The 115,343-nt window shown below is 41.3% G+C and carries 94 protein-coding genes and 4 pseudogenes (1 of these 98 only partly in view); 40 read left to right on the top strand and 58 right to left on the bottom strand.

The window, feature by feature from the left end; translation table 11 throughout:
- The 18 genes and pseudogenes from EYR97_RS01955 to EYR97_RS01870 all read right to left on the bottom strand — a co-directional run.
- Positions 1–508, bottom strand: partial view of an acyltransferase family protein gene (locus EYR97_RS01955; RefSeq protein WP_131092151.1) — the beginning only. 1,460 nt of this gene lie to the left of the window's left edge; only the first 508 of its 1,968 coding nucleotides appear in the window; it begins with the start codon at positions 506–508; the stop codon falls past the left edge of the window.
- Between the two features lie 398 nt (positions 509–906).
- Positions 907–2,157 (bottom strand): glycosyltransferase family 4 protein, encoded by a 1,251-nt coding sequence (locus EYR97_RS01950; protein WP_131092150.1) that lies wholly within the window; start codon positions 2,155–2,157, stop codon positions 907–909.
- Positions 2,158–2,184: 27 nt separating this feature from the next.
- Positions 2,185–3,453, bottom strand: a complete 1,269-nt coding sequence (locus tag EYR97_RS01945) for a polysaccharide pyruvyl transferase family protein (RefSeq protein ID WP_131092149.1) — start codon at positions 3,451–3,453, stop codon at positions 2,185–2,187.
- Positions 3,454–3,474: 21 nt separating this feature from the next.
- Entirely contained in the window at positions 3,475–4,953 is a 1,479-nt protein-coding gene (locus EYR97_RS01940; RefSeq protein WP_131092148.1) for a lipopolysaccharide biosynthesis protein, read from the bottom strand.
- Positions 4,954–5,075: 122 nt separating this feature from the next.
- Complete coding sequence (locus EYR97_RS01935) at positions 5,076–6,194, bottom strand: glycosyltransferase (protein ID WP_131092147.1); 1,119 nt, start codon at positions 6,192–6,194, stop codon at positions 5,076–5,078.
- Between the two features lie 105 nt (positions 6,195–6,299).
- The gene (locus tag EYR97_RS01930) at positions 6,300–7,118 is read right to left on the bottom strand and encodes a sulfotransferase domain-containing protein (RefSeq protein WP_131092146.1); all 819 of its coding nucleotides are present in this window, start codon (positions 7,116–7,118) and stop codon (positions 6,300–6,302) included.
- Between the two features lie 8 nt (positions 7,119–7,126).
- Positions 7,127–8,302: a glycosyltransferase gene (locus EYR97_RS01925; RefSeq protein WP_131092145.1), complete on the bottom strand. Its 1,176-nt coding sequence runs from the start codon at positions 8,300–8,302 to the stop codon at positions 7,127–7,129.
- A gap of 3 nt (positions 8,303–8,305) precedes the next feature.
- On the bottom strand, positions 8,306–10,186 hold the full coding sequence (gene asnB / locus EYR97_RS01920; RefSeq protein ID WP_131092144.1) for an asparagine synthase (glutamine-hydrolyzing): 1,881 nt from the start codon (positions 10,184–10,186) through the stop codon (positions 8,306–8,308).
- Positions 10,187–10,379: 193 nt separating this feature from the next.
- Positions 10,380–10,694 carry a hypothetical protein gene (locus tag EYR97_RS01915; RefSeq protein ID WP_131092143.1) on the bottom strand — a complete coding sequence of 105 codons (315 nt, stop codon included), beginning with the start codon at positions 10,692–10,694 and terminating at the stop codon, positions 10,380–10,382.
- Positions 10,684–12,279 carry a GMC oxidoreductase gene (locus tag EYR97_RS01910; RefSeq protein ID WP_131092142.1) on the bottom strand — a complete coding sequence of 532 codons (1,596 nt, stop codon included), beginning with the start codon at positions 12,277–12,279 and terminating at the stop codon, positions 10,684–10,686. The genes EYR97_RS01915 and EYR97_RS01910 overlap by 11 nt, the downstream gene beginning before the upstream one ends.
- A complete protein-coding gene (locus tag EYR97_RS01905) occupies positions 12,269–13,570 on the bottom strand; it encodes an O-antigen ligase (protein ID WP_131092141.1) in 1,302 nt (433 codons plus the stop codon). The genes EYR97_RS01910 and EYR97_RS01905 overlap by 11 nt, the downstream gene beginning before the upstream one ends.
- Before the next feature lie 10 nt (positions 13,571–13,580).
- The gene (locus tag EYR97_RS01900; protein ID WP_131092140.1) at positions 13,581–13,976 is read right to left on the bottom strand and encodes a hypothetical protein; all 396 of its coding nucleotides are present in this window, start codon (positions 13,974–13,976) and stop codon (positions 13,581–13,583) included.
- Positions 13,966–15,105 (bottom strand): glycosyltransferase family 4 protein, encoded by a 1,140-nt coding sequence (locus EYR97_RS01895; RefSeq protein WP_131092139.1) that lies wholly within the window; start codon positions 15,103–15,105, stop codon positions 13,966–13,968. The genes EYR97_RS01900 and EYR97_RS01895 overlap by 11 nt, the downstream gene beginning before the upstream one ends.
- A complete protein-coding gene (gene asnB, locus EYR97_RS01890; RefSeq protein WP_131092138.1) occupies positions 15,083–17,008 on the bottom strand; it encodes an asparagine synthase (glutamine-hydrolyzing) in 1,926 nt (641 codons plus the stop codon). The genes EYR97_RS01895 and asnB (EYR97_RS01890) overlap by 23 nt, the downstream gene beginning before the upstream one ends.
- Before the next feature lie 5 nt (positions 17,009–17,013).
- Positions 17,014–17,823 (bottom strand): glycosyltransferase family 2 protein, encoded by an 810-nt coding sequence (locus tag EYR97_RS01885; RefSeq protein ID WP_131092137.1) that lies wholly within the window; start codon positions 17,821–17,823, stop codon positions 17,014–17,016.
- 4 nt (positions 17,824–17,827) lie between these two features.
- Positions 17,828–19,315, bottom strand: a complete 1,488-nt coding sequence (xrtA, locus tag EYR97_RS01880; RefSeq protein WP_131092136.1) for an exosortase A — start codon at positions 19,313–19,315, stop codon at positions 17,828–17,830.
- Positions 19,299–20,136: pseudogene (locus EYR97_RS01875) on the bottom strand (XrtA system polysaccharide deacetylase). The gene xrtA and the pseudogene EYR97_RS01875 overlap by 17 nt, the downstream one beginning before the upstream one ends.
- A 4-nt stretch (positions 20,137–20,140) precedes the next feature.
- The gene (locus EYR97_RS01870) at positions 20,141–21,553 is read right to left on the bottom strand and encodes a TIGR03013 family XrtA/PEP-CTERM system glycosyltransferase (protein WP_131092135.1); all 1,413 of its coding nucleotides are present in this window, start codon (positions 21,551–21,553) and stop codon (positions 20,141–20,143) included.
- 150 nt (positions 21,554–21,703) lie between these two features.
- Between EYR97_RS01870 and EYR97_RS01865 the strand changes: the two genes are divergently transcribed.
- Genes EYR97_RS01865 through EYR97_RS01850 form a run of 5 tightly spaced genes read left to right on the top strand, consistent with a single transcriptional unit; the run spans position 21,704 to position 26,495 of the window.
- Positions 21,704–22,336, top strand: coding sequence for an XrtA/PEP-CTERM system exopolysaccharide export protein (locus tag EYR97_RS01865; protein WP_131092134.1), 633 nt, complete (start codon positions 21,704–21,706; stop codon positions 22,334–22,336).
- 31 nt (positions 22,337–22,367) lie between these two features.
- Positions 22,368–23,936: an XrtA system polysaccharide chain length determinant gene (locus tag EYR97_RS01860; RefSeq protein WP_131092133.1), complete on the top strand. Its 1,569-nt coding sequence runs from the start codon at positions 22,368–22,370 to the stop codon at positions 23,934–23,936.
- Positions 23,936–24,850, top strand: coding sequence for an XrtA-associated tyrosine autokinase (locus EYR97_RS01855; RefSeq protein ID WP_131092132.1), 915 nt, complete (start codon positions 23,936–23,938; stop codon positions 24,848–24,850). The genes EYR97_RS01860 and EYR97_RS01855 overlap by 1 nt, the downstream gene beginning before the upstream one ends.
- 6 nt (positions 24,851–24,856) lie before the next feature.
- Positions 24,857–25,324, top strand: a complete 468-nt coding sequence (locus tag EYR97_RS22110; protein ID WP_242634843.1) for a hypothetical protein — start codon at positions 24,857–24,859, stop codon at positions 25,322–25,324.
- Complete coding sequence (locus tag EYR97_RS01850) at positions 25,311–26,495, top strand: outer membrane protein (RefSeq protein WP_242634842.1); 1,185 nt, start codon at positions 25,311–25,313, stop codon at positions 26,493–26,495. The genes EYR97_RS22110 and EYR97_RS01850 overlap by 14 nt, the downstream gene beginning before the upstream one ends.
- Before the next feature lie 6 nt (positions 26,496–26,501).
- On the opposite strand, the gene EYR97_RS01845 is transcribed toward EYR97_RS01850, so the two are convergent.
- Together EYR97_RS01845 and hldE are read right to left on the bottom strand one after the other, a co-directional pair.
- Positions 26,502–27,560, bottom strand: coding sequence for an XrtA/PEP-CTERM system-associated ATPase (locus EYR97_RS01845; protein ID WP_131092131.1), 1,059 nt, complete (start codon positions 27,558–27,560; stop codon positions 26,502–26,504).
- Between the two features lie 113 nt (positions 27,561–27,673).
- A complete protein-coding gene (gene hldE / locus EYR97_RS01840) occupies positions 27,674–29,104 on the bottom strand; it encodes a bifunctional D-glycero-beta-D-manno-heptose-7-phosphate kinase/D-glycero-beta-D-manno-heptose 1-phosphate adenylyltransferase HldE (RefSeq protein WP_131092130.1) in 1,431 nt (476 codons plus the stop codon).
- Between the two features lie 32 nt (positions 29,105–29,136).
- Here hldE and EYR97_RS01835 point away from each other — a divergent pair, with 32 nt between their 5' ends.
- Positions 29,137–29,487, top strand: coding sequence for a GIY-YIG nuclease family protein (locus EYR97_RS01835; protein WP_131092129.1), 351 nt, complete (start codon positions 29,137–29,139; stop codon positions 29,485–29,487).
- Between the two features lie 64 nt (positions 29,488–29,551).
- Here the strand turns inward: EYR97_RS01835 and EYR97_RS01830 are convergent, their stop codons facing one another.
- The gene (locus tag EYR97_RS01830; RefSeq protein ID WP_131092128.1) at positions 29,552–30,457 is read right to left on the bottom strand and encodes a DUF350 domain-containing protein; all 906 of its coding nucleotides are present in this window, start codon (positions 30,455–30,457) and stop codon (positions 29,552–29,554) included.
- 159 nt (positions 30,458–30,616) lie between these two features.
- On the opposite strand from EYR97_RS01830, the gene glnE reads away from it, so the two are divergent.
- On the top strand, positions 30,617–33,517 hold the full coding sequence (gene glnE / locus EYR97_RS01825; RefSeq protein WP_131092127.1) for a bifunctional [glutamate--ammonia ligase]-adenylyl-L-tyrosine phosphorylase/[glutamate--ammonia-ligase] adenylyltransferase: 2,901 nt from the start codon (positions 30,617–30,619) through the stop codon (positions 33,515–33,517).
- A 29-nt stretch (positions 33,518–33,546) separates the two neighbouring features.
- Here glnE and EYR97_RS01820 read toward each other — a convergent pair whose 3' ends face one another.
- The 4 genes and pseudogenes from EYR97_RS01820 to EYR97_RS01805 all read right to left on the bottom strand — a co-directional run bounded on the left by EYR97_RS01820 (position 33,547) and on the right by EYR97_RS01805 (position 36,457).
- On the bottom strand, positions 33,547–34,164 hold the full coding sequence (locus EYR97_RS01820) for a TcpQ domain-containing protein (protein WP_131092126.1): 618 nt from the start codon (positions 34,162–34,164) through the stop codon (positions 33,547–33,549).
- A gap of 189 nt (positions 34,165–34,353) precedes the next feature.
- A complete protein-coding gene (gene lpxL, locus EYR97_RS01815; protein WP_131092125.1) occupies positions 34,354–35,283 on the bottom strand; it encodes an LpxL/LpxP family Kdo(2)-lipid IV(A) lauroyl/palmitoleoyl acyltransferase in 930 nt (309 codons plus the stop codon).
- A 180-nt stretch (positions 35,284–35,463) separates the two neighbouring features.
- Positions 35,464–35,715 (bottom strand): annotated as a pseudogene (locus tag EYR97_RS01810) (DUF3081 family protein); the annotation flags it as partial.
- A 172-nt stretch (positions 35,716–35,887) separates the two neighbouring features.
- Positions 35,888–36,457, bottom strand: a complete 570-nt coding sequence (locus EYR97_RS01805; protein WP_131092123.1) for an outer membrane beta-barrel protein — start codon at positions 36,455–36,457, stop codon at positions 35,888–35,890.
- 314 nt (positions 36,458–36,771) lie between these two features.
- Here EYR97_RS01805 and EYR97_RS01800 point away from each other — a divergent pair, with 314 nt between their 5' ends.
- The 5 genes from EYR97_RS01800 to EYR97_RS01780 all read left to right on the top strand — a co-directional run bounded on the left by EYR97_RS01800 (position 36,772) and on the right by EYR97_RS01780 (position 46,848).
- A complete protein-coding gene (locus EYR97_RS01800) occupies positions 36,772–39,021 on the top strand; it encodes an acyl-CoA dehydrogenase (protein WP_131092122.1) in 2,250 nt (749 codons plus the stop codon).
- Positions 39,022–39,295: 274 nt separating this feature from the next.
- Positions 39,296–41,314, top strand: a complete 2,019-nt coding sequence (locus EYR97_RS01795; RefSeq protein WP_131092121.1) for a bifunctional diguanylate cyclase/phosphodiesterase — start codon at positions 39,296–39,298, stop codon at positions 41,312–41,314.
- A gap of 5 nt (positions 41,315–41,319) precedes the next feature.
- Positions 41,320–41,898 (top strand): thymidine kinase, encoded by a 579-nt coding sequence (locus tag EYR97_RS01790; RefSeq protein ID WP_131092120.1) that lies wholly within the window; start codon positions 41,320–41,322, stop codon positions 41,896–41,898.
- 416 nt (positions 41,899–42,314) lie between these two features.
- A complete protein-coding gene (locus EYR97_RS01785; protein WP_131092119.1) occupies positions 42,315–45,218 on the top strand; it encodes a TonB-dependent receptor in 2,904 nt (967 codons plus the stop codon).
- Between the two features lie 127 nt (positions 45,219–45,345).
- Entirely contained in the window at positions 45,346–46,848 is a 1,503-nt protein-coding gene (locus tag EYR97_RS01780) for a tryptophan halogenase family protein (protein ID WP_131092118.1), read from the top strand.
- 86 nt (positions 46,849–46,934) lie between these two features.
- On the opposite strand, the gene EYR97_RS01775 is transcribed toward EYR97_RS01780, so the two are convergent.
- The 10 genes and pseudogenes from EYR97_RS01775 to EYR97_RS01730 all read right to left on the bottom strand — a co-directional run bounded on the left by EYR97_RS01775 (position 46,935) and on the right by EYR97_RS01730 (position 56,963).
- Positions 46,935–47,960 carry a LacI family DNA-binding transcriptional regulator gene (locus EYR97_RS01775; RefSeq protein ID WP_131092117.1) on the bottom strand — a complete coding sequence of 342 codons (1,026 nt, stop codon included), beginning with the start codon at positions 47,958–47,960 and terminating at the stop codon, positions 46,935–46,937.
- Positions 47,961–48,141: 181 nt separating this feature from the next.
- Positions 48,142–48,771: a uracil phosphoribosyltransferase gene (upp, locus tag EYR97_RS01770; protein ID WP_131092116.1), complete on the bottom strand. Its 630-nt coding sequence runs from the start codon at positions 48,769–48,771 to the stop codon at positions 48,142–48,144.
- Positions 48,772–48,829: 58 nt separating this feature from the next.
- Positions 48,830–49,066, bottom strand: a complete 237-nt coding sequence (locus EYR97_RS01765) for an XRE family transcriptional regulator (RefSeq protein WP_131092115.1) — start codon at positions 49,064–49,066, stop codon at positions 48,830–48,832.
- 325 nt (positions 49,067–49,391) lie between these two features.
- Complete coding sequence (locus EYR97_RS01760; protein ID WP_242634841.1) at positions 49,392–49,883, bottom strand: WbuC family cupin fold metalloprotein; 492 nt, start codon at positions 49,881–49,883, stop codon at positions 49,392–49,394.
- An 87-nt stretch (positions 49,884–49,970) separates the two neighbouring features.
- Positions 49,971–52,031 (bottom strand): glycoside hydrolase family 97 protein, encoded by a 2,061-nt coding sequence (locus tag EYR97_RS01755; RefSeq protein WP_131092114.1) that lies wholly within the window; start codon positions 52,029–52,031, stop codon positions 49,971–49,973.
- 168 nt (positions 52,032–52,199) lie between these two features.
- Positions 52,200–53,204 carry a ribosome biogenesis GTPase YlqF gene (gene ylqF / locus EYR97_RS01750; protein WP_131092113.1) on the bottom strand — a complete coding sequence of 335 codons (1,005 nt, stop codon included), beginning with the start codon at positions 53,202–53,204 and terminating at the stop codon, positions 52,200–52,202.
- Positions 53,205–53,252: 48 nt separating this feature from the next.
- Positions 53,253–54,043, bottom strand: a pseudogene (locus EYR97_RS01745) (TrmH family RNA methyltransferase).
- A gap of 268 nt (positions 54,044–54,311) precedes the next feature.
- Entirely contained in the window at positions 54,312–54,635 is a 324-nt protein-coding gene (locus EYR97_RS01740; RefSeq protein WP_131092112.1) for a hypothetical protein, read from the bottom strand.
- Positions 54,628–54,909 carry a hypothetical protein gene (locus tag EYR97_RS01735; RefSeq protein WP_131092111.1) on the bottom strand — a complete coding sequence of 94 codons (282 nt, stop codon included), beginning with the start codon at positions 54,907–54,909 and terminating at the stop codon, positions 54,628–54,630. Before EYR97_RS01735 ends, EYR97_RS01740 begins: the two co-directional genes overlap by 8 nt.
- A 113-nt stretch (positions 54,910–55,022) precedes the next feature.
- A complete protein-coding gene (locus EYR97_RS01730) occupies positions 55,023–56,963 on the bottom strand; it encodes an aminotransferase class I/II-fold pyridoxal phosphate-dependent enzyme (RefSeq protein ID WP_207308032.1) in 1,941 nt (646 codons plus the stop codon).
- Between the two features lie 216 nt (positions 56,964–57,179).
- On the opposite strand from EYR97_RS01730, the gene EYR97_RS01725 reads away from it, so the two are divergent.
- Complete coding sequence (locus tag EYR97_RS01725; protein WP_131092110.1) at positions 57,180–57,839, top strand: crotonase/enoyl-CoA hydratase family protein; 660 nt, start codon at positions 57,180–57,182, stop codon at positions 57,837–57,839.
- A 121-nt stretch (positions 57,840–57,960) separates the two neighbouring features.
- On the opposite strand, the gene EYR97_RS01720 is transcribed toward EYR97_RS01725, so the two are convergent.
- Positions 57,961–58,497 (bottom strand): DUF962 domain-containing protein, encoded by a 537-nt coding sequence (locus tag EYR97_RS01720; protein ID WP_131092109.1) that lies wholly within the window; start codon positions 58,495–58,497, stop codon positions 57,961–57,963.
- Positions 58,498–58,706: 209 nt separating this feature from the next.
- Between EYR97_RS01720 and EYR97_RS01715 the strand changes: the two genes are divergently transcribed.
- Positions 58,707–59,405, top strand: coding sequence for a TorF family putative porin (locus tag EYR97_RS01715; protein ID WP_131092108.1), 699 nt, complete (start codon positions 58,707–58,709; stop codon positions 59,403–59,405).
- Positions 59,406–59,489: 84 nt separating this feature from the next.
- On the opposite strand, the gene rlmF is transcribed toward EYR97_RS01715, so the two are convergent.
- Entirely contained in the window at positions 59,490–60,389 is a 900-nt protein-coding gene (gene rlmF / locus EYR97_RS01710) for a 23S rRNA (adenine(1618)-N(6))-methyltransferase RlmF (RefSeq protein ID WP_131092107.1), read from the bottom strand.
- A 5-nt stretch (positions 60,390–60,394) separates the two neighbouring features.
- Positions 60,395–60,871, bottom strand: a complete 477-nt coding sequence (gene soxR / locus EYR97_RS01705) for a redox-sensitive transcriptional activator SoxR (RefSeq protein WP_131092106.1) — start codon at positions 60,869–60,871, stop codon at positions 60,395–60,397.
- A gap of 87 nt (positions 60,872–60,958) precedes the next feature.
- Between soxR and EYR97_RS01700 the strand changes: the two genes are divergently transcribed.
- On the top strand, positions 60,959–61,339 hold the full coding sequence (locus EYR97_RS01700; protein WP_131092105.1) for a VOC family protein: 381 nt from the start codon (positions 60,959–60,961) through the stop codon (positions 61,337–61,339).
- Between the two features lie 24 nt (positions 61,340–61,363).
- Here the strand turns inward: EYR97_RS01700 and EYR97_RS01695 are convergent, their stop codons facing one another.
- A complete protein-coding gene (locus EYR97_RS01695) occupies positions 61,364–61,606 on the bottom strand; it encodes a hypothetical protein (protein WP_131092104.1) in 243 nt (80 codons plus the stop codon).
- Between the two features lie 211 nt (positions 61,607–61,817).
- Between EYR97_RS01695 and EYR97_RS01690 the strand changes: the two are divergent.
- Positions 61,818–63,159: pseudogene (locus EYR97_RS01690) on the top strand (M24 family metallopeptidase).
- Positions 63,160–63,290: 131 nt separating this feature from the next.
- Here the strand turns inward: EYR97_RS01690 and EYR97_RS01685 are convergent.
- The 3 genes from EYR97_RS01685 to EYR97_RS01675 form a co-directional block, all read right to left on the bottom strand.
- Positions 63,291–63,758, bottom strand: a complete 468-nt coding sequence (locus tag EYR97_RS01685) for a DUF3718 domain-containing protein (RefSeq protein ID WP_131092103.1) — start codon at positions 63,756–63,758, stop codon at positions 63,291–63,293.
- 350 nt (positions 63,759–64,108) lie between these two features.
- Positions 64,109–65,221, bottom strand: coding sequence for a hypothetical protein (locus EYR97_RS01680; RefSeq protein ID WP_131092102.1), 1,113 nt, complete (start codon positions 65,219–65,221; stop codon positions 64,109–64,111).
- A gap of 133 nt (positions 65,222–65,354) precedes the next feature.
- Positions 65,355–66,179: a PaaX family transcriptional regulator gene (locus tag EYR97_RS01675; RefSeq protein WP_219996015.1), complete on the bottom strand. Its 825-nt coding sequence runs from the start codon at positions 66,177–66,179 to the stop codon at positions 65,355–65,357.
- A 289-nt stretch (positions 66,180–66,468) separates the two neighbouring features.
- Here EYR97_RS01675 and EYR97_RS01670 point away from each other — a divergent pair, with 289 nt between their 5' ends.
- The 6 genes from EYR97_RS01670 (at position 66,469) to EYR97_RS01645 (ending at position 73,851) form a co-directional block, all read left to right on the top strand.
- Complete coding sequence (locus EYR97_RS01670; protein ID WP_131092101.1) at positions 66,469–68,142, top strand: acyl-CoA dehydrogenase family protein; 1,674 nt, start codon at positions 66,469–66,471, stop codon at positions 68,140–68,142.
- A gap of 259 nt (positions 68,143–68,401) precedes the next feature.
- The gene (locus tag EYR97_RS01665) at positions 68,402–69,001 is read left to right on the top strand and encodes a DUF4136 domain-containing protein (RefSeq protein ID WP_131092100.1); all 600 of its coding nucleotides are present in this window, start codon (positions 68,402–68,404) and stop codon (positions 68,999–69,001) included.
- 215 nt (positions 69,002–69,216) lie between these two features.
- Complete coding sequence (locus EYR97_RS01660; RefSeq protein ID WP_131092099.1) at positions 69,217–69,855, top strand: hypothetical protein; 639 nt, start codon at positions 69,217–69,219, stop codon at positions 69,853–69,855.
- 157 nt (positions 69,856–70,012) lie between these two features.
- On the top strand, positions 70,013–71,998 hold the full coding sequence (locus tag EYR97_RS01655; RefSeq protein WP_131092098.1) for a class I adenylate cyclase: 1,986 nt from the start codon (positions 70,013–70,015) through the stop codon (positions 71,996–71,998).
- A gap of 259 nt (positions 71,999–72,257) precedes the next feature.
- On the top strand, positions 72,258–72,650 hold the full coding sequence (locus tag EYR97_RS01650; protein WP_131092097.1) for a BlaI/MecI/CopY family transcriptional regulator: 393 nt from the start codon (positions 72,258–72,260) through the stop codon (positions 72,648–72,650).
- Positions 72,643–73,851: a TonB family protein gene (locus EYR97_RS01645; protein WP_131092096.1), complete on the top strand. Its 1,209-nt coding sequence runs from the start codon at positions 72,643–72,645 to the stop codon at positions 73,849–73,851. The genes EYR97_RS01650 and EYR97_RS01645 overlap by 8 nt, the downstream gene beginning before the upstream one ends.
- Positions 73,852–73,988: 137 nt before the next feature.
- On the opposite strand, the gene gloA is transcribed toward EYR97_RS01645, so the two are convergent.
- Entirely contained in the window at positions 73,989–74,537 is a 549-nt protein-coding gene (gene gloA, locus EYR97_RS01640; protein WP_131092095.1) for a lactoylglutathione lyase, read from the bottom strand.
- A gap of 108 nt (positions 74,538–74,645) precedes the next feature.
- Positions 74,646–75,284 carry a DUF1456 family protein gene (locus EYR97_RS01635; protein WP_131092094.1) on the bottom strand — a complete coding sequence of 213 codons (639 nt, stop codon included), beginning with the start codon at positions 75,282–75,284 and terminating at the stop codon, positions 74,646–74,648.
- Between the two features lie 200 nt (positions 75,285–75,484).
- On the opposite strand from EYR97_RS01635, the gene EYR97_RS01630 reads away from it, so the two are divergent.
- Positions 75,485–76,009 (top strand): PepSY domain-containing protein, encoded by a 525-nt coding sequence (locus tag EYR97_RS01630; protein ID WP_131092093.1) that lies wholly within the window; start codon positions 75,485–75,487, stop codon positions 76,007–76,009.
- A gap of 20 nt (positions 76,010–76,029) precedes the next feature.
- On the opposite strand, the gene EYR97_RS01625 is transcribed toward EYR97_RS01630, so the two are convergent.
- The 3 genes from EYR97_RS01625 to EYR97_RS01615 form a co-directional block, all read right to left on the bottom strand.
- Positions 76,030–77,841, bottom strand: a complete 1,812-nt coding sequence (locus EYR97_RS01625) for a TonB-dependent siderophore receptor (RefSeq protein WP_181409120.1) — start codon at positions 77,839–77,841, stop codon at positions 76,030–76,032.
- 262 nt (positions 77,842–78,103) lie between these two features.
- Positions 78,104–81,361, bottom strand: a complete 3,258-nt coding sequence (locus EYR97_RS01620) for a VPS10 domain-containing protein (RefSeq protein ID WP_131092091.1) — start codon at positions 81,359–81,361, stop codon at positions 78,104–78,106.
- Positions 81,362–81,578: 217 nt separating this feature from the next.
- Entirely contained in the window at positions 81,579–84,074 is a 2,496-nt protein-coding gene (locus EYR97_RS01615; RefSeq protein ID WP_131092090.1) for a bifunctional diguanylate cyclase/phosphodiesterase, read from the bottom strand.
- A gap of 396 nt (positions 84,075–84,470) precedes the next feature.
- Between EYR97_RS01615 and EYR97_RS01610 the strand changes: the two genes are divergently transcribed.
- Both EYR97_RS01610 and EYR97_RS01605 read left to right on the top strand, forming a co-directional pair.
- Positions 84,471–86,276 carry a sensor histidine kinase gene (locus EYR97_RS01610; protein WP_242634840.1) on the top strand — a complete coding sequence of 602 codons (1,806 nt, stop codon included), beginning with the start codon at positions 84,471–84,473 and terminating at the stop codon, positions 86,274–86,276.
- A 35-nt stretch (positions 86,277–86,311) separates the two neighbouring features.
- Entirely contained in the window at positions 86,312–87,007 is a 696-nt protein-coding gene (locus tag EYR97_RS01605; protein ID WP_242634839.1) for a LytTR family DNA-binding domain-containing protein, read from the top strand.
- A gap of 134 nt (positions 87,008–87,141) precedes the next feature.
- On the opposite strand, the gene EYR97_RS01600 is transcribed toward EYR97_RS01605, so the two are convergent.
- Complete coding sequence (locus tag EYR97_RS01600) at positions 87,142–87,993, bottom strand: alpha/beta fold hydrolase (RefSeq protein ID WP_131092089.1); 852 nt, start codon at positions 87,991–87,993, stop codon at positions 87,142–87,144.
- A gap of 81 nt (positions 87,994–88,074) precedes the next feature.
- Between EYR97_RS01600 and EYR97_RS01595 the strand changes: the two genes are divergently transcribed.
- Positions 88,075–88,677 (top strand): TetR/AcrR family transcriptional regulator, encoded by a 603-nt coding sequence (locus tag EYR97_RS01595; protein WP_131092088.1) that lies wholly within the window; start codon positions 88,075–88,077, stop codon positions 88,675–88,677.
- A gap of 33 nt (positions 88,678–88,710) precedes the next feature.
- Complete coding sequence (locus EYR97_RS01590) at positions 88,711–89,262, top strand: hypothetical protein (protein ID WP_131092087.1); 552 nt, start codon at positions 88,711–88,713, stop codon at positions 89,260–89,262.
- 46 nt (positions 89,263–89,308) lie between these two features.
- Here EYR97_RS01590 and EYR97_RS01585 read toward each other — a convergent pair whose 3' ends face one another.
- The 6 genes from EYR97_RS01585 to EYR97_RS01560 all read right to left on the bottom strand — a co-directional run bounded on the left by EYR97_RS01585 (position 89,309) and on the right by EYR97_RS01560 (position 95,561).
- Positions 89,309–90,691, bottom strand: a complete 1,383-nt coding sequence (locus EYR97_RS01585) for a glycoside hydrolase family 28 protein (protein ID WP_242634838.1) — start codon at positions 90,689–90,691, stop codon at positions 89,309–89,311.
- Between the two features lie 157 nt (positions 90,692–90,848).
- Positions 90,849–91,226: a response regulator gene (locus EYR97_RS01580; protein ID WP_131092085.1), complete on the bottom strand. Its 378-nt coding sequence runs from the start codon at positions 91,224–91,226 to the stop codon at positions 90,849–90,851.
- Positions 91,227–91,238: 12 nt separating this feature from the next.
- Positions 91,239–93,086 carry a PAS domain-containing sensor histidine kinase gene (locus EYR97_RS01575; RefSeq protein WP_131092084.1) on the bottom strand — a complete coding sequence of 616 codons (1,848 nt, stop codon included), beginning with the start codon at positions 93,084–93,086 and terminating at the stop codon, positions 91,239–91,241.
- Positions 93,087–93,120: 34 nt separating this feature from the next.
- Positions 93,121–94,308 (bottom strand): EAL domain-containing protein, encoded by a 1,188-nt coding sequence (locus EYR97_RS01570; protein WP_131092083.1) that lies wholly within the window; start codon positions 94,306–94,308, stop codon positions 93,121–93,123.
- Between the two features lie 96 nt (positions 94,309–94,404).
- Positions 94,405–95,139 carry a hypothetical protein gene (locus EYR97_RS01565; protein ID WP_131092082.1) on the bottom strand — a complete coding sequence of 245 codons (735 nt, stop codon included), beginning with the start codon at positions 95,137–95,139 and terminating at the stop codon, positions 94,405–94,407.
- 59 nt (positions 95,140–95,198) lie between these two features.
- Complete coding sequence (locus EYR97_RS01560; RefSeq protein WP_131092081.1) at positions 95,199–95,561, bottom strand: PleD family two-component system response regulator; 363 nt, start codon at positions 95,559–95,561, stop codon at positions 95,199–95,201.
- Between the two features lie 286 nt (positions 95,562–95,847).
- Between EYR97_RS01560 and EYR97_RS01555 the strand changes: the two genes are divergently transcribed.
- The 10 genes from EYR97_RS01555 (at position 95,848) to EYR97_RS01510 (ending at position 107,743) form a co-directional block, all read left to right on the top strand.
- Positions 95,848–96,213, top strand: a complete 366-nt coding sequence (locus EYR97_RS01555; RefSeq protein WP_131092080.1) for a response regulator — start codon at positions 95,848–95,850, stop codon at positions 96,211–96,213.
- 8 nt (positions 96,214–96,221) lie between these two features.
- Positions 96,222–98,180 (top strand): chemotaxis protein CheA, encoded by a 1,959-nt coding sequence (locus tag EYR97_RS01550; RefSeq protein WP_131092079.1) that lies wholly within the window; start codon positions 96,222–96,224, stop codon positions 98,178–98,180.
- Positions 98,173–98,679, top strand: a complete 507-nt coding sequence (locus EYR97_RS01545; protein WP_131092078.1) for a chemotaxis protein CheW — start codon at positions 98,173–98,175, stop codon at positions 98,677–98,679. The genes EYR97_RS01550 and EYR97_RS01545 overlap by 8 nt, the downstream gene beginning before the upstream one ends.
- A gap of 10 nt (positions 98,680–98,689) precedes the next feature.
- Positions 98,690–100,489 (top strand): methyl-accepting chemotaxis protein, encoded by a 1,800-nt coding sequence (locus tag EYR97_RS01540; protein WP_131092077.1) that lies wholly within the window; start codon positions 98,690–98,692, stop codon positions 100,487–100,489.
- A 15-nt stretch (positions 100,490–100,504) separates the two neighbouring features.
- A complete protein-coding gene (locus EYR97_RS01535; RefSeq protein WP_131092076.1) occupies positions 100,505–101,326 on the top strand; it encodes a protein-glutamate O-methyltransferase CheR in 822 nt (273 codons plus the stop codon).
- 2 nt (positions 101,327–101,328) lie between these two features.
- Positions 101,329–101,940 (top strand): chemoreceptor glutamine deamidase CheD, encoded by a 612-nt coding sequence (gene cheD / locus EYR97_RS01530; protein ID WP_131092075.1) that lies wholly within the window; start codon positions 101,329–101,331, stop codon positions 101,938–101,940.
- An 8-nt stretch (positions 101,941–101,948) separates the two neighbouring features.
- A complete protein-coding gene (locus EYR97_RS01525) occupies positions 101,949–102,992 on the top strand; it encodes a chemotaxis response regulator protein-glutamate methylesterase (RefSeq protein ID WP_131092074.1) in 1,044 nt (347 codons plus the stop codon).
- A 332-nt stretch (positions 102,993–103,324) separates the two neighbouring features.
- On the top strand, positions 103,325–104,002 hold the full coding sequence (locus EYR97_RS01520) for a Crp/Fnr family transcriptional regulator (RefSeq protein ID WP_165477958.1): 678 nt from the start codon (positions 103,325–103,327) through the stop codon (positions 104,000–104,002).
- A 312-nt stretch (positions 104,003–104,314) separates the two neighbouring features.
- The gene (locus tag EYR97_RS01515) at positions 104,315–106,255 is read left to right on the top strand and encodes an ATP-binding protein (protein WP_165477957.1); all 1,941 of its coding nucleotides are present in this window, start codon (positions 104,315–104,317) and stop codon (positions 106,253–106,255) included.
- A gap of 330 nt (positions 106,256–106,585) precedes the next feature.
- The gene (locus EYR97_RS01510) at positions 106,586–107,743 is read left to right on the top strand and encodes a response regulator (RefSeq protein ID WP_131092071.1); all 1,158 of its coding nucleotides are present in this window, start codon (positions 106,586–106,588) and stop codon (positions 107,741–107,743) included.
- Here the strand turns inward: EYR97_RS01510 and EYR97_RS01505 are convergent.
- The 4 genes from EYR97_RS01505 to EYR97_RS01490 form a co-directional block, all read right to left on the bottom strand.
- Positions 107,735–108,547, bottom strand: a complete 813-nt coding sequence (locus EYR97_RS01505; protein WP_131092070.1) for a TlpA disulfide reductase family protein — start codon at positions 108,545–108,547, stop codon at positions 107,735–107,737. The genes EYR97_RS01510 and EYR97_RS01505 overlap by 9 nt on opposite strands.
- A gap of 41 nt (positions 108,548–108,588) precedes the next feature.
- Positions 108,589–109,566, bottom strand: coding sequence for an AraC family transcriptional regulator (locus tag EYR97_RS01500; protein WP_131092069.1), 978 nt, complete (start codon positions 109,564–109,566; stop codon positions 108,589–108,591).
- Positions 109,567–109,677: 111 nt separating this feature from the next.
- A complete protein-coding gene (locus EYR97_RS01495; RefSeq protein WP_307722605.1) occupies positions 109,678–109,980 on the bottom strand; it encodes an anthrone oxygenase family protein in 303 nt (100 codons plus the stop codon).
- Between the two features lie 142 nt (positions 109,981–110,122).
- Complete coding sequence (locus EYR97_RS01490; protein WP_131092068.1) at positions 110,123–110,944, bottom strand: NmrA family NAD(P)-binding protein; 822 nt, start codon at positions 110,942–110,944, stop codon at positions 110,123–110,125.
- Between the two features lie 308 nt (positions 110,945–111,252).
- On the opposite strand from EYR97_RS01490, the gene EYR97_RS01485 reads away from it, so the two are divergent.
- The 3 genes from EYR97_RS01485 to EYR97_RS01475 all read left to right on the top strand — a co-directional run bounded on the left by EYR97_RS01485 (position 111,253) and on the right by EYR97_RS01475 (position 115,146).
- On the top strand, positions 111,253–112,647 hold the full coding sequence (locus tag EYR97_RS01485) for a serine hydrolase domain-containing protein (RefSeq protein ID WP_131092067.1): 1,395 nt from the start codon (positions 111,253–111,255) through the stop codon (positions 112,645–112,647).
- 294 nt (positions 112,648–112,941) lie between these two features.
- Positions 112,942–113,598 (top strand): carbonic anhydrase, encoded by a 657-nt coding sequence (locus EYR97_RS01480; RefSeq protein WP_131092066.1) that lies wholly within the window; start codon positions 112,942–112,944, stop codon positions 113,596–113,598.
- Between the two features lie 12 nt (positions 113,599–113,610).
- Entirely contained in the window at positions 113,611–115,146 is a 1,536-nt protein-coding gene (locus EYR97_RS01475; protein ID WP_131092065.1) for a SulP family inorganic anion transporter, read from the top strand.
- Positions 115,147–115,343: the final 197 nt, after the last annotated feature.

Below are 115,343 nucleotides of genomic sequence, written 5' to 3'. Positions count from 1 at the left end.
TAAACACTGGCTTGGGTATACGATTAAGTAAAACAAGTATCACCAAAGGCCAGATTACATAAAACTGTTCCTCTACCCCAAGAGACCAATAATGTAGTAGAGGTATTGTATAACTGCTTGAAGCAAAATAGCTCGTATCTTGAAACTTCCAGAAGTAAATATTGGGCAAAGAAAATGCTGACCAGGAAGCAGACTTAGCAACTTGGATTGCATCTTCAGGTAAGAACAAATACTGAGCAATGATTACCGTTACTGTAATGACAAAAAATGAGGCCGGCAGAATCCGTTTGATACGACGAGCATAAAAGTCTTTCAATGAAAACTGACCTGAGCCTGCGCTCTGCATGATGTGGCTGGTAATTAAATAACCCGAAATAACAAAGAACACATCGACACCAATAAAGCCACCTGGTAGGTATTCATGATTGATATGAAAAAGAATGACAGTTAGGACCGCGAAAGCCCTTAGCGTGTCGATATGAGCATAGTAAGTATTGATTTGTTTCATTTGATATTCGATAGGCTTAGCTCAAAATTATGAGCCGATATTAGACAACCACTCAGCATCCCTATAAGTTACCGTAAAATCCGTATTTCCTTTGTAAGACTCATTGTCACATACACGATTATTTCGCATTATGACGTTTGAAACACCCTGAGACTTATTTAGCGTCTCAGTAACTGATTTTTATCTCTACAGTAATCTGCGTCTTTGATGGTGCGACTATCCATCAATAAACTAGCTAATCCATTCGACTTTTCATGCATTCATCGATGTACTAGAGTCTGTGTATATTTGTTCATTTTTTGTGTTGGCGGTCAAAATTCTCCATCGCAAGGTGTTGCTGGTGCAGTTTAGTGACCCAAATATGCCAGTAACAACAAAGTAAGGGGCAATTTTGACCCTCAACTTCTCAACATCGATTTAAGCTTTTTTATTACCATAAAAGCTCTTGGGTAATTGAACTCTATAGCCTCTGAAAATAACTTCTTCGTTGACTTTTTATGTCGCTGAAACAACTTTTGGTCATAATTTTTTGCTTTGATTAATATCTCTGAAAACCCCTTACTTTCAATCTGCCTAATTTTTGTAATCTCTTGATTTAAGGAGCTTGTGTTGTGTTTCCAATTAAAGTTTAAAAGCGCATACTCTCTTGCGTCTGCTTTAAACTGTGAAATAGATAATTTATTGTCTACATAAAATTGCATTTTTTCAGTTAAATCAAAAACCCCTACTTCACACTGAGGCCAATAGTACCCATCCCACCTAGACCAAAACTTATCAATCTTTACTACTTTTCCGTTGATCGAAGAATCCACAAACTCATTCATAGGATCGTAGTCAGGAACAATCACTGGTAAACCAGATGACGCAGCTTCAAGAATAGTCAAGCCTATGCCTTCAAGTCTGGTTGGATATACGTATACGTCACCTTTGGTGTAAAGACCCGGGGCACCTACCGTACGTTCATGTATTTCTAGGCGATCTTGAGACTTTAAGCTTAATATCAGTTGCTCCAATTCGGGAAAGAAACTCTGTATACTAACTTGGCTATGAATGACTAATTTTGCTTCCCCCTGAATTTTTGAAAATGCCTTTAATAATAAATCTGTGCCTTTGCGAAATGGATTCATTCCCGCCGAATGAAAGAATCGGATCCTTTCTGGCTCATTAACACCGTTCTCAGGTCTATATAGGTCAGTGTCTGTGCCCCAAGGGAGGAAAATACACTGTTCGTGCCAATCAAATACGCTGTGGTGCTTCTTAGTATTACATATTAAAAAATCATACAGTCCGAACATGGGTACTGTTTGTTCGGTGTAATAGTCAATGTAAGCACCTGTCAAAACGGAAAGCTCTCGACACAATAAAACAGGCGCCCATATTTTTTGCTCATTAAATAAAACCAAGTCTAATTGCTTTTCTTTGATCCACTTTTCAAAGTCTTTCAAATTTATGTCAGTAAAAGCATGAGTCAACGGTGCTTTACCCCATGTGACATAGTCATAGTCCCAATTAGGGTCGCCAATAGCAAATTTCTCTCCGCCTCTAGCGTAAACAAAAACCTGGTTTTGCTCTTCTAAAATATCTTTAAACTGTCGGGAAACATAGGCTGCTCCACGCTCAAACCACGTTGTGACAATTCCAATTTTCATTATTTATCCCAATCTAATAAATTCACGCTACCAATCAATACCCAACATTTTCTTTATCTTTTTTTCAATTATCGAAGGGACTATAGGCTTTAAAAACGGACTAACTTTCATTGATATACGTACAAGTGTTGGTTTAAAAACAAGTCTATTCATCCAAAATAGAAACGCTGCTACTTTAAGATGCAAGTCCATTTTTTTAATTTCAACCGTTGAGTCATTTAATACCGCATCCAACGCTTTATGCTGAATTTCAGTCAAATCATCCAGGTTGGACATTGATGTGTTAGATGAGTTGATAACCTTTTCGAATACGTCATTAAAAGGGAAATCTAGATCGAAAACGTTGTTTTCATAGCCAATGCTTGAAAATACCGTTCGTAGTTTATTGTCGTAAGCTAACGCGACAAAAGGAGTCTTCAATAAAGCCGAAAATAAATTGGCGTGTAAACGCATTGATATCAAAAAGTGTAGCGAACCTATAGTTTCAAGCGTCGATTCGAAAGACTCATCTTTTGCTAGAACAATATTATTTCCAAACATTTCATGTAACTTCCCAAACAACAAAATATCGCTTTTTTCATACGGGATAAAAACAATCTTATATTCAAGGTCAATAAGTTTTTTGAGTAACAAAGATATACTATTGAGAGGCAACCCGGGCCAATCTCGAATGCAAAGACCTATCTTGTTTTTACTCTTAGCTTTTAAAATTTTGTTGATTTTGATGAGTAAAATACTGTCCAAAGCAGTACGAGAAGTACCAGATTCTATATGTAGCGTATTCTCAATGTAGTTTTTTGAGTATTCATCCCTAAAATAAACTACATCATTAAATCTCATGAATGTATTTGCGAACTGCTTTCCTAATTCAGACTTAATTGGGCCTGCTCCAACTCCTATTGCGACGACTTTCTTATTAAAAACTTTAGCAATTGAACAGAGAAAAGCTCCGTGTTCTAGCAGTTTAGTACTGTGCACGTCCTGTAGTAGTCCACCACCCGCAAAAAGCAAAATATCAGTATTCTTAATAACCTTTATTAATTCAAAAAGAGCCTTAGAGTCTAAAAGCTTACCTGGGTAAAAGGTTTCCACAAAGCTTACATCGTATTGCATATACTTTTGGCTTAGTTCAGGTTGGCCACTCGCAATGGTCACGTCACAGTTGTGATCTTCTTTAAGGCTTGCAGCGACCGTTAGTGCTATAGCTTCATCGCCGACGTTGATACCACCAATATACCCTGCAACTAGTACCTTATTTTTTCGATTACCAGACTTTTTACTTACTGAAAAGCTCATACCTATTCCGAAGTTTAAGAATTACTTTAGAACCGCTAAACGCTGCGCCACTCTGCTTTTCAGCTTAGCAATTATAGAATTATATATATAGCTTTTATCGAAAAATTTCGAGTAGATAGAGATAATTACGAAGTAAATAGTAGCAAAGAAAAGGACTTTTAATATCGCTAAGAAAATCATGTTTGTGTATTGGAAAATCAATAGCGAAACGTAGTTAGTTATTAAATATGCGAACATGCATGCCAATATAGGTGGGAGATAAGTTTTACACAGCATAAGGTTTGCAATGTTAAGTTTGTTTTTAACTATATATAGTCCGATTGGAGACGTAATAAACGCACAAATTAATACGCTTAATGCGCCACCTTCAGCTCCATATTGCGGTACGAAATGCAATAGCAGAGGAATAATAAAGAATAGTCGAATCACTGAAATTTTGAATGGAAGGTCTGGCCTTCCTAGCGCAATAAAAATACTACCTATGTTTTGGATTGAACTACGTATCAACCCATAAAATGCTAGTAAAGAAATTACTGGGATAACAGGAAGCCACTTTTCTCCAAGTAAGATTGTGACAAGCTCTGTTGAGCATAAAGCTAGTATAAATGAAATTGGTGCTGCCAACATTATTATGAACTGTGTAAAGTTTATAAATAGCTCTCTTAGATGTTCGAGGTCATTTTTAACTTTAGAAAATGCAGGAAATAAAGCTCTGCTTAAAGGAAAAACAATTTCGGTTGTAGGTAGATTCGAAATTTCATAGCCAATGGTATAGTGGCCCAATTGGCCCACGCCTGCTTTTTGGGCAACTATCATATCTGTAATTTTGTGATTGATGAAGATAACTAAATTGCTTAGCAACAACCATTTAGAAAACTTGAATAGCTTTTTTGCTTCAATTAGCGAAGGTGAAGGTCTAAATGGATGCATTACATAGGAAAGAAAACACCTTACAAGCTCATTTATATAAATCCCAATAACCAAAGCCCAAAAGTTTTGTAAGTAAAGAGCAGAAGATATAGTGACTATAAACGACGAAATTTTAGCGTATACTTCTAAATTGAACTCTTTCTTAAGTTCTAGCTCCTTGCGATGTAAAACAAAACCAATATTATGGAAGCTTCTAATTATGGGGATGAAAGCGACTGCAAAAATAAGCTCTTGAATGTTTTTTTCATCAAAAAATTGGTGAGAGAAAAAGCTAAATACGACAATAAGTGTCATTAAAAGACTCCCACCTATCAATTTGCATGTCCAAGCAGAATTTAGAGTGTCGTTATTTACATTTTTCTCTTGAATTATATTTAAATCAAAACCGAAGCTGGTAAAGATCTCAAAAAATGCAACAGTAATCATAGCTAGTGCAATTAATCCAAAGTCACTTGGAATTAATATTCTGGCTAGTATTATAGTGCTAATAAATCCTAGCCCTTTAATTATTAATCTAGCTGACACTGTCCAAAAAGCACCTACCGCAACTTTTCTATTCAAACTGCCCATCAATAACCTCTATGTTTTTAATAGCAAAATTGCACATTGATTATTCACACAATATAGCTGAGATGGCTTTGGAGGTCTGCCTTTAAGGACATCTGCACGGATATTACAACTGCTTTTCATATTCAATCCAGTTTTAGGTAACGGTAGAGTGAATCTACTCTATGCTCCCAATCATTCAATTTAGCAATTTTCACCTTATTTTCATCAAACGTAGGTTCAGACAGTGCAGTTTGTATTGCTTGTATCCATGACTTTTTATCCGAAGCAATATGAATATGAGCACTATACTCTCTCACAGCATCTATATCAGAGCTTATTATCGGCTTGCCTGTAGAGAGATATTCATGCATTTTTAGCGGGTAGATGTATTTGGACCATGTGCTACCGTCTGTTTTGTATATCATTATATTGACGTCTGAATGCTGTACATAACCGATCATTTCAGTTTTTTCTTTAAAACCCAATAAAAAAATATTAGGTCTTCTTTTTATTTCCGTTATCAGCTTCTCGGGTAAGACATTCTCTTTCAAGTTTCCAACGAGAATAAAGTTTACACTCTCTAGCTCTAACGACAATGACAACAAGAGTTCAAGGTCAACCTTCTCATTGATAGAGCCAGTGTATGTTACCTTCGGACCAGTTATCTCTTTGAGTTCAGCGGGTACTTGACGGGGTTTAGAGAAAGCGGCCGAGTCGACTCCGTTTGGTAAAAAAAGAATATCTTTTCGACCAGTTTTTTCGATTATTTTTTGCTGTAATAATTTAGAAGAGCATAAAACTACATCAGCTTCTTTGAGCAACGTCTCATCATCTTCCCGGTACAGCTCATATCCTCTCTGAAGAGATAGATCATCATATAGGTGATATACGAGTAGTTGCTTTTTGACACTTGATGTCTGTTGATAAAATTTAGGGTGGAATAGATACAAACAAACCTTTTCATTCCCCATTAGTTTGTTAATGTATAAACCAAATAATTTTACAATCAAACCATCAAGATAACGAAGTTTTGGAACTCTGCAAAAAATTTTAGAAACAGAAAGGATATCTACATTATCTCTGTGTTTTAACACATTGAAGAAATTCGGAGCTTTAAGATAACCTTGCGTCTTAGTATCCCAGCTAAAAAACAATCCTGTTGAATATGTAACAGTATTTTTTCGACCTATCCTAGAAAAAAGCTGTTGCCTGTTCATCCACTGCTCTTCCCAATTATTGGGCGCAAAAACTAAAAACCTCATCTTGGCTCCTCAGCACTGTAATTTCGAAAAGATAGGAGTAACTTGAGTGACGTCTATATGTGTAAACACAGCGAAGTTGGAGGCTCTCCTCCTATGTAAGATACGCTATTTATATCTGTCGAGCTTAACTAACAAATCTTCACACAAAGCTTTCACGGCACTATGAACTTCCTTCGGGCTTTCTTTTCTTATGGACTCCGAAGAGAATGCATTAGAGAAGGCATATTGTGTTAATTCGAAACCTAATATAGAAGATAGGTTCGTGAAATGGTATTCAGGATTGTGCACCAAGTCTTCGTACTTCCATAACAGAACTTTTGGGTGTTTATCCAATCCTTGGTAAAAAAATAGAGAATTTCTGACATACCAAAACAAACAAGCACAATCCAATTCCGTTAGTTCTTCAGAATAAATAGCTTTGACTTTCTCTACTAATTCCTTCGGAACGTTCTGGGAACGCCAATTATTCTCATCGCAATCTAAAATGGGTTTCAGGTTTCCCCTACCGGACGTACTGGGAAACTTTTGGAGGTCAGAAAGCGCAACGTCAATATAATTGCGATAAATCCAAATGACAGTGACATTTTCCAGAGTATCTAAAAGCTTATTGGCATTTTGACTTTCAACCAAAGGCTTCATTACTATAAGAGGGGCTTTAACTCTAGCAAGTGTCTCTTTTACGTCTGATAAAGAATTTAATCTAATGTTATTCGGGCAACTCGAAGATAGAGGGCTAAACTCGCCAAAAGTTCGAGTATAAGAGAATGAATCAAGCACCCTTGATAACAGAGTCGTACCAGACCTTTGACACCCTAAAATTGCAACTATCTTTGACGATGTATTATTGGCATATCTAATTTGCTGGTAAAGCGGTTTTATATATTTTGATATTTTTGTTGTGGAGTCTGTAACTTTATTCTTCATTTTACTTGTTACTCATCGAATGTTTGCTTTGCACACCAATCCCAAGTGTACTTTCCGAATATTTCAGCACGGTGTTGTCTACTGCTCCCATCATTTAAAAGCGTTGACAGGGCGTTCCCGATATCATCGCTATCGTCGACATCAACCAAAATTCCTAAATCATTTTCACTTTCGATAATATCAGGAGCACTTCCAACCTTAGTACTTACCGAGGGACACCCACAAGCCAAAGCTTCAGTAAGCACATTTGGACTGCCCTCCCCTCTACTAGACAAGCAAAAAACATCTGCAGCGTTATACCAATCAACGAGTGTTTCGTTCGGTACGTTCCCAACAAAATGTACAAAGTCCTCTAAATCATTTTTCTCCACTAACTTTTTCAATTCACTTCGATAATCACCTTCAGGTCCCTCGGAACCCAATATGTAAAAGTGAAATAGCTTTTCTTTAGAATCAATTCTAGACATAGACCTAATGACAACATCAAAGCCCTTGCGATGGATGAGAGATCCCACACCAAGTACAATCTTATTCTTTTGGGGTAAGTTTAGCAGCGCTCGACTCTCTTCAATGGGCTTATAAAAAAACACATCAGTATCCACACCATTACGAATCACGGTAATCTTTTCTTGACTTACCCCCATTGATACCGCTTGGTTAGCCATCTCAGTACTCAACGAAATAACGCTTCCAACTTTATTAAGGTATTGAGCCACAGACTTTTCACGCACATCGCCATCTTGAATATGAAAGGCTTCCATACCTCTAAGAGTTACTCTATAAGGAACACCATAGCGCTTACTCAAATAGTCACCTGTTGGAAGGTCAGGAAAAGTCCAATGTAAGTCGACTAAATCAAAATCGAATCCAATCTCGTTAATCACCTTTTTCACTGCGCTACGATATGTCGGAATTTCAATCCCTTTTGCATACCCTGGAATTGATAGATATCTGGGGTGATATATGGTTAATTTACCACGTTGTGTCTTAGCGGGAATATTCCTTAAATGTTTAAACCTATCAATAAAGGAATGCAAAGGTGACCAAGGTATAGGGTTTATAACCGTGATGTCGGCATATTTAGCCATAGCATTTAAGCGATTGTACACAAAAATGCCGTGATTGGGCCTTTCCGAATTTGGAAATAAGTAGCTGATAGCGAGTATTTTTTTTCTTATCATCATGGCTTAACTGTTATTTCTCAACCACTCTTCCAAAACCACCAGTTGCCACAAGGTTTTGTGGTGGTCGTACTTATCGTCATTGTGCTCCTCAATAAGTTGCGCAATGCGTTCCTCTCTGAAGAATTTGTGAACCCGAGTATCTTTAGCTAACAGTAAGTTCGACGCATATTCTCTAAGTTCATTTTGAAACATCAGCTTTAACGGTGTAGGAAAACCCATCTTTTTTCTATAAATAATGTCGTTAGGTAAAATACCTTCCATCATTTTTTTAAGTGGATACTTCCCCTGACCTTTATTAATCTTGTATTTTGATGGGATACTGGCGGCAAATTCAACTAACCTGTAATCGAGAAACGGAACCCGCAGTTCCACTGATGTAGCCATACTCATGCGGTCAGCTTTAATCAATAGATCATCTACAAGCCAAGTCTTCGTATCGAAATACAGCATCTTACTTAATTGGTCGTTGTCTTTTGTTTTATCAAACAACTTAGCTGCAAAGGCACCATGGCCACTGTCTGCTTTTGCTTGTTCTAACTCTATCCTAAAATCGGGACGGTACAATGCCTCTTTTTGAGCATCGGGGTAAGTCGACATTCCCTTGTAACGCTTTTCTATTGGTTGTGTTGCCATATTCAAGTATTTAGATACCTTGTGACTTTTACCCAATACTTTGTTGGCCATCCCAGCAAATAGCTCTGTCCCTTTTTGAGTGACAACGCCACGGTACTTCTCTAAAACATTCATATACTGATACAAGTCGTAACCAGCAAATATTTCGTCAGAACCTTCTCCTGAAAGCGCTACTGTTACTTTCTCTTTGGCTAGCTTAGATACAAAAAACAACGAAATAGCCGCGGCTTCTGTTACTGGTTCATCCATCAAATGAATATACTCAGGAATAAAGTCGGCAAACTGTCGAGGAGTAATTTTCAGCTCATGATGATCCGTGCCAAATTTTTCAGCGACCATTCTAGCGTAATGTGTTTCATCAAATTTTTTACCGAAATCGTATGCAATAGAAAATGTTTTCAATGGCTCTTTAACTTTATCGGCAAGCAAACCAACCACCGCACTCGAATCAATACCACCGCTTAAGAAAATACCTAGCGGTACGTCACTTCTTAAGCGTAAATCTATCGCACTTTCAAGCAATCGTTTACTTTCATTTAAGTAATAATCAAACCCTTTATCGTTGTCATTATCAAACGTTAAGTCCCACCATTGTGAAATCTTCATTTCGTGACCTTTCACAATGGCGTAGTGCCCTGGCATTAGGCGGTTAATACCTTTGTGCAAAGTTCTTTCACCAGGTATGTAGCCAAAGCTCATGTAGTCGTCAATCAAATCTATATTAAGCTCTGGAAGCGCATTTAACCCTTTTAATATTGCTTTGGTCTCAGACGCGAAGATAAACTCATGCTCGTCTTGATAGTAGTAAAGAGGCTTTATGCCCAATCGGTCTCGGGCTAAAAATAGGGTTTCGGTTTCATTATCGTAAATAGCAATGGCAAACATACCATTGAAGCGATTTAAACAACCTTCACCCCACTCAATGTAAGCACTCAAAATAACTTCAGTGTCCGTGCCTGTTTCGAATGTGTAACCTTTCTTTTGAAGTTCGGCCCTAATTTCGATGTAATTATAAACCTCGCCGTTATAGGAAATAACGAAACGACCATGCTCTTCCACTCTAGGTTGGTGGCCAGCAGGCGTAGGGTCTAAAATGCTTAAACGTAAATGAGCAAGGCCACAATGCGAATTACTAGAAATCCAAATTCCATTACTATCTGGCCCTCGATACGGCATGGTATCTCGCATAGAGACAAGTCGCCGTTCATCAACAGTATTGCTAAAGCTCAGTGTTCCTAATATTCCACACATTTAAGAAAATCCTATTAAGCATATTCAACCACTCTTCCTTCACCCAATTAAGTGTGTTGTATTTTCTAAATCAACAACCACACTTTATCGTATGAGCTTTTACTCTTAAAAACTGCTAACGTTCTCCCATAAAGATTGAGTATCTGAAGTTGATAAAGCTTACACACACTTGCAGCTTGAATAGTGAAGACTGTTATAACGTAATAAGGGTAGATATACCCGCGGCTTCTGTTTTACTCATGACGACACCACCAAACTCAAAAACATCTCCGATCAAAAAATCATTTTTTATTTTAGCTTTATAAAATAAAGGGTCATTAATACCTTGACCTAAAGATGCAATGAACTTCTCAGGTGTTTGACCGTAGTGGTGTACCCACCTTTTATACAGAGAGGAAAGCATGTTAATTTCGCCCTCCTTAGTACATGACTCAATTGCCAGACATTTTGTAATAGGCAACGAACTCGCGGCTACTGCAAGTTTGAGAAATTTTCTTCTACTGTTCATGGTACCCTTCTCTTGTTCCTTTCAGGTGATCGGCCAATCTAACTGACAAGGCTGTAATGGTTAATGTTGGAGGTACGTGACTGCCGGTAGGAAAAACACTTGAACCGGCAATATACAAATTACCCACGCCGAAAACCTTGCAGTTTTCATCTACCACTCCATTTTCGGGTGTATCAGACATACGTGTAGTCCCCATATGATGATGTCCGAAGCCCATTTGATCTCCGAAAAGCCTTGACGCTCGCTCTCTCAACAATCTTAATCTTCCAATAGAGGTTATACCCATATCTCTAGCAAAGACTTCAAGTGCTCTCCACATTAGTTCTCGATTTTGCTCCGATACATTCCACTCTATAGACAATTTATTCAAACCTAATTGGTCTTTTTTCGCAGAAAGGTGAATACGATTATTTCTTTCGGGAATCTGCTCTACCATCATAGGTATTTGATAACCAGATTTATTCTTAGCGCTATCAAAGACTTTGGTATCAAACTGCTTTCTGGCTATCGCTTCTATTACCATATCGGCATCCAATATCAAGTTTCCATAATGTGTAAAGAAATAGTCTGGTAATTCACCTTTTATCAATGAATTCTTTAATATGTGGAATGAAGAAATCCCATCAGACATACCATATTCAGTAATACTAGTTACTGGCATACGCAGATTGATCAGCTTTTCTTCTCTCAGTACTTTTTCGGTAAGCTCAAAAAAGGCCACCAAAAAGCGTTGTCCTTCTAATCGGCTCATAGAGTCTAATCGTGTAACCTCACTGATAAGGTGAGCGGCGTTCATTGTAGGATGGTCCATAAAGTACCTCCCTACATTATCGCTTTCATTCCCCAACTTCCCATTGTACTTTTCATTAAACAAAAGAAGCATACGAGCATTCTCTAATCCACCCATACTAAGCACAAATCTGTCAGATAACACTTTATATTGCTTACCGTTGTAAGCTGTAAATGTCGCAGCAACAATCCTTTTTTCAGATTCATCAAATTCTAAATCAATCACGCTAGCATATTTGTAAATATAAACATTGGCGCTTTCAACAAGCGACTTTCCATGAGATACATAAAAGCGTGTAGGAGGTAAAGAAGCTTTAGCGATGCTAAGTTGTGAATACATGGCATCCTGCATTAAATCATCCAACTCCATCAACGGTAACCAGTACTCACTTGAGTAGCCATCGCCTCCTGTCTGACAATATTCTGCAGCTTTCATATAGTATGGTGCCAAGTCATCATAACCTATAGGCCAACCGCTATTAGCAATCCAATCGCGTTTTTCAAAGTCTAAAGGAGAAAAAGGAGAAGTATTATTAGCCCAATGATTGCTAGCCCCACCTAAAAATCGAAGCCTCGATATTTGCGGGTCAGGATAAAAGATGGGAACACTATCAGCCTCATAAAACTGCTGAATATTAGCCTCATATTGCTCTCCCCCTGCGTCTAGAAGAGCAACTTTTAAGTTACTTCCGTTCAACTCATTTGCTAACGTAATACCTGCCGGACCGCCACCTAGGATACAGATATCAGTCTTTATTACTTCGCCTTCATTCAGTGTACGTCCATCAATTAACATTTGGATTCCTAGTTAATGACTGTTCTAAGAGCTTATTTGTTATTGGTATTAATGCAATCAGCCAGACGGCGACCTCAAAAATTTTATTATTAGAAAACATTCCAGCAATTAAATAACAAACAAAACCCAAACATAACCCAGCTTGAATCAACAACAATTCGTTGTCGACTTTTAGTTCTAGTTTGATAATTTGTCTGACTCTTAGCAAGCTCTTGAGTATCGACATCAAAATTAGTGAATATATGGCAAAACCAACAATGCCGTGATCCGTTAGCATCCCCATAAGAAAGTTATGAGATGCCCTTCTTTGTTCACTACTATTTCCCGACTTCGCTTTTGATAAGTACTCTTTGGGAATATACAGAGGACTGAGGATAAGCGTCGTTCGGTGTCCCTGTCCAATTAAAGGGTGTTCTTTAAATATCTCATATTGAGCTTTAATTATGACTAGCCTAGAGGCCGCACTTTTATCTTGTATTTCGCCGCCGCTATCTTTCTGAGTACTTTTAAAGCGGTCAACTATTTGTGGTCCCATCAATAAACTAAATGCGACGACACCGAGGATAGCCAATGTAAAAAAAACTTTTTTAACACTTGGTGGTACAAAGAATATAGCGACTATGCCAGTCAGTACGAGCGATAACAAAGCGCCTCGGCTCTCTGTTAACATAATAGTGTTTAGTATTACTAATACCGTTAAAATCAATAGATATTTTATTTTTCCTAGCTTTATTAACAGCAGGTATGAAGCAATAACAAGTATTATAGACAAATGTTGTCCAAGTCCATTTGCAGATTCAACGCCAGGACCTCCAACGCCCTCAAGACGCCCACCTCCATATGAGTAACCTAAATAACCAAAATATAAAGCGCCAAAAGCATTACAAATGATAAAACCGACAACGTCTTTTTTTGATTTGATACATTGCTGCAATAAAAGTATCAAAATAAAATACTTAACGACCAATAACACAAAGACAGTATGAAGCCCATTACTTAGTACCCATAAGTATTGAGCAATTAGATAAATCAAGAAAAATAGATAATATTTCGATACGTTGGAACCTAGCCAATTTTCCTTTTTCTTAGAGAAAAACACAGCTATAAGTGTAACCAGAGCGGCTAAAAAGGACCAACGAAGATCGGGTAAAGACTGCCCCCACCATCGCCCTACCGGATGCGCATAAAAAGCAAGAAGGTATGCATATAAACCCCATTTCGGATCTGCAGTAAACGCCCTTAACAAACATCCAAAATATGCAATAAGAAAAACAATCGCTGTTAAAGACACGGTTGTATCCCTACCTTACCCAAACTCTATCAGCCAAGAGGTATCCCTTCTTGACATCTCTTGCATGTATCTCAATCACTTTGTCATTGAAGAAAGCTGTAGTTACTAGATCAAACATCATCCGACTATTTTGATCTTTCAAATCAAAAGCAAAAGCACTGCCTGACGTTATCTCATATCCGTAATCCGACGCACTTTGGATATTTATTGGAAGCTCTAAGACTACAAGCCCTGTTCCTTCACTATTTACATAAACTTGAGAGGCATTACCAACGAACTTACAATACGGCGTTGACGTCTTACTTGATTTACAAAATGCCAACGGCTCTGGTGGCTTCAGGAAATAAATGCTACCAGATAAAAAAACGAAAATGGCCAAAAAGAAAATGCTGTTTTTAATGTTCATTTGCTAACTCCTTCGCCAAATCAACCACACGCCTCGCATTTTTCTGCCAAATAAAGTGCTTGTCTAGCACACTCTGTTTAACCGCCCTGCGCTTCTCATCTAATGCTTGGTAACTTGTTATTGCAGCAGTCAATGCTTCTTTAAATCCTGTTTTATCACCTTTCTCGAAGAAAAGCGCTGTATCTTCAGTCAAAATTTCCTCAATATTGGGGGTTTTTGGCGCAACAATTAAGGCGCCTACCGCCATATACTCGAACATTTTCAACGGCGATGCATAAGCTGTTACATCTGGTTGAAGCGCGATATCAAACTCTTTTACATAATCAAGAACCTTGTCGCGTGTAACTAAGCCTTTAAAGTCAACCTTGTCTGCTATTCCCAATTGCTCTGCTTGTTGTCTAAGATCTGATAGTATATTGCCATCTCCCACGCATATTAGTCTTAATGGGAGTTCTTTATGCTCTGCAATGGCCTCTAACGCTTTGTCCATTCCATGCCAAGGGTGTATGAAGCCAGTAAAACCGATAACAATTTCTTTTTTATGTGAATTGATTTCTTGCAACATCATTTCATCAATAAACTGTTGCCTAACACCATTGTGAATAACAGTGATCTTCGATTCTGGAATGGATATTTTTCGCAAATAGTCAGCCAAAACATCGGTGACAGGCAGGCAATGCGATGCCGTTCGCCAAGTAAAGTTCTCTATTTTCTTTGCAAAACCTTGAAGTGCAAGCCCACTGTACTTTGAACGTTCTTCAACAAGAGGGGCATTAATTTCCAATAACAGTGGCAATCGAAAAAGTTTAGCAGCAAGCACTCCTGCGGGCTGATGCAAGTTATATCGTTCGTAAATCACATCAGGTTTAAACTTAATAATAGCAACAACCAGTTTAATAAAAACCCATAAACTGTAACTGAGCTCGAGGAGCTCGTATAACGCTTTGGGCAGCGCTTTCTTGAGCTTGCTGACGAAACCACCATCACCACCAAAATCCGCATTTTCGTTCACCTTTGGGGCGACAAAGTAAAGCTGATGCCCTTGCTCAATTAAAGCATTAGTTAATTCTTCTACATGAACAAATTGTCCATCCTTAGAGGCTATTCTATGGTGATACAGTATTTTCACTTTCTTTTTGTCCGAAGTGTTTCTCTAAAAACGCATTGAAAATAAGGAGTGACCAAATAGTCATTCCATGCTCGTGACCACGTTCGTGGTGTTCTTCTATTAGATCATTAATTCGCCCTAACGAGAATAGCCCCGACTCAGATAATGCACTTTCAGCCAGTTTACTTTGCAATGACTCTTTCGGTATCTGCCGTAGCCACTCATCTATTGGTGATGAAAACCCCATTTTATTGCGTTTAGTGACAAAAACAGGAAGTAGATGTTTAAAACCATTTACCAGTAATCGCTTTGATTGCCTCCACGATAGGTTCAAAGACGGGGAAACTGACAAGACTTTTTCTACCAAAAGATGATCTAAAAATGGCACCCTTACTTCTAAGGAGTGTTTCATACTGGCCCTGTCTATTTTTGTGAGTATCCCACCAACCAAATATGTTTTAAAATCAATAAGCTGTATCTTTTTAAGGTTATCATTTACCTTGCATTCTCTCGCTATTTCATTAAATAGGCTACGACTAGAGTAACCGTTTAGTTGTAATTTAAAGGATGGAGAATATAGTCGTTGAAGTTGTTCTTGATGAGTAATAGAAATAGCATTGTGGTAACTATCAATGGCGCTACCTGCTAAAGCACTTAATGTTGTCTTACCACGTAAATATTTAGGCGCAGTTTTGAAATTAGGGTAAATAGCAGCTAATGCGCTAAAAAGCCCGCGCCTAACACAGCTTGGTAATACTTTACGTATTTTTTCTTCTACCCACAGCATCTTGTGGTTTCTATAGCCATATAGAAGCTCGTCGGCACCATCTCCCGATAGTGCAACCTTAACATGTTGTGCTGCTACACCTGACAAAATAAATGTTGGAATGGCCGAATTATCGGCAAAAGGTTCGTCATAAATATCAATAAGCTGATCTAAAAAAGTAAGGTCGTTAATCGAAACATTAGTATTAATATGCTTAAAACCTAACTGCGCAGCAATCTGTTTTGCATAATAAGATTCATCGTACTTAGATAAATCAAAACCGATTGAAAAGGTATTGATCGGCCGCTTGCTATGTTTCTGCATAACCGCAGATATTACTGAAGAGTCTATCCCGCCGGATAAAAAACTTCCCAATGGAACGTCAGCCACCATCCGAAGTTTTATTGCTTCTTCGATAAGCAACTCAAAATCTTCAGAAATATCTTGCTTGCTAGATACGTCATTACTTACGTAATTTTCAATCTTCCAATAACAAACAGGCTCAACAGTATTTTTCTGACTAGATAACTTTAAAAGTGCATAGTGAGCTGGCGGTAATTTAAAAATTCCATTGAATATAGTGTTGGGGTCTGCAACGTAACCTAGTGAGAAAAAATCCTCGATGGCATGTGGGTTCAACTTTTTCTCAATACTTGGGTGAACTAGGATAGCTTTCAATTCAGAGGCAAAAAGCAAATCGCCCTTTGTCGTTTGGGCCCAATGTAATGGCTTAATACCTAGTCTATCTCTCGCAACAAATAACAGATCCTGAGGCTTATCATACACAACAAAAGCAAACATACCTCTTAGCTTGTGAACAACATCAGCCCCCCATTCTTGCCAAGCTTTTAGCAACACTTCTGTGTCACAATGCGTTGTAAATCGATATCCTAGAATTTCCAACTCATTTTTGAGTTGCTTGAAGTTGTATATCTCCCCGTTGTAACTTAAAACGACACCCTCACTTTCCATAGGCTGCCTACCGTTCTCCACATCCAATATGGAAAGTCGTTTATGTCCAAGTCCTACATTGCCAGAAACAAAAATCCCCTCACCATCTGGCCCTCTGTGGCGAAGTGACGCAGTCATTTGTCGTAAAGTCGTCTCATCGACTTCTTCGTCAACCGATGCTTTTACCCAAGCTACTACGCCACACACAGGGCTTAACTCCTTTTAATTCGCTTGTACAAGCCATTTAATCCCCAGAAATACTTATGCTTCTTCATGAGATAAAAAATGCCATTCAAGTGGGAAAAATGAAACTTGTTTAACTTAAAACCACGGGATAACTCTTGCGCATCATGTATTACAGAAACATCAGGCACATAGTGAATTTGGAAACCTGCCTCCCAAATTCTTATGCAATAATCCACATCCTCAGGGGAATAAAAAATCCTTTCGTCTAATAATCCAACTTTATCAACAACATGCTTAGGTAAAACCCAGCAAGCAGATATTGCATAATCTACTGCAACTGGCTTTGTCACCAATGAAAGAGGGTTTTCCTTCTTTTCCATTTTCTTCAAAAATAGAAAGCGCTTAGCCTTACCCCAGAGTGTAGGGAATTTGTCGCACGACAGCTGAAAATTCCCTGAAGCATAAGTCACTCTAGGTACAGCTAGCCCTACGTGAACATTTTCGTCTAGGTAACGCATCAAATGCGTAATAGCCAACTCATTCACATAGGCATCTGAATCAAGTATCAGAACAAACTTACCACAAGCTTGCTTCAATGCTTGATTACGAGAATAGGTTGTACCGGTATTTTCTTGTAAATTAATAATTTTCAGCGAATCGCCAAACTGCTCCCGAAACGTCTGAATACAGCCAAGAGAACCGTCAGTTGAGCCATTTTCTACTACAAACACTTCTGTTTTTAGCGCCGCTCGTTGAACGGTTTGGTGAAGTGCACATAAACATTTTCCAATATGCTTTTCAGAGTTAAAGGATAGAATTACGACTGAAATATCCACGTGTTCACTCGCTTTTTTGTTCTTCTAGTTTTATTAGCGCTTTTATAAGGCGTTCATGTGACTCAATACCTTGTGATGCAGCATATAGTGCTACGCCACCAAAGTCATTAAGAGAAAGCTTGCTAAATACCTGCAAACCTTTCACTTTTAACGGGTTACTTGAATACTTGTCACCTATTTTCCAAGTGTAAACAGTACTAATAGACTTCCCTCTTCCATTCTTGAGCTGCAAAAATGTGTAAGGAACCATTCTCCCGTCTATGTTGTAAACACTTTCTATTGATGCAGCAACAGACCAATGTTCTGGGTCGTAGGGTTTATTGCTCCACGTTATCAGTTCTTTCTCTTCGCCCTCAGTGAGGTACGTTATTTCATGGAATATTATTGAATGCCCGTCTGAATTGGAGAAACGTGTATTGTATTTGTCAAAATGAGAATAAACTGGTGCCCAGCCCGCGTATGACACTACCTCATCGACTGTTTGCTCTTGTTCATTAGCATTAGTAAGTACCGATTGCTGCTGACTGTGATAAGTCGTCATCAGCACAGGTCCAAGTGCAACAATCAAGAAACATGCGAATAAGCGTTTTCTATTTATATTCAAATTAACCGTTTTCTCACCGACTTGAGGTAAACGCTTGTCATCATAGAAAAGTCTCGAAAACATCAAAACTAGCGCGGTAACAATAAAGAAAAAGACCCAACCGTAAACTAGGTGGTCAAATCCTACAGCCGCTCGCATATTACTTACATGGCCAATATAAACCATGATAAAAGCACGTATTCCGTTGGCTATTATAGGGGTAATAACTACGCATACCATGAAGATAAATTGCTTCAGTTTAGAGCTAATCTCAAGGTGAACTATAAGTAGGCCGATTGTTATCGTCGAAAATAAAAATCGAATCCCACTACACGCCTCTGCAACATGAAAAAGTCCCTCGGGTATCTGCAAATACCACCCTTCTCTGTAAACTGGTACATTGGCCCACGTTAGCAGCATGACGGTAAGATCGGCTGTAACCTCTTGTAAGTGCGGGATCATGAACTCGCCGAAAGGAACAGACACCATCAAAAACAACAAAGGAAACAGTAGGTGGCGCATAGTCACCAAACCGAATATCCCCCATACGAAAAAAAGAGGCATAGACATTAGTGCAAATTGCTGAACAGCATTTACCAAAGCTAGCTTGCCAATAACGAAAAGAGTAATTGCGCCAACGAGCCCTGAAAACCCGAAAATAGCATCACCACTTTTAGTTCTAGCCAATCCGAATGCATAACGCTTTCGATATATTAACCACACCGTAATTGGAGCAATGAGTATTGCATGTTCGAAGGTAGTAGATTCAAACCAAGTCGACACCATTTGCTCGAACGTACTTAAATAAGCAAAAATCCAAAATGCGATAAGTGCAGCAAAATAGATGACCTGAGTTTGAGTAATTGAAACTCGGGAGTAAATGGGACTTGCATCATTTGATGTAGACATCGTACATACTTCCCCAATTAAAGTCCTTTAATAGCATTTCGATTTTAGATTCCATTCTTGAGAGGTTTACATAGTGTCTAAATTTCGACCGCCAGGTCGCATTCTTGATATAAGGCTGTTTTGGGTCTATTTCCCATGGGTGAAAATAGAAGCTGTAAGGTGCACTTTCTAATTTCATAAATTCGTTAATTCGCTTCTTAGAAAGCCAATAGGGATAAAGACGGAAGTACCCTCCCCCACCAATGCCAACATTAGTATTATTTTTCCGCACTGTGGGCACGGGAATTTCGATCAAACCATTGTCTCTTTCATACTGAAACCTTGGCCAATCAGGTACACCATATAAGTCGTGCTTTATCGGATAAGTACTTGAAGAATAGATAAAGCCTAGTTCTGACAAAATATCGTACGCCCACAGGTTAGAATCATTGATAGAAAAACTGGGCGCTCTATAGCCAACTACGCGCTTTCCAGATATATCTTCAAGGATCTCTTTACTTTGTTTGATATCTTCATAAAGCGCTTCTTTTGACATTTGCGTTGCTCGCTGATGCGCTAAACCATGACTTGCTAGCTCATGGCCTTCAACTACGATACGTTTAATAACATCAGGGCATCGCTTAGCCACCCATCCTAATGTAAAAAAACGTTGCTTTTACGTTGTTATCAGAAAACATATCCAGCAACCTGTGAGTATTGTCACCAACACGAAGACTTATGCTATCCCAATCCTTTTTGTCTACTACATTCTCAAAAGCTGATACTTGAAAATAATCTTCTACATCTACTGTCATGGCGTTTAAGCGACCATCGAGTTTCATATTCTTATCGCCCTTTCCCAAATAGCACTACTTCAACAGTACGGATTAAAATCAGAATATCTAGCAACAGGCTTTGATGTTTGACGTAATACAAGTCAAACTTTAGCTTCTCCATCGAGTCTTCAACGCTCGCGCCATAGGGGTAGTTGAGTTGTGCCCAGCCAGCCAAGCCTGGTTTCACATTGTGGCGTTGATTGTAATAAGGCACTTCACGTACCAGTTGCTCTACAAATTGAGGGCGCTCCGGACGCGGGCCAATAAATGCCATTTCGCCTCTAAAGATATTTAGTAATTGAGGTAACTCATCTATGCGATACTTTCTAATGATATGACCAATTCGAGTAACGCGGTCATCGTTCTTACTTGCCCATTTGGCGCCGTCTTTTTCTGCATCTGGCCGCATGCTTCGAAACTTGATTATTTTGAAAAGTCGGCCATTCAAGCCAACACGTTCTTGTTTGTAGAATACTGATACGCCCGTTCGTCTACCATCGTCAAGATAGATAATTGCAGCGGTGAAAAGCATAATAGGCCAAACAAAGAAAAGTACAATAAAGGCGAGTATGGCATTTAACGTATAGTCTAACGCATCGCGAAGGTAATTTTGGCTTTGAAAACCGTTGGAATAAATTACCCAACTTGGATACATAAGATTTACAACGATTTGCCCAGTCTCACGCTCCATAAAGTCTAGTAGCTCAGTGACTTCTATTCCGCGTAATCGACATTCGAAAAGCGCTTCAACGGGTAATGTTCCTCGACGCTGATCACAAGCAATAACTATTTCTTCGATGTCATTATCGAAGATGAACTTTTGAAGGCTGTCGTCAATGTTAAGATGAATGATCTTTTCTTTCTTTATACCTTCTTCACGGTTGTCCCCTGGAATAGGTATAAACCCTACCAACTCAAATCCAATTCGGTCGACATCGCGTCGCATGCGCTTTTCAATGATAGAAGCACGCTCACCAGCGCCAATGACTAAAATAGAAACTTTGCCCAGTCCAAGTAAACCGAGTCGGTTGGTAAAATAACGGAAAATCACTAATGTGATTATGATGGCGCTAACTGCAGCAGGAAGGAAATACGAATCCATATGTATGCCATCAAAAAAAGCTCTACTCAATACCTCTACTAAAAAGTAACTCAAACCCGCACTAACAAAAATCCGTCGCATTATGCCGCGGAATGTCTCACGAAGTTTAGCTTCATATAGACCTACTGAAAGCGAACACAACAAAATAGATACTGTCAACATACCAACGTTGATGACAAGTTGTTCTACGGGCACATCTTTAGAAATACCTATTTGTGTGAGAATAAAATGGGAAATATACCCCATGTACGCAGTCAGTACTGCTTCCGTTATAACTAAAATATTCGAACGTTTATTCTGATTGCGTTTGTTTAATGCCACTCCTGGCCCCCCAACATTTCCGCATTAATCTCATCATAAAGGTATTTAATCCAATAGACTAGAAGAGATATTGGCATTATAGTGTCAATTCACTTTGTGTGAATGGAATCGAATTATCAACTTACCATAATGAGTGCAGGAATATCTCTTATGTATCGCTTAAGAATGTTGTTGACATTGTGCGCATTTGTTTTGCTTCTCAGCGTCAATGGCTGTAGTCAAACCGGTGTACTGCCTGAGGCAACGACGCGCCCATCTCTGACCACCAACGTCAACGACTATCAATACCTTATTGGACCCGGTGATTCTTTAACTATTTTTGTATGGCGAAACCCAGAGATTTCTGGCAATTTCATTGTCCGTCCTGATGGCAAAGTAACTACGTCACTTGTTGAAGATATTGATGTTGCGGGCAGAACGCCAACTATGCTGGCTAGAGAAATTGAAGAGCAGCTTTCTAAATACATTAACAATCCACGCGTCACTGTAAGCGTTAATAACTTTAGCGGCCCGTTAAGTGAACAAGTGCGCGTTATCGGCGAAGCAACTAACCCAAGCGCAGTTAATTACACCGAACATATGACCTTACTAGACCTGATGATAGCGGTGGGTGGTTTAACAGAATTTGCTAGTGGTAATAACGCGAAACTAGTGCGAGTTGTGGATGGCAAGCAACACTCTTTCAATGTAAAAATAGACGACCTGATCCGCGATGGTGACATCTCTGAAAATGTCGATATGCTACCGGGTGATATTGTCATTATCCCAGAAGCTTGGTTCTAGAAAATGAGTGGTAGACGGAACAAATTATAATATGCAGGATCTTCAACAAACCATCACCCAAATATTAGACTATGTAAAAGGGGTATGGATAAAAAAGCGTTACGTCATCATTTTTTCATGGTTGATATGCCCAATAGGTTTTCTATACGTATCGACACTACCCGACGTATATTCTTCTAAAGCACAAGTCTTTGTAGATACCCGTTCTGTCCTACAACCTCTGCTCAGGGGACTTGCAATTCAAACCAACCCCGACCAAGAAATTCAAATGATGGCAAAAACGTTACTTAGCCGTAGTAATGTTGAAAAAATTGCTCGAGAAAGTGACTTGGATATTACTACGCAGACAGAAGGCCAGTTCGATTCTCTAGTCACTTCACTTACAAAACGCATTCAGTTGTCATCTACCGGTAGAGACAATATTTATAACATTTCATTTTCTGACGAAAAGCCTGCTATTGCGCAACGAGTAGTTCAAGAAACACTAGACCTTTTTGTAGAAGGTACTTTAGGGAATAACAGGAAAGACACTGATACTGCTGGGCGATTTCTAAACGAACAAATAGCAGAATACGAGTCTCGTCTTTCTGAGGCAGAACAACGACTAGCAAATTTCAAACGCCAATATAATGATATCTTACCTTTAGCAGGAACGTATTACGCAAGCTTAAAGTCATTTAATGACCAATTAGAGGCAACACGCCTTCAAATGCGACAAATTCAGCAGCAGGCAGAGTCTCTACGAACGCAAATTACTTCGGCAAAACAAAGCGATAGTTTTAGTGTTACATCACCAAATGAACCCGTACTTCGCACGCGTTATGACGATAGGATTAGAGGTCTTGAAGACGAACTTGATAGACTTCGCTTACGATTTACTGAGCTTCATCCAGATATTATCGAAGTTACCGCATTACTAGAAAGTCTAGAAAAGGCACGAAAACAAGAAATTGATGCATTCTTAAACAGTTCAAGTGATGACGACAACCAGCCAACAACTGAACTTAACAGAGAAATTAAACTAGAAGCGAGTCGACTTGAAAGCCAAATTGCAGCACTTAAAGTAAAAGAGTCGGATTTACTCGACAAAATAGCTGAACTTGAGAGCAAAGTGGATTTAATTCCTCAAATTGAGGCTGAATCTTCCGCACTCAACCGAGAATATGGTGTTACTAAGCAAAAATATGAAGAGTTACTTTCAAGACGAGAATCAGCAGATTTATCTCGCCGTGCTGACGTGTCAGCAGAAGATTTACAATTTAGAATAATTGAGCCGCCACTACTACCCAAACGCCCATCAGGCCCAAATAGACTCATTTTTTACACAGCAATACTCATGTTGGGTTTTGGTTCAGGCATCGGTGTTGCTTTCGTTATAAGCCAATTAAATCCTGTGCTTATTAGACCCAAGCAACTGCTCACCGCATCCGACTACCCTATTTGGGGTACGGTTAGTCACTTAAACAAAGAAAAAATTAGTAAGACCAACAGAACACGTCTAATTGTATTTTTACTTTCGAGCGGAACCATTTTAGCAATGTATAGTGTGTTAGTTGCTGCTGAAGTTATGAATATCGACTTACTAGGAGTGCTATCTTAATGAAATCGACAATTGAAAAAGCACTTCAAAAACACAAGGCAGTTAGTGCTAAAGACGAAACTAGTAAAGCACATAGCGTTGAAACTGAAATTCAAGCAGAACAAACCAAGACTACTAGTGCAAAGGAAGACGTTAAAGCAACAACGACTAAGCCAACAAAAAAGCAATCAAAACAGCAAGCTGAATTCCAAATCGACTTTGAACGATTAAGCAAAAACGGGCACATATCCCTTGATGGTGAGCGCAAACAAATTAACGAAGAGTATCGTGAAATCAAGCGCAAGTTACTGGCCAATGCTTTTGGTTCGCTAGCTAAAACACTGCGTAACCCAAACATCATAATGGTTACCAGTAGTCGTCCTTCTGAGGGAAAGACATTTACTGCGACTAACCTCGCCATGAGTATTGCCTCTGAACAAGATAAAACCGTTCTGCTTATAGACGCAGATGTTCTCAAACCCAATGTATTAAATACCCTAGGTTTAGAGCGTAGAAAAGGGTTGATGGAATATCTCACCGGCGATGTGGATGATATTTCAGATGTTCTCTACTCAACCAATATCGACAAGTTGAAAATTATCCCTGCGGGTAAGTCACACCACCTTTCAACAGAACTCCTCGCTAGCCAAAAAATGCACGATACCGTCGATGAGTTTGCTAATCGCTACCCGGACAGGGTTGTTATATTTGATACACCTCCACTTATCGGTATCAACGAAAGTGCTATCCTTGCTAACTTTGCTGGACAAGCTGTAGTAGTGGTTGAAGAAGGTAGAGCTAAGATTAGTGATATAAAGATGTCTGTAGAAAGGCTTAACCCCGACATGGCAATTGGCTTTGTCGTAAACAAGTCAGTTCACACCGACACAGACGGCAGTGGGTATTACGGTTATTATTATTCAGAGAGGCGTTAATACCCGGTGTCACCATTTACTTTAAATCGCATATTGACAGCTATCACATTGACAGCATTTACCAATTCAAGTGCCTTAGCGAAACTTAATATCAATGCTATAGCTACCGGCGAAACCACTTTTCAAGATGTATCCACTGAAAATAATGGCCGACGCTCGCTGACGACGCTCAGCGTTGTGCCTAAGCTTAACGCCACCTATCAAACTAGAACCTTCAAAGGCTTGTGGACGGGTACTTTCACGCATATTGAGCGAGATAACGATAATGCCAGTCAGCAGCAAGAATATGGAGAGTACAGTTACGCAGCACAGTGGGCCCCCCTTGAAGACTTACTGACTTTTCAGGCCTCTGGCGCTTTAAATTACCAGAACACTAACGCCAATAACTTTCTTCTGTCGGAGTTTTTTAACCAATGCCGGCGATCTTGCCAAAACCCGTTCAAACCGTCTTACTTCGACATTGTCGATTGGTAATAATGACTGGTTTAAAGCAGAGGGCTCTGCCACCTATTCAGACACTGCCTCTGAACGCTCTCGCATATCTCCAAATGCTCTCAATAATGACAGTTATCAATTTACTGGAAAACTCAGTAATGGGGATAATGCGCGTTTTATCTTGTGGGAAATTGATGGTTCGTATATTGATACCCAGCGAAACACCCAAGGCGCGGGTGATTTTATATCAAGAACCGGCAATGGCTACGTTGATATCTATTTGTGGAAGGGGTTGGCTTTACGTCTAAATGCGCAACATGAAGCCAATCAAATTTCAAATAGAAACGATACGTTCAGCCAAGTCAGAGAATTCAACTCACTTGGAGCGGGTTTAACTTACCGACAGAGCCCAAACCGCTCTATTACATTAACGGCAAACAAAAGCGACTCTGATATATCAGATGATGATGGCGAAACGTTTGTTGGGCTCGACGTGGCATGGGCATTATCGCCCCGTACTCAAGTAGCACTCTCCTACGGTAGACGTTTCTATGGTAATTCAGCGTCTGCCAACATTGGATACAACTCGAAGTATTTTCGTACCTCGTTTACTTATTCAGAAGATGTCACCAATACGTCAAGACTCATTGCCAACCCTGAAAATTTAGGCGTCTTTGTTTGCCCAATTACTTCTACAGCACTGTTTGATTGTTTTCAGCCTAATAGCTTAACGTACACTCCAAATGCCGACGAGCAGCTAGTTGAAATCACTACACAGAACTTAGAATTTGACGACAATATTATCCTCAGAAAGAGTAGTAACTTCCAAGCTGGCTATGACTTTTCTCGCGTAACATTGGCTTTTTCTTGGCGCTATGCGCTCGATGATTACTTAGACCTTAATAGACAAAGGCGAACCTATTCTTTTGGCTCAAATTTAGCCTATCGTCTAGGCAATAACACACACATCACCGGCAGTATTAATTATGCAAATATTACTGGTCGCGGAAGCATATCCACAGTCCAAGGGGAAAGTGATAACTGGAACGCCTCTTTAGGCTTTGAAAGAAAAATCGGTGAAAATATTAGTACCAAGTTTGAGGCCAATTACCGAAAGCAGGAAGGTGATCTAAACTCAGGTGGAGGCCTTTTTGGTAATAACTTTGCAGAACGTCGCGTTAGCGCATCTATAATTTACAAATACGAATAACCTATTTTATTCTTGAGTACCATCACTTTTTAGTCGTACATAAGTTTTGAATTTTTTCTTCATTAACTTGTCGACGTACTGAGTCATTTTTACTTTGTGAGAAATAGCGTCATCCAGCGCATCTACCAAACTTGCCAACATATCAAGGTAATAATCTGCGTTTCTAATGATGTTTCCTTTTGGTGTCATCAACACATTTGACTCACTGTCACTCGGTTCAGATGCCTCAGCGTCAAGTAATGGCCGTTCAGGCTCAAACATCTCAGATTTAACTTCGTCAATTACTTCATTTACCGCATCAACGGTAAATGTTTTCACCTCTTCAAGAAAACCGTACAGCATAACCCTGTCCATCAGTGTATTTACTTTTCTAGGAATACCTCGCGTGAAAGTAAAAATACTGTCGTAGGCCTCTTCACTGAAAAGCTCTCCGCCATGCCACCCTGCGTTAGCTAAACGGTAATTAATGTACTCTTTGCATTCTTCTAACGTCAGGGGAACTAAGTGACATGAAGCAACAATACGTTGGCGAAACTGCTCCATATTTGGCCCTCTTAAAATAGCCTTCAGTTCTTCTTGCCCCAACAGAAAACTTTGAATAAGTGGCTTACCGTTTCGCTGAAAATTACTTAACATCCTAAGCTCTTCAATACTTTCTAGTGGTAAATTCTGAGCCTCATCAACAAGTAATAGTGCGCGCCTTCCCGCCTTGGCTAAGTCATAAAGGAATACCTCTAGCTTTTTTAAAATATCCGCTTTACTCAAACCCTCTGTGGCAATTTCGAATTTTGCCGCTACCATTTTTACTAATTCATCTGGAGTCAGTTTTGGCGTAACAATTTGCGCTGCTGCAATATCATCTTCAATTTCTTCTAGTAAGCTATTGGCGACTGTTGTTTTTCCTGTACCAATGTCACCCGTTATTACAATAAACCCTTCAGCTTGTGATATACCATATTGCAGATATGACATTGCCCGCTTATGCCACTTACTGGCAAAGAAAAAAGCAGGATCAGGTGTTAACTGAAAGGGCTTGGATTTAAGTCCGTAATAACTTTCGTACATGCATTTTACCGTTAAGTTGTTCGCTTTGAGCTTAATATTATTCTAGCCTGACTTGACCAAGGAAGTGAAACAAAGGCCCTCGTTTAGCACGATGAGTCACTTAAACCAATGCATTAGCGCAATTTGTTCTGCGTGATACGCTCTATGATGCCAGTGGTTGATACACCGTCTTCGAAGCTAAGTACGCGAACCTGCCCGCCATTAGCGATAACTTCTTTGCCACCAGCAATGTCATTAACATGATAGTCACCACCTTTTACCAAAATATCAGGCAGTAATCGCGCAATTAAGCGCTGCGGAGTATCCTCATCAAACGGCACAACCCAGTCTACTGCACTCAATCCTGCAAGCACTGCCATGCGTCTACTTACGTTGTTTACCGGTCTTCCTGGGCCCTTTAACTTAGTTACCGAAGCATCAGTATTAACGGCAACAATAAGTCTGTCACCGAGCTGTGCGGCTTCTTCTAGGTATGAGACATGCCCAGAATGCAGGATATCGAAGCATCCATTGGTCATAACAACACGCTCTCCCCGAGCCTTTGCCGCGTTGAGTGCTATGGCAAGTTGATCTTCTGTCATAACACCGCCGTCCAGATGCACAGACTGCTCTCCCAGTGCCAAGGCAAGCTCAGTATTGGTTACGGTAGATGTACCGAGCTTACCAACGACAACGCTTGCCGCCAAATTAGCCAGTACACAGGCAGCCTGAAGCGGGAGATTACATGCAATGGCAACAGCTAATGTTGAAACAACCGTATCCCCTGCCCCTGTGACGTCATACACTTCTTTTGCTTTAGCCGGCAAATGAAATTCTGTGTTGTCCTCTTCAAACAGCGTCATGCCATCTTCAGAGCGTGTCACCAACATCGCACTGAGCGCGAGTTCTTTTTTAAGTGATTGCGCTTTTTCAACCAGGGCTTCTTCTGAATCCACCTGGCCCACTATACCCTGAAGTTCATCCATATTGGGCGTGATCACAGAGGCACCAGTATACTTGGCAAAGTCACTGCCTTTAGGGTCGACAATTATTCGTTTACCCTTCGAGCGAGCTTTTTCAATAAGAACTTGAGGGTTACTTAAACACCCCTTGGCATAATCACTTAAAATAACCACATCAACACTGTCTAGCGCTTTGTCGAACGCTTGCTCTAGATTCGATTTATCGGCTTGCTCGAAGCTTTTTTCGAAATCTAATCGCAGTAATTGCTGATTTCTGCTCATTACCCTAAGTTTGGTAATGGTGTCGAAACCTGTTACTGGAAAAAACTCGCAGTTAATGTCGTAGGAGTGTAATTTTTCTTTAAGTATCTTTGCATTTTCATCATCACCGCACATGCCAAGCAAGGTCACTTTCGCGCCCAACGTCGCCACATTTACAGCAACGTTCGCCGCACCACCCGCTCTGTCTTCAGTTCCGCTAACATTGACCACCGGAACAGGCGCTTCAGGCGAAATCCGCTTTGTACCACCACTCCAATAACGGTCTAACATTAAATCGCCAACAATAAGCACGTTTGCTTTACTAAAATCTGGTAACATCATGATGAAACTAACTTATATTATATGAAGTTCAATTGGCACAGAGTATAACAGCCAACACTGGCAATACCCACCATAGCAAATCAAATACCCAATGGTATCTTTATCTCATTGAAAATAAACTTGGCCAGCTATACACAGGCATCACCACTGATCCGGCAAGAAGAATGGCCCAACACAGTGGAGAACTTAAAGGTGGGGCCAAAGCACTAAAGGGTAAAGCGCCTTTGTCGTTTCGTTTAGTTATTAAAGTAGAAAGTCGCTCGCAGGCATCGGTGCTTGAGGCACGGATAAAAAAACTCTCTCGAAACCAGAAAAATGCCATTATAGCTTCAGGCCGGTTCGAAGAGTTTCGGTGCGTAAAGTCAACTTTTCAAAAATTGTAGTTCGCAAAATCCTGTAGTATCTCAAGACTTCGTGCTTTTAGTCAGCAGCAATGATTGATGAATATTATCCACCGATAACCGCATTGATGATCATGGCAATACCAATACTCAATGTGAACCCTAAGGCGGCAACACCGACATTGTGCTGTTGATCAACTTCCTGACGATAGTTCATTCCAAATAGGATAATACGCTTGCTCACCATAACCAACAAATGAAGTGCCAGCGTCATGCCTACACTCACTATTAGCCACCCTGTTACATTACTTACATATCCTGAGGGGCTATAAACAAGGAGATCCTTGGCCGCAGAAACAATCATCGCAGTACCTAACAGATTACCCGAATGTTCTATAGCCAACGCCAATTGCCCTTTCTCTAATGCCCCTTGAAAAGAATCATTTTGGTTATCTTTGGCATAACGAAACTCTAAAATTCTCGTCATGACCAAGAGCATGGTTAATACAACAGAAAAGCCCGTGACAATAGCGATAATGGCGTTTAAATCACTGCCATCAACCCATACCATAATGTTTCTTAGCACAATGGCACTGGCAACAAGACTGGCTGCATCAACAAGCGCAACACTAACACTGCGTTGTGAGATCATTTCAGGGGTATCGATTTGATTAAGTACCAGCTTATCGTGAGCAAAACGTCCAAATTTCACCAATACTATGCCCACAATACCAAAAGTCAGCATGCCGATAGCCGCTTCTTTATAGCCCAACCCAACGTGTCTTCCCACTACAGAGCTCAACACGATACAAAGCGATAACATGCCACCAGCAATGCTTATCCCAAAAGCAAAGTTGTCTTTAACGCCTAATTCTTCTGCCACAGAATAATCGCGAAATGCGCCTGAAAGCCACTTCATTACCATCAGTAATAACAGCGCAATACCTACGTCCATCGCCAAATAAATCAGTAATTCTTGCGATATAGGTACTAGTTTTACTAAGGCTTCCACGTTATCTTTGCTCCCTGAACATTGAATATTCTTATACCCTGCCATCTTATCTTTATATCGGTTTTATGTAAGGTGCATTTTTATCGATTTTACGTAAAACGTGACAGTGGCTGAGTTTCATTTAGTAAATTAAATTTACATTAGGTTTAAGCGAGTATTATGCCAATAGAAAACGAAAATAGCATGACTAACCTAGAGCAAGCTGAAAAATACTGGCAACAATTATTGTCGTTACCGACGCTGACAGATGAGACAGTACAGCTTGTTAAAGCGAATGAAACGCACCTGTATCAGGCATTCTCTCGCTCTTCGTTCTTGGCATATACCATCCTCCACAAACCGCAACTGCTCAGTGAAATTCTGGCACATCAACCTAGCAAAGAGCCTTTAAAGGACTACAAAACTAGACTATCTGCGGTGTTACAGGATACCAATAACGAAGATGCATTGTTTGAAACCTTGCGTAAGTTTCGAAATAAAGAAATGGCGAGAATCACGTTCTGTGATGTGCTTAACAAACAGTCTATTGAAGAATCGCTTAAACACGTTTCCGCACTAGCAGATACCTTGGTTACAGGTGCCTATTACTGGTTATATGAAAGCCTTACTACGCGCTATGGCAAACCTGTTGGTGAAGATGGTGACATGCATATGTATATCCTAGGCATGGGCAAGCTAGGCGGTGGTGAGCTCAACTTTTCGTCCGATATAGACCTGATATTTGCCTATCCAGAAAAAGGCATTACCCAAGGCGGAAGGAAAAAGCTAGAAAACCAGCAGTTTTTTACCAAACTTGCGCAAAAGCTTATTCAAGCGCTAAACAAAATAACCAATGAAGGTCAGGTGTATCGCGTTGATATGCGGCTACGTCCATTTGGCGATTCAGGGCCATTAGTTATGCACTTTGCTGCACTGGAAGACTATTACCAAGACCAAGGTAGACATTGGGAACGCTTTGCGATGGTCAAAGCAAGAATTTTAAATGACGACGGAAGTACTGACGTTAAATGGTTAAAAAGTATCTTACATCCGTTTACTTTTAGGCGATATCTTGATTTCACGACTATAGATGCTCTGCGTAACATGAAAAAGCTCATCGCCACCGAGATCAGACGCCGACGTTTAAGCAACAATATCAAATTAGGTGCAGGCGGTATTCGAGAAGTCGAGTTTTTTGCCCAAAGTTTTCAGCTTATTCACGGCGGACGAGAACCTTCACTACAAAGTAAATCACTGCTCTCCACCCTAGATGCTTTGGCAGAGCTAGGTATAGTAGAAAATTCGGTAACAAGCCAACTCAAGTTGGACTATCTGTTTTTACGTAAGATTGAACATACCTTACAGCAAAGCCAAGATAAGCAAACACAAACTTTGCCCGATACATTATGGGAAAAGCAGGCGCTTATAGCGGTTATGGGGTTTAAGTCTTACGACCAATTTATAAATACTCTTGAAGAGACCATGGCAAGAGTTCACGGTCATTTTAATGAACTTGTTGAAGAGTCACATGAATCTCACACCGAAGAAGATACATTGTTTGATGCTTGCCAAGATGCATGGCAACTTACACTGCAACTGGAAGAGTTTTACGGTGCCTTTGCCGAGCATTTAAACGAGCAAGAGATTACGGGTATTTATGCTGCCCTAAATGACTTCAAAGAGAAGCAACGCAGCTATCGCATTGGTCAAAAAGGTGAAGATACATTAAACAAATTACTTCCCGAAATAGTCTACGTATTGGTGGTACAACATCCGACACACATGACGCTTGTTTTATCCAGATTGCTCGGAGTAATTGAAGCTATTACTGGTCGCACGACCTATCTAGATTTATTACTGGAAAACCCCGATGTTTTGAAGCAACTGGTGCGATTATGTGAACGAAGTGATTGGATTGCACAAGAAATAAAGCGCTTCCCACTGTTACTAGATGAGCTATTAACGCCGCTTTATCTCGGTCAGCAAAATACCGATATCGAAACTAGTAAAACAGAATATACCGATGAGTTAAGAGAGACCATGCTGCGTGTGGAGTTTGACGATATTGAGGTCCTGATGGATTCTTGGCGTCAGTTCAAACTTTGCCAACAACTGCGTATAGCTGCCAGTGATATTAGTGCTTCTCTACCTATTAACAACGTCAGTGACAAGTTAACGGTATTAGCCGAAGTCATTTTGGAGAGCGTTGTAAATGCGGCTTGGATGCAAATGCGAGAGCGCTTTGGCGTACCTTCACATTTAGAAGAGACAGATAAAGGCTTTGCAGTTGTTGGTTACGGAAAACTCGGAGGTTATGAATTGGGCTATGGCTCAGATCTCGACCTTGTTTTTCTGCACAATGCACCGAGAGGTAGTACCACTAACGGCACAAAGTCCATTGAATCACAACAGTTTTATATAAAGCTAGCGCAACGCATTATGCACTTGCTCAATACCAAAACACTATTTGGGCAACTCTATGAAACTGACTTGCGACTTCGCCCTTCAGGAAATGCGGGGTTATTGTGTTGCCACATCGATGGATATGAAAAATACCAAAAGGAAGAAGCGTGGACTTGGGAACATCAAGCACTAGTAAGAGCACGCGCCATTTGTGGCGACTCGACTCTACTCGATAGCTTTAACCACGTGCGTAAGTCAATTCTTAGTTTGCCCAGAGAACGACAAGAATTGGCATTAGATGTAAGTAAAATGCGGTTAAAAATGCGCGACCACCTTCTGTCTAAAACCAATGAGAAAGTAGATTTAAAACAATGTGAAGGTGGCATTACCGATATTGAATTTATGGCCCAATATTGGGTGTTAGGGTATGCGCATTCCCATAACAGCTTAACTGACTACCCTGACAACTTGCGCATTTTTGATGCCGCAGTAAACGAAGGCATCATAGAACCTGAAACTGGAAATAGCCTTCAAACGTCATACCTTGCGTTGCGCGAGCAATATCATCATTTAACCCTAGCTGATACTAAGTTTGCAGATCAAACTGACGCGCTTGATAAAATTAGAGAAAAAGTGAAGGGATACTGGGATACATTATTTGGAAGCTGTGTAGATTAAAAACCACTGCGCTCCCATATTCTATAAGATCAGCTTCTTATTAATTTACAGTTGCTGCTCAAGAATTCAGTTTCTTCTGCAGTAACAATCAGTGTGCGCTGCTGCGCGCACAAGTACGCTTTTACTTCTCCTTCAAAGCTACTGTCGATGGCATTGGCAATTTTCGCAAGAGAGCCGGCTACCGTGCTGTCTAGCTGAAACCTGTGTTTGATAACAAAGTCTTGTTCCAAATTCCAGATAAGTTGCATCCCTTCAGCTTGCGCATATTGAGAGATCGCTTCACGTAAGGTGTTTCCCTCTTTAAAGGTTCTAAACTTATGTTCACCAGTCCACCCTTTTTCAACTGGACGTGTTTGGCTCGACATCTGGGAAAGCTTTTCATCTAGATTTGGATCAACACCTGCAATATCTAATACAAAATCCCCTTGCTCTTCCTTGAGCGGATCTGTTGCCGACATGCGAAAATCCCGATAGAAATCACTCAAGCCACGAGAGACCGACTTCTCTTCGACCTGAATATCTGCCACAGATGCATTTTCTTCGTTTTGAAGGATATAAATAAGAACACCCGCAATAACGACCAAAACAGCTGCGAGTCCAATTTGCTTTGCCCAAAACGCTGAACTTGAATAACCAGTCTGTGCCATGTTCCCTCTGTCTTGTCTGCTCTCGCTAATCTCTTTACTTTAAATAGCAAGAAAAGGTTAAAGTATGTTAATCATTCACATTGTTTTATTGTATAACAAGCTCACAGAATCACTATTGGTCTTTAGATTTATAACATTAACAAAACGTTTATGGGCATCTACCATGCCTCACTTATGACCTATTCGCATTCAATTATAGAGTGAGTCAGGATTACTTTCTGGTCGCGTTTTAAAGCGTTTGTGCATCCATAAATAGCTCTCGGGCTGTTCTTTTATCGCGGTATCTATGTGCTTATTGAGAAGCGTGAGAGCCTCTTCATCATTCATGTCAGCCAGCGACAATAAAGGCGGATAGATTTTTATCTTGTAACCACGCTTCGTGTATTGAGACGTGATAATCATTGGCTCGCTCTTGCTTCGGCGAATGAACATTAGCGTTGCAGTTGTTGTTGCAGTGTCCTTTACACCACCAAAAGGCACAAAAATACTTTGCTTCGGCCCGTAATCTTGATCGGGCAAATAAAGGCACAACTCTTTATCATCAAGTGCTGCCAATAGCGCTTTGGCATTACGCTTGTCTATCATGTATTTATTTGAGCGATTTCTTCCGTGGTACTGGAGATAATCGACCAACGGGTTGTTGTGCTTTCTGTAAAACGCAATACTTGGATGAAAGAAACCAATACCACGACATGCAAACTCAAGGTTCATATTGTGTAGCGCCATTCCAAACACACCTTTGCCTTGCGCAAATGCATTTTCAACGTGCTCAGTACCTTCAATTTCTATTGCACGCTGAACACGCCAACTAGGCCACCACCACCCCATCGCTGTTTCAAACAGCGCCATACCCGTACGACGCACGTTTTCTTTATACAGACGATTGACGTCACCTTCGCTAAGCTCGGGGTTCCACAACGCCAAATTTCTTTTGGCCACTTTAGCCCGTTTGGGCACAATTAACGCAATTAACTTGCCGGTACCCGAACCAATTGCTCTGATCATAGGTAACGGTAACCAAGTTATCAGGTATAAAATAAATACCCCAACCCACACTAACCAAAACTTAGGACCCAAAAACGCAAATTTGAATTTTGGTGCTTTAATTGCTGCAGCCAATGTATAAACCCTTAAAAACTATATCGTTCAGATTGTAACAGAAGGGAATTTCTGGGGCTATCTGGCATACACTGTTATTCACATTAAGGTTGAACGTCGAAGCGATTTCAAACTGACTGAAGAGAGTGACGGCGCGCTTTTCTTCAAATCGAAACTGAAGTTGTAAACAAGCTTTAAAATGTGTTGTCTATCTGCTTCAAGTTTTTTTTCAAATGACACGTAATGGTCAGCCGATGTGTAATCAAATCGATACTGATTGTGAAAACCGAACTGTAGTTTTACATTCACATCTTCAATGAATAATGTGTAACCGTCATAATCAGTAAAAGCCGTAATCCCCATCAATTTGTATTGTTCGTCCTCTTTGTCACCATGCTGACGAATTTTATCAAAAACTTGGAGCAAAAATTTACTATCTAATTCGTTTTTCATAGTTAAACCAGGTTATTAACGTTCTCATTTTTACTGCTAAGGAATCGTTTTGGATCCGTGAGCCACTTCAAGCAACGTAGCTGAGTGAAGTTATAGAGCCTGTTGAGCTTTGCAGTACGTTTTTGCAGCAAAGTTTTACACAATCTAATGAAGTGAAGTATTTAACGCTTGATTAAAAATTATAACGAAAACCAATATTAACAATGTGCGCAGAGAAATCATCTTGGCCACCCAAATACATGTATTCAGTGCGCACCATTGAATTGCGCGATACATAATAGTCAAACCCCAAGCCTACTAATCCTGCAACAATGGTATCGTCAACGCAACAAGTAGCGGCTTCAGTACCACATGCAGAAGCGTCTGTGAGCGTTTCCTCCACACTAATACTTGCCACACCCACTTTATAAAACAGTTCACCTTCTGGGCTTCCCGCCTTTCCGAGCAGCGCGAGGTAAGCCCCGTGGCTTGTTAAGCTTTCATTTTCATCTTGTTTATCTATTAGTGAAATATAACCACCTTCAACATACCATTGTTGGTCAAACTGATATCCTATCGCGCCTGAGTAACTAACGTCGCTTTCACTGCTAGTGTCGGTATCAACATTGCTGTATCCGACGTTGGCAACTGCATATATATTTGCAAAGGCATTTCCGGTAAACGTTAAAGTCGCAATAGCCAATGAGGCACACACCGTTTTCAAAAAACGTATTTTAAGAAACGATAAAGAGAGCTTTTGCATGGTTTTATTTCTCCTTTTTAATATACCCCAACTATAAAAGACTCTTGATTGAAATAAAATGTTATCTATTCACATATAGGTATGTTCTTAGGCTGATTTTGTTTAGCGAATCGGCATATCCCATCAAGTGCAGTTCATTAAAAAGACATTAAAAGCACAAAAAAAGTACACGCAATTAACAACTAACGCTCTCCCCCCTTTAAAACAACACCTTAAGCACATGAATAGTATAGAAATTTAACAAAATTTGATCGTTTTTAAAATCTGGTGTAGTATTAACTTATACAACTGGTCAGATGAGCGGATGAGTTTTCATGAGTATTAGAACTAGCTTAAAGAAAGTATTACCCCCAATTTCAATCACAGAACAAGAAGCCCTAGATGCGGGTGACGTGTGGATTGAGTCTTCTATTTATCAGGGTAAGCCTGACATGCAGGCACTGCGCGATATTCCTCAGGCAAAACTGAGTGCTGAAGAGCAAGCCTTCATGGACGGTCCAGTAACTGAATTGCTGAACATGGTCGATGATTTCGAGCTTGGCAATGGCAAACATATCCCTCAGGAAATTTTAGATTTCTTGGGTAAAAATCGTTTCTTCTCGATGATCATTCCTAAGAAATTTGGTGGTCTTGAATTTAGCCCTTACGCAAACTCCACAATCGTTGCAACGATCGCAGCGAAAAGCGGCGCTATTGCCGTTACTGTGATGGTGCCAAACTCGTTAGGCCCAGGTGAGCTTCTTATGCACTATGGTACCAACGAACAGCAAGATTACTGGCTTCCACGCCTTGCTGACGGCCGTGACATTCCTTGCTTCGCTCTAACGAGCCCAGAAGCAGGTTCAGATGCAGGCGCAATTCCTGATGCCGCAATCGTTACAAAAGGTGAGTTTAACGGTGAAGAAGTACTAGGTCTTCGAGTGAGCTGGGACAAGCGTTATATCACGCTTGCACCAATTGCCACGGTACTTGGTTTGGCATTTAAAGTATTCGACCCAGATCAGCTGCTTGGTGACAAACTAGAATTGGGTATTACTTGTGCCCTTCTACCTAAATCACATCCAGGTGTTGAGCTTGGTAACCGTCATGACCCAATGGGCGTTCGTTTCTACAACGGAACTACACGTGGTCAAGACGTATTCATCCCGATGGACTTCATTATCGGCGGCCAAAAGAACATTGGTCGCGGTTGGCAGATGCTAGTTAGCTGCCTAGGTGCAGGTCGTGGTATTTCACTTCCAGCAATGGGTGTGGCAACTGCGCAGTCTGCATTTAAAGGTACGGTTGAGTACTCGTTTGTACGTGAGCAGTTCGGTCTTCCAATTGGTCGCTTCGAAGGTATTCAAGAGAAGATGGCAGACATCGCTGGTAAAACATTCTTACTAGAAGCGATGCGTGTTTTAACCACTGAAGGCCTAGGCCTAGGTGTTAAGCCATCTGTTGTAACGGCTATCGCTAAATATCACATGACTGAGCTAGGTCGCGATGTAATGAACTCAGCAATGGATATCCAAGCGGGTAAGGCGATTCAGCGCGGTCCACAAAACACCTTAGCAGGCGGCTACGCAGCATTGCCTATCGCCATTACGGTGGAAGGTGCAAACATTCTAACGCGTAATCTAATGATCTTCGGTCAAGGTGCAATGCGTTGTCACCCCTATCTGAAAGATATGGTTGACCTCATCCACAGCAATGAAAGTTCTGCGGATAAAGAATTCAACAAGGTACTTCGCAAGACTGTCGGTTTCAGTGTGAAGAATGCGTTTCGCAGCTTAGGCAAAGGCTACCTTCCTTTCTTGCGTGAAAGCGAGTCTGCATTGCCAGAAGTTCGTAAATACGAGAAGCGCGTAAATAGCATTTCTGCAAAACTAGCACCACTTGCCGACTTGTCACTGGCGGTATTAGGTGGTGATCTTAAGAAAGCCGAGCTTCTGTCAGCGCGCCTAGGTGACGTAATGAGCTACCTGTACGGAGCAATGGCAGCAATACGTTTCTACGAGCAACGTATTGAAGACCGAAAACTAGCATTGCCGTATTTTGAATATGCAATGCAGTGGTCATTACAACAAGCTGATCAGGCGATTGTTAATTTCATCAACAACTTCCCGAACACAGCTACACGTGGTCTTATGCGTCTGCTAACAAACACGTATTCAAACAGTGTTCCTGGAATAAGCGATGACTTAGTTCGCGAGCTATCAATCGCTTCTATGCAAGACAACAGCGTAAAAGCGCAGCTTACTCATTTAGTGCGCGTTACTCCAGGTGATGGTAACGACATTAATGAGCAAGCATTTAAAGCTAAACACGCGGTAGCCCATTTGCTTGGTAAAGTGCAAAAAGCCCTTCGCAAAGAGCCTGTTGTTCCTTTCATTTCGTTTGAAAATGCATTGGCTAAATTACAAGAGAAAGGTGTGGTTAATGCTGATGAAGCGGCGAAACTTCACGACTACAACGAGAAGCGTAAGTTAGCGGTACGTGTTGACGAGTACACATTTGATATGGAATTGGTACCTGCTTCACAAACCTTGCATGCGGTAGACAGCGGAAAAAGCGCAGCCTAACAGCACATCGCAAAACCCAAGACTCAAAATGAATCAAAGCCCCAGCAAATTGCTGGGGCTTTTTCGTTTAAGGAAATAAAATTCTTCACACTTGCACCGCTGTTGACGTTGAAAACATTGCCAACACGTAATATAAAGTAAGTAGAGCAAGAAACGTGATAAACATGTCCATTTCATCAGCGCGATATTTCTGAGCTATGTTGCTCACCCGCAATAGACACACGTTTCAGTTTTAATGCAATAAGAGCAAAACATACAACTAGGTAGCTAAACCTTGCCATTTGAACAAATTACTGTTTCGACAACAGAATTAAAGCGTGATACTGCCAATATGCTGTTGGGAAATAGCTTTGTGGGCCTGTTGATGACAGTGTTTTCGTTTTCTGGGCTTGTATTTTTTTTCGATAACGCCAGTGAAAAGGTCACCCAACTTCAGCATCAAATTTGGATATTTATGATGCTTGTGAGTGTTTGTCGACTCGCTGACGCGCTTTATTGGAAGTTTAAACTGTCTAAGCTACCCTTCGAGCCAACCGCAGTAATCAATCGATTTTCAATTGGCCTATACATTACAGGTGCTATTTGGGGTTTTTATTCGGTACTGTTTTACTCCACAATGGATACTATCGAGTTAGCCGCCACTATGATCATTTTATCAGCGATGTCAGGCGGGGCGGGTACAGTATTATCCCCAAGTCGTGCTCTGGTCGCTTTTTATTGCACCGCTCTACTCGTGCCTATGTCCATTTGCGCCTTAACCGATTCCAACGGTGAGTTTTTTATTCTCGGCATTCTTGGCCTTGTTTTTTGGATTGGTATTTTTCTTAGCGCCCTTCGCTACAATCGCTTTTTTGTTAGTACGCTGCACCTAAAAGCGAAAAATAATAAACTGATTGAACAAATGCGCATCGAGCGCAGCGAAACCGAAAAGGTTAATCAGTTGCTATTAACAACGAATGGAAAGCTCGATGCGGCAAACGCTAATTTAGAAGCAGAAGTGGAAAGGCGCACAGAAGATCTATTTCGCTTGTCAAACCGCGACCCACTTACAAATTTACTTAATCGAAATGGATTCCTGAAGCATTTAAACCAACTGTTAGATACCACCAAAGTTCTACACAACTCGTTGGCTTTATTATTTATCGATTTAGACGGCTTTAAACAAGTAAATGACAGCTTGGGCCACAAAGTGGGCGATATTGTTCTCACAGAAATTGCCTCTCGATTACGGAATTATAGTGAAAAAAATCAGCTCGCTAGATGGGGAGGTGATGAATTTGTTGCCATTATACCCTATGCAACGGTAGATACCGCCAAGGCCGTAGCACATGCTATGCGAAGTGGTGTGACTATTCCTATCATGGCCAATGATAACCAGATTACGTTAGATGCCACCATTGGTATTGCTATGTACCCAGAACATGGTGAGTCTGCTGTAGATCTTATACAACAAGCCGACCTTACCATGTACGACCAAAAGCGCAAGCAACGCGGTTCGGTAGGTGTTTTTAACGAAACCCTGCACGAAGAGATAAAGCGTGACCAACGCTTATGTGAAAGACTGCGTTGTGCCATTAAGAACGGCGAACTAACGGTCTTTTATCAGCCCATTATTGATGTAAAAACCCGTAGTGTGTCTTCTGTTGAGGCACTTCTTAGGTGGAATTGCGATGGTGAGATGATACCGCCGGATATTTTTATTCCCCTTGCGGAGCGCAGTGGATTAATGCCAGAAATTGGTGCATGGGTGTTAAATCGAGCCATTATAGATTTATCACACTGGCAATTTGCGGACTCATTGTGTTTATCGGTAAACGTGTCGATTACTCAACTCCTTGACGACAGCTTCGTTAAAATTCTCGATAACGCCCTTTCTAGCACACCTGTTGCCCCAGAGCGTATATACCTTGAAGTAACTGAAAGTGTGTTTGCAAACAATGCGGAGCTTGTCACGCTTAGATTAAGTGAGCTCGTACAACGAAGGGTCAAAATCTCCATTGACGACTTTGGTACTGGTTATTCTTCATTGCACAGGCTTCAATCGATGCCTTTTGACTTTATCAAAATAGATCGGTCTTTTGTGCAGAATAGCTCTGAAGAGAGTGATACCATTATACGCGCAACACTTCTCATGGCGCGAGAGTTTAGTTGTAAGACCGTTGCAGAAGGAATAGAAACTAATGAACAGCTAGAACATCTAGCGGCGTTGGGTGCTGACTATCTGCAAGGTTATTACTTTGCCAAACCCATGAGCGCCAGCGATTTCATTTCTTGGTATAACGACAACTATTAAACACCATGGCACAACTATATTTTTACTACTCGGCAATGAATGCCGGTAAATCCACATCCCTACTTCAATCGGCCTATAATTACCGCGAACGCGGTATGCACTCCATTATTTACACTGCCGCACTCGATGATAGGTACGGCGTAGGTAAAGTTACCTCTCGTATTGGTTTACAAGCCGATGCTAAACTTTACGCCAAAGGCGACAACTTATTCCAGTCAATTAACAACGATTGTAAATCTAGAAAGTTAGATTGTGTTTTTATTGATGAGGCGCAATTTCTAACCAAAGAGCAAGTTAAGCAGTTAATAGATGTTGTCGACGAGTTGAAAGTCCCTGTGCTTGCTTACGGTCTTCGTACTGATTTCATGGGCGAGACTTTTGAAGGGAGTCACTATTTACTGGCTTGGGCTGACAAGCTTTCAGAACTTAAAACCGTATGCCATTGTGGTAGGAAAGCAAGCTTTGTGGTCAGGCTTGACGAAAATGGCCAAGCTGTTAAAAACGGCAACCAAGTGCAAATAGGCGGAAACGACACCTATGAGTCGTTGTGTAGAAAGCACTTTAAAGCATTGGTTTGGGACTAATTTTTTTACCTTAACTCGAACTGTACTAACCTAAGAAGCGCTGTTTTTCCGCATTAAGCGCTACGTGAAAACTCAATAAATCATTCAGTTGCTCTTCACGAGCAACTGAATAAAAATCCATGATACCCGCTGTTTACTTGAAATTTCAATACTAAACACACCCCCACGCGGTTAACAAAAAATTACAGCAACATTTTACCTTTATTTAACTTTCACATTCTCTTTACTCTTCAAGCATCCCAATTAAATGCATTAAGTAAGATTTAATAATACTAAAGAATAACCCTAAATATTATTTAAAAACTTTTTACTTAAACAATTAAGAAAAATCTTGCGAATATGAAAAATAGCGACTATTGTTAACTCGATGTAAAAACAAGACCTATGTTTAACACACATTTAGCAAGGTAAAACACATGAAACACACTGGTACGTTTAAGCCCGCAATCATTGCACTATCTATTACAGCTGCGCTGCAAGGCAATGTTGCTGTTGCGCAAGAAGCCTCAGCTGAAGAACAAGTTGAGATCATCCAAGTTTCCGGTATTCGCGGCTCGTTGATGCGCGCACAAGCCGTCAAAATGGATAATGACTCAATTGTTGAAGCAATTTCTGCAGAAGACATTGGTAAGCTTCCAGACTCATCTATTGCCGAATCACTTGCTCGCTTACCAGGCTTATCAGGTGAACGTGTTGGTGGCCGTACTTCTGGTATATCGGTTCGTGGTTTTAAAGAAGATTTTACAGGTACGTCTTTGAATGGCCGTGAGCTTATCGGTATTGGTGATAACCGTGGTGTTGAATACGACCTTTACCCTGCAGAAATCATGACAGGCGCAACCATTTACAAAACTGCTGATGCATCACTAATAGTTCAAGGTATTGGTGGTACTGTTGATTTACAAACCGTTCGCCCACTGTCTGCACAAGAAACGCTAACCGTTACTGGTGTCTATGAATTGGGTGGAAACGACTCTGACAACCCAGAGTTTGATAATTCGGGCAATCGTTTTGCATTGTCTTTCGTTGAAAAATTCGCTGATGACACGGTGGGTTTAGCACTTGCTATCGCATCAACAGAGTCGCCTAGAAACGAAAGAAAATATGGCGTATGGGGTTACGGTGAAAATGATGACGGTCAAGTACTTCCCTTTGGCCTAGATACCCAAGCAATCAGCCGCGTTCTTGAGCGCGACACCATATCAGCTATTTTGCAATGGCGTCCAACCGACAAATTGGACATTGTCATTGATGCACTTGATATCGATTACGCCGACTCTGGTGTAATTCGTGGATTTATCGAACCCTTTGCCTCTGCAAATGTGACAGGTACAGGAATAAATAACACTGGTACTCAAGTAAATGCAAATCCCGTTTTACGTACTGATCCTGCGCAAAAAGACGGTGAATTGCAATCATTTGGTCTTAACATTCGTTATGACATTAACGACGAATGGTCAATGACTCTTGACGTCGCAGACAGTAGTTCAAGCAAGCGAGATTTACGTGGTGAGTCATATGCAGGCTTGGCTCGTTCAGGTGCACTTGGCAACGATGAGCTTGGCTCACGTCAATTCCAAATGAGTTCTGACGGTATTTTCTTCACTGGAAGTAACGGCCTCGACGCATTCTCTGACCCTGCGCTATTGCAACTGGCAGGGCCTCAAGTTTGGGGTGGTGGTATGGCGAATATTGCCGACCAGTTCACCACTACGGCATTACAAGCAAACGGTCAACCCTACAGCTACTTCAACGCACAAGACGGCTTCCTCAATTTTGCTGACTTCGAAGAAGAACTTACAACAGCGCGCTTCGAAGTTACGGGGTTTGTTGATTGGAGTATATTCAACACGTTCACCGCTGGTGTTAACTACAGCGACCGATACAAAGCAAAAGACAACAAAGGTTTCTTTGCCACAGCATCTTCGTATCCGTTTTCTGAATCGATACCGTCACAGTATTTATACAACGGTTTGGCAGACCTTACTTGGGCAGGTATGGGTTATGTAGTAGCATACGACGGCTTCGCGCCATACAACGATGGTGAATATACACTTAACGATGCGGGCCTACTTGAGCCAGACCGTTTAGGTGATACTTATACGATTGACGAAGAAGTTCTCACCCTATATGCCCAGCTAGATTTTGAAACCGAAGTTGGTGGTTTTAATGTCAAAGGTAATGTAGGAGCTCAATATGTCGATACTGACCAAAGTTCTACAGGTTACATTGGTATTGTGGGTGATAACTTTGCGGTTTGTGATGATGATGGCAACAAGGTTGTTGATGCTGACTGTATCATTACAGATGGCGATAGCTACTCGCACTTCCTACCTAGCTTAAACGTGAGCGTAGAGCTAACTGAAAGTCGCTATTTACGCTTGGGCGCATCGAAAACAATTAGTCGTGCTCGTGTTGACCAAATGAAGGCTTCGGGTTTTGTCAAATTCGACCAGAACATCGATTTGATTGCTACGCCTAATACCCAAGCGGCTGTTGAGGCTTATGGTTCTCCTTGGTCTAAATTTACAGGAAACCCAACACTTCGCCCACTTGAAGCGAACAACTTCGACATTTCATTTGAGAATTATTTTGAAGACGAAGGTTATGTGTCAGTTGCCCTGTTCTACAAAGATCTTGTTAACTGGACTCGTGACGGTAATCAGTTAATTGATTTCACCAACGACCCAACCAATGATGGTGCTAACTACTTCATTCCTGGCTTCCATGACAGAATCATTGACGTAGACGGTAACTATGGCCCTGAAGATACGCCATATCAAGTAGGCGACTTAGTGACACCACCTGACTTAGGTTATTACTCATTTTTCGAAGATGGCCTTAAAGGTAGCATGAAAGGTGTGGAACTTACCGCTAACATTCCACTACGCATGCTTGCAGATGCGCTAGATGGCTTTGGTATTGCGGCGTCAGCGACCATTTTAGATGCAGAGCTTGAAGATGGCACCGCAATTCCTGGTCAGTCAGATAATACTTACAGTATTACAGCCTACTATGAAATGAATGGCTTTGAGTTCAGGGTAGCGGCGACCGACCGTTCTGAGTTCTTGACGTATCAACGTGGCGGCTCGAACAAAATTGAAGCGGCAACACGTGATGCAGTAACTCAGGTGGATGCGCAAATTAGCTACGATTTCGCAGACAGTGGTATTGAGTATTTAGAAGGTCTTCGTATTTCATTACAAGGTGTTAACCTAACGGACGAAAAAGAAGAAACCATTGACGATAATGGCATTGTAACATTGCGCCGAGAGTTTGGCCCATCTTACATGCTTAACCTGAACTACGCCTTCTACTAAGAGAGAAGCATGTAGGCGTCACCCAATGGGTGGCGCCTATTAATACTTCACTTTTTACCAGTTCGCACATAATCTAAGGTTTAATCCTTACTATTCAATTACGTATTTTCCAATAATCGAGTTCTGCATGACACAACCACTTCGTATTGTCATTGCTGGTGGTGGTACCGCTGGATGGATGGCAGCTAACCTTTTCGCCAATATTTGGAAAAACTCACCGGTCGAAATTAGCCTTATTGAGTCTGAAGATATCGGTACAATAGGTGTAGGTGAAGGCTCAACACCCACGCTAAAACGCTTTTTTCAAACCTTATCTATTGCAGAGCATGAATGGATGCCACAATGCCAAGCAACGTATAAGGTCAATATCAAATTTAATGGTTGGAATGGCGATGTCCACGCATCCTATTCTCACCCATTTATTAGTCAATTAGATGTCTTTAGTGAGCGAGCTTTTCATATTAACGCCCTCACACGTCGCTTAGGTCTTAATGTAGAGACGCGACCTGAAAAATTTCTAATGGCAGGGTATTTGGCCAAAAAACAGTTGGCCCCCATCCCCTCTCACAACTTTCCTTTTGCCATTGAATACGGGTACCACTTTGATTCAATGAAGCTCGGTCAGTTTTTGCGTAACTTTGGCAAGAAACTCGGTGTGAAGCATATCATTGGTAACATAGAATCAGTAGAAACCCATGCCAATGGTGAGATCTCAGCACTAACCTGTACAGATGGACGCCGTATAGAAGGCAATCTCTTTGTCGACTGTACGGGGTTTAACAGCCTACTTTTACAAAAAACACTGGGCGTTAAGTTTAATGCATTCGGCAAAAATTTATTCAATGACGCTGCCGTTGTTCTGCCTACTGCCCCCTTGCAAACAATGCCAGTAGAAACTGAATCTACTGCAATGTCGAATGGATGGTGCTGGCAAATACCGCTTCGCAATAGAACGGGAAATGGTTATGTCTACAGTCAGCAATATCAAAGTAAGGAAGATGCTGAGCGAGAGTTACGTCAGCGGCTAAACCTACTCGACTGTGATGTAGAAGCGAAGCATCTAAAAATGCGGGTTGGGCAATGCGAAAAACACTGGCATAAGAACTGTTTGGCCCTTGGGTTAGCGCAGGGTTTTATTGAGCCCTTAGAGGCAACTGCACTGCATTTAGTGCAAGTTAGCATAGAAATGTTTATCGACACCTTCACAAAAGGTCATTTCTCCGCACAATATCAAGATACGTATAATAAAGATATTAGCGAAAGATTTGAGCGCATTAGGGACTACATTGTATGTCACTATAAACTCAACGGTAAAAGAGACAGCCAATATTGGGTAGATAACCGCGATAACATGCATCTTTCAGAATCGCTATTAAGCTTGTTAGACGTGTGGTATCGCAAAGGCGACATTGTAGAAGAGATAAAACGTCAAGGCATTGGAAAGCACTTTAGTACCACATCGTGGCACTGTTTATTGGCAGGCTACGGCGTGTTTCCCCCTATAGCACTTCAACAACCGGACTCACTTAAAGAAAAGGGAGATCTGTTTGAAGAGAACAAACTTGCCTCATTTTTTAGTCGCTGTTCTTTGAACTTTGAAAAACAAAAGCTGTTGTTTCAAATAGCATAATGGATAATAGGTTTACCGCTTTTTATATTATCAATTGAAGTATGCGCTATTCAGGAATGTTAACGCATACTTCGTTAAGACTCACCTTAAATGGTTTCCCCTTCTCTTAGCTCAAAAGGCAACATCGTTTTCTCTTCCATGTCGTTAAGTAGCGCCTGTGCAGCTTGTACACCTTTCTCTGCGCTTGACTGGCACACGGTTGTCAATCTGGGGCGTGTACGCTCAGCTTCTTCGATGCCATCAAACCCAGTAATTTTCATATCCAACGGCACATTTATTCCCATTTCCAATGCCATATGAAGTAACTCAAGAGCGATGATGTCACTCATGCAAAGCACCACATTAGGCCTTGGTGAACTAGTCAATACTTCTTTGGCCGCTTGCCTCGCGAAACTTCTGCCGCTCTCAGGAAGATGCCATATACGCTCTTTGCTAATTGCTACATTCTTTTCTTTAGCTGCACGCATATAACCGTCTAGGCGGCGGTGAGAAATAGAGCTTTCTACGCCAATAAGGGGGCTGTCATATACTCTGCATGTTGATGGAGAGTCAATAAGTCGCAAGCCCAAAATAGCAACACTGTCACCTTCGTTAAGCGCACTAGAAGCTACCTGATAAGCCGCGTCCTCATTATCAATATTGATTGAAGGCTTGTTGTCGATGTCAAAATCAACCGTCACCACAGGTTTAGGTGAAACCGCTAACTCATCAATAAGCTTGTTATTACGCGGGGCACCGTAGCAAATGAAGCCGTCAACAAAATCCACCACATCTAAAATACTTTTTGAATCACCAGCATAAAGCAATAGATGCTTGCCTTGTTCTTGTAACGCTGAAGAAACACCTTTAATAAACGTACTGGCTACTGGATCACTAACCATATAAGCAATACTGTCTGCCAGTACAAGTGCAACAATGTTTGAGGTCCCTTTTCTTAAGATCTGTGCGGCCTTATTTGGACCGCTGTAACCAATTTTCTTGCACTGAGATAATATTTCTTCGCGCTTGGCTTGAGACAATTGATCAGGGCGGTTGAAAGCATTGGAGATAGTGGCAGTCGACACACCTAACTGCGCAGCAACGTCTTTAAGGGTAAGTTTTGTTTTCTTCATTGTTATAGGCTCATTACACGAAACTAAAAACACATTCCGTCTGCATACGACAGACGGTCAACATAAGTGGAGGCCGTCTGTGAACTATAACATTACCTTAAACGTTTAACCTATGATATTTAGTCAAGTTTGCGACTAGCGGCTAAATCGAATAAAAAAAGAACAGCGAATTTAAGAAGCTTTAACGCGTGCCAAAAATTTTGTCACCGGCATCGCCTAAACCTGGCAGAATATAGCCCTTTTCATTGAGACGTTTATCAATTGCAGCAGTAAAAATTTCTACATCAGGATGTGCGTCAACCACAGCGCGAATTCCTTCTGGCGCAGCCACCAAGAACAATCCCATAATTTTCCTGCATCCCTTTTTCTTTAGCAAATCTATGGTAGCGATAAGGGTGCCGCCTGTGGCGAGCATAGGGTCAACAATTAAGGCAGTGCGTTCATCGATATTCTTTACGACTTTGTCAAAATACGCTACGGGTTGCAGGGTTTCTTCATCACGATACAGTCCCACCACACTGATTTTTGCATTAGGTATTAGCTCTAAAACACCTTCAAGCATGCCAAGGCCAGCGCGCAGAATAGGCACTACTGTGATTTTTTTACCTTTGATTTGCTTTACTTCTACGTCATCGCCTGACCAGCTTTTAATGATCGCGCGCTCAGTGGGCAAATTACGTGTTGCTTCGTAGGTAAGTAAATTTCCTACCTCTGAAGCCAATTCGCGAAAATCCTTGCTACTTATTTTTGCGTAGCGCATTAAGCCTAGCTTATGTGCAATGAGGGGGTGCGTTATCTCGTGAACAGCCATGGTTGACTCCTTAATTACATTTCCTACAGTCTACCTTGTTCTTCGCTGCCTTTGAAATTTAAGACACCGCTTTTTCGCCCACGCGCAGTGTGCCACCATCAGGTAAAGTAACTTCTATTTTTAAGCTCCCACCCACAGCAGCCAAATAAGCAGCTGCACGATGTAACGAAACATCCTGAATACGCTTAGATTCTAACTTGCTAACACCTGACGCTGTCACCGACAAGGCCATGGCCACTACTTCTTGCTTTACTCTGTGTTGCTTTCTAATTTCACCTAATGTGATTTCTTTCATTGTTCTTTACCGAGAATTTAGGGCATTAAAAAGCCCAGTTGGTTAATACCTTCTGGGCTTTGCAAAACGTTTTATGTTGTGCCCAGAAGCCAATATTTGCCCCTGAACACCAATGGTCAGGTGCAATCAGTAATTAAAATTGTAAAAATAGCCTGTTGAAACGTTTAGCATAATTATTCTCTTCTGCACATTATGTGATTGTATTTGTATGTAGATACTATGAGTTGAGATATAAGGGAAAATCCGACAACATCTCTTCACTTATCCTTTACCATACCACCAAAGTTAGCAATAGCAACTACTTTCCAAGTTGGAAAGCAACCTTTTATACAGATACAACATCACCCGTGCTTGCTTGCTTCAACTTGGCAAGAAATACTGGCACATCAGCATCCCCTTCTTGTGGTGCCCAATCCGCAAAGCCTTTGTCATCGATTACTTCATAGGGGCCTTGTTTTACTTCCATAAAAACAACCGGCTCGTTGCACACGGTGGCGTGCCAAACATTGGGCGGTATTTCGACTCCTTGGCAATATCCATTGCTGCAAAGTGAAATTCTTTCGGTTACTACACCCTTGCTGTCAAAGAAAATGAGATCTAAGGCACCTTCTAACACCATAAAAAACTCCCATTTATGCTCTTGAACGTGTCGATGGGGCCTAACGTAGGAGTCGGGCATCATAGCAATGAAAAGGCGTTGTACCTTGTCCGAGTATGATTGATGAATATTGAGGTTAGCACGACGACGTGGACTATTTTCTGCTTCTTCTATCAGGTCAGAAAACATTGTTTTGTCAAACCGTTTGATATTGTTCAATCACAACTCCTTTAAAGTATCAGCGCATTGACGGATAACCTAATGTTACACGAAACAATGCGCTGTACGTACGTCCGATGTGAAAAATTACGGTAATGCCTTGAAGCGAACTGCAGCGCCTCCCGAAGCAGCAAGATGCAATGACAATGTGTCAGTTGTCGTTACCTTTTTGTGTTCAATGGTTAAGGCATAGGGGTTGGTTTCCCAATGAGCATCTTTGCCATCAACGTATATCTGAGCTTCGTACTTTTTGTCTTTGTCCAAAAAGTCTAAAGGAATAGTTAGGTCAATAGCATTTTCATCGGTTATTGCCCCAACAAACCAATCATCTGCAGAATACCCTTTGTGAGCACGAGCTTTACGGGCCATGACAATAAAGTCGCCCACTTCGCCTTGTAGCGCAATGCTCTCAGACCAATCAGTAGGTACATCTTTAATGAACTGGAATGCATCGGGCTTTGCTTCATAATTTTTGGGTAAATCGGTCGCCATTTGAATTGGGCTGTAAAGCACCACATATTGTGCTAACTGTTTCGCAATAGTGGTTTGAGGACGCATAACGTTACTTTTACCCCATTCAACACCACCATCGTTTTTCCGAATGTAATCAAAATTAAAAATGCCCGGTGTAAAATCCATTGGCCCTGCTAACATACGTGTAAACGCCAGCATTGGGATGTGCTCAGGAGGGTTAGGCGCCGCCCAACCAGAATTGTACTCTTGCCCGCGCGCACTTTCTCGTGAGATCCAATTAGGGTAAGTACGACGTAGCCCCGTATCTTTTACAGACTCATGCGTGTTTATAGACAATTGATACTTAGCGGCAGTTTTCACATTGTGAATAAAGTGGTTTACCACCCGTTGGCTATCAGTAAATTCATAACGCATAAGATTGTTGTCATCGCGCACTTTTAAGTTTTGACCGTGGGCAACGTAACCTGTTTTAATTTGTGAAACGCCTACCTTTTGATAAAGCGCAAATCCTTCTTCCATTTGGGCCTCATAATTTGTTATTCCACCCGATGTTTCATGATGGCCAATCAGCTTAACGCCTTTCTCTTTGCCGTATTGAGTAACCTTTTCAAGGTCAAAATCAGGGTAGCTTTGGGTAAAAGAGAAGAGTTCAGAGTTAGCAATCCAATCACCATCCCAACCAATATTCCATCCTTCCACTAACACACCGTCAAAGCCGTGTTCTGCGGCGAAATCCATATAGCGTAGTGTATTTTCAGTTGTAGCGCCGTGTTTATCACCAGAGCCCCAAGTGAAGTCATCAATATGCATTCCCCACCAAATACCCACGTATTTTCCCGGTTCAATCCAACTTACATCACCTAATTTATTCGGTTCATTGAGATTAAGCGCAATGTACGAATTGACCAAATCCGTCGCTTTATCACCAATGGTCACCGTTCGCCATGGGGTCGTAAATGGCCCATTTTTGTGTACTAATGAGCCATCATGTCTAGGCGCAAGTGCAGCAGAGAATCGCCCTAATTCTTGTTTATCTAGACTCATGCCAGCGTAGTCAACAAGAGCAGCCTCGTGAATTGCCACATGCACACCATTATCATACTTAACAGTAAATGGCGTATGCGCTTTATAGACTTCTTGTAATGGTGTAGTGCGGTATAAGTATTCATAACGCTCTCTACCATGCGCAGGGATCCAATATGCAGTGGCTTTGTGCGAATCAACAAAGTTAAACTCAGTTAGCTCTCTTGTGATAACCCGTTTATCTTGGCTTGGCACTTCATAGCGAAAGCCGACACCATCATCAAATACCCTGGCGCGCACTAAAAAGGTGTTTTGAGAGTCCGTTTCACTTACAAACTGTACCAGTAACTCATTGTGATGATCGCGAATAAGAGTCTGCTCACCCCATGGCTGAGCCCACGTGTTATCTACGCTATTGCGACTCACCTCTTTTACTGTGAAATCTCGATACATGGGAGCAGCTTCTGCAAAAGTGAAACCCAGTTTCCCCTCTCCTAAAACAGGCTTTCCCTCAAAATCAATACGATATTGCGCAATATTATTGGTATCAGTAAAAGTGAGCGAAAGTTGTTTATTAGGAGATTTAACCGTGACTTCATTTGCTTCAGTGACAAAAGAAACCCAAAATAACAGTATCAGTAGAGCTCGCATGAGTTGCCTCTCAAATTGTTAATATGGTGTTAGTATCAATCATATTAGACATTTTGCAAGCATTTTTCTAAATCGATTAAGAAGAATTTTTAATTAATCAAAAAATGCCCCTAAAGCAAGCACTTTAGGGCTATATAGAAAGAGATGGTGATGGAGAAATGGCGCTTTTTACTTGCGGGCCTTTTTCATTCTTTGACTTTGCTGTTGGCGTTTTTCTTCTCGTTTTTCTTTGCGATCTTTTTTGTCTGGCGTTAGTGAACCAGTTTTAAATTTTTGCTTTCGCTTTGCTTTTGCTTCTGCTTTTTTCGCTTCGGCAATAGCCATTTCTTCTTTTTCCACTTTCAGCATTTCAGGCGTTTCTAACGTGATTCGACCAAGCTTCCCAGACTGAAGTTCTTTAAGAAGAATTTCACAGATCTTGTGCAGATTCACGCGGCCACCCGCTTGAATAGCTCCCCTGTTCTTTGCCGCCGCCTCTAGAAACTCAATTTCAGTGTCAGGTAGGGTTTCTAGCTTATAACGCTCTTGCATCACTTGAGGATAGGCCTTGATTAGATAGTCAGCAGCAAAAAAACCAACGTCATCGTATTCCATTGCAGTATTTTTCACCGCACCAGAAGCCGCCAAACGGTATATTGAGTGAGGATTATCCAGTTTGGGCCATAGCACACCGGGGGTGTCGAATAAGATAATGCCACTTCCTAAATTGATGCGCTGCTGACTTTTGGTGACCGCAGGTTCATTACCCGTTTTGGCAATAATGCGTTCTGCCAGTATATTGATAAGCGTCGACTTACCAACATTGGGAATGCCTGTGATCATGGCTTTAATTGCCTTGGGCTGGGCATCCTTCTTCGAACATATTGAACGAATAAGCTGCATGATTTGCTTACTATTGCCCGGGTTATCACTCGACGTAGTAATAGTCTTCACGCCCCGTTCTTGCTCTAAATGTTCTTGCCATCGGGCAGTTATATCAGGGTCGGCAAGATCGTATTTATTGAGAATTTTGATGCAGGGTTTATCGCCGCGAATTTTAGCTATTTCGGGGTTTTCACTGGAGTAAGGAATACGCGCATCCAACACTTCAATAAGAATGTCGACTTGACTCAGAGACTCTTTTATCTCTTTAAGGGCTTTATGCATATGCCCTGGGAACCATTGTAGTGCCATGGTTTATCCTATGTTCTGCAGTTTTTGGTAAAGGTAATAGACGTTTATTTAGCGCGCCAACTCATAGACACAGATGTTCACCGCACTCGCTAAATTTAACGAATCGATTTGACCACTTCCTGGAATGGTAAATGCAACCGCATTAAGCTGTTCTAGGGCTTCTTTGGGCACACCGCGGGCTTCATTGCCAAAAAGATAACACTGAAAATCACCAAATGAAGGGGAGACTATGTCTTCTCCATGCATATCTAAACAAGCAAATTTTTTAAAACGTGTTGCTAGCGAAGATAAAGGCACATTCAACTCCATATCGACATGGAAAATAGCCCCCATACTTGCTCGAACCACTTTTGAATTAAATGGGTCAACACTATTAGGACTCATCAATAATGTGAAGTTGCCAAACCACGCTAGGCTTCGCAATATGGTCCCTAAGTTACCAGGGTCTTGTGTTTCATAAAGATAGACATACTGTCTATTTAGCGTACTACGTAGCTCTTGCTTTGTGTTATAAGGCAACCTATCAGACGACAAATGTGTTGGTAATGGGACACAGGCAATAATGCCTTGAGGAGATTTGGTATCACTAAGTTGCGTCATTTGCTGTGAACTCAGTATCTCTACAGCGCTTTGTTCACCATAGCTCCCACAATTGTCAGTCAGCCAGTCTTTGTACTGCTCAGTAACATAATAGGTAATATCTTTAGCATTAATGGGGCTTTCAGATACATTAACCACTTTTAAAAGCTCTAAAACTAAATGTTCCCCCTCGACCAAATAATACCCAAATTGGGTGCGGTATTTTTTTGGTGAAGTTTTTTTACGTCACTCAGTTTCATTAGGCTGACCTTAAACAAATATTCGCGGCAAGTTTAAGTTAATCAGAACAAAACTCAAGGGGCAATGCTGACATAGAGACGTGTACCAGCAGCATTGAATGAGAAAAAGAAGGTATATGCGTTAAAAGGAAAGCTTACTACTCCTTCAATAAAAAGATATGGCGTATATTCAAGCGGCCGCCGAATCACGGTATTACAGCATTACGGAGTGATTCAGCGGTTAACTGGGAAAAGTAAACGGTAAGAATGGAACGCACATACAAAGTGCCTAATAAGACGTCTCAACTAACATGCGAAGAGCATTCCAACGCTTTCTCTCACCAATTAAAGGCATGCAAATTCGTGCTTGCGAATACTCACAAGGTAGCTTTTGAGCAATTACATTCGCCTGAGCAAAGTCTTCTACAAGGTCGTCTATAATATCTTCCGAACAACCTTCAATGATCACAAACTCACCGAGTTGTTTGATACTAAGCGCTAATTCTATCGACTCCTTCATGCGCAATGGCATGATAGTCCGCAATACTCTTAGCGCTGGCACCGACACAATATTTTCACCTTGTACGAGTAACTTGAAAGCATGTTCACTCATCGGTTGTAGCAGCTTCTTTCTTATCATCGTTAGGTGAAGCCAAAGCGCCACCAGCGGCAAACCCACCCGCACCAGCAAGCCCAACACCTACCAAGCCAACCGTAACTTCACCTAGTGTGGCAGCGCCAACTAAAGCAACAGGCACAGTGGCTAACCCTGCTGTACCAACAATGGCTACTCCTAAACCAACCATGGCGAGTCCAACACCTATCTGTTCCCAATCAACATTGCCACCAGAAACCCGCTGTACATCCGTTTGATTAAGTTCAATCATTTCAATCTCCTGAATAAATAATGCTTCGACTTGAAGCCTCTTCATTTTATTCAAAAGTTACGTATTAAAAATACTGTACCTCAGATAGGTTTTAGCACGCTCAAGTCTTTACGCTATTCACAAACAACGTATATATCACCGTCGTAAATGCCTTGAACCGTTAGCTTTTGACTGGACAATGCTTGTAAATAGTCGATATGAGCCTGTTCAATTCTCTGCCCTGGGACAATAAGCGGAATACCAGGAGGATAAGGTGTGATAAGGCCTGCTGCGATACGTCCAACGCTACTTTGCCACGCAATGGCTTCACGCTGACTAAAAAACGCTTTTGAAGGCAAGTCATCCAAGTGTATTGGTGGAATATCCGCCGGCAACTGGCCCTTATTCTTGCGCTTGCTCAAATTCACAGCACCGTCGTCTAAACGCTTGAGTGCATTGTAAAGACGCACTATTTTTGAACGCATACCACCTAAGGTTAACAAAACCAGAATTGTACTGTGAGTAAATTTTTCTATTTCTAAGCCCACTTCATCCATCAAGAAGCGATGAATTTCTTGGTTCGAATAATCTAATGCAGATACATCAATTAATATTTTAAGCGGATCGTGCCCAATATTGTCCTTCTCAAAATGTGGGAACATGTTGGCAAAATCACTGGGAGAAAGAATACGCAATCGCTTGAACTTGGCCATCTGTGATTTGAGCTCTGCCACATTACTCAAAAGCTCATTTAAGATTTTATAGCCTTCCATTTCCAATTGCTGTCGACACACATCTAACGATGCTATCAGTTGATATTTAGGCGAAGTACTTGTGTGAATGGCAAACACTTCTTTGAAGAAATCTTTGTCAAAATCAGGATCATTAACATGAATAAATGACGCTTGTGAAAATGCAGAAACTACTTTGTGCGCAGAATGTGTTATGTAGTCAGCGCCCGCTGCAATCGCTGAATAATCACGAAGCGCAGGATGGAATAACGAATAAGCAAACCATGCTTCGTCAATAAACACCTTAATGCCATGCCCATGCGCTAATTTTACAACTTGTTTTAAGTCTGTGAGAAGGCCGTCGTATGTACAGCCTGTCAAAACAATCAACCTAGCATCACTGTTTTCTTCTATAAGTGCTTTTATTTGATCGATTTTTGGCGGAGAGAAAATGCCGTATTCAGGATTAAAAACACTGTCTAAATAAACTGGCATTGCCCGAGCCTGAATAATGCCGTAATGCACAGATTTGTGACAGTTTCTATCTGCTATTACTTTATCCCCCTCGCGCAATAAGGTTTGAAGGATGATTTTATTTGATGTTGAAGACCCATTGGTTACAAAATAGGAATGTCGTACATCAAAGGTATTGGCAACGGCTGCTTGTGCTTTGCCTATGGCATAAGTTCCATCAGATAGCGACCCCAACGAATCGACGCTTACCGACAAATCGCTCACAAACACATTGCGCCCAAAGAAGCGATAAAAATCACTGATGTAAGGTGAGTTTCTGAAACTCGCTCCACCACTGTGACCTGGGGTGTGCCAAGAATCATTCGACTCAACCACATAATCTTTGTATTCAGTCCAAAATGGCGTTTCATTGCGATCATCAAAGTCGTTGATGATGTAACCCAATATCGATTCTGGATCAGAAATGATGTCATTGCGATAAAAAAACGACTCAATGCCATTGGCCTGATTAACGATATCAAGGCCTTTAACCGCATCACCTAAAACATAAACCGGAAGCTCTGGGCGAATAGACTTAATGGCATTGATAACTTTGGCGTTGTTGTCAATTTTTATCGCAACATTCTTATCCGCGTCAAACGACCCATTGATGTCGCTATCTTCACTGGTTAACTCGTGATGATAGGCGGTAACATCCCAGCTAAATACTACCGCTTGAATATCACCGTCATCGCGCACCAACTGGAGTGCTTTTGAAACTGAGCTGGCTTCCAACAAACTTATATCAACATCGCTTCTGTCGAAATATGAAATGGTATTGCCGATGCTTGATGTAATCTGCTCTAACAAATCAGCGGCATCTTCTATCACGAGTATTTTTTAAATGAGGGTGCATAGAACATCCATGAGTATCTAATAACTGGCTACAAGTGTAACGTTCAAAACGACACTTTCCTAATTGCTTGAACAAACTCCACTATCATAAGCGAAATCAATTGCATAAAATCACGCTTTTAAACTTGAGTTAGCGTGAAAGTGCAGCAAAACTTGAGTTTGTTACCCAATCGATAAGGGCAAGGAAACATAATGGCTTTTGATTTTAAAATAGAAAACGACATCGCTGTAATCACTTTTGATGATGGTAAGGTGAATGCAGTTGGCTTCACTCTTATTGATCAAATAAATGATGCATTGGACAAAGCAGAAAAAGACGCCAAAGCGTTGGTTTTACACGGGGGCGAAGGTAAGTTTTGCGGTGGCTTCGACCTATCTGTAATGAAAGCCGATGATAAATCTAAACAACACGAATTGGTGCAAGCCGGGGCCGCTCTTATTGTACGCCTTTACAGTTACCCGTTACCTGTGGTTGTTGCTGCCGAAGGTCACAGTATAGCCATGGGTGCAATATTGCTAATGGCCGCTGACTTGCGTGTCGGAAAAGATGGTGATGCGAAATACGGGTTAAATGAGACCGCTATAGGCATGGTGTTACCACCATTTGGTATGGAATTGGCTAAATCTCGCTTGGCCAGTGATTGCCAAACTGAAGCTTTATTGTTTTCACGCATTTATCAAGGCGAAGAAGCCATAAAAGTGGGGTTCTTAGACATGGCAGTGAGCCAAGAGAAAGTACTTGCTACGGCACTCAGCTATGCGGATAAATTGAAAATGTTACCAAGAGCATCTTTTGCGGGAGCAAAGTTAGCGTTAAGAAAAGAAACGCTGGAAAAAATGAAGCAAAAGTAGACACGCTTTCTTCGAGGTATTACAAGCTGGGCACGTTTTATGTCTTTCGTATAATTCAAACGACGGTATCTAATAAACACCCAGCTTAGCTAATCTACATTGATAATAAATTTAGCAATGTTCAGTGCGTTTTTACTGTGCCAACGCGCATTGCAATTTCTTGCTGCAGCGCCTGTCGACACCCCAAATCAAAACTCACTTCTGCCAATACAAACAGTGGCCCAATAGCCAACCCCATTATGTCGTCAACAAAAGCGGGCTTTTTACCCTCGTAGTAATGGCCAATAAATTGTAACACCCACCCGCCGAGAAAAATGCCAACGGAAATAGCTAGCCAAAGCCCTGTGTCAAATGCGGCAATAGGTGCAGCGGCATACAACATAAAACCAGTTATTACCGTCATCACTCCTCCGAGTTTGAGGTCAAGTTTGAGATAAAACAGGTTAGCGAGAAACCACACGACTAACGCAGGACTCGCAGCGAATTCACCGATAACAGGAAGCGACACGACTATCGACGGTTTACTTAGCAAACAAAAGACTGAAAATACAATGAGGGGAATACCGACATAATGGGTGTAAATATTGCGTTTATCCCGATGGTATTTGGCGTACTCACTTAAATAATCTTCTAATGTGAGTGTTTTTTTAACGTTCATATTGATAACTCTAGTAATAACATTAGCTTTAATGAGTTGCCCAGTCTAGAGTTCAATACACCACCAAACTGTCGCCTAGAAGACATTTCGCAAAAATCACTAACCTACTACTTTTGTATCGTTTTATTAAAGTTATTCGATTGAAGTTGTGCAAAATTTCTGAATTCGACTTAACTGTATATTAGATAAACAGTATAGGCACTTGGTAAATGAAAAAAGTGGTCGCCATTATCGCTTCACTTTCAGCCCTTTTTACGATAAGCACTCATGCGCAATGGAGCGCCACCGTTACGGGTGTTTCTGACTATATGTTCAACGGTGTCAGTCAAACGAACAACAACCCTGCACTTCAAGGCAGTATAGATAAAGCCTTTGACAATGGAGCATATGTTGGCACATGGGCATCAAATGTAGATTTTGGTGATGAAACGGACGTTGAATGGGACGTGTACATTGGCTACTACCAGTCACTCACAGACAACCTGAGCGTTGACTATGGCCTAGCTTATTATTCCTATCACGGCGGAGTTGGAGCCAGCGAAGGAAATTATGCAGAAGTTTACACAAAGTTTGGCTATGCAAGTCATTGGGGTAATTCAGAATTAAATTTTTGGTATGCGTGGGATTACTTTGGAACTGGCGCAGGTCATATCATCACAATGGTCGCGCATACGTTCGAACTTGCGCCAAATCACAGTATTCGTTTGAGTTTCGACTTGTCGAATTCTCTTGATGGTGACAAATGGCTGTGGACTGAAGAAGACTCATCTTTTTATCACTATCGATTGGCTTATCAAACCAGTTTTAGCGGCTTTGATATTGAAATAGCTGCTGAAAACACTAACCTCGATTATGACATTGCAGATGAACGCATCGTCATTGGTATAGCTCGAACATTTGAATTTTGATCAATGAACAAAGTGCGTTGACCTTAAACGTAAACTCGCTTGAAATGTGCAAGAAGCGCTCTCTAGAGGTCAGCACACCTTACCCTACATAAACGACCATGCAACAAACCGGCTGCGTTTGCTTCCCTGCTCCATATCAATGCATTTGTATTGCGTTGCGCCATAGTAATTAATGCTGTTTTCAATAGGTTTAAGGTGTTCGCTTTTAGATACTAAACACGTGAACCACGTAACTTGCGATTTGAATACAGCACTTTCTTTAATCATGCGCTGAATAAAAGCCAGTTCACCGCCTTCACACCACAATTCGTTCGACCTACCTGCAAAATTTAAATGCGAATTCGCTATTTTAGTTTTTGCTCCCTGACCTGCTCTTTTCCCTTTATTTCTCGCCAAATTTTTATTTTTGCGCTGTGTGCCCTGTAAAGCGTCTTCAGCTGATTTATGGAACGGAGGGTTGCACATCGTAAACGTAAACACCTCTTTTTCGCCAATGATACCATCGAATATTCGCTCGCGATCACGCTGTTTACGTACACTAAGGTGCTTCGACAAATGAGGATTACTTGCTGCAATTAACGACGCATTATCAACCGCTTTGCCATCTATATCGCTTCCTACAAAATTCCACTGATAATGGTGAATACCTATAATGGGATAAATTGCATTAGCGCCAATGCCGATATCTAAACCTTTTACAGGGCTTGATATACCTGACTCGACAAGCAAGTCGGCAATACCGTGAATGTAATCAGCGCGACCTGGAACCGGAGGGCATAAATAGCCCTCAGGTAACCGCCAAAAAGTCACACCATAGTAGTAAAAAAGCAAGGCGGCATTGAGTGCTTTAACAGCTTCTGTGTTGGTAAAATCTATACTGTCATTACCACTTTTAGCTTTTATAACAAATGGCTTAAGCTCAGGATATACGCGACACAAGTCCGCTATCGGATAGCCTTGATTATGAATGTTTTTTGGATGCATTAGGTTTACTTTTTAGTTGTGCGCAGAAAATGTAATTGCACATTTTCATCAAGAAGTTGCGCGCCCGCGCCTTGCTTCGCCATTTTGTCGTCGCGATTATACAATTTGCACCGCTCCAAAGACAAACATCCACAACCGATACAACCTTCAATTGATGTTTTCAAACTACTGAGCGCAGCTATTTTAGATTCAATATGAGCATGAAATGTCCTGCTTAATTCCGTCCAATCTTGTTGCGTAGGTGTACGATTATCGGGTAATGAAGATAAAAAACCCTTAATTTGTGCCAGTGTGTACCCCATGTTTTGCGCTATGAGAATAAAAGACACACGTCGTATAACTGAACGAGGAAATACGCGATTCCCACCTTCAGTTCTTACCGAGGGGAGCAACCCTTCATTTGCATAGTAGCGGATAAGTGAAACGGCATTTCCTGTACGTTTGGCAACATACCCTATACTAACCAATGGTTCAGGTTTCATAGTTTTTTGATATTTTCGCTTGATCTAAAGTTAACTTAAGATATTAGACTGTTCAATGTTGATAATCCACATTGAAAAGGAAACTTTATGAAAGCAGCATTCTTAGAACATGCCAATATCACTGTAGCGGATCCTGATAAACTAGCATCACTTTTATGTTCAATCTTTAGTTGGCAAGTGCGTTGGCGCGGCAAAGCAAAGAACAATGGATATACCGTGCATGTTGGGAATGAAAGTAGTTATTTAGCCCTTTATAAACCTACCTCTTTTCGTGCCGTTAGTGGTGACTATCAAACTAAGGCTAACGTCAATCACATTGGAATTGTCGTTCAAAATCTCGATGACATTGAAAAGAAAGTACTCGAGTTGAATTTGGATACCTTCAACCATGGTGACTATGAACCAGGAAAGCGCTTTTACTTCATGGCACAAGAGCATATCGAAATCGAGGTGATTAGCTATGAGTAAAGCGTGGCTATAATTAGAGCATGCCTATAGCGTGTTTACGTTTACTAGTTTGGCCATTGTAAGGACATACTTTTTATAAAGGGCAGCCAAACTACCTTGCATTGTTATTTGCTGAATGACTTGGTCAAAATGCTGTTTTAAGCGTTGACCGTCTTGGTTGTACGCAAATGACCAAAAGAGCCTTAACTCGCCTATGTCGCACACTATGAACTCGCCTCGTTTTATCTCATTTTCGAATGCTGGATAAACGAGGCTTTCTATATCCACGTAAAAGTCGACTTTTCCTTACACCAATAATGCGCATCCCTGAGCTATGTCTTTAACTTCCAGCCCTTTCGTACTATCGGGAAATACCGCGTAATAAACGCGAAATATTTCATAAGAGCATTCCATCAGCCAAAGACAAGTGGTAAAACTTATTCTCAATAAATCAATATAATAACAAATACCTCACACTATTATGGTACAAGGAAAACCTATGCTACGTTCTCTGGTCCTTTTAACCTTCATTGTCAGTCATTCAGTGCTTGCTGACACCATTTTAAGCATGAAAGAGCGAAGTGAGTTGATAGACAGCATACTCAAACAACGCTTTGAAACTGTTTTACCCGAGGTCATGGCACGTGAAAACATCGACATGTGGGTAATTATGTCGCGGGAATACAATGAAGATCCCGTAATAAAAACCATGTTGCCCTCCTCTTGGCTTTCTGCTCGTAGACACACCATGTTAGTTATTTACAACCCGGGGAAGAATAAACCACTCGAAAAACTCGCTGTCGCGCGATACGCAGTAGGAGACCTATTTGAAAAAGCATGGGACAAAGAAGCACAACCAGATCAGTGGCAAGCGCTTAGCGATATCATCAAGCAGCGCAATCCAAATAAGATAGCCATTAATACGTCAGATGCATTTGCATTAGGCGACGGAATGAGTGCAACGGAATACAAAAAATTCATGGCAGTACTACCAGAGGCGCTTAAAAAGCGAGTCGTGTCTGGTGAGAACTTATCTATCGGATGGCTAGAAACGCGCAGTGAACTTGAAATGACGCACTATCCAACATTGGCAAAAATTGGGCATAGCCTTATCGCCACCGCGTTTTCCAATGCTGTGATCACACCCAATGAAACAACGACCGACGATGTAGTGTGGTGGCTAAGAGACCAAACTCGCGCATTGGGCCTCACCAACTGGTTTCACCCAACAGTATCGATTCAGCGAGCTGACAACGAAGCCTTCGACCAGATAAAAGCCTTCAGCAAACGTCCAGGTGAAAATATTATACGCCCGGGTGATTTGTTGCATGTGGACTTTGGCATTACCTACCTTCGCCTTAATACCGATCAGCAACAGCACGCTTATGTACTTAAGCCGTCTGAAACCGACGTACCAGATGGGCTAAAACAAGCGCTAAAAAATGCGAATCGATTACAAGATATCTTAACCAACAACTTTGAAGTGAAACGCAGCGGTAATACCATTTTAAAAATGTCACGGGAACACGCGATTGAAGAAGGGATAAAACCCGCCATTTACACACATCCATTAGGGTTTCACGGACATGCTGCAGGCCCAACAATTGGTATGTGGGATGCACAAAATGGTGTGCCGGTTCAAGGCGATTATCCCATGTACCCTAACACCGCATACTCAATTGAATTAAATGCCGCGAGTCAAGTTACAGAATGGAATAAGGAAATTCGAATAATGTTAGAAGAAGATGCAGTTTTTTGATGGCGAGTCAGTGTCTTATTTAGATGGAAGACAAACTACATTTCACCTAATTCGCTCAGACGACTCGAGCAATCACAAATAACCGAAGAGAGAATAATTGAAAAAAGAATGACTGAAGAAAGAACTATTAGAGCGTAGTGTCAGGCCTCTCGTTAATCGCGAGAGGCCATGAAACTGTATTATAAAGTTGCACTGTAACGAGTGCGTTAACACTTACTCTGCAGCAGTACGCACAACTACATTCTCAGCGCTGTACTGACGTACAAAGTCTGAAATGTTTTTAAAGTTACAAATAATGTTTTCGCCTTCTAGACCATATTTAGCAAGTGCTGCGTCTTGGCCAATGCTTAGTGCTTCTACGCAAGCTTGAGATGCTGCGTCTTCGTTCTTCGCTACTAATGCAACATTTTTCGCGTTTTCAGTTACTTCATTATTTCTGTACATATATGCAAATGTGCGTAACGACTCACCGTTACAACGTACTGATGCACTGAACTCTTCTGCATTGAAACCGCTGTTGCGAATGTAGCGCAAAGCAGGTCCATATCCTTCAGTAGCGGCAGTTAAACACGCTTGAGTTTCAACATTGTTGTTTACCGGTTGAAGGCGAACATCTTTAGCAGATGCCTGAGCAGCAACAACAGAAAAAGTTAGAGCAATTGCAAATGTAGACAGTTTCATGGTCGATTTCCTAAGTAGTAACTAAATTAAACATCACCTGAGTGATGTGTATATTATGACCAAAACTTTCAACAAATAAAGCAATTTCTGTAATTTTATTACGAAATATTAGATAAAAACATCAAAATAACGCTTAAATTGTAATTATTTTACATAAAAACTGAAAGTTTATCTAAAAATTTACAATTAATGCAATTTGGTTACAGCGATAGTAAACAAAAATAGCGTGGAAAGACGCTTGCTAAGATACGTGGTACTTGCATACATAACCGCCGTTGGAACAATAAAGGCGGTTATGCGTGTCTGATAGACTCGTCTAGTGTGTAAAAACACTCTAGCAATAAAGAGAACTACAAGATCAGATCGTGAATAGCATTCAATGAAGGCAGCTGTTGTTCGGGTTGATAAAACAACCGGTTGAGACGACCAAGTAAGTTTACTTTGCGGCTGGGATCGTGGGCTTTTACTCTGTGCTCACTTTGTGTCAATAGGAACTCCCATGGCTGTAAGTTCAACCTATCAATCTCACTTTGTGTAACGCCTAATGCTTGAATAGTGGATAAAATACGCTCTGTTTTGCTTTCATTACTGGGGATTATGTCGTTGGCGTAAAAATCCTCTAAAGGCCCATTAATCGCTTCGAGGGTGTGGTTGATTGCCTCCCAAACGGTGTCGTGATCAAACATCCACCCACGGGGTGCATAATAACCGTCTATCTCCCATTCAAATTCAGCATTACTCAATGCAATGGAACTCTCGGCCTCAGGGGAATAAGATAAGTCTGGCTTAGCACCAATGTTGTACGCATCAACACTCATTGCTATACAAATTACCAAGTCTCCACAATTACTAGGGTTGTGATACAAAGCTTCAAATGCCGCACGCTTCACCCCCATCCAGCCATGCACCTTAGAAGGTTGTTCTACAAAATGCCTAACGTCATCGGGTAAATCTTCGCCATAGCGGTCTATAAGCAACGGAAGTGGACTCTGCTCTGGCGCTTCGTCTGGCATCCACACTTCGTACTCCAATCTATTGTCAGCTTTTCCTCTGCTTTTTATTCCATATGACAAGTTGACCGGGCGACATATACTTCGGTCTTCATCGATGCGATGGAAATATTCAGATCGCATGCGCTTGATAAAAGGCGCTTCTAAACCTGCTAAAGCAGCGGTTGGATAGCGATAGCCTATTTCACTGTTTGCCACCATACTCAATGATGGAATAGCGTTAACCAATTTACTTTTGATATTAGAAAGCACGCGGACAGACGGTACCACGATACTTCGCTCGGGCTCTATGGTTAAGCGTGCACCGCTGTCGGTAACAAACATGGGCGTTTTGTGAAATTCATAACCATGTAAGCCCAATTCATTCATCGCTTGAATTCGATAATCAGACAATGCACTGAATAACGCAGAGTGGTTGCGTATGTGTTTAAATAGTGGTCTTTCTATTTTCATGTATCCGTTTATCTTCCCTAGTGTATGGCATAAATATCGTGCAACTGATAAACCTACATTTTCAAAGCCTTAATACGAAATTTCTATTTTAGTAGGTATCGCTTCAGTGGGTGTCGCTTCATTAGGTATAACATCATGGTGTACTGTTTAGAAACGTGTTCCATATACCCGCCCCCACATCATCGTATTGTTCAACTAAAGCGCGGTATTGTTGCCTAAGTGCAACATCAATAAGCGGCTCAGGTAACAAAGGGTCAAATACGAGGTTACGAAGCGCATTGTCCCCTATCTCAAAAGTCTCTTTTGTCGCGTCATCAAGAGACAACGCTGGTATCTTTTGCAGAGACTGCGTCAACGACGTTATTCCTTGCTGATAACTTGCGGTCAAGCTTTTAACTCGCCATAAGGCACTTGCACTGTTATGTGTAGTCTTGTCGAAATCGGTAGCTCTATAAACAAAAACTTTTTCAGACAACCCTAAATTCTGCAGTTTATTGCGAACATACGCTGCCCCACCGCGCATGTTGTTGGGGCGAATATACATTCCAGAACTAAGCGCTTTCATCCCTAGCAATTTAAGCGCTCTATCATTAATGCGTTGTTGTTTTTTATCACTTTTTGACAACATAGTGGCCTGAACCACTATCCAATCAGATTGCCAGGGTACAAGGTGTTGCTCTGCGAATCGCCACTGGCTTATTTCATCGGCAAATTGCTTCCCGCTGGGTCCTAGCTGGTAGTAACCCCGCTCAACTACATTTAATAATTTAGCTGAATGCAAGCGATTGAGTGTTACTCTGATATTATTTTCAGAAATACCAAATAAGGCGCCTACCCGTACCGCTGCCGCGGCATTCATTTGAATGTTCTCGCGGGAGCTGAGCAATTTAAGTAGTAGTTTACGTGCTACTGGCTTTTTGGTTTTCTGTCCTTGCGTATCGTTTAGCTTATCTTTCACTCGAACTTCTTTGCTTATCTTTCAACTCATTGCTTCTTATCATTTGTACCTGTTACGTCTTATTTTTAAAAGTGTTTTTTAGAGCCTGCTTATCTTTGTTCACGCAATGCAAATTTCAGCAAGTGAGTGAAGTGTGTGGTTTGTTATTCCAAATAAGTAACTAAAGAAACTGTATTAGGCTCGCTTCAATTTACTTCTCAGGCAGCAATGCCCCACCAAACATTACAATATTTGATAAATTTTTACACATAGAGTAATGTTAGAAACATCACTCACAGGGTAACCTCTTATGCACATGACAAATCGCTTTGAAACGCACACCGTCGACAATCAACCATTTGTATTGCCCCCTTACAATTTGTGGTCTGACGATAAGTTGTTGCAAAACTACGTTAATCACTACGCGCCAACGATGGACGCTTCGCAACAAAGCCTACTAGCGCACTATGGTGAATTGGCTGGTTGCGATTTAATGGCGCACGGCGAGCTTGCGAATAAAAATAAGCCCGTGCTTCATACGTTTGACCGTTATGGCAGACGTATTGATCGTGTTGATTTTCACCCCAGTTACCACACGCTTATGTCCTCGGCAATGAGCAATCATAGTCACAACTATTCTTGGCAACATAAGCATACTCAGGGCGCTCATGTGGTTCGCGCAGCCCTGATGTATATGCACTATCAAGCTGAATCGGGAACTTCTTGCCCACTGACAATGACCCATGCAGCCGTACCCGCCATGCGTTATGGAAAACAACTCCCATCTTACTGGCTAGAGAAGCTCATCAACGGGGTTTATGATCCGAGAGAAATTCCTGCTAAAGACAAAAACGGTATCACCGTAGGAATGGGAATGACGGAAAAGCAAGGTGGCTCGGATGTACGACGTAATACCACAACGGCAACCAAACAGGATGATGGCAGTTACCATATCGTCGGTCATAAGTTTTTCTTTTCAGCCCCAATGTGCGATGCGCATTTGATCCTTGCGCAAGCAGAAGGTGGCTTAAGCTGCTTCTTGCTTCCTCGTTTGCTTGAAAACGGTGAATTAAATCATGTACGTATTCAACGTTTGAAAGACAAGCTCGGCGATTGGAGTAACGCATCTTCTGAAGTAGAGTTCCAAGATGCCAAAGCGTTTTTGGTGGGAGAAGAAGGCCGTGGTGTACCCGTTATCATCGACATGGTATCTCTCACAAGGTTAGACTGCATGATAGGCTCTTCTGGATTGATGCGCCAAGCACTTGCTCAAGCGGTACATCACGTTTCGTATAGGGCTGCATTTGGTAATACGCTTATTCAGCAACCTTTAATGCGAAATGTACTGGCCGACCTTACTATAGAATGTGCAGCAGCTACCGCACTGACCATGCGTGTGGCAAAGGCCGTAGATGAAGCCCCTAGGAACCCTCAAGAGGCCGCATTTTCTCGTATTGTGACTGCCATAGGTAAATATTGGGTGTGTAAGCGTACCCCGGCTTTTGTCAATGAAGCACAAGAGTGCTTGGGTGGTATTGGGTATGTAGAAGAAAATCCTATGCCCCGTTATTACCGTCAGGCACCATTAAATTCTATTTGGGAAGGCAGCGGAAATGTACAGTGTCTTGATGTATTGCGGGCATTAGCAAAAGAGCCCGAAGTGAAAGACGCGTTATTCAGCGAACTAACACAGCAGTCTGGAAAAAATAAATACTACGACCAACACCTAGCAAAATTGACAGAAGCATTTAGCGATGTCCAACACATGGAAATCAGAAGTCGCTATTTAACCGAACAAGCAGCCCTAGCCTTACAAGCTGCGGTATTGTTAAGTAAGCAGAGTAGTGAAAAGAACGGTGACACTGAATTAGCCAATGCCTTTTGTGAAAGCCGCCTAGGCGGGCAGCATGGGCAAACCTTTGGTACCTTATCAGCTTCAACAAACTTCGATGCAATACTAGAGCCTATTTATCTCTGTTCATAAATCGTGCTTGAGTAACAGTGGGCTGAGCGAATAAATTGAAAGTGAGCAGACTTAATAAGAAGAGAATTCGTATACTCATCAAATTAATTTGTCGTTAACTTAGAAAGTTAGAAGTATTACAATAAAATAGAGCGTGTAATACACAATTTAAAGAATCATTAATGTCACAATTAAAAAACGTAACTGACTACGTTCTTTTTGTATTCGGCTATTAATCATTAGTACGCTAACAGCTTAACTAAGAAATCGGCAGCATTGCATGAACGTGAAAAGCGGTAAAACCAGTAATCAAAATTCAGGGCATCACCTAGGTTCGATCTTTGTAACTTTCCTTTTGTTTATTTCTACATTAGCAGGTTGTGCCTCAACAGGGCCTGACGTTAACTACGATAAAGCCCTCGACTTTTCCCAGTTACACACTTTCACAATTATCCCGTCAGACAACACAGCAGCGCCAACATTGATGTTGCATGTAGAAAAAGCAATCGAACAAGTGCTTTTATCAAGAGGGCTACAAAAGGTAGTTCATGGTAGTAGCGAGAATACTGAAAGCTCTGATATAGGGGTTAGTTTTATAGCATCTTCAATAACTAAAGAAGACGGTACAACCCTTAATGTAGGACTGGGGACGGGAAGTTATAGCCGCTCGGGTAGTATCTCGCTAGGAAGCATTTTCAGCATTCCCATTGGTGAGCAAGTGTCACTGCATCAAACACTTCAGATTGATATCACCAAAGACAGCCAAATTATTTACAGCGCCTCTGGCTCCGTAGAAATCGATTCAAAAGACACGATAAGTATTCAACAGAAACTCGATGAACTTGTCGAGTCTCTTCTCACTAGCTTTCCTCCTAACTAAAAACTGCTCAATGCGGTTTTCAAATTAATAACTTCTCAGATAGTAGAACGTGTTAGCTGTCGCTCCTTCTTCAGGCACGTATATCTTAATGTAAAAGCAGTGTAACAGTGCGGATGTCCAATATCATCACCAGTAGTTGGCGCTAAATTTGCAGAGCAAAAATTGCAGATAACGTTAACAAAGAACAATGTGTAAAGCACTACTGGAACGCACCAATGATGGACCCAACTTATACCAATTTGTCTTCAAATCGTTCGCTAATAAACTATATAGGTAATGGCGATACTGCTCGCAGTGACCTGCAAGATATCGCCAATAAAGCGCGTGAAAACCAAGCGCTAACGGCTACATACCGAGACTTTGAATCTCAATTGCACGGCGATAATATTGAGGCGTTTCTCGATAAGATAGAAAGCGGAGAAGCCCCTATTTCTTCAGAGTCTATTGCCAACTATTTAGATTTTAATCGGCAGAAACTTGCCGTAGAGTTTAGAGATATTGCGGCAAAATTTTCTATTACTTCAGATACAACAGTCAATATCGAGAATGGGGAACTTACCGTTGAAGGTGATGGCAACGAAAAACTTCAACACTATCTGGAAAAAAATACGCGCTTATCAAATTTGATTAACCAAACATCAAAGCTTTCTGCACTAAACGAATGGGCGCTAGCCACCGAATATGCAAGTCAATTAAAGCAAGACGAGACGAGTGATGATGATATACAGGCATTTTTGAAATCAGCTCGAAACGTTGTGAACACAGACAATTTTGTATCGTTTAATGCTCAAAGTTTTGGTTTTGCTTCAGATGGACGTACATCGTCTATTATCGAGCAACGAGAACGTGACTAAATACGTATTTTTAGGCCGCTCCTCAACGGGCTAATACCGATAAAAAACTATGTTTAAATACTAATTCGCAAAACATCCACCTATTAGCTAAAAATTTAAAGAATTCAGCGTAAAATAACGCTATGCTTTGCATCATGAAGAAGTTCAGACTATCGCAATGACTGCGTCGCAACCGCTTTCAGTTAAGCAGAATTTAACAATTCGTCTATTGCGCGTTTTGAGGTATAACAAAGCGCGAATTGAGCGTGCCCTCACACTTTTGCCAGACGCTCAAAAACCCCTGTTTCACGTTCTCCCGTTTTTGGTACATATCAATCACGAGAACTTACCTGGCTTTGTACCACTTCCAGAATCCGGAGAGCCTATTCCTTTTGGGATAAGTAACTATTCATTCAGAGTAGATGTTGAACATGCGCTTATGCAGTGCTTTCCAACACAAAGCGAGCTTTTCAAAGACATACGACAAATTTGGCCTCGCCAACGGGCAGTTGAATCTCTAGTTTTAATGGGCAGCATTGGCACCATAGCTCAAACGGATCATTCAGATTTTGATTACTGGGTATGCGTCGATGGCAAGCAATTCTCTGACGAATCACTGAACTTACTGCAACAAAAACTCACCGCTATTGAGTCATGGGCAGAAGCGAACTTTGGCATCGAAGTTCACTTCTTCTTGTCTGATATCGAAAAAGTAAAGCGAAATGATTTTGGCGTTGCCGAAGGTGAAAGCGCCGGCTCTGCTCAAGCCTTATTCTTAAAGGCTGAATTTTACACCACGAACATTGTTGTTGCGGGCAAAGCACCTTTTTGGTGGCTCACGCCTGAAAAAACCAATGAAAAGCAATACACCGCAATCTACAACAGTTTAGAGAAGGGCGGCTCCCCTGATATTGATTGGTTCATGGATTTGGGTAATTTAGAACGCCTCGATGCCAGTGAATTATTTGGAGCGGCTATATGGCAACTAGGCAAAGCCATGGACTCGCCATTTAAGTCTGTATTGAAAATGGCAAAGCTAGAGGTGTATTTAGCCAATATTAAACATGGCCAACCACTGTGTAATGTATTGAAAAAGCATGTCCATCGGGGTGCGGAAGCTCCTGGCCGGGTAGCTGATATAGACCCCTATGCGCTGATGTTCGACGAGCTTATCGCTCATTATAAAAACTTTGGTCAACCGGAAGACATACTGATTTTACAACAATGTTTGTACTTAAAATCTGATTGTAAACTCAGTCAACCGCTGTCAGATGGAGAAAGTGCGAACTTTAAGCGTAAGATCCTCGCGTCTTATGCCAAACGCTGGGGGTGGAACAGAAAATCGTTGCACCACCTCGACAATCAGCAGGAATGGTCATTCCATGAGAAGGTCCAACTGAGTACGCGAATTCATCGTTTTTTGTTGAAGTGTTATCGCAGAATCTCAAAAGAGCTAGGCCAACATCAGCAGGTCATGGACGAAAAAGACATGACAGTCTTAGGTCGCAGGCTCAGTACGTTTTACAGTAAAAAGCCACACAAGGTAGAGTTCCTGCGCCGCGCCTTTGAAGAAAGTCTTTATTGCGAGAAAATTACAGTTGCCATGAAGCAACTGAAGAATGGTACCGAAGTGTGGTCTGCGTATGCAGATGATTTATTGAGTAAATCAGGCATTATTGACGAATCACAAAAAATTACTCAAGCAAGCGACGCGGTCTCTCTCATGGTGTGGTGCGTTTCAAGTAAAATCATCGACGTAGACAGCAAGGTTTACCTTGACTATAACTACGGTGAAATAAGCGAACTTGACTTAAATGACTTACTGAAGCACTTGTGCAAGTACTTTCCACCGGTAAAAGTATCGTCATTGCCTCGTAACGATCTTTTAGCGCCTGAAAGAATTGCAGCATGTCTTTCAATAGTGAATTTCCCGACGTTGCGACAAAAACCAACGGTAGAAAACATCTCGGTTTTATATACCACAAGTTGGGGAGAGACCTTCCTTAAGCATGGTAATGATGTGCTTGACGATTTGTGGTATGAGCTGCGAGAAGTCACGCCACTTCCCAAATGCTACGTAATGGTCCCTCGGGGTAATCAACAATCTCGTATTATCGGTGAGTTTTTAGAAGCCAATGACATTGACTTCGAAGTGCTTTACTAACTAATTTGTCTCTGGTGAGTTCATACCGTACTACCCCATTTCAGTGAACCAAGTTTTGTCACGATGCTTTCATTTAATGCCAATCCGTAAATTAGCTTGCCCTCTCAGTAAAACTGACAGACTTTGTGGCTGATCTTGATTACAAAGGCTTGGTTGCTCCAAAAAACACTCTCGTCTAAAAAATAAGCTTGCAATATTAAATTACACATGTAATCTTAACACCATAGACTACAATTGTAATCAAAAAAGATGTACACCGATGAGCAATAAATCAGAGAAGCCAGAGATCTCAAATGCAGAGTTTGACGTGTTAGACGTGATTTGGGATGACAACCCTGTCACCGCCAATGAGGTTATTGAGCGCCTTAACCAGAGAAAAAATTGGCATGATAAAACCGTAAAGACACTGCTTGGTCGACTGGTCAAAAAAGAGGTGTTGAGCTTTGAAAAGCAACAACGCCAGTATTTGTATTTTCCACTGATTGCGCGAGATGAATACACCAAGAAGGAGACTACGAGCTTTGTTAGTCGGTTATTCAAGGGAAAAATCACGCCCATGGTTGCAGGCTTTGCCAACCAAAACGCTTTGTCTAAACAAGATGTTAAAGAGCTAAAAGCGCTTATTGAGCAATGGGAAAAAGATAATGATTGATTGGCTTATAGCCCAACAGGGCGTGCTGTGCTTGATACTTTTGTTAATGATAGTCATCGAGCACTTTCTTACAGACAAGTTAGGTGTACTTTTTACCTATAGACTATGGCTGCTAGTACCATTAGCGCTCATACTCAATAACATCCCTGTTGATGTAGTTGCAACGCCTGTTGAATCGTTAAGTCGTTATGTGGTGGGTGTGAAACCTGAAATTGTCACCCAAGACCTAAAAATACTGTTTAGTTTGTGGGCTTTTGGGGTGAGTCTGCTCACTGCTTATGTTTTGGTGCACCACATGTTGACGTACCTTTCCATTAGCAAAAGAAAGGCTGTACACACAAACGCGTATTATTCCCGACATGCTACAACACCAATGCTGTTTGGCTTTGTTGCTCCCAAAATACTGTTGCCATATTCATTTAAGTCCGCCTTTAGTCATGCACAGCAAGCTTTGGTGTTAGAACATGAAAACGTGCACAGGAAACACAAAGACCATTTGTGGAATACCCTTGCTATGACCATGACCATCTTGTTTTGGTTTAACCCTATTGCTTGGATTGCCCTAAAGTCATTTCGAGTAAGCCAAGAAATGGCATGTGACCACGAAGTACTTAAAAATAAAACAAATAGCGAACGGCTCGACTATGCAAAAGCACTTGTTCAATGTGCAGAGCAATGCTCGAGTGCTATAACCCTGTACCCTACTTTTGGAGAAAAAAGTACCATGATAAAACGCCTAAATTCGATGAAACACCCCGCTGCCACTAGCAAAATTGCGGCTGCTGCTACGCTATCAATTGCCTCGTTAATACTTGCTAATACGGCGTTAGCCAATGTTCCACCACCGCCCCCTAAAAAGGCTGAGAGCAAAATGAACGCGGCCCAACCAATTAAACGTGTAGAGCCCACTTACCCTGCTTCCGCCATAAATGAAAATCAAGAGGGTTACGTAGTTATGGAGTTCGATATCACTGAAACGGGCACCACTGACAATATAAAAGTAATTGATTCTATCCCTAAGGGTGTTTTTGATGACAGTGCCATGACTGCTTTAAAAGAATGGCATTACAAACCGCGTATTCAAGGCGGCCAGGCATTAAGGCAAACTGGATTGTTAGTGCAGTTAGATTATAAGCTAAGTGATGAGAGTTTAACCGTCAAACACACTGATGAGATGGAAATCATCACCATTAAAAAATAGTGATAAAAACAACGTCGATTGTTTACTGAGAACACTAAAAGGAGCGAACGCTCCTTTTAGTGCTTTCCTCTAGCCCATTGTGTTAAAACAATTAGACCTTTGTTAAACATTTTTTTAGCAAGCTTATTAGCGCCTGTTTAGGCCTTTAAATGTGGCGCACATGTTTGCGCTACTTTTGCGGCATCGAATATCTCAATCCAGTAACCATCCGGGTCTTTAATGAACGCGATGCCTTTCATTGCACCGTCATTCAATCCTTTTTGAAAGGGAACGCCAAGTGCCTCAAATCGCTCACATGCTGCCTCTGCGTTAGGTACATGAAACCCTATATGCCCAAAACCTTTTGGTTCACTATTGCCATTGTGGTATTCAATGGTTTCTGGTGAATCTCCCCAGTTATGAGTAAGTTCAAGCATAGCTGGGCGACCGAATGTTTGCTGCGTACGCGTTTCGTCATCCTCAGCAATATCTGAGAAATCATCCCCTGCAGCAAGAAAGAACAAACTGAACTTCATTTCTTCAAAATCTAATCGCTTAATTAGCGTCATCCCCATCACGCGGGTGTAAAAGTCCAGTGAACGCTTTGGATCTGCAATGCGCAGCATGGTTTGGTTGAAAACAAACCCTTGAGTTGCAGTGTCTTTCTCTTCATAGAGACCATCGGCTTTTTCAAAATGTCGGCTCATTGAATACTCCTTTTAACTATGACCAGTATATTGTACCTGTAGGCGCTAATAACGCTTTTCAAAACAGCCTGACTTGCATGATGGTGCATTTGTCTCAACAACGTACCCTTAGCCTTTATTTATCTTACCCCAGACTGATTGCGTCTCTGAAGGCTTCGCCGCTGACGTTGGTTTAGACTTTGGCTGTTGCGCTGGCTTTGGCGTTTGCGTTGCTTTGGGCCGGGCGTTCGTCTTTTGAGTAGCCCCACGACTTGAAATATTGGCCTTTTGTTTTGTCGAGTCTGGGCGGTACTTTTTCACCATGCCTTGGAGCAAGTTGCGTACAACTTGATCGCCAGCGGGTTTAAAGTTTCTGTGATCAGGCTTTCTGAAAAATGCAGATAACTCACCTTTGCTCATACGAAAATTGGCTAGCTTCAACACATCAATCATGTCTTCGTCTTTGTAACTCATAGCAATGCGGAGCTTTCTAAGAATATCGTTGTTCGACAAACGTTCTCCTGCTTCAAGAACCCTTGGCATTTGCCCCTCTTGCTTACCACGATTTTTGATAATAAGGCCATCGAGAAATAGTGCGATGATTTTATCTCTACACGGCAAATAGCCTGTTTCATCTTCTTTTTTCATAATGGCATGAAGGTATTCAATATCCATATCATAGTCGACCATCTTAAAGATACCGATTGCAGCGGTATCGTTTATGGCAAGAGCAAAGCGCAGACGGCGTAAAACATCATTGTGGATCATGAGGGGCCTTTGTAAGACAGGGTGAAAGCAAATGCGGAGTCTACACCAAATCAACTCACACTGATATGAAATCCCAATTCGCGCTTTATTGTTTACGAGTTATTACTTACAACGACAATTATTGTTGCTTAAGCGCTTAGCATTTTTAAGCGCCAGCACATTAACGTATAGTAACAACTTAAATTTCTGGTAGAAAATTCATGGCCAACACTCTTCGAAAAACCAGTAGAAGCCTTCATTTATGGCTTTCCCTCGTTATATTTATCCCTGTTATCATTGTTATTGGAAGTGGATTATTACTGCAGGTTAAAAAAGAGTTTGATTGGATCCAACCTCCCACACAAAGAGCCCCAAATGCTTACCCAACACTGAGTTTCGAACGTATTTTACAGTCAGCAAGCACTGTAGCTGAGGCTAATATAGTCACTTGGGAGGATATAGATAGGCTGGACGTTAGACCGAATAAAGGCATTATAAAAGTGCGTGGGAAGAACCATTGGGAAATACAACTAGACGCACAATCTGGCGACGTGCTTCAGGTGGCGTATAGACGTACTGACACCATAGAAGCTATTCACGACGGTAGTTGGTTTTTTGAAGGTGCCAAATTGTGGCTTTTTTTACCTGCGGCAATTTTGCTTTTCGTGCTTTGGGTAACGGGGCTGGTAATGCTGTTTACTACACTAAAGAGTAAATATAGAAAGCGCCACTATCGTATAAATTAGCGCCCTTTAACATGTCTTTCTTACAACAGTACAGTTGCACCAATATTTACGTTACTACCTTGGGCAAACGCTGCTTGCTCATCAGTACTGCTATAAAACAGTTGGTTTGTTATATTTGTCCACTTCGCATGTAGGCGAAGCCTTTGGCTTATTTGCCATTCACCACCTATATCTGCGGTGACAATGTTTTCAACCTCGCGCTCTCCAATACCTATATCTCGCTTGCTACTGCGATATGACAATGTGGTAAATACACGAAAATCCGAAAACTCATAATTAACATCTAACCTTTGATTATGAGGTGGAATATCCGCAATAGCGCCGCCTTGGTCATTTTGTCCTTTAATCCATGCGCCACTTACACGAAATTGCCAAGCACTGTGTGATGGATGCCATTGTATTTGGTACGTCACCCCTCGAATTGTCGCATTTTGAATATTGGCATACTGTAGGGTTCTCACGCCTGGCTCAGAATCATCTGAAACATCAATGCGTTCGATATAATTATTTATTTTCTGATGGAAGACCTCAACCGAAGCCTTGGTATTTGCATTGTTGTAAAACAAGGTTCCCTGCGTATTAATCGCTTCTTCAGTGAGCAGATTTTCATCCCCCCGCACTGTGCCCCGAGGCGTCTCACCGAAAAAGAAACGCTCTGTGAGTGATGGATTTCTAAACGCACTCGACACATAAAGGCTTGCATTCCAATGCGCTGATAACGTGTAGTTTGCACCTGTGAAACCACTAACATTCAAGGAAGTAACATCTACACTATTGTTAGACTGACGCTGCCAATCAAGACGCCCACCTGATGCAATAGCAAAGTTACCAAATACGCTTGATACATCCGTTATTACTGCGGTGTTATATTCACTGGCATCTAAGGTGCGCAACTTATAAATTGGAACACTTGAAGTAAGTGCATACTCACTCTCATCAATACTTACCCCCTCTCTTGCACTAACTTGCCACTGCCAATTAAAAAACCAATCGGAAAACTCAGCGGAACCACTGATATCACTGCCGAAATCGAACGCCTTGTTATCACTATCGTTACGCCGTTTTTCTATTCTTGTTGTACTGGTTTCTAGGTTAGATTGATGCCACCAGATATTCGCCGTTGTGCCTTCCGCCAACGTGTCTAGCCCAATGCGCATTTTTCCTAACCAATGGGTATTTTGGGGATAGATAGTTATCCGATCATTAGGATAGTCGCTACTCGACTTACCAATATCACTATTGTGAGAATACAGTGTCCATACCTCTTTCACTGCACTACTTTCTGGTCGATGTCGAAGGAAAAACGCAGACTGAGTGTACGCATCCATCAATTCGCGATTTTGCGCATCAATACCTTTCCCCGCATTAGTAAAAGCGCCTTGCCAATCAGTGTTTCCGCTCACATCCGCGTAGCTGTATTGCTGTAAGTTCTGATTGTGGCCCCAAGATAATCTGACATGAGGCACAATCACATCAAAGAACTGCAGGTTTATTGCACCGCCAATTGCACCAGACCCAAGGTATGTTGAAGTCGCACCGGGCACAACATCAGCTTGCGCTATGAATTGGGGAGGTAAAAAACCAACACTAGAGCCAGCACGGCGGTCGCTCACAATGGGTACTCCATCCACCAGCGATTGTATACGCCACCGAGAAAAGCCTCGGATGTTGATATTTTGAATTTGCCCACCTTGCCCGTTTAAATTTACAGAAGGCGATTGAAGCACTATTTCATTAGCATGTGTTGATGCCAATGAAGTGGTACTTGAATAGTGATATTGGGGAAAAATTTGCTGAAGTGTCTTGTCGTACAACGGCTTTGGTACTGTCACGGTATAGCGTTCTATTTCGTCTGCTTTTACTTCCTCAAAAGGAATGGTAGAAAGCCAGCTACATAGGCAAATAAAAGAGAGTGGGCATTTTCTTATAGTAGTTTTTAAGCGCATTTAGGATAAAACATATGTTTGAAGAGGGCTGATGAAAAGTGAACCGGACAAAAATCAAATAAAAACAGGATAGCGCGGCAATGATTACACTGCCGCACTATATCTTTATTTTTAGGTTTAGTTAGCGCTAAATAAACTTCCCAATGCACTATTTGGCAATAACAGGAAGCCCAGTAGTCCACGGACCTCCTTGGTCAACTATTGCCTGTTGCAGCGATGGCACTGATTGCTCCTGTATCACTTTAATGCGCTCTACAACCTGCTCCACACCATCATTGGCATAGCTCAACTGGTCTTTGTGCTGCTGAGTAGGTCCATATGACGACCACAGTGCAGACATAGCGTAGCGTAAACGGCTCATAACATTCGCTGGCTTAATGCCATTTTTCTCGCGAGAAGCTAACCCATTGAAGACTTTATTAATAGCGTTTATTTCGTCTTGAATATCGGCATATTTTGTCTCTAATAACGCAACATCAGAAGGCGTGCGATCAATGGCCATTCGAACCATATCCATGGTGTCATTGAGTTGTTTAAGCACTGTCGTTGACGATAGTACTCGCGCTTGCACTAAGGTTAGTTCTTGCTGAAACGCTTTGATTTCGTCTTTAGAAGGACCTTCCAATGCACCTTCATAAATAGATACCAATTCAAACTCGACAGGCTCTGCCAACTGTGTCAGTTCTGCCCCCTCCCGTTTCATTAACACCGCACTGTAACTGCCCGGCATTGCCATTAGCCCTTTGTTTTTGCTGTCTTTGTCGTTAATGGGTGTTGTGCCCGCATGCTGCATATTCCACGTTGCTCGATGCAAACCTTTATTCGCACTTCCTTCAACACGGTTTACCACTTCACCATTGGTATCGCGGATCTCCAAGTACACGGCTGGCGCTTCTTCTAACAACTCAGCTTCAACTGCTTCCCAGCTGGGATATTTCGGGAATTTGTCGTCTTCAAGCAGCGCTTTTTCCGCCTTTTGACGCTTTTCTTTAGCTGATAGCACATCGTCTTTCAGGTAATACGTCAGTGTCGCGCCATGCTCTGGGTTTTTAGCTACATAGCGGTCATCACCATCAGAATCGGTATGATTATCATCCAAATTAAACCACTTCACGGGTCGACTTGGCGCAAACAGCAATGCGTCTTGCTCCATGCTCTTTTCGCTTAATGTACGTAATGGTGCATAGTCATCTAGAATATAGATACCGCGTCCAAAGGTACCGGCAACCAAATCATTTTCTCTGCGCTGGATCTTCACATCGCGAGTTGAAATAGTGGGCATTCCCCCATCTAGTTCAACCCAATCTTTGCCACCGTCTACGGTGAAGAAAATGCCAAATTCTGTACCAATGAACATCAAATCCTTGTTCACATGGTCTTGCACAATACGCCATACCAAGTGCTTTTCTGGAAGGTCATCAGCTAGTGATACCCATTTTTTACCTAGGTTAGTCGACTTTATTAGATAGGGTTTGTAATCACCGTATTTGTGGTTATCCAAGGCTACATAAACAGTGTTCGGGTCAAAAAGGTCGGCACGAATATCATTAACGTAAGCCGTGGCTGGAATGCCTTTGATATCTTCAAGTTCTATTTTCTTCCAATTTTTGCCGCCATCAGTGGTTACCTGAATCAGGCCATCGTCAGTACCTACCCACAAAATATCTTGGTCTACCGGACTTTCAGCGAAATTGGCAATGGTATGGAATTCAGACATGGCATAGAGATCCCACCCTGCTTCCACAGACCAGGTTCTGCCCATCATAGGCATATGCATTCTGTTGCCATTTTTAGTTAGATCGCCAGAGACTGCGGTCCAACTATCCCCGCGGTCATCAGAGCGCCATACGCGCTGTGAAGTAAAATAAATACGTTTAGGGTCGTGCGCCGACACATTTATTGGCGCATCCCAATTAAAGCGCTCAGCAGGGTCTCCCGGTAGCGGTTGAGGTCTTATATACACGCCCTCTTTGGTTGTGCGGTCTACGCGTACTAAATTGCCTTGCTGCCACTGTGAATAAATAATATCTGGGTTGCCGGGTTCAACCGCAGGTTGGTGTCCGTCCCCGCCTAGGGTTAAGAACCAATCTTTGTTTTTGATACCTTCTTTGCGGTTGGTTCGAGAGGGGCCACCTTGTGTAGAGTTGTCCTGAGCACCTGCATAAACATTGTAAAACGGCGCGCTGTCATCTGGGGCAACTTTATAAAACTGGGTTAAGGGCAAGTTTGCCATAAAGCGCCAGTTTTCCATTCTGTCGTGCGACATATAAATACCACCATCAGAGCCCATTAAGACGAAGTCTGGATCTGTGGGGTGAAACGCCATTGCGTGATCATCGACGTGCTTTCGTTTGGTATTAATCGGTGTCCATGTTCTGCCACCGTCATTTGATACTTTGCTGTAGTTACTGGCAATATAAACACGGTCAAACTGATGCTGATCGGCAAATATTTCTTGATAGTAATGCGGGCCTGTACCACCGCCTACTTCATCGGACACCTTGGTCCAACTTGCACCTTGGTCTTCTGAACGGTAAAAACCACCTTTGCGGTTATCGGTTTCAATAGTGGCATACAATACATCTGGCTTCATTGGCGAGATAGCCATACCAATTTTGCCCATGTTCCCCTTAGGTAAACCTTCTTTAAGTTCCGTCCACGTTTCGCCGCCATCGTTAGACGTAAAAATACCCGCGCCTTCGTTCGTGCCAACATAAGCCGCGATGGTACGTTGACGAGACCAAGTTGCTGCATACAGCTTGTCAGGGTTTCTTGGGTCAATAAGTAACGAGGTAACGCCAGTCCATTCATCGGTAGGCGTCAACACTTGCTTCCAAGATTTGCCTCCATCTATCGTCTTATAAAGGCCTCTGTCTCCGCCCTTACTCCATAACGGCCCTTGAGCCGATACCCAGACGATATCGGGATTGGTAGGATGGATAATAATATCTGAAACGTGCTCTGAGTTGGGTAGGCCCATATTTTTCCACGTTTTCCCGCCATCGACAGATTTATACACACCGTCGCCAAAGCTTATATGACGTCCACCGTTATTTTCACCCGTACCTACCCAAACTATGTTTGAATTACTCGGCGCAATAGTTACATCACCAATGGAATAAACAGTTTGCTTGTCAAATACTGGCGTCCAGGTTGTTCCCGCATTCGTGGTTTTCCACACACCGCCAGAGCCAACCGCCGTATACCACGTAGAAGGGTTGTTTTGATCGATGGCAATATCAGCAATACGCCCCGACATATAAGCTGGCCCAATACTTCTGAGTTCCATCGCTTTGAAGGTATCGCTGGTAAATACGGTTGAATCGTCTTTATTCTTGGCAGCCATAGCGGGCATACATGCTATAGACACAGATACGGCAAGAGCCGCTTGAAGGAGCTTTTTCATAATTGTCGTCCGGTGTGCTTCATTATTGTAATTATTTAATAGAGCGAGCATTAAGGATTGCTATTAGACAAACCTTAATATCGTTAATCATTACTAGGAAACAATAAAATTTACAATGCTGTTAGCGATAAGATAACGACTATAGAAGTTAAATTAAATAAACGCACTTTTTAGCTTGTGTTGAATATTGAGTACTATGATATATCTCTCGCTGTTATCACTTTATCCAATCTTCAAATTCATTTTTTATCAGTGGCTTACTAAAGAAGTATCCTTGGAATAGGCTACAACCATAAGTCTCCAATAGCTTAACTTGATCTTGGCTCTCAGTGCCTTCGGCGACATTGGCAAGCCCCATGGCTTTGCTGATCGCAATGATGGATTTCACCAGTTCGCGATTGCGTTCATCATGTAACCCGTCCACAAACGCCTTGTCTATTTTAAGAACATCGAGAGGTAATTCACTTAAGTAGGACAACGAAGAGTAGCCTGTACCAAAGTCGTCTAATGCCACCGTAATGCCGAAATCTCTGAGCCGTGATAAGGTTTCAATTGCTTTATTTTTATCGGTGAACAAACCCGACTCGGTGAGTTCAAGCTCTAACAACCGCGACGGTATATTTTTATTTTTGACTGATGTAATAAAATGTTCAATAAACTCGAAATCCTCAAACTGTGACGCAGTCGCATTGATCGCAATAGGAACAGGGTTGTACCCTTTTTCTATCCAATTTGAAATATCATTGAGCACTCTTGCAAGCACCCACTGCCCCAACAAATGAATAACCCCTGTTTCCTCAGCAATAGGGATAAAATCCGCTGGGGACACAAAACCTCTTTTCTTACTAAACCAGCGTAACAATGCCTCAGCGCCTACGATCTTGCCTTCTCTATCCACCTTAGGCTGATAAAAAACATCTAAACCATCATCTTGATAAAGCGCAGCAACCAAATCGGCCTCTAATTCACGGGTATATTCGACATTGGATAAAAATGAAGGATCAAAAAATGTATATCGCCCTCTGCCGTGCTCCTTGGCTTGAAGAAGTGCCTGTTCTGCAGCGCCTAGCACATCAAAGTTGGCTTGAAGTTGTGAAGGAAAAACAACCGCCCCCATGGTGCAATTAATGTTTATTTTACGGTTGCCCACGTTGCAGGTCTGGTTGACAATTGCTTGTATTGCCGTCCAATGCACATTCGTTAGGTTGGTGATGTCTGCTTTAACTTTGGGAATGACAACAGCGAATTCATCGCCGCCACTTCGAGATATAAACACGCTCTCACTAGTATAACTACTTAGACGGTCTCCAATCATTTTGATTACTTTGTCTCCAACGTCATATCCGTACTTTCGGTTCACTTCACCAAAATGATCAAGGTCAAATAGCATTAACAACGCTTGGCTGTCTTTATTTAATAACTCTGAGCGAATATTGTTTATATAGGTCAGCAGCTTGGTGCGGTTGGGAAGGCTTGTAACATAGTCAACATAGGCGGTTGCCTTAAGCTCACTTTGCAATCTGTCTCTTCGATATTCAGCACTAATTCTTGTTGCGAATACATCGGTAACAGTCTTGAGTACTTTTTCATTACTTAGTGGCATTTTATAAAGCAGCACCAATACACCTACGGAACGGCGATCACTGCCAACAATTGGATGACCAATATACGCTTCAATACCTTCCTCTTTTAGCATTACATCGTCAGGATAATCTAGGCAGACGTTTTCCCGGTGTATACATGCATCAATAGAGAGCACATTCTCACAAGGTGTTCCTCTTCTTTGGTAAACAAAGTTGTCGATTTGTTGTCCTTCTTTAAACACCACTTTTGTCGCAATATTGTGGGGATCTTTGGGGTCAACAATGCCATAAATGACGTAGTCAGCCTTTGAGAATTCTGCAAGTAGTTCAATAGACTCTTCGTAGAAGGAATGTAATCCATCTTCATTAGAAATTTTCGCAAGCCGAGAAAATACATCGTGAAGCGCTTCCTTTTGTGCGCTTTCATTAATAAGTTCATCTGACTTCTCTTTAAACCCTCGACTTATCATTCCCAGTACCATAAGTGATAGTACTGTTGATGGCACACCACCAATATATACCCACCGACTATATCCTTGATCGATCTCATAGCCGACAATGCTTGAGATGATCTGTAAAGCGATTGTTACAAGTAAAATTGTAAACAAGTAGCGCTTCTTTTGGTTGTAAAAGCGAATTATACAGTAGGCAATAAAAATTGATGCAATGGCATAACTAAAATGTATGAGCGGGAAATAAGCATGGCTATCTCCCAACAGTATAGAAACAGAGTCTCCAAATACTGAAACATAGGAAACTAATTCAACATGATCGCCATAACGGATAGAAAATTCAGAAAAGAAATTAATCAAAAATAACGGCATGGAAAAAACACAAAAAGAATAAAAGACGAGTTTTGTGTTTTTGAATCGCGTCCACAAACCAAATACGAGTACCAGCACTGGATGGCCAATAATAATACAAGCAAGGTGCAATTTACTGATTGCTATGGCTTCGTTTACATCTTCTGAAGCGTGCAACGATAGCGACAAGAAGTGGAAAATAAACAGCACAACATTCAGAACAGCCAACACGACAAAATGAGGTCGTTTTCTGTCAACACCAGACAGAAGAATAGTAACGGCGCACAGTGCGTTTAAGCACATCAAAATACTGTAAAACGTTACCATGCAGCTTGCTCCTACCTGCGCTACCTCCAATACTCCTTTTGGGGAATGAGGTTAAATATTTTTGTGAATCACCTTTTGCCGTTCAACCTATACGTTTTAATAAACTACAGCCTATTGTGCAACGCTACCGCATTGGTGTTGCGACATGAGATATTATCACTTCTTTACCTCCACGCTTCCACTTACAATATAGCGCGATTTGACTTAAATCATAAACTTCGCTGAAATTTACAAGTTACACCACTAATTACCAACGTTTAAGTTTTTTAATAAGTAAAATTAAAAACATTTTCTTCAACAGCATCCTCAGTGCCTAAACAACATTTTGAATACTTCTGTTCGAATAGAAAACTGTGTAATGTATCAATTAGATAGTGAGAAAAAGGTAAGCAATCGGTGCAAAAATTAAGTTGGTTCTATGTCGTACTGATGGCTGTACTTATTTGGGGTGTAGTATTACTGCATGACAAACCTCAAGATGCCCTTCTTCTGCCAAGTCAATTCAGCGTATTGAAGTCCAATCAAGAATCGTTGCCCGACAAAAGTGATAGGCGCTGGCAGCTATACAGAAAACCTCAATTGAAGCTCTCGGCAAACCCGATGTGGTTAAAATTCACGTTTAACTTCGACAATGCCTCTGCGTTAAATGAACGCGGGAGTGAACATCCTTCCAAGGGCGTCTTTATTTCAATACTCGGCGCCTATTCAGTTTATTTGAATGGACACTACATTGGTAGTAATGGAAGACCTGCTTCTAATGGCAATAACGAATTACCCGGTGAAATAGACAGTGTGTTTTTGCTGCCTCAGCAGTGGATAATATCAGGAGATAACACACTTATTTTGCGGTTCAGTAGTCAATACCACTCAAGCACAATGGCACACAGTGGTACCTGGGTGTTTGCCGATGACTACGCAAGCCTACTTAGCCTTGGAGAAGAGCGAGTTAGGCTGCCAATCATGATGCTGAGCGGTTTATTACTAGTGGCCTTGTATTCATTTCAAGTGTATTTCTCATCTTTAAAAGAGCCAGCCTATATATGGTTTAGTGGTTTAAGCACCATGTTAGTGCTTCTTATTCTTGCAGAGTCTTGGCGTGGCCTCTTCGGATACAGCTACATTTGGCACGCTTTTAGGATGGAAGTGATATTATGGCTAACACTTTTAGTAAGTACCTTGTTGCCTATGTTTTTTATGGCATTTTTCAATTACTCAAAACGCATTTTAATTGGGTTACTCCTCTCGCTTAGTGTTTTTAATATCTTGGTTATTTTTTTGGGGGATAGCTATGACCTTCGCAGCTTAATTCTGTTTGGTACAAGTCTCATTGGCAGTTTTGCTATTAGTGTTTTCAGCATAATAAAACACAAAAAGTACGCACTTATTATGACAGTTGGCATTGCGGTTTTTGTTTCCCCTATTCTGGTTAGTCGCTTGTCATTTATGGATCAATATTTCTTTGTGTCTTTTAGCTGCTTAGCATTACTAATGCTTTTGGTACTTAGCCAAACCCACGCAGAAAGGCAACGTGCATTAAACCAATCACGATTAACCACACAACGATTGGAACTAGAACTTATTAAGAAGCAGCTCCAACCTCACTTTATTCTTAATACACTAACCGCCATTGAAGAGTGGATAGACACTTCACCCAGCGATGCAGTGTCGTTTATTCAAGCATTGGCACTAGAATTCAGGCAAATGGCACAATTAAGTAACCAGTCATTGGTGACATTCTCACAGGAGATTGCTTTGTGTGAAAGCCACCTTAAGATCATGGGTTATCGATTTGATGCACAGTTTAACCTTATGAGCAAAGGTATTAACGCGCGTGCCCTCATTCCACCGGGAATACTTTTAACGCTGATAGAAAATGCTTTTAGCCACAATAACTACGGAGCTAATACATACGATTTCTTTATAATAGTAAATGAAGATAACAGCCATTCTAAGGAAGTAATGACAAAGGTAATCTTTAAATCTCAGAAATGCGGTGCGACAAAACCCGGCAAGGGTGTAAACCCTAATGCCGCAGGAGCAAGTACAGGTATTGGTACAGGTGTAGGTACAAAGTATATCAAAGCAAGGCTAACTGAAGCTTACGGAGAGCATTGGAATTTTGATGAAAGACAGGAATCTGACTTTTGGACAGTCACGTTAACTTTTCCTCTCAAATATCACAGCAAGCCTGAGATTGCTTAGCACGTGGTATGCAGTATATAAATAGGTAAGCCATTATGATAAAAATTACTCTGGTAGAAGATGAGCCTATGGTAGCTAAAAGGCTACATCGCTTCATCCTAGAAGTGGTACAAGACAAAGCATCAATAACAACGTTCAACAATTTAGATGATGCACAAGATCACCTCGCGGCAACAACTACTGACGTATTATTTCTTGACTTAAATTTACATGGTAAGGATGGCTTTTCACTTTTGCACGAGCATTTGGCTGAGCCTTATCACACCATCGTTGTTTCAGCGAATACCGACAGAGCACTTGATGCTTTTGAATTAGGCGTATTGGATTTCATTGGCAAACCCTTCACCAAAGAAAGAGTTGAGGCAGCTTTACAGCGCTATTTCGATGCCAGTTTCAAAGGGCAATGTAAGCGATTGTCATATAAAAAGCATGACAAGCTCCATTTTGTATCCCTTGACGACATTCAGTATATACAGGCATCAGGGCATTACAGCGAGATAACCACCAAAAGCGATGTGGTGATATTGCATGACAAACACCTTGATAAACTTATGCAACTGCTGCCCGACATTTTCATGCGCGTTCATAGATCATATGCAGTGTCGTTGAACGAGATAGAAAGTGTTAGCCAAAAATCAGGCGCAAAATATTTCGCCCACTTAAAATCAGGAAGCACCATTCCAGTCGGAAGAACAAAATTCGAAGCGTTGATGGCCGCCCTTCAGCGATAACGTCAAATATTGTTGGGAGTGAAACTTTACCCTGAATAATTGCTGTGAAGTGTTGTATACCAGTGAGTTGTGATATCTTCACTCTTTAACCTTAGTTTGTTGATTTGAAATGAGAATTAGAAATAAGATACCGACTACAATTTAGTCGTTATTCCATCAAACCAATTCAGGGCAGCTCCCCACAAAGGTTCTGAGTTTTTTCTAAAGTAACCCATATGACCAATCTCCCCTCCTACCTCTTTAGGTGAAATATCAACTTTGGTAACTGAGGTATTAGAGTAGTGTTTGACAAATGCATCTCTAGAAACAGGCATTGCCCATCTATCATCTAATGCATTGGCAGCTACGATTGGCGTTTTAACTGACTGGTAGAGATAGCGTAAACCTGACATTTTGGGGTCATCAAAAAAGTAATGTGGAAATTTGCACCAATAACGCCATTGTAGGAAAGCACTACGTGGTAAATCTTCTCCCATACCAAGTAGTCGCCAAGCACAATACCCTTTCCACCACGTTATAATTGGCAGAACCAAATTCCACATAGCGAGTACTTTGGCTTGCTCAGAGAAAGGCATGTAACCATGCCACCCTGCGCCAGTGCCAAAGACATAGAATCCTGACACCTTGTGATGATTGGGCAGTAAACCAAATGCGTGCCCGCCGTAGCTATGACCAATGATGAAAAGTGGAAGCCCATCTTCACTCATTGAGTCAACTACAGCTGCTAAATCCAACCTTCCCCAGTCGAGCAAATTCATTTCGAAGCCTTTTAGCGTTTTAGGCTTTGAACTGCCAATTCCCCGATAATCAAACGTTATCACTTCATATCCTTGCGCTTTTGCAAATGTAGCAAATCGTCGATAAAACCCCTGAGGTACGCCCGTTGCACCAGCTACAATTATTCTTCCTTTTACGTGGATACTAGGAGTAAACACAGAGCCGTGGATTTCATAGTTGTCAGCTGTAGTAAATGAAATTGACTGCATAACCACCAAATTATAACAAGTGTCTTAATATTAAAGACATGCTACACTATGACACTCGTTATAACAAGTGGGTTTACTTTTATGAGCAAAGCATCTTCTGTAGGACGTCAAAGAGTTATAGAAACAGCAGCGATGATGCTGGCCACACGCGGTTTAAGGGGCATTAGTATTCGTGAAGTTGCTAAGGCAGCTCAAGCACCATTAGGTTCTACCTACCATCACTTTCCAGAAGGTAAAAGCCAAATTGTCATAGAAGCCATTGAATGGGCTGGCGAGAGAGCGGCCAGTGAATTGAAAGCTTGTCTCTCAACTAATAACGAAAATGGTGTGAGAGTTTTTTTAGAGAACTGGAGAAACCGACTCTCCAAATACAGTTTCCAACAAGGATGCCCTATTGTTGCCGCTGCTATTGAGAATTCAGATGACGATGAACAAAATATAAAAAGGGCGGTATCTGATGCTTTTAACAAGTGGCAGGATATTTTGTGCGATTACCTGCTTGAGCAAGGGCACAATGAACATTATGCTCATTCACTATCACTGACGATCATTTCAAGTATCGAAGGTGCTGTTGTATTATGCAGGGGCTATCAAAATCTACAGCCTTTTGACGCTATTATTGCAACCATCCCTACTTTAATAGCGCGAAAAAATAGCTCCGACCTTAGAGAAAACAATGAATAAAAACTATATATTGCCCTATTGCCATTTGTGTCTATGCTTGCACTTGCAAAATCGGCTCCCTTGGTATCAATTCCAACCCACGACGCATTTTTCGATGCGATTAAAGAACATTGTGGGCAGGCATTTACGGGAAAAATTACCAAAGATAATGTAGGTAACACCTTTGGTGGTGCCAACTTAGTAATGTATGTTCGACAATGCTCAGAAAATGAAATTCAAATTCCTTTTTACGTTGGCGATGATGCTTCACGTACCTGGATTTTGACCAAAACAGGTGCGGGACTTATGTTAAAGCACGATCATCGCTATGAAGATGGCAGCTACCACGCCTCAACAATGTACGGAGGTCATACTGTCGATGCTGGTTTCAACCAAGTTCAATCTTTCCCCGCTGATATTTATTCTAAGCAACAGTTTATAGAATCGGATATGGCTGCATCCGTTGATAATGTGTGGCAAATGATGATATATCCAAGCCGCTTTAGTTACCGTTTGATGCGCCCAGCAAGGGACATACAAATCGACTTTGACCTAACAAACCCCATAGTTGCACCTGATGCACCATGGGGCTATGAAGTTAAGTAAACTAAGTTATCCTTTCTGAATTGCTTAGTCTCAGTTTAGCCGTAGCTTAGTTCGCATTCTTGCTTTTAGCGGATGTATTGAGTGATGAGAAAGTGCCATTCCATGTTTGATTGCCAATAGCAACATTATCAAATGTAATGTCTCTCGCATTCTCTAAAATTAACGACGTGTCAGCATTCTTTATACTTATATCTTTAAATAAAACATTGTGAACCGGCACGCCGTCAGGCGCATGAATCTCCAATACCGTACCAACATCTTCAACCGTTAAATCCTCGATAATAATGTCTGTATAGGTTGCAGGGAAATAGCCATTTAGCATGCTAGGGTAGTTTAACTGAAACCAAAATAAGTGTTTGAAAGAAGCCACGCGACTACCTCGTATTCTTATCATCTCAACTCTACCGCCACGATCTAAATTACTTTTAAAGCGATAAGCAGAGTCCCCTTCTCTTAGTACATTATTTTCAAAGAAAACGCGTTTTATGCCACCTGACATCTCAGAGCCTAGGCCTATTCCGTCTTCACCACCTAAATCATTTTTACGTACGACGATGTCAGTACTAGGAACGCCAATATTACGTCCATCAGCATCTCGCCCTGACTTAATAACAATGCCGTCATCACCCGTTCTAAAGTGGTTGTTTTCAGCTAACACAAACTCACTGGATTCAATATCAAGGCCGTCATTGTTATACAAATGACTCTCTACTTTGACATCTCTGACTACGGCGTGAGATGTGTAAACAAGGTGATTAACCCAAAATGGTGAGTTCTTAGCAGTATACCCTTCAAGAAGCACGCGCTTGGCGTGAAAAAATTGAATAAGAGGCGGGCGCAAATAATGCCCCTCACCAAAAACGCGCTGCTCAACCGGTACACTGTCAAAGCCCATTTTTCTTAACGCATGCATATCGTCTGTTTGTTTGTCATACCAACTTATGAACGTTGAGTCAGCATTCCCATCAATAATCCCGTTGCCAGTAATCGCAACATCTTCAACATTGTTGGCATAAATTAGTGGTGAATAGGTGAAAACTTCGGTGCCTTCCCAACGGGTTTTGACAACTGGCAGATAATCTGAAGGCTCACCGGAGAAAAGCAGCTCTGCCCCCTCTTCAAGGTGCAAGTTTATTTTACTCTTTAAGTGAATTGGACCATTAACTAACCATCGTCCTTTGGGTATAACTACTATTCCACCGCCACTTTGTGATGCTTTGTCGATGGTTTGCTGAATAGTCTCACGGGCCGCTTTTCTGGTATGACTATTGTCGTCAATTGAAAAAGTAACGCTTGGAATGTTAGGAGACTGAATACTCGAAACTATGGTTCCAGCAAGTTTCCAGTCATCATTTGTCGATGCGAGAGATGCCCAAGGCAATAATAGAATTATAAGTATGCAGGCCGTTTGCGTAGTGAAACGAATCATGAAAGCTCCCATAGGTTAGCGAATTGGCTTACGTAAAAATACAAATATGTTACATTTTTTACGGTATCTTTACGGAATAATGCCACCGGTGGCATAGATAATCAAATACAAGTTTTCGCACCTAGAGCATTTTGGATGACTGAAAATTCTTACTTACTTAATTGGCAGGAGAGTTTTTGTTAAGCGCTTCATTTATACGAGATGCGATAAAATTGAAGTTAACGGGTTTGTCTATTAAATAGAAAGGGTCGATACCATCAGGAAGCACATCGATAAACCCAGACATAATAAAACATACCACATGTGTATACTTTGATTTAGTTAAGGCAAAAATATCGCCTCCGGTAATGCTCCCCGGCATACTAAAGTCAGTCACAATCACATCTATGTCACTAGCGTGTATTTCTAAATATTCAATTCCATCCTTGGCGCTTTGAAAGTCGGTGACGATCGCTCCTCGATGCTCCATGAACAGTCTTAACATTTCTGTTATGGAAGGTTCATCGTCAATGAGTAAAACTCGAATACCGTTCATTAAAACAAAACCTTATACAAACCTAGGAACCCAAATTGTAAACTCGCTTCCTTTATTCTCTTGACTTGTCAGCTGTAATCCAGCTTCTTCTTTCGCACAAAAATTGAAAATAAAGCTAAGCCCTAAACCCGCGCCATCTTTTCTCTCTCTGGTCGAAAAGAAAGGGTCAAAAATATTATTGATAACATCAGGCGCTATACCTATTCCGTTGTCTTTTACTGAAATGAGTACATATTCCTTACCTAGTTTTGGAGAAAGTACTGCACTGCTACAAGTATTGTCAAAGCCAGCACAAACACGTGTATTTATTGTTACTTCACCAACCTTATCTGTCGCTAGAATGGCATTAATAATCAATTGCTTTACAGACTCAAGTAGTGATTTTTTCTTCACTAAAAGAGGGTCTTTATAATCAAAATTAAAATGGAATGATGTTTCACCTTTTAAATCTTCTGGCAACGCATCAACAATATTTTTAATTTCTTTGTTCAAAGAGATAAGCTCAGGTGAAAGATTTTCGTCTTTAACTAGCTTAACCAACTTTTTGGTCACTGAAGACGCCCTCGCCGTTGCCATTTCAATGTTCCCCAAAAACTTGGTCGCTTTTTCACTTGGGTCTTGAAGCCTTAATAGTTGAGTGTTCCCCGAAATAATAGCCATAATGTTATTAATGTCGTGGCACACACGTGCAGCCATCTGTCCAACCGCATCCATTTTAGAGCCCCTCGCCTGCATCTGTTGCTGCCGCTTTTGCTCTGTAATATCGTGCTGAATGGCCACATAGTGACTTACTTTTCCTTTTCGTTTCACCGGTGAGATAAGTAAGTGGATCCAATAGGGAATGCATTCTTTGGTATAGTTCAGGATCTCAACATCTACATTTTTACCTATATCCAACAGCCGACCAATTTCGTTAATCGTATTAGGGTCAGTACCGGGCCCTTGCAGAAATCCCCCTACCTTTTGACCTTGAACATCAGAAAGCGAATATCCCGTTATCTCCTCGAATTTCTTGTTCGCCCACATCAAATTTCTATTCTTATCACAAATCGTGATGCCCGTGATTGAAGTTTCCGCAACTTCTGACAACAACTCAACTTGTTCATTTAGCGCTTCGTAGTCAGTAATATCCAAACAAATACCATACACTTCTGTTGCTTGAGAGGACTGATCGAAATCAAACTCTGCGTGAAAACGCACAATGCGAATATCGCCACTTGGTTGAACAATTCGAACCTTAAAGCTCCATGGCAAGCGCTTTTCAATACCATTAGAAACAATGCGTTGTGCTTCTCTGCGATCATCAGGGTGACAAAAAACAAATGCATCTTTCATTGTTGGCGTGTACGACCCCTGTGCCACGCCATGAATAGAATAAATTTCACTTGACCAGAATAGCTTCGAGGTACGTAAATCGATGGACCAAAAACCAAATTTTCCTAACTTGGCTGCCTTCGCAAATAACTTGTACTCTTGCTCAGAAGCAGAATCGTGAAGTTCAGATTGAATTGTTATTAATAAGGTCAGGCGTTCAGGCGCCCCTCCCGCAATAGAATGTACCTGGATGCGGGCTTTGATAATATCACCGCTTTTGTGTCTCAATTCAGTATCCAACGTGCATTCATTCTGAGTTACCGCGGTCTCATCGAGGCAGCGGTAAATGTCGTCCTCGCTAGGTGAAATAAACATCACATTTATATGCTTGCCGATGAGTTCCTCTGCACAATAGCCCATCACGGGCTGCCAATTATTACTTAATTCTATTATTTTCAGGTCAACATCAACGGTGAGTAATAAGCTACTTTGTACGAATGAGTTGCTGTTCACATCAATAGGAGAACGCATGGATTTACTGTTCATAACATCAACTTATAAATGTAAAATGCAAAACAAATTAAGCATTTTTAAACTCTTTTGCATCGAGTTCCAACATAAAAGCCATCAACGCATCAATCTCTAAGGGCTTAGAAAAATAGTAGCCTTGCATATATTGGCAATCCATCGATTGCAGTAAGGCGATTTGCTCTTCAGTTTCAATACCTTCAGCGACCACCAACATATTGAGCTCTTTGGCCAAAGCAATAGTGTGCTTTACTATGGACAAGGTTCCTGTTCGATTTGTAATTTGTGAAACAAAAGCGCGGTCGATTTTCAGCTCACTAAAGGGAAGTTGGTCAAGCTCGTGAATTGTTGAAAATCCCGTTCCAAAGTCGTCTAAAGAAACATGAATTCCATGAATACGAAGCTTAGTCAACGCAGATTTAATTTCATTAGTTAAATCGACTTCAAATAACTCTGTAATTTCAAAACAAATTTGTGATGCAGGAAAATCGGACTCTAACACCAACTCACACAATTTGCTCAAAAATTCCTTACACAAGGAACTAGGATCAATATTAAACGCGATACGCTTGGTTTTTGGGTAACCTGTTGCTTGAAGCTCTCTTAGCGCTTGTATGAGGAATTTTTCTGTAAAAACATCAATTAAATCGAATTCAACAAGCTTAGCAATAAACTCATCTGGACCACATGATGCAATTGAGGGATGCGCAAGACGCGCTAAGCACTCTACACCAAACACACTGCCATTATTCACATCTATTTGCGGTTGAAAAACCGAGTAAAACCAGTTTTTTTCTATGGCTTGTTCTAGTTCACTTCGTGTTAAAGTAGAAGCTTCAGGTGCGATACTTACTTTGGCTTGTAAACAGCTTTCAATCTGAGGCGTTTCAATGGCCGTCAAAAATTGAGCATAGGTAAAAGGCTTTGGAAGCTTTCCTCCGTAAACTAACCCGAGTGCTTTTAACACATCGGCTGCGCTTTCAATAACATCATCACTTACACCAGAGCACAATATAATTGGCACTTTTACTTTATACTTGCCCAATTCTTCGAGAACGTCTAAGCCATCTAACCCTGGCATATTGAGGTCGAGAATAATGTGTGATGCATTATCCAGGTCCGTTACAGGAACACGGCTAAACTCGGCGTAATACTTACTTGGCATGCCCGCAACACTGGCAAAGTCACATAAGGAGTTTCCAATATCCTCAATATCTTCGATAATTAAAATATGCGACACCAAAACCTCCGATATAGCAGATATTAACGTGATACTGCCAAGGCTACCTTGTTTTTGAAGGATATGATTTTTTAAACAAGTAAATTCAACGACAAATTAAAACAACTCAATATCATTATCCGCGCCTGCAGGCTGCTCATCTGTTTTACTCTCAGCTTCGTTTCCCTCTTCTAACACCATTTCTTCAACACATTCAGAGATCAATGCTTGAAGCTGCGTTAGGCCACTGCTCGTTTCCTTACTTCTAATTTCGGTCTCTACTAATTTGGCAAAAAACTGCTCTTGCTCCTCAGTCATATCTAACTGATGGAAACTAAGGCCAATTTTTAATCCAATTTGTTCAACCAATTCGCGGCGTTCCTCTTCGATAGAGCTTATGCCCTTCGCTACCATATCAAGGGCGGCGCTCAGTTTATTCCGCGTTTCCAACAACGATTGATTTTGTAATATGGACAAGAAACGAGAATTCACCGCAAGAATTAATTTCGCTGCCACATCTAAAATGGCATCGAACAAGAATGTCCCCTCTAAGGGCATGTTTTTAAACAAGATTGAGACGTGATTATCGTTAAAAATAGTACGCCTACCAAAATGATATATACGGCCATGACCTTTCAATACTTCGAAAACCTGAAGTTCAATTGCTGAACACTCCTCGGTGTCAGCATCATAGTTAAAGGTCTCGGTGTCTGAGCGCAGTTGTATTGCAATTTTCAAGTCCTGGCTCATCATATTTTTTGCAACTGCGCGCATAATTTCCTCTGGCGTATTGCAGTCATTAAGCACTGCAACTAACTCTAATGCTCTTCCATATGATGCCGCCTGCTTCATGGCAGTTTGCGCTACCGTTTCTATTTCTTTGTCTTTCCTTTGAAGCTCTTTTACTGCCTTTATATCGCGTAAAAACGTAAAACCCGCTCATGTAACGTCACGATGTCGAAGGGCTTGCCGATATAATCGCTTACGCCAAGCTCGTAAGCCTCTTTAACAAGACTGTCGGACGTATCACCGCTAATCGCGATAACAGGTGGGCGCTTATCGCCGTCTAACGTTGCCAAATGCTGACAAATCTCAATGCCGGTTTTTCCGGGTAAATGCATATCCAAGATGATTAGTGCTGGGGCCTTATTTATCTGTGCTATGACTTCCTCGCCATCTTTAGCAAAAAGTAAGTCGAAATCTTCCTCGAACATCAGTTGAAGAATTTCTCTAATTTCACTTTCATCATCAGCTATTAACAGTGTTTGTTTCAAAATAATGGTCCATCAAAAACGCTGGTAAATTCTTTTCTATCTTACTGAATATAGTGCAATCATCGTGCAATACGACTGCGATCGCGATGAAAATTGACTTATATCAATTTTCTTGAACTTAAATCCTTCCCAATATATTGATAGGTCTATACTTTTCACCACCAAAACACAATTCATATTCTTGTAGTCACAATTAGCCACAATTAGTCACAAGTCGTATTTGTCGTTGACAATGAGTATGGTTCAATACAACTTTATGTGCAGAAGTTCTATCAAGGAGATTTGAGTGAGTAAGAAGATCTTAATTGTTGATGATTCCCCATCTATCAGACAAATGGTGGAAGTAACATTGCGAAGTGCCAACTACGATATCACAGCAGCAGAAGACGGCAAGAAGGCCCTCGACATTTGCCAAGACAACACGTTCGATTTCGTATTAACGGATGTAAACATGCCTAATATGGATGGCATTACATTAGTTAAGTCACTTCGTGCAATGGCCGCCTTTAGCAAAACACCTATCATTGTATTAACCACCGAAGCGGGTGCCGATATTAAAGGTCAAGGTAAAGCCGCTGGTGCAACAGGCTGGATGGTTAAGCCCTTTGATCCAACAAGACTATTGCAACTCGTCGCACAAGTACTTGGGTAAGCATTTTTATGTCAATAGATATCGAGCAGTTCCATCAGGTCTTCTTTGATGAAAGTGAAGAACACCTCGATACCATGGAGCAATTGTTGATGGAGATTGACTTGGAATCCCCTGATACCGAGTCCCTCAATAGTATATTTCGCGCTGCGCACTCCATAAAAGGGGGAAGTGGCATTTTTGGTTTCGATGGTTTGGGAGGGTTAACCCATGTTATGGAAAACCTTCTAGACAAAGCCAGAAATGGGCAGCAGGTTCTTACTGCCGAAATCATTAATCAACTACTCAGTACTACTGATCTACTTAAAAACATACTCAACGATTACCGCTCAGGGCAGCCAATTAATCAAAAAGAAATAGATCAAGCAATTAACCTTCTGGAAGAAACGATTGATGCTGACAGCGCTTCATCGGAACTGGAAGTCAACAACGATGGCTTTGGTTTTTTTGACTCACCAACCACTTCAGGCCAACACACTGAAGCATTTGGCTTCTTTGACGGAACCGATAGCGCAAAAGAAACGAACGACAGTGCTGGTTTTGGCTTCTTTGATGCAGAGGAAAAGGCTGAACCAGTAAAGGACAATGGCTTTGGCTTTTTTGATACCGAAACAGTAAAGCCAGCACCATCTGAAGATGCTGGTTTCGGGTTCTTTGATGAGCCAACCGATACGGCTAAAACACCTCGACAACCTTCGCCTCAACAGAAAGTCGATACAAATAATAAGCAGGCACGTTCCGCCTCAACGCCTGCAGCAACACAAGTTAAGAAGCCTACTACAGTCGAAAACAAATCAATTAGGGTCGACACGGCTAAGGTCGATTTATTGGTAAACTTAATTGGTGAGCTTGTTATAACCCAGTCTATGTTAAATGTACTAGGCAACAGTGAAACACCATTGGCGAAGGACAAGTTAGAACAAGGCTTACTGGAGCTTGAAAGAAATACTCGAGAACTTCAAGAAGCCGTCATGTCGATGCGCATGTTGCCCATCTCTTTTGTATTCAACCGATTCCCGCGCCTAGTGAGAGACTTGGCTGACAAACTCGGTAAGAAAGTAGAGTTAAAAATAGAGGGTGGCAACACCGAAATTGATAAAGGGTTAATTGAAAAGTTGGTTGACCCCCTAACACACTTGGTGCGCAATAGTATTGATCACGGCATAGAAATGCCCGACACAAGAACGGCAAACGAAAAAAGTGAAAGTGGTGTAATAACTCTTGCTGCAAGTCAGCGAGGCGGCAATATTGTCATAAGTATTATTGACGATGGTGCAGGTTTAAACAAAAGCAAAATACTCGATAAAGCACGCCAAAATAACATTCCCGTCTCAGACAATATTAGCGATGAAGAAGTATGGCAATTGATATTCGCGCCAGGCTTTTCAACTGCCGAAGAAGTCACGGATATCTCAGGACGAGGTGTAGGTATGGATGTGGTTCGCCGAAATATCGAAAGTATTGGCGGCCGTATTAGTATTGAATCAACCCCAGGGCTTGGTACGAATTTCAACATCTCGGTTCCACTCACCTTGGCGATTGTGGATGGTATGTGTGTCGCATCAGGCGATCAAGTGTTCGTCGTCCCACTTGTTGCCATCATTGAATCAATTCAGCCTTCACAGGAACAGCTTCGCATTATCTCTAACGAACCCCTTTTGTGGGTACGCGATAAATATTGGCCAATATTAAACTTATCAAAACGAATGGATATAGATGGTGCCATTCAGTCACCCACAGAAGCCATCATTATTTTGATAGAAAGCAGTAAGAAACGCTTTGGGTTGATGGTCGACAGATTGTTAGGACAGCAGCAAGTGGTAATAAAGAGCTTGGAACAACACTATAAACGCGTCCCCGGAGCAGCAGGAGCCACAATTATGGGAGATGGACACGTCGCCATTATTCTCGATGTGGAATCACTTGCCGATGACGTAAGTACAGAGGCGACGGAGAAAAAGCATGAATAATACGCTAGATAAAAACATGCAAACTGACTCTTCTTCACAAACAGAGCAAGAATTTCTTAGCTTTGTCTTAGGAGAAGAACAGTATGCTCTTGATATTATGGCGGTAAAGGAAATTCGCGGTTACGAGCCAGTAACCAAAATTGCTAATGCACCACCTTTCATAAAGGGCGTTTTGAACCTGCGAGGAGACATTGTCCCTATTGTGGATTTGCGTATTAAATTTAACGTGGGTGAAGCCTCCTATGATGAATTTACGATTGTAATCATGCTTAACGTTTGTAACCGTATTGTGGGCATTGTAGTCGATGCAGTGTCTGATGTTATAAAGCTATCGTCTGACGACATCAAACCTCCCCCAGAATTTGGCGTGGCATTTGATACAAAATTCTTACATGGCCTAGCTGAAGTACAAGATTCAATGGTCATTATTGTAAATATTGAGAGTCTCATTTCCAGTGATTCACTGGCTCTGTTCGACTCAAGCAATCAGGAAGGCTAGGAGTAACCCCATGAGTGTATTAAATCTATTCAAATCATCTAATCAATCGTCTATCAATACCGATAGACAGATTCAAGCATTGGAAATGAGCTCTACTAGTTTCATGATTGCCGATGTTGACAGAAATATCGTCTACGCCAATAGAGCGGTATTAAAGCTATTGAAAGAGTCTGAGGACGAACTTAGAAAAGCCCTGCCCCAATTTTCTGCCGACAATCTTATTGGCAAGAATATTGATATTTTCCACAAGAACCCCTCTCATCAACGAAACATCTTGGCTAATTTAAAAGAGGTTATGGTGTCATCCATCGCCGTTGGCTCATTGAATTTCAGGCTTACACTAATGCCACTTTTTGACAATAATGGTCAAAATATTGGTACTTGTGTTGAATGGCTCGATCAAAGTGAGCTAATTCTCAAAAGCGGCATGCTTGATGCACTTGACCGCTCACAAGCCGTTATTGAATTCACTCCTACTGGCGAAATATTAAGTGCCAATAAAAACTTCCTAGACACCATGGGTTATTCGTTAGACGAGATAAAAGGTAAGCACCACCGAATCTTCGTCGACCCTAAAGATCATCAAAGTGCTGAATACAGTCAGCTATGGCGCGAATTGCAGAACGGAAAGTTTCAATCAGGAGAATTCAAGCGCATTGGTAGAAGTGGTGACGTGATTTGGATCCAAGGGTCTTACAACCCTATCATGAGTCCAACTGGCCAGGTTACTGGCGTGGTTAAATATGCCACCAATGTGACACCACGAGTAGTCGCAGTAAACGAAATAAAACGCATATTATTACAGCTTGCCGAAGGCGATTTAACCACCAAGGTAGAAGTTGAATTTGAAGGCGAATTTCAAGAAATTGGTGACGCGCTGTCTATGTTCATCAGCAATTTATGCGAAATGATTTCAGAAATACGCAGTGCAGCTGACTTAATTAGCACTGCAGCGACGGAAATTGCACAAGGTAACGCAGACCTATCTAGCCGAACTGAAGAACAAGCGTCTAGCCTTGAAGAGACTGCTTCCAGTATGGAGGAGTTGACGGGCACGGTGAAACTGAACTCTGAAAATGCAAATCAGGCTAACAACTTAGCATCGCAAGCTTCAACCATAGCTGTTGATGGCGGCGGCCTCATCAGTAAAGTGGTTGAAACCATGGGGTCAATCAACGAATCGGCACAGAAAATTTCAGACATTATTGGTGTTATCGATGGCATTGCTTTCCAAACTAATATTTTGGCTCTAAATGCTGCGGTAGAAGCTGCTCGCGCTGGTGAGCAAGGAAGAGGGTTTGCTGTTGTTGCATCAGAAGTGCGATCGCTAGCACAACGCTCTGCTGACGCAGCAAAAGACATTAAATCGCTAATCTCTGACTCGGTGAATAAAATCGAAAATGGTAACGAGCTGGTTACACAGTCAGGTAAAACCATGGATGAAATTGTTACCGCTATTAAACGCGTAAACGACATCATGGCGGAAATTGCAGCTGCCTCATCTGAGCAAGCCTCAGGCATTGATGAGGTGAGTAAAGCCGTTTCTCAAATGGATGAGGTTACGCAGCAAAATGCGGCATTGGTAGAAGAGGCTGCGGCGGCTGCGGAAAGCTTGCAAGCGCAATCTGAGAATATGGCAAGTCAAATTGCAGCGTTTAAGTTAGATGACAATGCGCCAAGTCATCAAAATATCCGAGCTTCAATTCCTAGCAATGTAAAACCTCTTACAACGGCCAAAAAATCGGCCCCTCAAAAGAGCAAGCAAATTAGACCTTCGACACCGGAAGAAGATGAATGGGAGTCTTTCTGATAGGGGAATTGGCTAATGGGCAATGATGTTCGGGAGTTTCATTTTAGCCAGGACGACTTTAATCAAGTACGTAACGTACTTTATAAAGTAGCTGGAATAAAATTAGCTGATAGTAAAGACTCTATGGTGTACAGCCGTCTAGCAAGACGGCTGCGTGCCTTGAAAATGAATCGCTTTTCAGACTATTTGCGTTTCTTGTCGAGTAATGAAGAAGAGATAGAGCATTTTATAAATGGCCTAACTACAAACCTCACCTCTTTTTTTAGAGAGAATCATCATTTCGATATCTTACATAACCACTTTGTGCAAACGAAGGGAAAACAGCGAATTTGGTGTGCAGCTAGTAGTACAGGTGAAGAACCCTACTCTATTGCGATTTGTGCGGCAGAAGCTTATGGCACCATGAACCCGCCAGTGGAGATAATTGCAACTGATATCGACAGTAATGTACTTGCTACCGCTAGCGCTGGCGTATACCCAATGCCACGCGTTCAAGGAATAGGCGCGACCAGGCTAAAACAGTTCTTTCACCGCGGTGTTGGGAGCAACGCCGGCAAAGCAAGAGTAGTACCTGAACTACGTCAGTTGATTACTTTCGACAAACTTAATTTAACCGATGCCGCTTGGCCAAATTTGCCCAACGATTTCGATATTATTTTCTGTCGAAATGTAATGATCTATTTTGATAGACCCACACAGATGGCAGTACTTGGAAAGCTAGTATCTCATTTATCCAACAACGGACTTTATTTTGCAGGACACTCAGAAAGCTTCCTCAATGCGTCCACATTGGTAAAACCGATTGGAAAAACGGTTTACCGGAAGGTCGAAGCATAACAATGAATGATGGACCAGAATTAAAACTCTATGCCAACCGCTATTTCGACAACCATTTTAAATTGGAGGCCGTTAAAATTCTGCCTGGAGAGTTTTATGCCACTAGCGACGACACCATGATAGTGACGGTGTTAGGTTCTTGTGTATCAGTTTGTTTATCTGACCCTCAGAATAATATACGGGGTATGAATCACTTTCTTTTACCCAATGATCAAAGCCAGCGAGATTCACTGATTTCAGAATCTGCTAGGTATGGCGGTTATGCAATGGAAGTTCTCATCAACCAGATGCTTAAACTAGGGGCAAAGCGTAACAACTTGGTCGCTAAAGTGTTCGGTGGCGGGAATGTTATGAAGGGTTTTATGCTCAACAATGTTGGAGAACGAAACGTAGACTTCACTTTCGACTATCTTCAACGAGAGCAAATCCCTGTTCTCGCAAGTGATGTACTGCAAACATACCCTAGAAAAGTTTACTTCATGCCTTATAACGGAACAGTAAACATAAAAAAACTCAAATCATTACATAACACAACTATTCTAGACAGAGAAAGCGAGTACCGTTTACGTATGAAGCAATCCTCTCAAACCACACCTAGTATAGATTTGTTTTAGGAGTACTAGTGATAAAAGTTCTCATCGTCGACGATTCAGCGTTGATACGAAGCCTACTAAAGGAAATTATTTCAAAAGAGCCTGACATGATGGTGGTGGGTACGGCGCCTGATGCCTATGCCGCACGAGACATGGTGAATCGATTTACCCCTGATGTAATTACCTTAGACATAGAAATGCCCAAAGTGGATGGTATTACTTTTTTAGATAAACTTATGAAGGCGCGACCTACTCCTGTTCTAATGATTTCGACATTAACAGCGAAAGGCGCCGACGCAACACTTAAGTGTTTAGAGCTTGGCGCAATTGATTATATCGAAAAACCCAAAATAGGGGTTACTGAAGGTATTGAAGCGTACCGTCAAATTATTTTAGAAAAAGTACGCACTGCGGCCGTTTCAAAAGTTGCACGAAGAACATCAACACCAGCGACAGTTAAGCAACAAAGTATTATTAGCGGTACTGAGAAAATTATTGCGGTTGGGGCGTCAACCGGCGGTACTGAAGCAATAAAAGCTTTCTTACTTGCCTTGCCGGCTAACGCGCCTGCTGTGGTCATTACTCAGCACATGCCACCAGGTTTTACTAGAAGTTTTGCAGAACGGTTAAATAACCTGTGCAAAGTTAACGTGTCTGAAGCTAAAGGTGGTGAACGATTATTGCCTGGGTATGTTTATATTGCTCCAGGAGATATTCACCTTGGGATCGAGAAAAGTGGTGCAGACTACCGAACAGTGCTTATTGATGGCGATCGCGTAAGCGGCCATAAGCCTTCTGTGGACGTTTTATTTCAAACAGTAAGTAAAACAGCGGGTAAAAATGCCATTGGTATTATCATGACAGGTATGGGGAAAGACGGCGCAGCAGGCCTTTATGATATGCGACAAAGTGGAGCTTACACCATAGCGCAAGATGAAAGTTCATGCGTGGTATTTGGTATGCCGGGTGAAGCAATAAAACTTGGGGCAGCCATGACGGTTTGCCATCTAGACAACATTGCTAAAACGGTTTTTGATTACCTAAACGTGACCGGTAGTGGTTCGAGATTATAAATTAGGACATAGGCACAACCAGTAACCAGTCATAAATTTATTGGCAATATAAAGTGATGGCTATTGAGAATACCTAACAGCGAAGACCTACACTTCCCAACTTTAGCCCCCCAGTTTCGCACAACAACTCGTCGTTATAAATCAGAAATACCGTTACATCGGACACTGTAGCGGTACCTTTTGAGACTTGAGACATTCCTTCTAGCCACTTGTGGTTTTTACTTAGAACTAGAGCCCGTGTGCTCACAATAACGATATACAAAATTATGGTCTATCTTTGTGTTAGACGTTTCAAACAGTCGTTATCAATTTTTATGCAAAGGAACCGTAAAATGGGATCACCCGAAAAAATAGATATCTGTAAGCTGTGCCCACATTCACAAAGCTGTAAAGCCAATAATGATGTATTTAAGAAACTAGAGAAAACGATGATAACACCAGAAAAAGGTAACTTTTTGTTTAAACAAGGGGAGACTTTTGACAGTTTTTACATTATGTGCCAAGGCTCAGCAAAAGCCGAGTGTAAAACTACTGGTAACTCGCCCCAAGTGCTTGAGTTCTATCACCCTTGCGATGTAATAGGTCTTTGTGGTTTCGGTAACGGCAGTTACCAAGAAACGGCTCAAATTATGACATACAGTCGCATATATAAAGTATCGAAAAAAGACTTTGACACCGCACTTGCTCACTCGCCCGCTCTGGCACCTCTAATGTTCGAATTACTCGGCACAAGTATGGTAAGACGACAACGTGCTTTGTCAGAAATGTCAAAACTCGAAGCCGAAGAGCGCTTTCTCAATTTTTTGAAAGCCGAACAAAGTGGAGTTCCCAAAGATTCAAATGGTATTGAGCTCAGTATGTCTCGAACAGATCTAGCTAACTATTTAGGTGTCGCCGTAGAAACACTCAGCAGATTGATTAAAAACCTATCGCAAAAAGGTGTTATTGAAGTGAATAATCGTCACATATCACTGTGCGTTAATACTAACAAATCGTGTAATGCGGCTTAATAATTACCTACCATTTTAATAAGGACGCCCTACAGCCTGTTTATTTTATAGACAAAAGTATACTTTCTAAGTTTTGAATAAAAGCTAATCTTAGTGCGAAAGTTTGAAAATGTTGAGCATTGAATGAACATGGTTGGAAACTCAATTAGCCTGGCCAAGAAAACGCGGCTTAGGTTAACGCTTCTAGTCGGTATACTATTTTTAAGTTCGATTACTTCACTTTGGATACTTCATGAAATAGAAGAAACAAACAAACATGAAGCGCACATTGTAAATGAGGCAGGAAAGTTACGCTCTTTAGATTTAAGAGTCATGAACTTGCTGAATTTGCCCCCTTCTTCTTCCGACACGACACCAGAGCTCAGAAAAGTGCAATCTGACATCAAGCGCATACAAATTGCTTTACAGCAAGCGCAAGGTGAAGCGTTCCGCCAATTAATTAAAGACCTCTATGTCAGATCTCCTTCTGCACTTAATGAGAGGTTGAATTCAGCCGTAGTTGAAGCAATCGTCTTCAAGGAAAGAGATACGCCATCTTCAGAAGTCAGCCGATTAAAGGTAGAGCTAGAGTCATTGTTTAACGAACTTGACAGTGCGGTTACTCAGATTGAAAGCTTCATTATCGACAGAAACATTTCTACATCAAACATTATAACGTTCTTGACACTTCTCTCGTTCCTTCTAACCTTACTGGTTATGGTTTGCATATTCATGCCCGTGGATAGAGCACTCTCTAAGTATGCTCGCGATACTAACCGGTTATTGGCTATTGTAGGTTCGGTAACAGAATGCATTAAGAGTGTAGATAAAGATTTCACATTAAAGTCGATGAATTCAGCGGGCCTCGATTTGGTCGGTGTCGACTGTATAAGTAAGATCCGAGGCATGTCAGTACTCGACTTGATTACGCCTGAGTATCACGAGCATTTTAAGGATGCGGTCAACCGTGTATTCGAAGGTGAAACCGTTGATTTAGAGTTTGAAATAATCTCCCTTGACGGTACACGACGTTGGATGCACCAAATGGCCACACCTTATCGCGATCCTGAGTCAGGTAAAATTACAGAAATGGTCGCTGTCACCCGTGATATATCAAAGAAAAAAGAGCACGCTGACACACTCGCAAAAATACAACGCAATGAAGTCACCAATTCATTGTCATCGGGTATTGCACACGACATTAATAATATACTAGCGATTGTATCGGGTAATCAGCAGTTATTATCAATAAAAAATAAAGATGAATCTCTGTCTCCTTATATAGAAAAAATACAGTCTGCGGTAACGCGTGCATCAAATCTAACCACCAAACTCCTTAAAACTAGCAAAGAGTCACCATCAAAGATGGAGATGGTCACACTTGAAGAATTGTACGACGACCTCAACCCTCTTCTTCAAGAGGCGATAACAAATAACATTACGCTTGAGTGGGACAATAACTACGACATAAAAGAGAAGATTAATAAGTACGATTTAGAAGATGCCATTCTAAATTTGGTACTAAATGCCCGAAATGCCATAACGCATCACGGTACTATTTCATTAAGAACAACGATTGAAAACACGGTTAACCAACATGAAGATTACTTTGCCGTTACGCCCCACAAAGCCAGTAAGTACATCAAGTTTGTAGTTAAGGACAATGGCATAGGTATACCGCGAGATAAATTTGAAGATATTTTCCTTCCCTTCAAAACATTCACGAAAACGGGGTCGGGACTAGGATTATCCATGGTTTATGGCTTTGCGAATCGCTGTGGCTATGGGTTGTCTCTTAGTTCTAAAGTTAATGAAGGAACCTGCTTCTCTATTTGGATCCCTATTTCCGAGCAGTCTTATTCTGCCTCGACATCTACAAACATAAGCAGTTTGGGCTTTAACCAATATACAAGATCACTCAACATTGTTTTAGTCGATGATGAGGTCGACGTTTTAAGTGTAAACAAAAAATTATTGGAAGATAACGGTCACAGTGTCATAGACTTCGCTTCAGCACATGATGCGATAAAATACTTAGATAATGCAGCACAACCTGTAGATATCATTATCACCGATGAAGTCATGCCTGGCGAAATTCAGGGCCACGATTTAATACATCGATACCAACACAGCTATCCGATTATTTTAGTTACTGGCTTCTCAAAAACTAAGAATACACGGGGCCTTGAGAATATGATTTTACACAAACCTTTTAGCATCAACGCCCTGCTTGAAAAAATAAACACGGCTATAAAAACCAACGCAGCGGCTTAAAAGTATATCCAAACGTTGTAATAGTGATATTTAATATTGACCCCAGTAAAGTTGTCTTGGATAGCGTATCACAACTAAAAGCCTAGCTTTAATTCGACCTTAAAGCATATCTAAAAATCATACGAAACTATTACAAAAAACACCAAAAAGTCTAATTGAAGATTCATCCACTTTAAGCCATTATTACATTAATTATTTTTAACCTTCAAAAGAGAATGAGTCTCTTTTTGTTTCAAAGAAACTGTTTAAGTCAAAAGGCAAATAATAGGCTAAACTGTAAAAACAAGCTGCAGTTTTACGCTGGTAAATAAAGGAACAACTGGGGGTCTTGTGAGTAATTACGATGTGATGGTGGTTGATGATAGCGAGATTTCCTTGGCGACAATTGCACACGCACTTGAAAACGTTAATCCGATTTTGTTTTCATCTCCCCTTGAAGCACTTCAATATGCAGAGAACCTTGAATCGCCTCCTTTTTTAGTCATCCTAGATTTGATGATGCCTGAAATCAATGGTTTTGAAGTCTGTAAAAGGCTGAGAGAGTTGTTTTCAGATACCGAAACAGAAATAATTTTCTATAGTTCTAACAATAACTTAGATGACCGCATTAAAGGTTTCGAAGTAGGCGCCAGTGACTTTTTGGTCAAGCCAGTTGCCATTCAGGAATTGCAAGTAAAAGCGCTGAAAGCCATTTACAGAGTGCGTGAAGAGAGGAAGCAAAAGCACGCATCCTCAAAGCAAGATGAAGCCATTAAGGGCATTATCACTGAACTCTCTGAACAAAGTATCCTTGTTAATTTCTTACGAGCGGCCAATGCGGCGAGCTCAGTTGAAAAATTGTGTAAGTTAATCGTTAAAGCTGCTTCTGATTTCGGTTTAAGCGCGTCGGTACGATCTAGTTTTACTATTGACGACCATGAATTTAGTACAGTAGAAAGTACGGGAGGTACATTACCGCCGTTAGAATTAGAATTGCTTCGCCGTTTAAGTAGTTCAGAGCGTATTTTCACGCAAAATAATCGACTGTTTTTAAATTATCCTCATTTCACTTTAATAGTGAAGAACATGCCCGATGATAAAGCCTTCGCAGGGCGTTTGCGTGATCATCTAGCTATAATGCTAGAAGCGGTAGGTTCACGTATAAAGCTATTCTCACAAGAGCAAGAGGTGAAGCTGCTAATTTCTTCACTTCAAGCGACGCAGGAAAACGCAAAGCTTCGAAACAAGATAACCATGAAAGCGATTGTTGACACCATGACAGATGTTATCAATGCGGTTGAAAATAAGATTTTTGAATATGACTTAACAGAAACCCAAGAGGCTGAGCTACTAGCCATATTTAAAGAAAGTACCGACTTTACGTATGAAGTGATAGAGGAAAATAGTAACTCACAAGAACTAGAAAAAGTGATAGCCAAACTTCAACAGCTGCTTGAAAACGATGATGACCTTCCAGAGGAAGAGTTAAACACTGTGGAGTTATTTTAAATCTGTGTGCTCAAGGTAATAGGCTAAGCTGGCACTTGATAATTCACCAATATGAGTTGCGATTAACTTTCCATTGGCATCAAAAAATAGCGTTGTAGGCAGTCCAAATGCACCTAAACGCGCGCTAGCTTCTCCCGTAAAATCAAAGAAGACATTATCTAAATGCAGTGTATTTTTTGATAAAAACTGTTGAACTCGGCTTGGCGCTTCTTGCTGATTTAAGAATACAAATTGAATATGACGACTTTCATTTTGAGCAGCCTCAAGCACCGGCATTTCTCGTCTACACGGCGGGCACCACGAAGCCCAGATATTAATAACAAGCGGCCGACCTTTAAACTCACCCAATTCCACCTGTTTATCATTGATACCCGTAATAACAATATCAGAATAGTTCTTGTTTTGCGTTGATACGACATTTGCAACGTAAAGAGGCAGAACGACAACCAAGGCCAATAAACTCGCTTTTATATAGTGCTTCATTAAGGACCGCTGCCCTTGGTTTGAAACAACTAAAACCGCGATCCCCGTAATCCAGCCTACGCTATTTTTAAATCCGCCATCTCTAATATCAATAATTGACAACCAACTTTGTTGGTATATTTCCCAAAATGATATAACAAAAACCAAACGCGCAGTTATGAAGCCGATAATGACGGCATTAAATACACTGTCGGTAACCCGCTTGTGGTCATGCTGTGCTTTGCCAAGTATAGATGCAGTACTTAGAAATATTATGATAAAGAGTATAGATAATGCTGTCGATGTAGGAATCGAGAAAGGTCCTAGCGATATACTTAGCAAGGTATTTCCTGTTAATTAACGTAATTGGCCTGTTTTAGGTATTAATGGTTAACCTGAGCTTGATAGGCTTTTCTTATTTCGTTTGGAGTTTTGCCCATAACTTTTTTAAAGGCGCGAGAAAAAGCCGCTTCAGATTGATAACCTATGTCTAACGCAATGGTCAACATAGTATCTTTCGTCAATTGCAGTTTTGAATAAGCCAATGACATTCGCCATTCGGTTAAATACTCCATTGGGGTATTACCTACCAATCGCTTGAACTGCTGCGCAAAACTGGTTCTAGACATTCCCACATTGCGCGCTAATTCCTCTAAACCCCAATGATGTTCTGGGTTGTCGTGAATTATCGTTAATGCCTTTCCAATTCGATCATCCTCTAATGCGCCTAGCCAGCCCGTTTCGTCTTCACTTAATTTAGACAAATACTGGCGCATTGCGGTAACCACTAAAATATCCGCTAATCGCGCAATAACTGCTTCAGCACCGACATCAAGTTCACTGGTTTCAATTTCAAGTAGATGGCTCAGTTTAGTCACTACATTCGATGCCGCTTTCTCTTCGTTCTTTATAACAATGTGAGTGGGAAGAATACCTAGCAATTTAATGGCAAGGGGATGTTGAAATAGCATTACCCCACATATCATTTGCGTTCTCTCTCCCAATCCGCCATAGGTTAGCGTTTCAAAACGGTCAGTTACGGCTTTTATAGGTAAGTCACTCAGAGGTGTATAAGCTCGGCAAATACCATCACCTAATGTATGTCCTTCTCCTTTGGGAAAAAGAATGAAATCACCCGGCCCGAGTTTTTCATTAAACGCGCCTTCACAAAACTCAGCTTCTCCACATAATACCAAGTGGAACATCATGCAATTGTGAATTGGTGGCATACTTATAGCCCAAGGTGAAGTCAAAGAAGACTGAGTAAAAAAAACGCTTTCCATATGCAGGCTTTCAAGTAATTTACCGATGGGCTCATCGTGAATTGGCGTGTTTAATCTTCTTTTAAAGTCAAATTCCACGGTCACTCCGTTTAATGCGTACATGCATACTCAGTTAGAATAATATATCCGCTTTCTATTTGCGAAACAGTTGATGTAACCCAATGTAACCTAAGAGTGACGAGTATCGCACTAGAGCGCCAACAAAAAGCCTGCGATTATTGCACTTGCCGATCGCACGTAATTCCAAAATACCCATTTATCGAGATAGTTTCGCCATACTTGTGTGATCTTATCCCCCGACGAATCTCTAAGTTGATTATTTAACGGGACATTCCTAGTTACTGTTACCAGAGTGGTTCCAATGAAAAAAATCCCTCCTGCTACGGACTTTGCATTAGATTCAAATAAAAGAAAATACAACCCCGCTACACCAGACAGAACAAAGACCCCTAGGAAGACGGGATTCAAAATATCTTTGTTGATATCATTCATAACGCAAGCTCCATCACTTCGATTAGCAAGCGTTCGCATTATTGTGTTACTAAAGATGAAGTAAAGACCTACCATCACTATCATAGACAACTCTAATAGCGACTCTACAATCTCCATGATACTTATTCCCGTAATCATAGCGTTACCTAAATACTGATCGGTTTGCAGTTACAAAAGCGTGAAACGTTTTTGGTGGTCGGCCTAGAGCCCGATGAACACCATCAGCGACAAATGCATTTCGCCCATCTAAAACCTCAGTAAACAAGTATGACAACATAGCAATTGCATCTGTGTCTACATGGTTAGCCTGCAAGCTTTGTACGAACTCTGAAGGTGTAATTTGCTTAAATGAGATAGCCCTTTCAAGAACTTGAGAAAAGGTTTCGGCTAGTTGAGAAAAGCTAAGCAACTCAGGTCCCGTCACTTCGTACATTTGACCATTGTGCTTGTCATTAGTTAATGAAGCCACGACAACGTCGCAAATATCGTCCACGTCAATAAAGGGCTCTGTAACCCCACCTACGGGCAAAGCGATAGTCCCCCTTTTTATGAAATCACCGAACATCCCCTCAGAAAAGTTTTGATTAAACCAGCTTGCTCGTACAATTGTGTAATTAAGCCCTGATGTTTGAACAATTTCCTCACAAATTTGAGCGGCTGGCTCCCCTCTACCAGACAGTAAAGTGATGTGCTCAACCCCTTTAATTTTTGCTAGTGCGCAAAACTTAGCTATGTCATCGGGCGCTCGAGGTATGGCGAGATCAGGATAGTATGTCAGATAAAGTGCATCTACTCCGATAAGTGAAGCAGACCAGGTTTCTGGAGATTGCCAGTTAAAGTGCACTTCTCCATTTCTAGTTGCACCTTTTACATTCAATCCTAACGCTTTGAGTTTGCTGTAAACGCGTCTACCTGTTTTTCCTGTTGAACCAATCACTAAATACGATTTTGAACTAAGTGTCATGCTAGAGCTACTCCTTTAATTGTGCAGCGCTTAAAGTAGTAGAGTACGCAAGCTAACAATATGCACAGCGTATACAAATTAATACTCATCGTTCAAATTATGCAGCGCTCAAGTAGCACGTTCTGCAATAAAAATTATACGCTGTGCACAGTTATCTGTCGGTCGCTTTGTTAGAGTGTTGGAACAAAAGTAAAAAATAGTGCTAAGTTACAAAGTGACAAAGGTACATTTAACGTTGCTTTTGTGTAGGTTGTGCTGTTCAACGTAGCACTGAGAATATCTAACTAAACATCTAGATTGGAAAAAGAATGATTAGGATAGCCAAATACGCACTGTTAGTTTTCACAGCCGCCATAGCAACAAACAGTAACGCTGAAACTGATCAACATGCTTCCCAGTTTTCACATTTTATAGAATCAACAGAGGCCATTATTGAACAATATGAAACGTTGAATTGGTTCTCTGGCAACGTACTTATCACTCACAAAGGCGAAGTTATTTTTGAAACATCCGTTGGATGGGCTAATAGAGAAAAATCACAACCTAACAGTAGCTGTACCCGCTTCAATATTGGCTCTATCGCGAAACACTATACCGCAGTACTCACGCTACAGTTGGTTGAAGAAGGCACACTTGCCTTAACTGACCAAATTGCAACGTTTGACTTAGGTTTAAAGGACTCACTTGTTAAAGGCATTACCATAGAGCACTTGCTAAAGCACCAAGCTGGTTTTGGTGATATTTTCACACCAGAGTATATGAGTAACCCATTAGCTTTTGACACGCTAACTAAGAAGATTGCACTTCTTAAAGACTCACCTTTGCTTTTCATCCCTGGTAGCGACTACAGATATTCAAACTATGGATACATCCTACTGGGAGCCATTTTAGAGAAAGTCACAGGAACATCATTCTCATCACTGCTTAACTCTCGCATATTTAGTGTGATTGGTGATGACACTAGCTCACTGTCCACAAATGACTTCGATGAATGTCAGTCGAAGCGATACCACTACACAATGGATAGAACGTTGGAAGAGACTTTATTTCGAGAAGTATCTGGCCCCGATGGAGGCATCGAATCGACAACTGACGCGCTAGATAAATTTTATACAACCCTTGTATTTTCCAATAAGTTGCTAAAAAGAAATGGGCCAGCCTTTAACGCCTATTTTGGGAACCAACCATCCCATATTACAGCATTCGGAGGCGGTACTGGTGTCAGTGCAGCTGTTGAACTCTTGGTAGAGAACGAACTGACGATTGTTGTTCTAGCGAACAGCGATGAATTAGTAGCAGAAAGAATATCGAACCGACTTGCACAAATTTTCAAAGGCGAGGAAGTAAATTCTGTTACATTGCCCGCTAAACACTTTGTTTTTCAACAATTCAAAACCCTTGGCACCAATGAATTTAAAGCGAAGTTTAAAACAAGCTACAAAACAGCTGGCTACAGTGAATTTATTGGAAAAGCTATTAATGAATCAGGACTAGCATTAATAAAAAATGGCCAGCATGAAGACGGGTTAGAGATCATCAAAATGCTAAATCACTTTTTCCCTAAAGCCCCCCAAGCATACGATAGCCTTGCATATGCTCACTTTCTCATGGGTCAACTAGAAAAATCTCGAGTAGAGTTTAAAAAAGCACTCAACCTTAACCCTAATTTTAAGAGTGACTATCATCAAAACAATTTCAACTGACCATATTCCAACCAAAAACATCACCAATCAGGTCTTTTTCCAGTCAAAATGCGTATTTTTTTTAAACAGCCTTTTACGCGACAATATAACAAAAAAACAAGTTCAAGCTTTAATAAAAAATTGAACTTAACAATTAATTAACGCAGTAAAATCAGAAACATGACATAGGATACATATTTTTTACATTGATAGTCAAAAGCTATCACCAAGATAACTATAAATCTATACTACTATCAGGCAAGATGATTTTAGAACGATTTTAAAAAACAGAATTTTAGATTTAGGAGTAATGAGATGGATCATGTAATTAATGGTGTTTCTAAGTTCCAGAAAGAAGTTTTTCCTGCCAAAAAAGCTGAATTTGAAAAGTTAGCCAACGGCCAAAGCCCAGAAGTATTGTTTATCACCTGCTCTGATTCTCGTATTGACCCTAATTTGGTTACGCAAACAGAACCGGGTGAGTTATTCATTTGTCGTAATGCGGGAAATATTGTTCCCCCTCATAGCAACCAAACTGGTGGCATGACAGCATCAATCGAGTTTGCCGTAGCGGCATTGGGCGTTAGTCACATTGTGGTATGTGGACATTCAGACTGCGGTGCCATGAAAGGTGCAATCAACCCTGATGCGCTAACCTCTTTGCCGCATGTTAGAGAGTGGCTGGGACATAGCCGCGTTGCCACCGAAGTAGTTAAAGAACGCTGTGGCTGTAGCGAATTAAACGCTACTGATCATATCGCGTTAGTTACTGAAGAAAATGTAATTCAGCAATTACAACATCTTAAAACACACCCAGCAGTAGCAGCCAAAATTGCAACAGGTCAGGTAAAGCTACACGGTTGGTTCTACAACATAGAAACTGCAGAAGTACTAAGTTACGACGAGAGCATAGGTAAATTCACACCAATTGAAGACGCTGAAACTCAGTCAAAACTTGTTGCAAACAAATAATACGGATTTTTTATGGGAAAATTTGATTTATCTTTTAGTGAAATCAAAAGTGATTTACCTGCAAGTATAGTGGTATTTTTCGTAGCATTACCGCTATGCCTTGGGATCGCGCTAGCATCTGGAGCGCCACTTTTTTCGGGAATTATCGCAGGTATCGTTGGTGGCGTAGTCGTCGGTTTATTAAGTGGGTCACGCTTAGGTGTTAGTGGTCCTGCCGCAGGACTAGCGGTCATCGTATTTGACGCTATAGCCAGTCTAGGTAGTTGGGAAGTCTTCTTAGCTGCCGTTGTACTGTCTGGGGTAATTCAATTAATTATGGGCTATGCCCGCGCTGGTTTTATTGCTTACTTCATTCCAACATCAGTGATCACGGGGATGTTGGCGGGTATCGGTTTGCTAATAATTTTAAAGCAAATTCCTTACTTGTTTGGGTGGCACGCTGACTTTTTAGGCGAAGAAGCCTTCTCTCACGCAAACGGAGAAAATACGTTTTCGGCTATAGAGCATGCGCTGTCCTTAATGTCTCCTGTTGCCATTACTATTTCAAGTGTATCGCTTGTTTTGTTAGTGGTATGGGATAAGTTTCTTGTTCCGCGTCATAAAATATTTCAACTGATACAAGGCCCAATTGTTGTAGTTCTGTTAGGTATTCTTGCAGCTTATGTTTTAGCTAGCAGCGGCACGCCGATGGATCCAAGCCAATTGGTGTCACTGCCAAACATCAGTAGCTTTAGCGACTTCACCAAAGAATTAGCATTCCCTGATTTTTCACAAATCTTCAGTGTTGAAGTGCTTACCATCGCGGTTGTGCTAGCTGCTGTAGCAAGTATTGAGACGTTGCTGTGTGTTGAAGCCACTGACAAGCTCGACCCCAAAAAGAATGTAACGCCCACTAACCAAGAGCTTAAAGCGCAAGGTGTCGGTAACATCATTTCAGGTCTTATCGGTGGATTGCCAATTACGCAAGTGATTGTAAGAAGCTCAGCGAATATTGCATTTGGTGGCAAAACAAAAGTGTCTGCCATTCTTCACGGTTTGTTTTTGCTTATTGCTGTGCTTAGTATCTCGTTCTTATTGAACATGATCCCGCTTGCATCATTGGCAGCCATTCTAATTGTGGTTGGCTATAAGTTGACTAAACCTGCTATGTTCAAAGTAATGTACCAAAATGGCTGGGAGCAGTTCCTACCGTTCATTACAACCATTGTAGTGATGATATTTACAGATCTTCTCACTGGTGTATTTGCTGGATTAGGCATAAGTGTATTCTTTACCTTGAAAAGTAGCTTCAGCAACGACTATCAGTTCCAAGAGATGGTGTGCGACGAAGAAGGTGCAACTACGCATCACATTACCCTTGCAGAGGATGTATCTTTCTTCAACAAGCCGCGTATCTTGAAGAAGTTAAATTCAATTCCAAGCGATTCAAAAGTAGTACTGGATTTTTCCAACACAAAATCCGTCGCTTTTGATGTGAAGGAAATGATAAAAGACTTCATGCAGCAAGCGCAGTCAAAAAACATTAAAGTAGAAACCATCAGTTTCTAATCGCTTAAGTGCCAACACTCACCACGGGTGTTGGCTCTTTTTACTTACCTTACTACCCTTTTCGCAATCAAGCTCTCTCCTCTTTTTGACCCGAAAACATCCCAAGGTCCAGTAGATATAGTCACTTTGTTTCACACATTTAGCTTTCCCATTCGAGAATTAAATGCATAAGTAAATTGCAATGAAACAGCTTAATT

It is taken from the genome of Alteromonas sp. KUL42 (assembly GCF_006538325.1).
GTDB lineage: Bacteria > Pseudomonadota > Gammaproteobacteria > Enterobacterales > Alteromonadaceae > Alteromonas.
The sequence above is the reverse complement of the archived record's forward strand: the minus strand, read 5'-3'. Positions and strand labels throughout refer to the sequence as shown.

Bases quoted from the DNA above. Each gene is read 5' to 3' on its own strand.
- EYR97_RS01950 (WP_131092150.1), bottom strand. From the start codon at position 2,157: ATGAAAATTGGAATTGTCACAACGTGGTTTGAGCGTGGAGCAGCCTAT.
- EYR97_RS01945 (WP_131092149.1), bottom strand. From the start codon at position 3,453: ATGAGCTTTTCAGTAAGTAAAAAGTCTGGTAATCGAAAAAATAAGGTA.
- EYR97_RS01940 (WP_131092148.1), bottom strand. From the start codon at position 4,953: ATGGGCAGTTTGAATAGAAAAGTTGCGGTAGGTGCTTTTTGGACAGTG.
- EYR97_RS01935 (WP_131092147.1), bottom strand. From the start codon at position 6,194: ATGAGGTTTTTAGTTTTTGCGCCCAATAATTGGGAAGAGCAGTGGATG.
- EYR97_RS01930 (WP_131092146.1), bottom strand. From the start codon at position 7,118: ATGAAGAATAAAGTTACAGACTCCACAACAAAAATATCAAAATATATA.
- EYR97_RS01925 (WP_131092145.1), bottom strand. From the start codon at position 8,302: ATGATGATAAGAAAAAAAATACTCGCTATCAGCTACTTATTTCCAAAT.
- asnB (WP_131092144.1), bottom strand. From the start codon at position 10,186: ATGTGTGGAATATTAGGAACACTGAGCTTTAGCAATACTGTTGATGAA.
- EYR97_RS01915 (WP_131092143.1), bottom strand. From the start codon at position 10,694: ATGAACAGTAGAAGAAAATTTCTCAAACTTGCAGTAGCCGCGAGTTCG.
- EYR97_RS01910 (WP_131092142.1), bottom strand. From the start codon at position 12,279: ATGTTAATTGATGGACGTACACTGAATGAAGGCGAAGTAATAAAGACT.
- EYR97_RS01900 (WP_131092140.1), bottom strand. From the start codon at position 13,976: ATGAACATTAAAAACAGCATTTTCTTTTTGGCCATTTTCGTTTTTTTA.
- xrtA (WP_131092136.1), bottom strand. From the start codon at position 19,315: ATGTCTACATCAAATGATGCAAGTCCCATTTACTCCCGAGTTTCAATT.
- EYR97_RS01865 (WP_131092134.1), top strand. From the start codon at position 21,704: ATGTATCGCTTAAGAATGTTGTTGACATTGTGCGCATTTGTTTTGCTT.
- EYR97_RS01860 (WP_131092133.1), top strand. From the start codon at position 22,368: ATGCAGGATCTTCAACAAACCATCACCCAAATATTAGACTATGTAAAA.
- EYR97_RS01855 (WP_131092132.1), top strand. From the start codon at position 23,936: ATGAAATCGACAATTGAAAAAGCACTTCAAAAACACAAGGCAGTTAGT.
- EYR97_RS01845 (WP_131092131.1), bottom strand. From the start codon at position 27,560: ATGTACGAAAGTTATTACGGACTTAAATCCAAGCCCTTTCAGTTAACA.
- hldE (WP_131092130.1), bottom strand. From the start codon at position 29,104: ATGATGTTACCAGATTTTAGTAAAGCAAACGTGCTTATTGTTGGCGAT.
- glnE (WP_131092127.1), top strand. From the start codon at position 30,617: ATGCCAATAGAAAACGAAAATAGCATGACTAACCTAGAGCAAGCTGAA.
- EYR97_RS01820 (WP_131092126.1), bottom strand. From the start codon at position 34,164: ATGGCACAGACTGGTTATTCAAGTTCAGCGTTTTGGGCAAAGCAAATT.
- EYR97_RS01805 (WP_131092123.1), bottom strand. From the start codon at position 36,457: ATGCAAAAGCTCTCTTTATCGTTTCTTAAAATACGTTTTTTGAAAACG.
- EYR97_RS01800 (WP_131092122.1), top strand. From the start codon at position 36,772: ATGAGTATTAGAACTAGCTTAAAGAAAGTATTACCCCCAATTTCAATC.
- EYR97_RS01790 (WP_131092120.1), top strand. From the start codon at position 41,320: ATGGCACAACTATATTTTTACTACTCGGCAATGAATGCCGGTAAATCC.
- EYR97_RS01785 (WP_131092119.1), top strand. From the start codon at position 42,315: ATGAAACACACTGGTACGTTTAAGCCCGCAATCATTGCACTATCTATT.
- EYR97_RS01780 (WP_131092118.1), top strand. From the start codon at position 45,346: ATGACACAACCACTTCGTATTGTCATTGCTGGTGGTGGTACCGCTGGA.
- EYR97_RS01775 (WP_131092117.1), bottom strand. From the start codon at position 47,960: ATGAAGAAAACAAAACTTACCCTTAAAGACGTTGCTGCGCAGTTAGGT.
- upp (WP_131092116.1), bottom strand. From the start codon at position 48,771: ATGGCTGTTCACGAGATAACGCACCCCCTCATTGCACATAAGCTAGGC.
- EYR97_RS01765 (WP_131092115.1), bottom strand. From the start codon at position 49,066: ATGAAAGAAATCACATTAGGTGAAATTAGAAAGCAACACAGAGTAAAG.
- EYR97_RS01755 (WP_131092114.1), bottom strand. From the start codon at position 52,031: ATGCGAGCTCTACTGATACTGTTATTTTGGGTTTCTTTTGTCACTGAA.
- ylqF (WP_131092113.1), bottom strand. From the start codon at position 53,204: ATGGCACTACAATGGTTCCCAGGGCATATGCATAAAGCCCTTAAAGAG.
- EYR97_RS01740 (WP_131092112.1), bottom strand. From the start codon at position 54,635: ATGAGTGAACATGCTTTCAAGTTACTCGTACAAGGTGAAAATATTGTG.
- EYR97_RS01735 (WP_131092111.1), bottom strand. From the start codon at position 54,909: ATGATTGAACTTAATCAAACGGATGTACAGCGGGTTTCTGGTGGCAAT.
- EYR97_RS01725 (WP_131092110.1), top strand. From the start codon at position 57,180: ATGGCTTTTGATTTTAAAATAGAAAACGACATCGCTGTAATCACTTTT.
- EYR97_RS01720 (WP_131092109.1), bottom strand. From the start codon at position 58,497: ATGAACGTTAAAAAAACACTCACATTAGAAGATTATTTAAGTGAGTAC.
- EYR97_RS01715 (WP_131092108.1), top strand. From the start codon at position 58,707: ATGAAAAAAGTGGTCGCCATTATCGCTTCACTTTCAGCCCTTTTTACG.
- rlmF (WP_131092107.1), bottom strand. From the start codon at position 60,389: ATGCATCCAAAAAACATTCATAATCAAGGCTATCCGATAGCGGACTTG.
- soxR (WP_131092106.1), bottom strand. From the start codon at position 60,871: ATGAAACCTGAACCATTGGTTAGTATAGGGTATGTTGCCAAACGTACA.
- EYR97_RS01700 (WP_131092105.1), top strand. From the start codon at position 60,959: ATGAAAGCAGCATTCTTAGAACATGCCAATATCACTGTAGCGGATCCT.
- EYR97_RS01685 (WP_131092103.1), bottom strand. From the start codon at position 63,758: ATGAAACTGTCTACATTTGCAATTGCTCTAACTTTTTCTGTTGTTGCT.
- EYR97_RS01680 (WP_131092102.1), bottom strand. From the start codon at position 65,221: ATGAAAATAGAAAGACCACTATTTAAACACATACGCAACCACTCTGCG.
- EYR97_RS01670 (WP_131092101.1), top strand. From the start codon at position 66,469: ATGCACATGACAAATCGCTTTGAAACGCACACCGTCGACAATCAACCA.
- EYR97_RS01665 (WP_131092100.1), top strand. From the start codon at position 68,402: ATGAACGTGAAAAGCGGTAAAACCAGTAATCAAAATTCAGGGCATCAC.
- EYR97_RS01660 (WP_131092099.1), top strand. From the start codon at position 69,217: ATGATGGACCCAACTTATACCAATTTGTCTTCAAATCGTTCGCTAATA.
- EYR97_RS01655 (WP_131092098.1), top strand. From the start codon at position 70,013: ATGACTGCGTCGCAACCGCTTTCAGTTAAGCAGAATTTAACAATTCGT.
- EYR97_RS01650 (WP_131092097.1), top strand. From the start codon at position 72,258: ATGAGCAATAAATCAGAGAAGCCAGAGATCTCAAATGCAGAGTTTGAC.
- EYR97_RS01645 (WP_131092096.1), top strand. From the start codon at position 72,643: ATGATTGATTGGCTTATAGCCCAACAGGGCGTGCTGTGCTTGATACTT.
- gloA (WP_131092095.1), bottom strand. From the start codon at position 74,537: ATGAGCCGACATTTTGAAAAAGCCGATGGTCTCTATGAAGAGAAAGAC.
- EYR97_RS01635 (WP_131092094.1), bottom strand. From the start codon at position 75,284: ATGATCCACAATGATGTTTTACGCCGTCTGCGCTTTGCTCTTGCCATA.
- EYR97_RS01630 (WP_131092093.1), top strand. From the start codon at position 75,485: ATGGCCAACACTCTTCGAAAAACCAGTAGAAGCCTTCATTTATGGCTT.
- EYR97_RS01620 (WP_131092091.1), bottom strand. From the start codon at position 81,361: ATGAAAAAGCTCCTTCAAGCGGCTCTTGCCGTATCTGTGTCTATAGCA.
- EYR97_RS01615 (WP_131092090.1), bottom strand. From the start codon at position 84,074: ATGGTAACGTTTTACAGTATTTTGATGTGCTTAAACGCACTGTGCGCC.
- EYR97_RS01605 (WP_242634839.1), top strand. From the start codon at position 86,312: ATGATAAAAATTACTCTGGTAGAAGATGAGCCTATGGTAGCTAAAAGG.
- EYR97_RS01600 (WP_131092089.1), bottom strand. From the start codon at position 87,993: ATGCAGTCAATTTCATTTACTACAGCTGACAACTATGAAATCCACGGC.
- EYR97_RS01595 (WP_131092088.1), top strand. From the start codon at position 88,075: ATGAGCAAAGCATCTTCTGTAGGACGTCAAAGAGTTATAGAAACAGCA.
- EYR97_RS01590 (WP_131092087.1), top strand. From the start codon at position 88,711: ATGCTTGCACTTGCAAAATCGGCTCCCTTGGTATCAATTCCAACCCAC.
- EYR97_RS01585 (WP_242634838.1), bottom strand. From the start codon at position 90,691: ATGATTCGTTTCACTACGCAAACGGCCTGCATACTTATAATTCTATTA.
- EYR97_RS01580 (WP_131092085.1), bottom strand. From the start codon at position 91,226: ATGAACGGTATTCGAGTTTTACTCATTGACGATGAACCTTCCATAACA.
- EYR97_RS01575 (WP_131092084.1), bottom strand. From the start codon at position 93,086: ATGAACAGTAAATCCATGCGTTCTCCTATTGATGTGAACAGCAACTCA.
- EYR97_RS01565 (WP_131092082.1), bottom strand. From the start codon at position 95,139: ATGAAGCAGGCGGCATCATATGGAAGAGCATTAGAGTTAGTTGCAGTG.
- EYR97_RS01550 (WP_131092079.1), top strand. From the start codon at position 96,222: ATGTCAATAGATATCGAGCAGTTCCATCAGGTCTTCTTTGATGAAAGT.
- EYR97_RS01545 (WP_131092078.1), top strand. From the start codon at position 98,173: ATGAATAATACGCTAGATAAAAACATGCAAACTGACTCTTCTTCACAA.
- EYR97_RS01540 (WP_131092077.1), top strand. From the start codon at position 98,690: ATGAGTGTATTAAATCTATTCAAATCATCTAATCAATCGTCTATCAAT.
- EYR97_RS01535 (WP_131092076.1), top strand. From the start codon at position 100,505: ATGGGCAATGATGTTCGGGAGTTTCATTTTAGCCAGGACGACTTTAAT.
- cheD (WP_131092075.1), top strand. From the start codon at position 101,329: ATGAATGATGGACCAGAATTAAAACTCTATGCCAACCGCTATTTCGAC.
- EYR97_RS01520 (WP_165477958.1), top strand. From the start codon at position 103,325: ATGGGATCACCCGAAAAAATAGATATCTGTAAGCTGTGCCCACATTCA.
- EYR97_RS01515 (WP_165477957.1), top strand. From the start codon at position 104,315: ATGAACTTGCTGAATTTGCCCCCTTCTTCTTCCGACACGACACCAGAG.
- EYR97_RS01495 (WP_307722605.1), bottom strand. From the start codon at position 109,980: ATGAATGATATCAACAAAGATATTTTGAATCCCGTCTTCCTAGGGGTC.
- EYR97_RS01490 (WP_131092068.1), bottom strand. From the start codon at position 110,944: ATGACACTTAGTTCAAAATCGTATTTAGTGATTGGTTCAACAGGAAAA.
- EYR97_RS01485 (WP_131092067.1), top strand. From the start codon at position 111,253: ATGATTAGGATAGCCAAATACGCACTGTTAGTTTTCACAGCCGCCATA.
- EYR97_RS01480 (WP_131092066.1), top strand. From the start codon at position 112,942: ATGGATCATGTAATTAATGGTGTTTCTAAGTTCCAGAAAGAAGTTTTT.
- EYR97_RS01475 (WP_131092065.1), top strand. From the start codon at position 113,611: ATGGGAAAATTTGATTTATCTTTTAGTGAAATCAAAAGTGATTTACCT.